The sequence below is a fragment of the Camelimonas lactis genome, assembly GCF_004342915.1.
Classification (GTDB): Bacteria; Pseudomonadota; Alphaproteobacteria; order Rhizobiales; family Beijerinckiaceae; genus Camelimonas; species Camelimonas lactis.
Genome location: NZ_SLWL01000007.1, coordinates 1 through 115343, shown reverse-complemented (window position 1 = coordinate 115343; position 115343 = coordinate 1). Strand labels below are relative to the sequence as shown.

77 protein-coding genes and 1 pseudogene (1 of these 78 running past the window's edge) are annotated in these 115343 nt (G+C 67.1%); 50 read left to right on the top strand and 28 right to left on the bottom strand.

What is annotated here, in order from left to right; genetic code table 11:
• Positions 1 to 769, top strand: the 3' portion of a protein-coding gene (locus EV666_RS09630; protein WP_132006727.1) for a class I adenylate-forming enzyme family protein. 761 nt of this gene lie to the left of the window's left edge; only the last 769 of its 1530 coding nucleotides appear in the window; its start codon lies off the left edge, out of view; its stop codon occupies positions 767 to 769.
• Between the two features lie 253 nt (positions 770 to 1022).
• The gene (locus EV666_RS18790) at positions 1023 to 7130 is read left to right on the top strand and encodes an autotransporter outer membrane beta-barrel domain-containing protein (RefSeq protein WP_132006724.1); all 6108 of its coding nucleotides are present in this window, start codon (positions 1023 to 1025) and stop codon (positions 7128 to 7130) included.
• Positions 7131 to 7192: 62 nt separating this feature from the next.
• Here EV666_RS18790 and EV666_RS18200 read toward each other — a convergent pair whose 3' ends face one another.
• The gene (locus tag EV666_RS18200; protein ID WP_165909959.1) at positions 7193 to 7366 is read right to left on the bottom strand and encodes a hypothetical protein; all 174 of its coding nucleotides are present in this window, start codon (positions 7364 to 7366) and stop codon (positions 7193 to 7195) included.
• Positions 7367 to 7416: 50 nt separating this feature from the next.
• Here EV666_RS18200 and EV666_RS09620 point away from each other — a divergent pair, with 50 nt between their 5' ends.
• The 6 genes from EV666_RS09620 (at position 7417) to EV666_RS09595 (ending at position 16888) form a co-directional block, all read left to right on the top strand.
• Positions 7417 to 8928 carry a protein adenylyltransferase SelO gene (locus EV666_RS09620; protein WP_132006721.1) on the top strand — a complete coding sequence of 504 codons (1512 nt, stop codon included), beginning with the start codon at positions 7417 to 7419 and terminating at the stop codon, positions 8926 to 8928.
• A 218-nt stretch (positions 8929 to 9146) separates the two neighbouring features.
• A complete protein-coding gene (gene nhaA / locus EV666_RS09615; RefSeq protein ID WP_132006718.1) occupies positions 9147 to 10352 on the top strand; it encodes a Na+/H+ antiporter NhaA in 1206 nt (401 codons plus the stop codon).
• A 167-nt stretch (positions 10353 to 10519) separates the two neighbouring features.
• Positions 10520 to 11281 carry a crotonase/enoyl-CoA hydratase family protein gene (locus EV666_RS09610; RefSeq protein ID WP_132006715.1) on the top strand — a complete coding sequence of 254 codons (762 nt, stop codon included), beginning with the start codon at positions 10520 to 10522 and terminating at the stop codon, positions 11279 to 11281.
• Positions 11282 to 11491: 210 nt separating this feature from the next.
• Positions 11492 to 13825 (top strand): sulfatase-like hydrolase/transferase, encoded by a 2334-nt coding sequence (locus EV666_RS09605; protein WP_132006712.1) that lies wholly within the window; start codon positions 11492 to 11494, stop codon positions 13823 to 13825.
• A 343-nt stretch (positions 13826 to 14168) separates the two neighbouring features.
• A complete protein-coding gene (locus EV666_RS09600; protein ID WP_132006709.1) occupies positions 14169 to 15227 on the top strand; it encodes a ligase-associated DNA damage response exonuclease in 1059 nt (352 codons plus the stop codon).
• A complete protein-coding gene (locus EV666_RS09595) occupies positions 15224 to 16888 on the top strand; it encodes a cisplatin damage response ATP-dependent DNA ligase (protein WP_132006706.1) in 1665 nt (554 codons plus the stop codon). The genes EV666_RS09600 and EV666_RS09595 overlap by 4 nt, the downstream gene beginning before the upstream one ends.
• Positions 16889 to 17201: 313 nt before the next feature.
• Here EV666_RS09595 and EV666_RS09590 read toward each other — a convergent pair whose 3' ends face one another.
• Positions 17202 to 18362 carry an acyl-CoA dehydrogenase family protein gene (locus tag EV666_RS09590; protein WP_132006703.1) on the bottom strand — a complete coding sequence of 387 codons (1161 nt, stop codon included), beginning with the start codon at positions 18360 to 18362 and terminating at the stop codon, positions 17202 to 17204.
• A gap of 167 nt (positions 18363 to 18529) precedes the next feature.
• Positions 18530 to 19786, bottom strand: coding sequence for a PQQ-dependent sugar dehydrogenase (locus EV666_RS09585; RefSeq protein WP_132006700.1), 1257 nt, complete (start codon positions 19784 to 19786; stop codon positions 18530 to 18532).
• Positions 19787 to 20144: 358 nt separating this feature from the next.
• Here EV666_RS09585 and ilvA point away from each other — a divergent pair, with 358 nt between their 5' ends.
• Complete coding sequence (ilvA, locus tag EV666_RS09580; RefSeq protein WP_132006697.1) at positions 20145 to 21407, top strand: threonine ammonia-lyase IlvA; 1263 nt, start codon at positions 20145 to 20147, stop codon at positions 21405 to 21407.
• A gap of 97 nt (positions 21408 to 21504) precedes the next feature.
• Here ilvA and EV666_RS09575 read toward each other — a convergent pair whose 3' ends face one another.
• Positions 21505 to 22281: an enoyl-CoA hydratase gene (locus EV666_RS09575; RefSeq protein WP_132006694.1), complete on the bottom strand. Its 777-nt coding sequence runs from the start codon at positions 22279 to 22281 to the stop codon at positions 21505 to 21507.
• A 137-nt stretch (positions 22282 to 22418) separates the two neighbouring features.
• On the opposite strand from EV666_RS09575, the gene EV666_RS09570 reads away from it, so the two are divergent.
• The 5 genes from EV666_RS09570 to repC all read left to right on the top strand — a co-directional run bounded on the left by EV666_RS09570 (position 22419) and on the right by repC (position 27751).
• Complete coding sequence (locus EV666_RS09570) at positions 22419 to 23495, top strand: hypothetical protein (protein ID WP_132006691.1); 1077 nt, start codon at positions 22419 to 22421, stop codon at positions 23493 to 23495.
• Between the two features lie 86 nt (positions 23496 to 23581).
• The gene (gene repA, locus EV666_RS09565; protein WP_132006688.1) at positions 23582 to 24796 is read left to right on the top strand and encodes a plasmid partitioning protein RepA; all 1215 of its coding nucleotides are present in this window, start codon (positions 23582 to 23584) and stop codon (positions 24794 to 24796) included.
• The gene (repB, locus tag EV666_RS09560; RefSeq protein ID WP_132006685.1) at positions 24796 to 25824 is read left to right on the top strand and encodes a plasmid partitioning protein RepB; all 1029 of its coding nucleotides are present in this window, start codon (positions 24796 to 24798) and stop codon (positions 25822 to 25824) included. The genes repA and repB overlap by 1 nt, the downstream gene beginning before the upstream one ends.
• 32 nt (positions 25825 to 25856) lie before the next feature.
• A complete protein-coding gene (locus EV666_RS18195) occupies positions 25857 to 25997 on the top strand; it encodes a hypothetical protein (protein WP_165909958.1) in 141 nt (46 codons plus the stop codon).
• A 347-nt stretch (positions 25998 to 26344) separates the two neighbouring features.
• On the top strand, positions 26345 to 27751 hold the full coding sequence (repC, locus tag EV666_RS09555) for a plasmid replication protein RepC (protein ID WP_132006682.1): 1407 nt from the start codon (positions 26345 to 26347) through the stop codon (positions 27749 to 27751).
• 104 nt (positions 27752 to 27855) lie between these two features.
• On the opposite strand, the gene EV666_RS09550 is transcribed toward repC, so the two are convergent.
• Positions 27856 to 28992, bottom strand: a complete 1137-nt coding sequence (locus EV666_RS09550; RefSeq protein ID WP_132006679.1) for an HPP family protein — start codon at positions 28990 to 28992, stop codon at positions 27856 to 27858.
• A 333-nt stretch (positions 28993 to 29325) separates the two neighbouring features.
• Between EV666_RS09550 and EV666_RS09545 the strand changes: the two genes are divergently transcribed.
• The 5 genes from EV666_RS09545 (at position 29326) to EV666_RS09525 (ending at position 37385) form a co-directional block, all read left to right on the top strand.
• Positions 29326 to 29736: a DUF2946 family protein gene (locus EV666_RS09545; protein ID WP_165909957.1), complete on the top strand. Its 411-nt coding sequence runs from the start codon at positions 29326 to 29328 to the stop codon at positions 29734 to 29736.
• A gap of 216 nt (positions 29737 to 29952) precedes the next feature.
• Entirely contained in the window at positions 29953 to 32100 is a 2148-nt protein-coding gene (locus EV666_RS09540; RefSeq protein ID WP_132006673.1) for a TonB-dependent receptor family protein, read from the top strand.
• A 246-nt stretch (positions 32101 to 32346) separates the two neighbouring features.
• Positions 32347 to 32931, top strand: coding sequence for a TetR/AcrR family transcriptional regulator (locus EV666_RS09535; RefSeq protein ID WP_132006670.1), 585 nt, complete (start codon positions 32347 to 32349; stop codon positions 32929 to 32931).
• A gap of 53 nt (positions 32932 to 32984) precedes the next feature.
• The gene (locus EV666_RS09530) at positions 32985 to 34205 is read left to right on the top strand and encodes an efflux RND transporter periplasmic adaptor subunit (protein ID WP_132006667.1); all 1221 of its coding nucleotides are present in this window, start codon (positions 32985 to 32987) and stop codon (positions 34203 to 34205) included.
• A gap of 9 nt (positions 34206 to 34214) precedes the next feature.
• Entirely contained in the window at positions 34215 to 37385 is a 3171-nt protein-coding gene (locus tag EV666_RS09525) for an efflux RND transporter permease subunit (protein ID WP_132006664.1), read from the top strand.
• Between the two features lie 217 nt (positions 37386 to 37602).
• Here EV666_RS09525 and EV666_RS09520 read toward each other — a convergent pair whose 3' ends face one another.
• Entirely contained in the window at positions 37603 to 38826 is a 1224-nt protein-coding gene (locus tag EV666_RS09520) for an aminotransferase-like domain-containing protein (RefSeq protein ID WP_132006661.1), read from the bottom strand.
• A gap of 230 nt (positions 38827 to 39056) precedes the next feature.
• On the opposite strand from EV666_RS09520, the gene EV666_RS09515 reads away from it, so the two are divergent.
• Positions 39057 to 41417 (top strand): TonB-dependent receptor, encoded by a 2361-nt coding sequence (locus EV666_RS09515; RefSeq protein ID WP_132006658.1) that lies wholly within the window; start codon positions 39057 to 39059, stop codon positions 41415 to 41417.
• A 74-nt stretch (positions 41418 to 41491) separates the two neighbouring features.
• On the opposite strand, the gene EV666_RS09510 is transcribed toward EV666_RS09515, so the two are convergent.
• Positions 41492 to 42436: a hypothetical protein gene (locus EV666_RS09510; RefSeq protein WP_132006655.1), complete on the bottom strand. Its 945-nt coding sequence runs from the start codon at positions 42434 to 42436 to the stop codon at positions 41492 to 41494.
• Positions 42437 to 42694: 258 nt separating this feature from the next.
• Here EV666_RS09510 and EV666_RS09505 point away from each other — a divergent pair, with 258 nt between their 5' ends.
• The 9 genes from EV666_RS09505 to glpK all read left to right on the top strand — a co-directional run bounded on the left by EV666_RS09505 (position 42695) and on the right by glpK (position 53467).
• Positions 42695 to 43192, top strand: coding sequence for a MarR family winged helix-turn-helix transcriptional regulator (locus EV666_RS09505; RefSeq protein WP_132006652.1), 498 nt, complete (start codon positions 42695 to 42697; stop codon positions 43190 to 43192).
• Positions 43185 to 44816 (top strand): MFS transporter, encoded by a 1632-nt coding sequence (locus tag EV666_RS09500; protein ID WP_207906386.1) that lies wholly within the window; start codon positions 43185 to 43187, stop codon positions 44814 to 44816. The genes EV666_RS09505 and EV666_RS09500 overlap by 8 nt, the downstream gene beginning before the upstream one ends.
• A complete protein-coding gene (locus EV666_RS09495) occupies positions 44816 to 45889 on the top strand; it encodes an HlyD family secretion protein (RefSeq protein WP_376884456.1) in 1074 nt (357 codons plus the stop codon). The genes EV666_RS09500 and EV666_RS09495 overlap by 1 nt, the downstream gene beginning before the upstream one ends.
• Positions 45890 to 46027: 138 nt before the next feature.
• Entirely contained in the window at positions 46028 to 47248 is a 1221-nt protein-coding gene (locus EV666_RS09490) for an acyl-CoA dehydrogenase family protein (RefSeq protein ID WP_132006646.1), read from the top strand.
• Positions 47249 to 47532: 284 nt separating this feature from the next.
• Positions 47533 to 47757, top strand: coding sequence for an acyl-CoA carboxylase biotin carboxyl carrier protein subunit (locus EV666_RS09485; protein ID WP_132006643.1), 225 nt, complete (start codon positions 47533 to 47535; stop codon positions 47755 to 47757).
• A 29-nt stretch (positions 47758 to 47786) separates the two neighbouring features.
• Complete coding sequence (locus tag EV666_RS09480; RefSeq protein ID WP_132006640.1) at positions 47787 to 48758, top strand: NAD(P)-dependent oxidoreductase; 972 nt, start codon at positions 47787 to 47789, stop codon at positions 48756 to 48758.
• A 96-nt stretch (positions 48759 to 48854) separates the two neighbouring features.
• Positions 48855 to 49841 carry a glutathione S-transferase family protein gene (locus EV666_RS09475; RefSeq protein WP_132006637.1) on the top strand — a complete coding sequence of 329 codons (987 nt, stop codon included), beginning with the start codon at positions 48855 to 48857 and terminating at the stop codon, positions 49839 to 49841.
• A 456-nt stretch (positions 49842 to 50297) separates the two neighbouring features.
• A complete protein-coding gene (gene glpD / locus EV666_RS09470; protein ID WP_132006634.1) occupies positions 50298 to 51848 on the top strand; it encodes a glycerol-3-phosphate dehydrogenase in 1551 nt (516 codons plus the stop codon).
• 116 nt (positions 51849 to 51964) lie between these two features.
• Positions 51965 to 53467: a glycerol kinase GlpK gene (gene glpK, locus EV666_RS09465; RefSeq protein WP_132006631.1), complete on the top strand. Its 1503-nt coding sequence runs from the start codon at positions 51965 to 51967 to the stop codon at positions 53465 to 53467.
• Between the two features lie 72 nt (positions 53468 to 53539).
• On the opposite strand, the gene EV666_RS09460 is transcribed toward glpK, so the two are convergent.
• Together EV666_RS09460 and EV666_RS09455 are read right to left on the bottom strand one after the other, a co-directional pair.
• Positions 53540 to 54790, bottom strand: coding sequence for an NAD(P)/FAD-dependent oxidoreductase (locus EV666_RS09460; RefSeq protein ID WP_132006628.1), 1251 nt, complete (start codon positions 54788 to 54790; stop codon positions 53540 to 53542).
• A gap of 242 nt (positions 54791 to 55032) precedes the next feature.
• Positions 55033 to 56331 carry a glycerate kinase type-2 family protein gene (locus EV666_RS09455; protein WP_132006625.1) on the bottom strand — a complete coding sequence of 433 codons (1299 nt, stop codon included), beginning with the start codon at positions 56329 to 56331 and terminating at the stop codon, positions 55033 to 55035.
• Between the two features lie 165 nt (positions 56332 to 56496).
• Between EV666_RS09455 and EV666_RS09450 the strand changes: the two genes are divergently transcribed.
• Entirely contained in the window at positions 56497 to 57693 is a 1197-nt protein-coding gene (locus EV666_RS09450) for an ABC transporter substrate-binding protein (RefSeq protein ID WP_245514337.1), read from the top strand.
• Between the two features lie 112 nt (positions 57694 to 57805).
• Here the strand turns inward: EV666_RS09450 and EV666_RS09445 are convergent, their stop codons facing one another.
• On the bottom strand, positions 57806 to 58717 hold the full coding sequence (locus EV666_RS09445) for a glycosyltransferase family 2 protein (RefSeq protein WP_342635658.1): 912 nt from the start codon (positions 58715 to 58717) through the stop codon (positions 57806 to 57808).
• 639 nt (positions 58718 to 59356) lie between these two features.
• On the opposite strand from EV666_RS09445, the gene EV666_RS09440 reads away from it, so the two are divergent.
• Positions 59357 to 60880 (top strand): oligosaccharide flippase family protein, encoded by a 1524-nt coding sequence (locus tag EV666_RS09440; protein WP_132006619.1) that lies wholly within the window; start codon positions 59357 to 59359, stop codon positions 60878 to 60880.
• Between the two features lie 62 nt (positions 60881 to 60942).
• Here EV666_RS09440 and purU read toward each other — a convergent pair whose 3' ends face one another.
• Positions 60943 to 61806 carry a formyltetrahydrofolate deformylase gene (gene purU / locus EV666_RS09435; protein ID WP_132006616.1) on the bottom strand — a complete coding sequence of 288 codons (864 nt, stop codon included), beginning with the start codon at positions 61804 to 61806 and terminating at the stop codon, positions 60943 to 60945.
• A 322-nt stretch (positions 61807 to 62128) separates the two neighbouring features.
• Here purU and EV666_RS09430 point away from each other — a divergent pair, with 322 nt between their 5' ends.
• Positions 62129 to 62389 carry a hypothetical protein gene (locus EV666_RS09430; protein WP_132006613.1) on the top strand — a complete coding sequence of 87 codons (261 nt, stop codon included), beginning with the start codon at positions 62129 to 62131 and terminating at the stop codon, positions 62387 to 62389.
• Between the two features lie 121 nt (positions 62390 to 62510).
• On the opposite strand, the gene EV666_RS09425 is transcribed toward EV666_RS09430, so the two are convergent.
• Positions 62511 to 63296: an SDR family NAD(P)-dependent oxidoreductase gene (locus tag EV666_RS09425; protein ID WP_132006610.1), complete on the bottom strand. Its 786-nt coding sequence runs from the start codon at positions 63294 to 63296 to the stop codon at positions 62511 to 62513.
• Between the two features lie 314 nt (positions 63297 to 63610).
• Between EV666_RS09425 and EV666_RS09420 the strand changes: the two genes are divergently transcribed.
• On the top strand, positions 63611 to 65221 hold the full coding sequence (locus EV666_RS09420) for a long-chain fatty acid--CoA ligase (protein WP_132006607.1): 1611 nt from the start codon (positions 63611 to 63613) through the stop codon (positions 65219 to 65221).
• 209 nt (positions 65222 to 65430) lie between these two features.
• On the opposite strand, the gene EV666_RS09415 is transcribed toward EV666_RS09420, so the two are convergent.
• Entirely contained in the window at positions 65431 to 67008 is a 1578-nt protein-coding gene (locus tag EV666_RS09415) for an ATP-binding cassette domain-containing protein (RefSeq protein ID WP_132006604.1), read from the bottom strand.
• A 425-nt stretch (positions 67009 to 67433) separates the two neighbouring features.
• Between EV666_RS09415 and EV666_RS09410 the strand changes: the two genes are divergently transcribed.
• The 6 genes from EV666_RS09410 (at position 67434) to EV666_RS09385 (ending at position 73671) form a co-directional block, all read left to right on the top strand.
• Positions 67434 to 68339: a metal ABC transporter substrate-binding protein gene (locus EV666_RS09410; RefSeq protein WP_132006886.1), complete on the top strand. Its 906-nt coding sequence runs from the start codon at positions 67434 to 67436 to the stop codon at positions 68337 to 68339.
• Complete coding sequence (locus tag EV666_RS09405; RefSeq protein WP_132006601.1) at positions 68336 to 69196, top strand: manganese/iron ABC transporter ATP-binding protein; 861 nt, start codon at positions 68336 to 68338, stop codon at positions 69194 to 69196. Before EV666_RS09410 ends, EV666_RS09405 begins: the two co-directional genes overlap by 4 nt.
• A gap of 32 nt (positions 69197 to 69228) precedes the next feature.
• Complete coding sequence (locus EV666_RS09400) at positions 69229 to 70083, top strand: metal ABC transporter permease (RefSeq protein WP_280990834.1); 855 nt, start codon at positions 69229 to 69231, stop codon at positions 70081 to 70083.
• Positions 70080 to 70943 carry a metal ABC transporter permease gene (locus EV666_RS09395; protein ID WP_132006595.1) on the top strand — a complete coding sequence of 288 codons (864 nt, stop codon included), beginning with the start codon at positions 70080 to 70082 and terminating at the stop codon, positions 70941 to 70943. The genes EV666_RS09400 and EV666_RS09395 overlap by 4 nt, the downstream gene beginning before the upstream one ends.
• Before the next feature lie 462 nt (positions 70944 to 71405).
• Positions 71406 to 72638 (top strand): multidrug effflux MFS transporter, encoded by a 1233-nt coding sequence (locus EV666_RS09390; protein ID WP_245514329.1) that lies wholly within the window; start codon positions 71406 to 71408, stop codon positions 72636 to 72638.
• Positions 72639 to 73020: 382 nt separating this feature from the next.
• Positions 73021 to 73671, top strand: coding sequence for a porin family protein (locus EV666_RS09385; RefSeq protein WP_132006592.1), 651 nt, complete (start codon positions 73021 to 73023; stop codon positions 73669 to 73671).
• Between the two features lie 21 nt (positions 73672 to 73692).
• Here EV666_RS09385 and EV666_RS09380 read toward each other — a convergent pair whose 3' ends face one another.
• The gene (locus EV666_RS09380) at positions 73693 to 75159 is read right to left on the bottom strand and encodes a hypothetical protein (RefSeq protein WP_132006589.1); all 1467 of its coding nucleotides are present in this window, start codon (positions 75157 to 75159) and stop codon (positions 73693 to 73695) included.
• 212 nt (positions 75160 to 75371) lie between these two features.
• Between EV666_RS09380 and EV666_RS09375 the strand changes: the two genes are divergently transcribed.
• A complete protein-coding gene (locus tag EV666_RS09375; RefSeq protein WP_132006586.1) occupies positions 75372 to 75611 on the top strand; it encodes a hypothetical protein in 240 nt (79 codons plus the stop codon).
• A gap of 229 nt (positions 75612 to 75840) precedes the next feature.
• Here the strand turns inward: EV666_RS09375 and EV666_RS09370 are convergent, their stop codons facing one another.
• On the bottom strand, positions 75841 to 76527 hold the full coding sequence (locus EV666_RS09370; protein ID WP_245514328.1) for a sugar transferase: 687 nt from the start codon (positions 76525 to 76527) through the stop codon (positions 75841 to 75843).
• Between the two features lie 367 nt (positions 76528 to 76894).
• On the bottom strand, positions 76895 to 78064 hold the full coding sequence (locus EV666_RS09365; protein ID WP_132006583.1) for a glycosyl hydrolase: 1170 nt from the start codon (positions 78062 to 78064) through the stop codon (positions 76895 to 76897).
• Positions 78065 to 78483: 419 nt separating this feature from the next.
• Between EV666_RS09365 and EV666_RS09360 the strand changes: the two genes are divergently transcribed.
• From EV666_RS09360 to EV666_RS09345, 4 genes are read left to right on the top strand one after another with little or no spacing between them, the layout of a single operon-like run.
• A complete protein-coding gene (locus tag EV666_RS09360) occupies positions 78484 to 80457 on the top strand; it encodes a non-ribosomal peptide synthetase (protein ID WP_165909956.1) in 1974 nt (657 codons plus the stop codon).
• Positions 80454 to 88550 carry a non-ribosomal peptide synthetase/type I polyketide synthase gene (locus tag EV666_RS09355; RefSeq protein ID WP_132006577.1) on the top strand — a complete coding sequence of 2699 codons (8097 nt, stop codon included), beginning with the start codon at positions 80454 to 80456 and terminating at the stop codon, positions 88548 to 88550. The genes EV666_RS09360 and EV666_RS09355 overlap by 4 nt, the downstream gene beginning before the upstream one ends.
• A 34-nt stretch (positions 88551 to 88584) precedes the next feature.
• Positions 88585 to 91128, top strand: coding sequence for a condensation domain-containing protein (locus EV666_RS09350; protein ID WP_165909955.1), 2544 nt, complete (start codon positions 88585 to 88587; stop codon positions 91126 to 91128).
• A 3-nt stretch (positions 91129 to 91131) separates the two neighbouring features.
• Positions 91132 to 92346: an alpha/beta hydrolase family protein gene (locus EV666_RS09345; protein WP_132006571.1), complete on the top strand. Its 1215-nt coding sequence runs from the start codon at positions 91132 to 91134 to the stop codon at positions 92344 to 92346.
• A gap of 41 nt (positions 92347 to 92387) precedes the next feature.
• On the opposite strand, the pseudogene EV666_RS18615 reads toward EV666_RS09345, so the two are convergent.
• The 3 genes and pseudogenes from EV666_RS18615 to EV666_RS09330 form a co-directional block, all read right to left on the bottom strand.
• A pseudogene (locus tag EV666_RS18615) lies at positions 92388 to 92786 on the bottom strand (4'-phosphopantetheinyl transferase family protein); the annotation flags it as partial.
• Positions 92787 to 93046: 260 nt separating this feature from the next.
• Positions 93047 to 93931 (bottom strand): glycosyltransferase family 2 protein, encoded by an 885-nt coding sequence (locus EV666_RS09335; RefSeq protein WP_132006565.1) that lies wholly within the window; start codon positions 93929 to 93931, stop codon positions 93047 to 93049.
• Positions 93932 to 94042: 111 nt separating this feature from the next.
• Entirely contained in the window at positions 94043 to 95128 is a 1086-nt protein-coding gene (locus tag EV666_RS09330; protein ID WP_165909954.1) for a glycosyltransferase, read from the bottom strand.
• A gap of 1212 nt (positions 95129 to 96340) precedes the next feature.
• Between EV666_RS09330 and EV666_RS09325 the strand changes: the two genes are divergently transcribed.
• Both EV666_RS09325 and EV666_RS09320 read left to right on the top strand, forming a co-directional pair.
• Positions 96341 to 97150: a helix-turn-helix transcriptional regulator gene (locus EV666_RS09325; protein WP_132006559.1), complete on the top strand. Its 810-nt coding sequence runs from the start codon at positions 96341 to 96343 to the stop codon at positions 97148 to 97150.
• A 158-nt stretch (positions 97151 to 97308) separates the two neighbouring features.
• A complete protein-coding gene (locus EV666_RS09320; protein ID WP_132006556.1) occupies positions 97309 to 98139 on the top strand; it encodes a methyltransferase, TIGR04325 family in 831 nt (276 codons plus the stop codon).
• Positions 98140 to 98261: 122 nt separating this feature from the next.
• Here the strand turns inward: EV666_RS09320 and EV666_RS09315 are convergent, their stop codons facing one another.
• Both EV666_RS09315 and EV666_RS09310 read right to left on the bottom strand, forming a co-directional pair.
• The gene (locus EV666_RS09315) at positions 98262 to 98708 is read right to left on the bottom strand and encodes a VanZ family protein (protein ID WP_245514327.1); all 447 of its coding nucleotides are present in this window, start codon (positions 98706 to 98708) and stop codon (positions 98262 to 98264) included.
• A 71-nt stretch (positions 98709 to 98779) separates the two neighbouring features.
• The gene (locus tag EV666_RS09310) at positions 98780 to 99505 is read right to left on the bottom strand and encodes a LuxR C-terminal-related transcriptional regulator (RefSeq protein WP_132006553.1); all 726 of its coding nucleotides are present in this window, start codon (positions 99503 to 99505) and stop codon (positions 98780 to 98782) included.
• A 519-nt stretch (positions 99506 to 100024) separates the two neighbouring features.
• On the opposite strand from EV666_RS09310, the gene EV666_RS09305 reads away from it, so the two are divergent.
• Positions 100025 to 101872 (top strand): polysaccharide biosynthesis tyrosine autokinase, encoded by a 1848-nt coding sequence (locus EV666_RS09305; RefSeq protein ID WP_165909952.1) that lies wholly within the window; start codon positions 100025 to 100027, stop codon positions 101870 to 101872.
• A 482-nt stretch (positions 101873 to 102354) separates the two neighbouring features.
• Here the strand turns inward: EV666_RS09305 and EV666_RS09300 are convergent, their stop codons facing one another.
• Positions 102355 to 103686 carry a polysaccharide biosynthesis/export family protein gene (locus EV666_RS09300; protein ID WP_165909951.1) on the bottom strand — a complete coding sequence of 444 codons (1332 nt, stop codon included), beginning with the start codon at positions 103684 to 103686 and terminating at the stop codon, positions 102355 to 102357.
• A gap of 620 nt (positions 103687 to 104306) precedes the next feature.
• On the opposite strand from EV666_RS09300, the gene EV666_RS09295 reads away from it, so the two are divergent.
• Entirely contained in the window at positions 104307 to 105575 is a 1269-nt protein-coding gene (locus tag EV666_RS09295; RefSeq protein ID WP_245514326.1) for a glycosyltransferase, read from the top strand.
• A gap of 68 nt (positions 105576 to 105643) precedes the next feature.
• On the opposite strand, the gene EV666_RS09290 is transcribed toward EV666_RS09295, so the two are convergent.
• Entirely contained in the window at positions 105644 to 106768 is a 1125-nt protein-coding gene (locus EV666_RS09290; protein ID WP_132006544.1) for a glycosyltransferase family 4 protein, read from the bottom strand.
• A gap of 218 nt (positions 106769 to 106986) precedes the next feature.
• Between EV666_RS09290 and EV666_RS09285 the strand changes: the two genes are divergently transcribed.
• The gene (locus EV666_RS09285; RefSeq protein WP_132006541.1) at positions 106987 to 108135 is read left to right on the top strand and encodes a glycosyltransferase family 4 protein; all 1149 of its coding nucleotides are present in this window, start codon (positions 106987 to 106989) and stop codon (positions 108133 to 108135) included.
• 111 nt (positions 108136 to 108246) lie between these two features.
• Here EV666_RS09285 and EV666_RS09280 read toward each other — a convergent pair whose 3' ends face one another.
• Together EV666_RS09280 and EV666_RS09275 are read right to left on the bottom strand one after the other, a co-directional pair.
• Complete coding sequence (locus EV666_RS09280) at positions 108247 to 109461, bottom strand: ABC transporter substrate-binding protein (protein WP_132006538.1); 1215 nt, start codon at positions 109459 to 109461, stop codon at positions 108247 to 108249.
• A gap of 154 nt (positions 109462 to 109615) precedes the next feature.
• Entirely contained in the window at positions 109616 to 110230 is a 615-nt protein-coding gene (locus EV666_RS09275; protein WP_132006535.1) for a glutathione S-transferase family protein, read from the bottom strand.
• Between the two features lie 318 nt (positions 110231 to 110548).
• Between EV666_RS09275 and EV666_RS09270 the strand changes: the two genes are divergently transcribed.
• Complete coding sequence (locus EV666_RS09270; protein ID WP_132006532.1) at positions 110549 to 111229, top strand: SDR family oxidoreductase; 681 nt, start codon at positions 110549 to 110551, stop codon at positions 111227 to 111229.
• A 125-nt stretch (positions 111230 to 111354) separates the two neighbouring features.
• On the opposite strand, the gene EV666_RS09265 is transcribed toward EV666_RS09270, so the two are convergent.
• The 3 genes from EV666_RS09265 to galE all read right to left on the bottom strand — a co-directional run bounded on the left by EV666_RS09265 (position 111355) and on the right by galE (position 114948).
• Positions 111355 to 112107: a histidine kinase dimerization/phospho-acceptor domain-containing protein gene (locus EV666_RS09265; protein WP_132006529.1), complete on the bottom strand. Its 753-nt coding sequence runs from the start codon at positions 112105 to 112107 to the stop codon at positions 111355 to 111357.
• A gap of 52 nt (positions 112108 to 112159) precedes the next feature.
• A complete protein-coding gene (locus EV666_RS09260) occupies positions 112160 to 113818 on the bottom strand; it encodes a CYTH and CHAD domain-containing protein (protein WP_132006526.1) in 1659 nt (552 codons plus the stop codon).
• Between the two features lie 152 nt (positions 113819 to 113970).
• The gene (galE, locus tag EV666_RS09255) at positions 113971 to 114948 is read right to left on the bottom strand and encodes a UDP-glucose 4-epimerase GalE (RefSeq protein ID WP_132006523.1); all 978 of its coding nucleotides are present in this window, start codon (positions 114946 to 114948) and stop codon (positions 113971 to 113973) included.
• Between the last annotated feature and the right edge of the window lie 395 nt (positions 114949 to 115343).

Sequence of the window (115343 nt, the reverse complement as noted above, 5' to 3'; positions counted from 1 at the left end):
CCTTGTGCCCACCATGCTGCAAATGCTGCTGGAGCACCGGGACCTCGACGCCCACGACCTGTCGTCGCTCCGGCACATCATCTACGGCGCCTCGCCGATGCCGCGCGCGGTGATTGATCGCGCCATGGCCCATTTCGGCCAGCACCGCTTCTGGCAGTACTATGGCCAAACGGAAGCGCCGCTCTGCCTCGCCGTGCTGCGGCCGGAAGACCATGTGGGCGACCTGCTCGGCGCCTGCGGCCGGCCATCGCCGGATGTGGAAATCCGGCTGGTTGACGCTGACGGCGCCCCGGTTCCGCAAGGAGAGCCCGGCGAAATCCTCGTGCGCGGCCCAATGTCCGTCGCCGGCTATTTCAACGCCCCGGAACTGACGGCGGAAACCTTTGATGCGGACGGCTGGGCGCACACGCGCGATGTCGGCGTGTTCGACGACCGGGGCTTCCTGCACCTGCGCGACCGCACCTCCGACATGATCATTTCCGGCGGCTACAACGTCTATCCGCGTGAGGTGGAGGACGCGTTGCTGACCCACCCCATGGTGCTGGAATGCGCCGTGGTTGGCGCGCCGGACCCCAAATGGGTCGAGGCGGTGACGGCGTTCGTCGTACTGCGCGCTGGCGAAACCGCGACGGAAGCGGAGCTGATCGCCCACGTGGCCGGCCAGGTCGCGTCCTACAAAAAGCCGCACCGGGTGCTGTTTGCCGACGCCATTCCCAAGACGGCCGTCGGCAAGCTCGATCGCAAATCATTGCGGGCGCGGCTGGCCTGATCTGGCCGCCGGGACTGACTTTGGAGACGGGGTCACGAAGCTGGTCCGGGCCGTTTCCAGACCGGTCGCCGCGCCTTTCGGCCGGCGACCGTTTCAATTTGTTCCAAACGGTTCCAACTCGTTCGTATCCCCCCCATTCCCCGCGTCATAAACTCAGGATGACGATTAAACGCTGATGCGTCCCTGGCAGCCCTGTCCGCTGCGGGAGGCCCAGGAAATTCAGCCGGCTGTGTTTGGGGTTGGGGGACTGATCGTGAAAAGGTATCCGGCGCGGCGCCGCTCCAGGGGAAGCGCGACGGTTCTGCTGCTCGGCGGAACCAGCATGGCGGCCTGCATGACCGCGGCGCCGGGCGCGGTCGCCAGCGACACACTGCCGTATATCATCAGGAACGGCGCCAACGGCCAGGATGGCGTTGCGCCGCCGTGGTACTGGCCCTGGGGGGCGTCGAAAGCGCCGACGTCGGGCAGCGCGGCAGAAAATCTGGTCTACGGCAACACCGTGCCCGTAGGCGCGTTCCGCGTGGACCGCCAGAGCGCGATCCTGCTTGGCTCGGTTGGCGGCAACGGCGGCGACGGCAAGTCTGTCGAACAGGAGCGGGGACCGCCATATCATCAGCCCGGCGGCCGAGGCGGAGACGGCGGCCGGGTCGCCTACACCCTGGACACCCCTTCAGGCGCCGGCGTCACGCGCATCCAGGGCTATCGCCCTGCCGATGCCGGCGGCTCACAGCCAGCGCCCATCGCCATTTTCCAGCTGTACTCGGTCGGCGGCGCCGGCGGTTATGGCATGACCAGCCCTGGCCAGGGGGGAGAAGGCGGCAGGGTGGAGCTGCGGCTGGGCGACGGCGCGCCAGCGGGCGCCGGGGCCCAGCTGGTTTTCACCACCGAAGGCGCGAATTTCGCCGGCGCGTGGGTCGTGTCGAAGGGCGGCAAGGGCGGCGATGGCGGAACCTCGTCAAAATGGAATAGCGGCGGCCAGGGCGGCGTCGTCGATGTGAAGATCGGGGCGTCCGTCAGCATGACGACAGCCGGCGCATCGTCCCCTGTCCTCGTGCTGCAATCACTCGGCGGCGCCGGCGGCTCGCATGACAGCCAGGGCGTGTGGCTGCCGCCGTCTGTCGGCGGCAAGGGCGGCCAGGCCATCCTGACCATGGCCGGCAGCCTGACCAGCGCGGGAGCGAACTCCGCCGGCGCCATCGTCCAGTCGATTGGCGGCGCCGGCGGGACAAACTCGGCGATTGTTGGCGGCGCCGGCGGCTCGCGCGGCGGCGATGGCGGGACCGCCGAGGCGCTGCTGTATGGAACCATCACGACAACCGGAGCTTACGCGCCCGGCGTCATCGTGCAGTCGGTCGGCGGCGTCGGCGGTTACGGGGGCGGCGGCATTTTCTCGGGCGGCTCGGGCGGCAACGCCGGCGACGGCGGAACCGCGAAGGTTGAAACAACGGGAGCCATCAGCACCACCGGGAAAAGCTCCTTCGGCGTCGTTGCGCAAAGCATTGGCGGCGGCAAGGCCGGCAACGCTTTCCAGAGCGGCCTTGTGAGCCCGGGCGGCGGCGGCGCCGGCGGCAGTCCGCTCTCGCCATTTTTCAGTTCGGGCGGTCAGGGCGGCACCGGCGGCGCCGGCGGATCGGTCTCCGTCACCAATCGTGGAACGATCACGACGACCGGGGACGATGCTTCCGGCATTCTGGCGCAGAGCATTGGCGGCGGCGGCGGGGCCGGCGGCGAAGCCAAGGCGTTCGGGATCGGCGGGGCGGTGGCCCTGGGCGGCGATGGCGGCAATGGCGCGCGCGGCGGCGCGGTCGAGGTCAACAATATCGCGCGCGACCTCACCAGCCCCAAAGGCTGGATCAGCACGTCAGGCGCTCATGCCGCGGGCATCATCGCTCAATCCGTTGGCGGCGGCGGCGGCAATGGCGGCGACGCGACCGCCGTCAGCATTGGTCCGCACATCTCCTATGCGCGGGCAGTGGGCGGCGTGGGGGGCAAGGGCGCCACCGGCGGCAGCGTCACCATTCTCAACGGGCTGAATGTCGTGACCGGCGGACTGCAGGCGCCTGGTCTGCTGGCGATGAGCATCGGCGGCGGCGGCGGCAATGGCGGCTCGGCGACAGCAAAGGCGACAGCGGTCGCCATCGATCCGCGAATCCCCGGTCTGACCATCACCAGCGGTGTCGGCGGGCAGGGAGGAGACGGCAACGCCGGCGGCGCCGTGAAGGTTACAAACACCGCCGCCGTCGTCACGTCCGGTTATGGGTCGGCCGGCGTCATGGCCATGAGCGTGGGCGGCGGCGGCGGCGCGGGCGGCGGCGTCATTCCGCTTCCCACGTTCAGCGTCGCCGGCCTGACCTCCTGGCTGGCCGGCCTCCGTTCCGGCTCAGTCGATTTCTCGTTCAATAACGCGACCGGCGGCAGGGGCGGCTCCGGCGGCAAGGGCGGATTGGTCGAGATCAACAACAGCGGCTCCATCACCACCTACGGTCAGGGAGCCTCCGGCGTCGTTGGCATGAGCGTCGGCGGCGGCGGCGGGGCCGGCGGCGCCGCCGTGCTGAACGCGGCGGCGAACCTCACGGTCAATGACTCGGTTGGCGGCAATGGCGGCTCGGGCAATCACGGCGGCCAGGTCAAGGTGACGAACGCCGCCGGCGCCGCCATCGCGACCACGGGCGCCGGCTCATACGCCATTCACGCCCTGTCGGTGGGCGGCGGCGGCGGCATTGGCGGCGCCGCCATGGCGACCTCCGGCGGCAATGAGGTTTATGACGCCTATGGCGCATCCCAGACCAAGGCGCAGCTTGTCAACGTGGCCAAGGCAGCGCTTCCGCAACTGAAGGAATGGGCGGCGCAGTACAAGAATTCCAACATCGTCGGCAAGGCTGGCGACGCGCTGGTCGGGTTCCTGGCAAAGAACTTTGGAACAACGGCGGAAAAACTTGCCAGCAACAAGGGGATTTACAGCAGGCTGAAGCCATCGGTTCCGCTGTCGCTGGCGTGGGAATCCGCCGTCGGCGGCAAGGGCGGGGCCAGCGGCGACGGCGGCGGAACGGCCGACGCGCCCACGGGCGTGTGGGCGAACGGAACACTGACCACTTCGGGCGCGGCGGCGACAGCCATCGTCGCGCAGTCCGTGGGCGGCGGCGGCGGCAAGGGGGGCGCCGCCGCCGCAGGCGCCGGCAAGATGTGGAGCAGCAAAACCGCCGTGGGCGGCGATGGCGGCGGCGGCGGAACAGGCGGCGTTGTCCGGGTTGAGCTCGGGGAGACCGCCAAAGTCAGCACTTATGGCAACGCCGCGTTCGGCGTGCTGGCGCAATCGATCGGCGGCGGCGGCGGCGTCACGACAACCGGACGGGATTTGCAGGCCGGCGAACTCGCGCTCGCCAGCGTTGAAACGCTCGGCGGCTCCAATGGCGCGGCGGGCAATGGCGGCAATGTCTCCGTCTCCCACGCCGGATCGATCGTCACCACCGGCGGTCAGGCGCACGGGATTGTCGCCCAGTCGGTGGGCGGCGGCGGCGGCGTCATCGCCGACGCCAGCTTCGACCAGCAGGGCCTGCTGGAAATCAGCAGGGCGCTGGGGGAACAGACAACAATCGACATGTTCGACGCGGCAGGCATCGATATTCGCGGCGATCTGGCAAAAGCCAAAACCATGAGCGCCCGCAACCTGAGAGGCGTGGAGCAGGTGCGTCTTGGCGCGGACGGCGCCTCGGGGACCGGCGGCGAGGTGAGCCTCGCCATCGGCGGATCGATCAGCACCTCCGGCGTCGGCGCCTTTGGCGTCATCGCCCAGTCGATCGGCGGCGGCGGCGGCCTGGTCGCCGATGGAGCCACGTCCCTTCCGGTCAATGGCGCGGTGCTCCTGGGCGGCGCTCATGGCGCGAAGGGCGATGGCGGCGACGTAAAGCTGCGTTTCGACAATGCGGCGCGCATCACTACTACCGGCGACCACGCCGTCGGCGTGCTGGCGCAGTCGATTGGCGGCGGCGGCGGCTTTGGCGGCGCCGGGCTGCTCACCGGCGCGGCGCAGGGACTGGCGTCGGGGCGCGGCGGCTCCATCGGCAATGGCGGCGCGGTCCTGATCAGCAATGCCGGCTCCGGCCTGACCATCGAGACCTCCGGCAGGGGCGCGCATGGCGTCATTGCCCAGTCTCTTGGAGGCGGGGGTGGCTATCTGGGTCGCGGCATCCAGGACGATCCGTCGGTGAAGGGCTTTTACGACGCCATGGTCTACACCGGCCGGCCCACGAACTGGGCTGAACAGTACGACGATCCGCCAGAAGCACAGCGGATGGCCTCTTTCCTGTGGCGCGAGATGGATGCGGAGCTGAAAAAGGCTAACGTCAAGAAGACAGAAGACGAACTGTTGAGGCAAAACGAGAACGAGCTGAAAGCCATGGCGGCGGCGCGGCTCAACGCCAGGGGGACCGGCGACCGGATCGCGATTGATTTGAGTGGCGCGACAATCCGCACCACCGGAGCCAATGCTATCGGGATTTTTGCCCAGAGTGGCTTCCAGGACGTCATGGGAATGCTCGACCCTTCGCGGCTGGGCGGCAACATCTCCATCAATTTCGCTGGAAAAATCGAAGGCGGCTCCGGCGAAGGCGCGGCGATCGCCATTGACGGCGGCCGCGTCAACGCCATCACCATCAATGCCGGCTCGACGGTCAGCGCCGCCTCTGGCAAGGCGATCCTTGCGTCGTTTGGCTCGGACCACGTCGCCAACCACGGCAAACTCATCGGCGATGTGAACCTCAGCGTTCGCGGCGCCCGCAAGGACGAGGTCAACTCCTTCGACAACCACGGAACCTACCAGACCGCCGGCAGCGGCCTGATCAATCTCTCCAATCCGGCGGCGACGGGCCGCAGCGTTTTCACCAACTATGGTGTTCTCGATGTGGGCGGCGTCGGCAGGATCGCGACGGCCGAGGTTCGCAATGGCGACGCGGAACTGCGGGGAACGCTGCTGGCGGACGTCAACGGCGTGGCCGCCGCCGGAACCCAAGCGAACGACATTCTGAAGACAACAGACCTGAGGGTCCGGAGCGTGGCGGTAAAGCCTCACGCCATTGAAGGTCTGCTGCCGTCGAACAGTTTCCGGGTCGTGGAGGCGACTTCTGTCACGGTCGATTCAGATTGGCCGGTCGGGCCGCGCAACGCGGTTTCGGGCGCGAGCGAGGCCAGCCCGATCTCCTGGAATGTTTCGACAACCGGCAGCGGCATTACCATTGCCCCGGGCGCCGCGGACTTCGCCGGCAAGGCGCCAGGCAATGTGACCGCGACAGAACAGGCGTTCCTCGGCAGTTTGCAATCTGCCTGGGAGACGGGCGCGCGCGGCATGGCGGGCACGTTCGCCGACATGGCCAACGTCGCGACGGCCAGCGAATACGACCGGATGATCAACAGCATGACGCTGTCGGAAGGCCTTGGCCAGCCGGCGGCGGGCCAGACGATGGCGAGTTCGAAGGCGCATGGCTACGCCATGAGCTGCCCCGCCTATGTGGGCGGCGGCGTCATGATCCGCGAGGGAAGCTGCGTCTGGGGTCAGGTGATCGGCTCGCGCACCGTGGCCACCGCCGGCCGTGATACGGACGGCTTCAGCCAGACGGGGACGAGCTACCGCCTCGGCGGCCAGTGGGAGGTGTCTCCTGGATGGTTCGTCGGCGCGACCGCCGGCTACAACGCCAGTCAGCTGACGACCAAAGACCGCAACAGCCGCATCGAGGGCGACAGCGGCGACATCGCCATCGCGGTGAAGCGCCAGCTCGGCCCGTGGCTGTTCGCCGGCGCGGTCAGCTTTGGCTATGGCAGCTATGATTCCGTCAGCCTCTTCCAGATGGGCGACAGCACCTGGCAGGCGCTCAACACGTCCAATGTCTGGACGGCGGGCCTGCGGCTGCGCGGCGCCTATGAGTTCGCCTTTTCCAACTGGTATGTGCGCCCGTTCGCCGACCTTGATCTGGTGCAGACCCTGATGCCGGGCTACCGGCTTTCCGGCGACGGGGCGGTGCTGGACGCCCAGGGCATGCGGTCGTGGACCGCCGCCTTCAAGCCAGGCGTCGAGCTTGGCGCCAGGATTGATCTGGACGAGACCAGCTGGCTGCGCCCCTACGCCAGCGTGGGAATGACGCTGAACGGCGGCAGCGGCCTGCGCCAGCGGGTGTCCTTCAGCGAGGACGGCGCGCCCGGCGTCACGTTCACGTCGCGCTCGGAAATCCCCGATCGCCTGCTCGACCTGGCGGCCGGCGTCCAAGTCCTTGCCCACGGCGTCTATGAACTGCGCGGCGAATACAAGGCCCAGCTGGGCAAGGATTTCGTCAATCAGGAGTTCAGCCTCAAGGCCGCGATGCGCTTCTGAAACCATCCAGCCGTCCCCGGGGCGCCAGCGGCGCCCCGGGGATGGCGAACCGCGCTGCGAGATCAGAATAACAACGGAGCAAACAACAAACCCGCGCCCACCCGCCTGCGCCCACCTCCCCCGCCGCTGCCGCTGCCGCCGCGTATTTCCCGCATAAAACGCCATTGCCCGACCGGTTTTTCTGGCCGCGTCGCTTCCTCGCCCATAATGTCGCGTAAATGGAGTGTTGCGCGCATGGCGGGATCCCGGGGCTGGTTTCCCGGGACGCCGGGCGCTGGAGTTTCTGATGACTGACGCCGCCGCCGGCTCCGCCGGCCCGATTTCCGGTCGCACGCCCGGCGATCACCTCGCCTGGAAGCTTGACAATACGTACCAGCGGTTGCCGGAAGCCTTCTGGACCGCCGTCGCGCCCACCCCCGTGCAGGCGCCCAGAATGGTCATGTTCAACCGGCCGCTGGCGACCCGCCTCGGCCTGCTGGCGGACGGCGCCGATGCCAATGCGGACGCGCTGGCGCAGGTTTTTTCCGGCAATGCCCTCCCCGATGGCGCGGCCGCCATCGCCCAGGCCTACGCCGGGCACCAGTTCGGCAATTTCACCATGCTGGGCGATGGCCGCGCCGTGCTGATCGGCGAGCAGATCACCCCCGACGGGCGCCGGTTCGACCTGCAATTCAAGGGCTCCGGGCCGACGCCGTTTTCACGCCAGGGCGACGGCCGCGCCGCGCTTGGCCCGATGCTGCGCGAGTACGTCATCAGCGAAGCCATGCACGCGCTGGGCGTTCCCACAACGCGCAGCCTTGCGGTCGTCGCGACCGGGGAAGGGGTTTTTCGCGAGGAGCCGCTGCCCGGCGCGGTGCTCACCCGCGTCGCCGCCAGCCATCTGCGCTTTGGCACGTTTCAGTACGCCGCCGCGCTTGGCCAGCCGGAGTTGCTCCAGTCGCTGGTGGACTACGCCATCGACCGGCATGACCCGGACCTGAAGGCCTCCCCTGCCCCTGCGCTCGGCCTGCTGCGCCGGGTGGTGGAGCGGCATGTGGACCTGGTGCTGAACTGGATCCGCATTGGTTTCGTCCATGGCGTCATGAACACCGACAACATGGCGATTTCTGGCGAAACCATCGATTACGGCCCCTGCGCCTTTATCGACGCCTTCAATCCCGCAGCAGTGTTCAGCTCCATTGACCAGGGCGGTCGCTATGCCTTTGGCGCCCAGCCAGGCGTCGCCCAGTGGAACCTGGCGCGGCTGGCGGAGGCGCTGCTGCCGCTGCTGGCCCCGGACAGGGACGCCGCCATCAGGCTGGCGGAAGAGCAGCTCAATCGCTTCCGCGACCTCTACCAGGTCCGCTGGCAGGCAATGATGCGGCGCAAGCTCGGCCTGGCCGCCATTGACGGGGAGGAGGAAAGCGACGCCGCGCTGATGGGCGACCTGCTGCAATGGATGCGCGCCGCCGGCGCCGATTACACCAACACGTTCCGGGCGCTTTCGGATCACGACGCCCCCCGGCCCGGGCAGTTCGCCGACACGGCTTTCACGGAATGGCGGGCGCGCTGGCAAGCGCGGCGCGACCGGAACCCGATCGCCCTGGCGGAAGCGGAGGCGATGATGCAGGCGGCGAATCCGGCCGTCATTCCCCGCAATCATGTGGTCGAGAACGCTCTGACCGCCGCGACCGGCGGCGATCTGGCGCCGTTGCAGGTGCTGCTCGGCGCCCTGGCGCATCCCTATGAACCTTTCCGGGGCGACCCGGCCTGCTTGCAGTCGGGACCAGCCGGTTTCAAAACATTTTGCGGGACCTGAGACGGACCCGGCGGCGCGCCTCCTGGGCCCGGTGAAAAGGCGGGCTGGAACATCCCTGTTCAGGCGGCGCAAAATTGCTGCCTCTGAAAAACGCCCGAAATCGGCTTTTTCGGGTCAGTTGACATCACATAACGGCGCGCATGTCGTGTTGCGGCCGGCTCCATCGCATCCCGTTCCGTGAAAAATCGCTGACGGGGTGCGCCACCAAGAGGAAGGTAATGGCAGGCAGGCTCCGTATCCGCCCGTTCTCAATGTTCCGGGCGTTTCTCGACAATCAGGCGTCCGGCGGCATCGTGCTCATGTTCGCCGCCGCCGCCGCGCTGGTTGTCGCCAACTCGCCCCTGTCTGCCAGCTACTTCGGCGCGCTTGCAACGCACCTCGGCCCCCTGAGCGTGGCGCACTGGATCAACGACGCGTTGATGGCCGTGTTCTTCCTGTTCGTCGGGCTGGAGATCAAGCGCGAGATGCTCGACGGGCAGCTCGCCACCTGGCCGCGGCGGATCCTGCCCGGGGTGGCGGCGCTGGGCGGCATGATCGTTCCCGCGCTGATCTATGCGGCGCTGAACCATAACAATCCGGCGACCATGCGCGGCTGGGCCATTCCGACGGCCACGGACATCGCCTTCGCGCTTGGCGTGCTGTCCCTGCTTGGCAACCGGGTCCCCGCGGCGCTGAAGGTATTTCTCACGGCCCTGGCGATCATTGATGACCTTGGCGCGGTGATCATTATCGCCCTGTTCTATACGGCGCAGATGTCCCTGCCGGCGCTTGGCGGCGCGGCGCTCACCCTGGCGGCGCTCGTGCTGCTGAACCGCCGCGGCGTGCTCATCCTGTGGCCTTACCTGCTGCTGGGCGTCGTGCTGTGGATTTTCGTTCTGAAATCCGGCGTGCACGCCACGATCGCCGGCGTGCTGCTGGCCCTGACCATTCCATTGCGCCGTTCGCCCGGCCTGCGCGGCGACCTGCCCGCCTCGCCCCTGCACCGGCTGGAACACGCCCTGCATTACGTCACGCCCTTCGTCATCATCCCGGTGTTTGGCTTTGCCAACGCCGGCGTGTCGCTGGCCGGCATGACCCTCAGGAACCTGTGGGATCCGTTGACCCTGGGCGTCGCCAGCGGCCTGCTGGTTGGCAAGCTGGCCGGGGTTTTCGGCTTCGCGTGGGCGACCATCCGGCTGGGGTTTGTGGAGATGCCGGCCAATTCACGCTGGAGTCACCTGTTTGGCGTGGCCCTGCTCTGCGGCGTTGGCTTCACCATGAGCCTGTTTATCGGCCTGCTGGCTTTTGAAGGTCATCCTGATCTTCAGAATGAAGTGAAGCTTGGCATCATCGTCGGCTCGGTGCTCGCGGCGCTGGCCGGGGCGCTGGCGCTGCGGCTGTCGCCCATGCCGGCGCCGCAACTGGCGGAGGCACAATCAGCCTGACGCCTGGCGGCGGTTCAACGGCCCGTGGGCGCTTCCCGCGCCAACGGGATGCGCGGCGCAGCACATCAGGGTTGATATGCGCCGCCGCCTCTGGCGAGGCCCCCAGGCAATCTGATAGGGAACCTGTATCGTCACGCCGCCCCGGGGCGGCCATGGGAGGATAATGAATGAGCGCTGTTGAATTCACGGTTGATGGCAACGTCGCCATCATCACCATCAATCGCCCGGAGGCGAAGAACGCCGTCAACGCCGAAGTGGCGAAGGGCGTCGCCGCCGCTGTCGACGAGATCAACAGCCGCGACGACATCCGTCTCGCCATTCTCACCGGCGCCGGCGGCACGTTCTGCGCCGGCATGGACCTGAAAGCCTTCGTGCAGGGCGAGGTCGTCTCGATCGAAGGGCGGGGTTTCGCGGGCCTGACCGAGGCGCCGCCGCGCAAGCCGCTGATCGCCGCCGTTGAAGGCTATGCCCTCGCCGGCGGTTGCGAACTCGCCCTCTCCTGCGATCTGATCGTCGCCACCGAAGGGTCGAAGTTCGGCGTGCCGGAAGTGAAGCGCGGTCTCGTCGCCGCCGCCGGCGGCCTGATGCGCCTGCCGCGCCAGATTCCCTATCGCATCGCCATGGAGCTGGCCCTCACCGGCGACATGGTGCCGGCCGCGACCCTGCAGGGCTATGGCCTGATCAACCGCGTCGTGCCGAACGGCCAGGCGCTGGAGGAAGCGCTAAAGCTGGCCCGCGTCATCGCCGAAAACGGCCCGCTCGCCGTCGCCGTGTCGCGCCAGATCATCAACGACCAGCAGGAATGGTCCGCCTCAGAGATGTGGGAAAAGCAGAAAGCCTACATCGCCCCGGTGTTCACCTCAAAGGACGCGCGCGAAGGCGCCATAGCCTTCGCCGAAAAGCGCAAGCCGGTGTGGACGGGCAAGTAACTCCCATACCGGAGAGCGATTGGCCTGACGGCCAGTTCCAACGATCTCCCCACCAGACCGCGCCCCGCCGGATGCCGATCCGGCGGGGCTTTTTGTGTCAAAAATGCGACATTCCGCCAGCATTACACAAAACCGTCACATTTCGTTTTTGGGGCGTTCGGCGCACAGGGTAGAACTATTCCAGACTGAATAACGTCTTCAGGTAGGGATATGCGGCCTCTTTTGTTCCTGCTGCTGGTTCTGAACATCACGCTGGTCATTTTCTTCGCCGCTGCGAACCATTTTACCGGCGTGGGGATCGACTCGTCGGTATTTTACCAGTTGTCGGTTGGCGTCACCGGATTGAGCTGGCGCATTCTCGCCCCGGCCGTCATTTTTGCCGTTGGCTACGTCTGCCTTCTTGTCGTTCTGCTGGCAGCGACATCAAAGCTGGCGTTCTTCCGCAAGTTCCGCGGCGCCAGGGGCTGGTTGGCTATTCTCGCGCTTGGCGCTTGCCTGCTCGCCAATCCGGCGCTCTGGCAAACCTACGCGGCTGTCTCTCCGTTGCTGAGCCATGACAGCAGCGGCATCGCCATCCTGCCTGACGGGCGTACGCTGGATTTCAACCAACTCCACGCGAATACCACCAGTCTCGAAGCGCCCGGGAAACGCAAGAATTTTATCTATATCTATGCAGAAGGGCTGGACCGCACCTTTTTTGACCATCCAGCCTACGCCCAAACCCTGCCGCGCCTGAGGAAGCTCCAGACCTCCGCGATCAACTTCACCAATATCATGTCGCCGTGGGGCGCTGGCTGGACCATCGCCGGAATTGTTGGGTCCCAGTGCGGCATTCCCCTTGTCGCCTCTCCCATGGCTGGAAACGATTTTGGAAATTTTGGCGCGTTCCTGCCAGAGGCGACCTGCATCACCGATCAGCTCAAAAAGAACGGTTATGATCTGACTTTCATCCAGGGCGCGCCCCTGTCATTCGCCGGCAAGGGCGCGTACCTCAAATCACACGGGTTCAGCCATACTTTTGGCCTGGATGAGTTGGCCGGCCCCGACGAGCCGCTCTCCTCCTGGGGGCGCCATGACGCCGCGACCTTCAAGTCCGCGCTCGCACGCTATCGGGAATTGCGGCAATCGGAGACGCCATTCGGGCTTGTCGTCCTGACCGTCGATACGCATCCGCCCTCCGGCCATCCTGGCCCCGGGTGCAAGGATGCGTCTGGGGGCGGCGGCATGCTGGCGGCTTTGTCCTGCTCCGATGCGTTGATTGCGGACTTTATCGAAACCGTCCTGCGCGAAGATGAGGCTGACGAAACCGTGATTATTCTCGGTTCCGACCATCCGATGATGCGCAATACGCTCACCGAATACGCCTATACCACGGATCGGCGCAACGCGTTCATGATCTGGAACGCGCACGAACGCGCGGGCCCGGCCCGCGACATCAACCGGGCGGGAACCGTGCTGGATATCGGCGCCACGGTCGCAACGGCACTGGGATTTTCTTCATCACGCCAGGGCCTCGGCGTCGATCTTTTCGGTCAATCCCCGACGCTGCTTGAAACGGCTGGCGATATCGACAGCCTGAACGCGGCGCTGCCGCAATGGGCGCCGTCCCTGATGGCGTTCTGGCACGATTCCACCCCGTGGCGGGGCTTCCAGTTTGACCGGGAGAACCAGCGGATCCGGTTTGGCGCCCAAAGCGCAAATCTGCCCCTGACCATCGTGCGCGACAAAAAAAACGACGCCATCGAAACGGTGTTCGGCACAGCCGCCATCGCCGCCGCATCTGCGCTCAACCCCACCAAATCCTTTTTGATTGCGGGAAGTTGCTCCGTCATCAACGCCGACATATTTGGCGCTGATCTGGCCCCCCGCGATGATTGCTATGTCTATTATGACAGCGGTAAACTCTACAGCGCGCCTTTGCCGACCGGCGCCGTGCTGGCGCCCGCTGATCTGATGGCGCGCGGACGGCTCCCCCAATCGTTCCAGAAGGCGGGCCTAAAGCGGCTTGGATTTTACGCCGCGCATGGAACGTTTCCGGAAATGTTCCATAGTGTAACCGCTTCAGGAAAAACGCCTGCCCGCATCAAAATTGTCTCCGCCGGTTTTGAAGGGGGAGCGATATCTTACGTCAGGGTTGATGGGCAGGAGCCTGTTGAACTTGCGGAACGGGGCCTCAATTTCCTGCACGTCGACCGTGATGGAACACTCCATGTTCTCGGTTCCGTTGACACCTGCGAGGGGCAAAGCGCCCAGCCATTGTTGCAGAACCTGGAGGCCCGACCGCAACTGGGCGACGACGCCGTCCTCATCGTTGGCTTTGACAGCGTGAGATGTGAGGCTCCCCTCGGCGACCTGAAATTTCGTGGCCATAGCCTGACCCAACTCAGGGATATTGCCCTGCGCGAACCTTACATCGCCAGTATTGATCAGAACGGCGCCCGGGAGTTCCGCGGCGTCCGGCGATATCCGCTTGTGGTTGACTGGCGCGCCGGCTTGCCCGCCAAGGCGGACGCCCCAACGAAACAGCCCCAGGACCGGGGGTGATTTGCGGCGGTTGTTTTACGCTCGCCCCACAGGTTCCCGTCGACGCCGCTTCTTATCAAAGGCAAGCCCGTCGGCGTCGCCACGCCGCGATCTGGCTCTAAGCGGTCCCCGGGATAACTTGGACCTGGGAACCTGACCGCCATGACGCCGGTTGACACTCCAAACCGGCGGTGGAGAGGACCAGGGCATGGCGCGACGCCCGGATTTGCCTGAACAAGGGTTACAAGGCGAGGGCCCGACGGGGAACGAAATCCGCAAGTCCTGGGCGCCGGGCGAGCCCCCACAGCATGACGTTCCGGACCCGGCGCCTGCCGGGCCCCTGGGGCGGACGGCGGACCTGCTGATGCTTACGCCACAGGGGCTGTATTGTCCGGCGGGCGGCTTCCATATTGATCCGTTGCGGCCCGTGGAGCGGGCGTTGGTTACCCATGGGCATGCGGATCATGCCCGGGCCGGCCATGGGCATGTGCTGGCGACAGCGGAAACGCTGGCCATCATGGCGGCGCGTTACGGTGAAAACTTTGCCGGGTCCTCGCAGGCAGCGGCGCCGGGCGTTTCGCTAGCCATTGGCCATACGACAGTCAGCTTTTTTCCCGCTGGCCATGTGCTCGGCTCGGCCCAGATCCTGATCGAGGCGCGCGACGCCGCCGGCCGGCTGACGCGGCTTGTCGCGTCAGGCGATTACAAACGGGAAGCAGATCCCACCTGCGCCGCATTCGAGCTGGTTCCCTGCGATATCTTCATTACTGAGGCCACCTTCGCCCTGCCCATTTTCCGGCATCCGCCAGCGGGCGCTGAAATCGCGCGTCTGCTCCAGTCACTGCATCTGTTTCCCGAACGCACCCATCTGGTTGGCGCCTACGCGCTGGGAAAAGCCCAACGCCTGATCGCCCTGCTGCGCGCGGCGGGCTATGACGCCCCGATTTACATGCACGGCGCCATTGAGAAAATAACCGCTTTATATCAAAGATTTGGCATCAATCTTGGCGATGTGCGCCCTGTGCCTGCGCGCGACGGGCGTGGCGGCGGGGACCTCCCAGGCGCCATTGTCCTGTGCCCGCCCGGCGCCTTGCAGGACCGCTGGAGCCGGCGTTTCGCCGATCCAGCGCACGCCCTGGCCTCCGGCTGGATGCGCACCCGGGCGCGGGCCAGACAGCGCGGCGTCGAGCTGCCGCTGGTGATTTCCGATCATGCCGACTGGCCGGACCTGTGCCGCACCGTGGTCGAAACCGGCGCGGAGGAAATTCGCATCACTCACGGCCAGGAGGACGCCCTCGCCCACTGGTGCGCCACACGCGGCCTCACCGCCCTGCCCCTGCATCTGTTGGGATATGGTGATGACGATGCGGCTGCCGTGGAGGAAACCGCGCCCGGCGCCGCCACGGGCGGAGCGGCGTCATGAAGCGCTTCGCCGGTCTCATCGACCGCCTGTCGTTCGAGCGCGGGCGCAACGCCCGCCTGCGGATCTTGCGCGACTATTTCGCCACGACGCCGGACCCGGACCGCGGCTATGCGCTGGCGGCGCTGACCGGCGGCCTGTCGTTCGCCAGCGCCAAACCTTCCCTGATCCGGCAACTCATCAGCGAGCGCACCGATCCTGTGCTGTTCTCCATGTCTTACGACTACGTGGGCGATCTGTCCGAAACGGCGGCGCTGCTCTGGCCGGACGCCGGGGAGCAGGTCGGCGATGATCTTTCCCTTGGCGCCGTCGTCGAAACCATGGCCGCGGCGCTGCGCCCGCAGATGGCTGATTTGCTGGCCAGCTGGCTGGACGCACTGGACGAAACCGGTCGCTGGGCCCTGCTGAAGCTGGTCACCGGCAACTTCCGTATCGGCATTTCAGCCCGGCTGGCCCACATGGCCCTGGCGCAATACGCCAATCGCGACGTGAACGAGATCGAGGCGGTCTGGCATGGGCTGACGCCGCCCTATCTGACCCTGTTTGCCTGGCTGGAGGGGCGCGGTCCGCGTCCAGGGCCACAGGAAATCGCCCCGTTTCGCGCGCCCATGCTGGCCCAGCCCATCAATGAAACGGAATTGCGCCAGCTGCATCCGCCAGATTTCGTCGCTGAATGGAAATGGGACGGCATCCGGGTGCAGGCGGCGGCGGGAACGGACGGTGACGGCGCGCCCATCGCCCGGCTGTGGTCGCGCAACGGCGAGGACATTTCCGCCGCCTTTCCCGATCTCATCGCCGAACTGGCCGGCAAAGCCCATTTTGACGGCTCCATCGACGGCGAGCTGCTGGTGGTGCACGCGGGCGTCGTGCAGAGCTTCAACGTTTTGCAACAACGGCTGAACCGCAAGAGCGCCACGTCAAAACTCCAGCTGCAATATCCGGCGCATATCCGCGCCTGGGACGTGCTGGCGCTGAACGGCGACGATCTCACCGCCCTGCCCTGGACCGAACGGCGCGCCCGGCTCGAAACGCTGGTTTCGCGCCTCGATTCATCCCGCATCAGCCTCTCGCCGCTGGTGGCGTTCGCCAGTTGGGATGAACTGGCCGCTGCCCGGGCGGCGCCAGCCGCCACCGATCTCGGCCCTGACGCTGCGGCAGTGGAGGGCTGCATGCTGAAACGTCGCGACAGCCCTTACGTCAGCGGCCGTCCCAGGGGCCCATGGTTCAAATGGAAACGCGACCCGCACCTGATCGATGCGGTGTTGATGTACGCCCAGCGCGGGCATGGAAAACGCTCATCCTTCCATTCAGACTTCACTTTCGGTGTCTGGCGGACCGGCGACGACGGCGCGCGTCTGCTCACGCCGGTGGGCAAGGCATATTTTGGCTTTACCGATGAGGAGCTTGGCCAGCTCGATCGCTTCGTACGCGCCAATACCATCAACCGGTTCGGGCCGGTGCGGGAGGTGACCCATACGGCGGATCAGGGTCTGGTGCTGGAAATTGCCTTTGAGGGCCTGCGCCGCTCGCCGCGCCACAAATCCGGCGTCGCCATGCGTTTTCCCCGCATCCATCGCATCCGCTGGGACAAACCGCCCGGAGAGGCGGACGAACTGACGACGCTGGAGAGGTTGCTGGAGCCGGACGGTCCATCCACCACGTGACCACGTGACCACGCTGGCGCCGGCGCAACGCGCATCCGGCGGCAACCGAAACGCCGTCATCACATGGGACGCGGCGAAGCATTGCCGGCAACAGAAGTCGCCGGCGCCACATGGCGTGATCCCGACCCATGACGGCGCAGGGCCGCTCCGGGGACCGGATAATCAGCAGTAGAAACAGGGTGACGACAGAACGGCTGCGTCAGCGTCTCTGGTAAAATCCGGCTTACCGGAGACGTCTCATCCCGTTGAAATAACCTGCTTTTCTGACGACAGGGGGCGCTGTTTTTTCTGAAAACCCGCCCAGGCTCCGCCGTCAGTCCAGCATGCTGCTGTAGCGATCCGAAAATACGTCGCGGCCGATAATCAGCCGCATCACTTCCGAGCTGCCGGCGAGAATGCGGTTGATGCGGGCGTCCGTGAACATGCGGCTGATCGGGAACTCGTCCATGAAACCGGCGCCGCCATGCAACTGCACGCCGAGGTCCAGCATCTTCCACTCGATCTCGCTGGCCATCATCTTGGCCTTGGCCGCCATATTGGCGTTGAGGCGGCCTTCGTTCAGCGCCTTGACGCAGTGGTCAACATAAACCTGAATCAGATCGATCTCGGCGTCCATTTCCGCCATGCGAAACTGGGTGTTCTGCTGGTCAGCCAGGGTCTTGCCGAACAGCTTGCGATCCATGCAATAGGCGCGGGTGAGATCAAAGGCGCGACGGGCATTGGCCGAGGCGCCGACGGCGGAGATCAGACGCTCCTCGGCCAGACCTTCCATCAGCTGGTAGAAACCGCGACCGGCGACGCCGAGCACATTGGCCTTGGGAACCTTCACATCGTGGAAGAACAGCTCCGCGGTGTCCTGCGCCGGCATGCCCATTTTCTTCAGGTTGCGGCCGCGCTCAAAGCCTTCCATGCCGCGCTCGACAATCAGCAGCACCATGGAATGGCGCTCGGTAGCGCTGCCAAGCTTGGCGGCGACGATCACCACATCGGCGTTCAACCCATTGGAAATATAGGTCTTCGAACCGTTGAGCACGTAGTGATCGCCGGCGTCGACGGCGGTGCTGCGCATGCCGGCGAGATCGGAGCCGGCGCCCGGTTCAGTCATGGCGATCGCCAGGATGGTGTCGCCGCTGACGCACTTCGGCAGGAAGCGCTCCTTCTGCTCCTCGGTGCCAAAACGTTCAAAATAGGTGCCGACAAGGCGGCTGTGCAGGGTGTTGAACCACTCGTGGCAACCGACGCGCGCGGTTTCCTCGATGATGATCTGCTCATAGCGGAAGTCGGAATCGCCCATACCGCCGTATTTTTCTTCCGGCCAGATCATCAGGAAGCCGAGGTCGCCAGCCCTCTTGAAAGCCGAGCGATCAACAATGCCGGCTTCACGCCATGCGTCCATGTTCGGCGCAATCTCGGTCTCTAGGAACTTGCGATAGGACTGGCGGAACAGGTTCTGTTCTTCGGTGAAACGCGACATGGGTGCTTCCTCAACCACCGGCCCCGGCCCCGGCCATGGGCATGCCAAATGGTTGCGTGGCCGGACCGGTCTGACGACGATGACCGGTGGAAACGATTCCACCGGCGACTGTCGTCAGATAGAGCGATAAGAGGCTTCGCCGCAATGGCCGAAGCAACGGGATTGTATCAGGGCGCTGGCGTAACGCGGATGATCTCCCCATCATTGGCGTCCGTCAGCAGCATGATGGCGCCGTCGCGGGCGACGCGTACATCGCGCACGCGGCCAATGCCTTTCAGGTAGCGCGCCTCGCCGGTGACCTTGCCGTCCCTCAGGGTGAGCCGCACCAGGGTTTCATCGCGCAGGGCGCCGATGAGAGCGCTGCCGCGCCATGTGGGAAACAGCTTGCCGTCATAAAACGCCAGGCCGCTGGGAGCGATAACCGGGTCCCAGTAATAGACCGGCTGTTCCATGCCCTCCTGCGAGGTGCGCCCCTCCCCCACCTTCTGCCCGCTATACTCGACGCCATAGGTGATGATCGGCCAGCCATGGTTGCGGCCAGCCTGCGGCCGGTTGAGCTCATCGCCGCCACGCGGCCCGTGCTCCACCGTCCAGAGCGCGCCATCAGGTCCGATGGCGGCGGATTGCAGGTTGCGGTGGCCCCAGGACCAGATTTCCGGGCGTCCGCCAGGGATGTGCGGATTGCCCCTGGCCGGCCCGCCTTCCGGATCGAGGCGCACCACCTTGCCAAGCAGCGCCGTCACATCCTGCGCCAGCTTGCGCGGCTCGTTATGGGAGCGCTCGCCGGTGGTCACGAACAGGGCGCCATCGGGCGCGAACGCCAGCCGGGAGCCAAAATGCAGCGTCGATTTCCACGGCGGCTCCTGCCGGAAGATCACGCGCACATCCGACATGGCGGCGCCATCGGGCGACAGCACGCCGGTCGCGACCGCCGTGGCGTTGGTCCCGCCGCCACGCGGCTCGGCGAAGCTCCACCAGACGCGGCGGGTTCCGGCAAAATCGTCGCGCACCGCCACATCGAGCAAACCGCCCTGCCCTCGCGCATCAACCGCCGGCAAACCTTTCACCGGCGGCGAAACAGCGCCATCGGCGCTGACAATGCGGAGCCTGCCTGGCCGCTCCGTCACCAGCCACCGTCCATCAGGCAATTCCGCCATGCCCCACGGATGCTCAAGACTTGACGCGATCACCCGGGTTTGCAGGCGGACATCGTCCTTGATGACAGGCGCGCGGGTCTGGTTGGGGAACGCCGGCGTTTGTCCGCGGGCATTGGGCCGTGCGGCGTTGAAATCCCGCGCGATGCCGCGTTGGGAGGCCAGATCCCACACCTGTTCGCCTGCATCTCCGGCCTGGGCGGCGGCAAATGCGCCATGGCATGGCAGGCCCACCATGACCACCGCCGCGATAACCACGGCCCGGACCATGACGGAAATCCGCTTGTTCTTTACCCTGGGGGACGATGCGGGGTCTGGACGCCGCCACGTGGGCAGATTGGCGTTTTGCCTCATGTTTCTGTCCTCCCTCTCAGGTCCTGCCGGCGGCTGGAACCCGCATTTTCTGGCCGCGTATGCGATACGATATGGGGCCAGTCACAGTGCGGGCAACCGTCAGCCCGCCATTGCTTTTTGTCAGTGTTCGTTAACCTTTCGTTAACCTTGTAGCGACGCGACTGACGCCGGGATCGCGCCCATGGACCTCAGCGCCTCCGCCTTGATATGCCACACATTCGGGCGCAAAACGCTGCGTCCAGATTTCTCCGACCATCCTGACAGGAGTGCGCGCATGACGCTATCAGAGGCCAGCTTCCGGCAGGGCGTCGCCGAGGCGGCAGCCGAATTGCGGGCGCTGTTTCCCCCGACGCCGCTTCAATTCAACGCCCACCTGTCCCGCCGGTACGGCGCGCGCATTTTCCTGAAACGCGAAGACCTGACGCCAGTGCGCTCCTACAAGCTGCGCGGCGCGTTCAACTTCATGCGCAAGCGGCGCGCCGCGGGCGGCGCCCATCTTTCGTTTTGCGCTGCTTCCGCTGGCAATCACGCCCAGGGCTTTGCGTTCGCCTGCCGTCACTTTGGGGCTCATGGCCGCATTTTCATGCCGGTGACGACGCCGCAACAGAAAATCGACAAGACACGCATGTTCGGCGGCGACGCCATCGAGATTGAACTGGTCGGCGATTTTTTTGATGATTGCTACCGGGCAGCCCAGCAGTTTGCCGGACGAACAGGCGCCATCATGGCCCCGCCTTTTGATGACCCCGACATCATTGAAGGGCAGGCAACCCTGGCCCTGGAAGCGGACCGCCAGGTCGCCGGGATGCCGGTTGACCTGATGCTCCTGCCGGTGGGCGGCGCCGGCTTGGCCGCCGGCGTAGCCGGCTACTGGCGCGGCGCGACGGAAGCGCCAAAACTCATCTTTGTGGAGCCCGCCGGCGCCGCAAGCCTGAAGGCAAGCCTCTCGGCCGGAGAACGCGTTCGCCTCTCGCATATCGACGGCTTCGTCGACGGCGCGGCCGTCGCGGAGATTGGCGCGCTTCCCTTCGATATGCTGCGAAATTTTTCGGCTGACGACGTTCTGACCCCGCCCGAGGGCCGCATCTGCCAGACCATGCTGGAAATGCTGAATGTGGAAGGCATCGTGCTTGAGCCTGCCGGCGCCCTGACAACCGCCGCGCTTCACGACATCCGGGACGAGATCTACGGCAAGACCGTCGTACTGGTTGTTTCCGGCGGCAACTTCGATTTCGAGCGCCTGCAGGACGTCAAGGAGCGGGCCCTGCGCTTTGAAGGCCGCAAGAAATATTTCATTCTTCGTCTGCCGCAGCGGCCCGGCGCCCTGCGGGACTTCCTAAACCTGCTCGGGCCTGAGGATGACATCACGCGCTTCGAGTATCTGAAGAAATCGGCGCGGGAATTTGGCTCGATCCTCATCGGCATCGAAACCACTCAGGCCGGCAATTTTGAGAGCCTGTACCGGCAGCTCGAACTGGCCGGAATGCCATACCAGGACATCACCGACGCCCCGATGATCGCAGACTTGCTTATCTGAGCGGCGTGTGTTGGGAGCTCCCAACGCAGCCGATTCGTCACAAAAAAGGCGCCGGCGGGACATGCCCGCCGGCGCCTTTTTCAATTCGCACGCCTGTTTACTGGGTGCGGCCCCGGGCCAGCACTGCGCCGCGCCGCGCTTCCACATCCTCGGGCTTCACCGCCTGGTTGTTCTTCGTCGAAATCTCCGCCTCCAGAGCCATGGCGTCGGTGAACGACAGCCGGAAGCCGTCATCAATCAGCTTTTTCATACGGCCCATCATGCCGGGCTCGATCTGGGCCATGTCAGCCGCAAGCCTGCGCGCCGCCGGAAGCAGTTCCTCAGCCGGAACCACCCGGTTCACCAGCCCCCAGCGTTCCGCGGTCTGGGCGTCAAGAAAATTGCCGGACAACGACAGTTCTTTCGCCCGGTACAGGCCAATCAACCGCGACAATTTCTGCGACAGACCCCAGCCAGGCATGATGCCGACGCGGGCGTGCGTATCGGCGAAGCGGGCATTCTCCGAAGCGATCAGCACGTCGCAGGCCAGGGCCAGTTCAAACCCGCCCGTGATGGCGACGCCATTGATGGCGCCGATAACCGGCTTCACGCAAGTTTCAATGGCCTTCACCGGGTTCATGTCAGCCGTGGTGGCGTTGGCGGCGCCCAGGGCGGAGGCGTCGCTGCCCAGTTCCTTCAGGTCGAGGCCAGCGGTAAAGGCGCGGTTGCCGGCCCCCGTCAAAATCACCACCCTGACCTCGCTGTCAGCGTTGATCGCCTTCACGGCCTCGGCCAGCTCGGCGCGAAGGGCGCGGGAGAGGGCGTTCATGGCGTCAGGGCGGTTCAGGGTAATCGTCGCGACGCCGTCGGACTTTTCGACAAGAAGGTTGGACATTTCGGCTCCCTATGCGTGCTTGTGAACGATTGACGAATAACCTGAAACCGCCGGCAAAAGAAAGCTGGACGCACCACACGCAATGGCATGTATAATCCACGCGCTACAACCAAAGCTGTGAGGGGAGGGGGGCGCACATGGATCTCGCCATCATGCTGGCCGCCATATCATTATGGGGCCTGATCCAGGGCGGCATGCTGATCTACCGGTGGAACCGCACGCCAGAGAGCCGGGATTTATGGTGGTCTGGCATCGGCATCCTCATTGTCGGATTCGGCGCGGGCCTTTCCGGCGCGCGATATTTCGACGCCTCGTTCTTCACCACCATCGTCGCGGCAAATGTGGCCATGATCACCGGCATCGCCTGCATGGCGCAGGCCGTGCGGGCCGCGGACGGAAAATCACCGGCGTGGCTGGAAATCATCCTGCCCGGCGCCGTCTGGAGCCTCGCCTGCATGTCGGAACATTTCCAGCAGTCGGCCCAGCAGCGACTCGTGCTTTTTTCCTTGCTATGCGCCGCGCCCGCCGTCCTCGCCAGCTATTCGCTGATCCGTGGCGGGCTGGCGCTCAGCGGGCGAAAAGTGTGGCTAACCCTATGGATTTTCATCGTAATTTCGACACTTGTCCGCGGCATCGACACCCCCCGCGTGCTTGAGGGGCTGGAGAACCGGTACGCGGCGTCGGCGTGGCATGTCATCTATTTCATCATGGTGGCGGCCTCGGTCGTCGGCGTCGGTTATGTCAATCTGGCGCTTTCCGACGCCCTGCCGCGTCTCAGCACGTTCATGGACCGCCTCCAGGCGCGAATGTCGCGGGGCCGTCCCGCCCCCGGCGGACATCCGCCCGCGGCCGGCGCCCTCTGGTCGCTGCGGCTGGACAGGCTGTTCATGGGGCGCGCGCTTGTTCAGGAATTCATCGCGCAGGATATCGATGACCTTGCCCGGGCGCTGACGGCGGCAGGTCCAGGTCTGGTCGAAGTGCGCCGCGCAGGGGTTGATCGTCTGATCTGGGTAACGGGACAGGACGGAGGGTCAGCGACGCAACATTACCAGACAATCCTGGACACCCTGACCGGGATCGCGGCGCGGCCGACCTTTCCGCGCCTCGCCATGAGCTTCGGCTTTACGGCCCTTTCCGGCGCGGATCTGTTGCAGGCGGCGGCGGCGGCCGACCGTAATGCTGTTCGCATCCGCTCCAGAAGCCGCAGCGCTTAACGTCTCGTTAACCCATTCGTCATTGACGGGTCTTACGAATCCAATCAGGCTACGCAAAATTATCCAGCAGCGGTATTTTGGCGTAGATGAGCACTGTAACGGAAAATTCCGCTCAACAGCGAAACGTGACCGGTTCGATCGACGAACTGATCGACGAACACGCGCGGGTGCTTTCTTCGCAGCTTCACACGCTGCGCTCCCGGCTGTTTTCGCCGGCAACGGAAAAGGAGCTGCGCCTGTTCAGCTCCCCCGAGGCGGCGCGGCTGATCGGCGTCACCGACGCTTACCTGCGCCAGCTGGCGCGGGCCGGGGAGGGCCCGGAGGCCGAGCGCGGCCCGGGGGGCCGCCGGCTTTACAGCCTGCCGCAGATCAATCAAATTCGCCGGCTTCTCAGTCAGCATAAGCCGGCTTACCTTCCTGGCCGCGTCGGTCAGGAGCATTTGCAGGTCATCGCCGTCACCAATTTCAAGGGCGGCTCGGGCAAGACCACCGTCAGCGTGCATCTGGCGCAATATCTGGCGATGCGCGGCTATCGCGTGCTGGCGGTCGATCTCGATCCCCAGGCCAGCCTGTCGGCCCTGTTCGGCTACCAGCCCGAGTTCGATATCCGGCCCAACGAGACCCTGTACGGCGCGATCCGTTACGACGACCAGCGCCGTCCGCTGCGGGACATCATCCGCAGCACCTATTTCGACGGGCTTGATCTGGTTCCGGCCAACCTGGAGCTGCATGAGTATGAGCACGAAACGCCGCTGATGCTCACCTCGGGCGAGCGCAGCGACGGCCTGTTCTTCGCCCGGGTCGCCCAGGCGCTGGGAACGGTGGACCAGGATTATGACGTGGTGGTCATCGACTGCCCGCCGCAGCTTGGTTTTCTCACCCTTGGAGCCCTGTGCGCGGCCACGGGCGTGCTGATCACCATTCACCCCCAGATGCTCGACGTCGCCTCCATGTCGCAGTTCCTGCAGATGACCGCGGGTCTGCTCGGCGTCGTGCGGCGGGCGGGCGGCAATCTGGAGTATGATTTCCTGCGGTATTGCATCACCCGCTTCGAGCCGAACGACGGCCCCCAGGCCCAGGTCGTCGGCTTCCTGCGCAACCTGTTTGGCGATCAGGTGCTGACCCAGACGGCGCTGAAGACGACGGCGGTGACCGAGGCGGGTCTGCGCAAGCAGACGATTTATGAGATCAGCCGCGACCAGATCAACCGGCAAACCTATGAACGGGCGCTGGAATCCTTCGATCTGGTCAATGGCGAAATTGAAAGTCTGATCCGCGCGAGCTGGCGGAGGGCAGGTTGATGAGCCGGAAGAACACCCTTGCAGATCTGATGAAGGCCGCGCCGGATCCGGCGCCGCAACCGCTGTCCCGGGGGGCGGCTGGCGGCTCCGCCTCACTCGGCGCGCCGGTGGGATCGGGCGCCCTGCGCGCCATGGGCCTGTCGCTCGAAAAGCTTTCCGCCGACGCCGGCAAGGCGCGGGATCTGGAAGCGATGATCGCCGCGGGCGACCGGGTGGTCGAGCTTGATCCGACGCTGATCGACGGTTCGTTCGTGCGCGACCGCATTGGCGAGGAAGCAACGGCTGACGCGTCGTTCGACAGCCTGATGCAGAGCATTTCCGAGCAGGGCCAGCAGGTGCCAATTCTGGTGCGCCCGCTGGGCGACAGCGGCCGCTATCAGGTTGCCTACGGCCATCGCCGCCTGCGCGCCGTGGCCCGTCTTGGCGGCAAGGTCCGGGCCATTGTCCGGCCGCTGAGCGATGTGGAGCTGGTCATTGCCCAGGCGCGGGAAAACCTCGAGCGCCGTGACCTCAGCTATATTGAAAAGGCCATGTTCGCGCGGCGGCTGGAAGAGCAGTTCGACCGCCCGACGCTGATGGCGGCGCTGGGAGTCGACAAGGCGGACCTGTCGCGGCTGCTGACGCTGGCGGCCTCGCTGCCGCCCGACATCGTCAACGCCATCGGGCCGGCGCCACGCGCCGGCCGGCCGCGCTGGAGCCGTCTGGCCGCCATTCTCACGGAGCCGTACGCCCAGGAGCGTTTCGCCGCGCTGGCCGCGAGCGCTGAATTCCGCGCGGCGGCGAGCGACAGGCGCTTCACCATGGCCCTGGACGTCCTGTCGCGCGAGACGCCGGCGCAGGCATCGCCCATGGCGGCGGATGGCGCGCTTGAGGTGTCCGCCCCATCTGGCGCGCCCCTGGCGAGACTGGAGCCTGGCCGGGAAGGCGGGCGTCTGGTTTTCGCCAATGAAGCGTTCAGCGCCTTCGTGCGCGAGAAACTGCCGGAACTGGCGCGCGTGTTCGCGGAGATGCAGCGCGCGGGCCTCTAGGGTGCTTTCACGAACAGTGGCGCTCACTGTTCATGCAAAAGGTGCGCAAGATGAAAGGGATGGGGCTTGTTGTGAACCGGCTTCACGTCAAGGCCCCTGGCATTTTCCGGCAAGGCAAACCCGCATTGCCGGAAAACGGCGCGCACCCCGGCAAGGGGGCGAACGTCCGGTGATCCAGACGGACATATTGTCCGGCAGGTGAAATCCGGCCGCCGCCCACACAGCATGGCGGCCAGCGCTTGCGGAGAACCGCCCTGCGCATGATCCGCCCCCCGGCGCGAGCGCCAGGCGGGCAGTGATTTCAGGGAACCGGTGGCCACAAACCGCTGGCCCACAGCAACCGGCGCCGGCAACGGACGCCACAACAGGAGAGAGCGGCAAAGAAAAAGGCCCCCGAAACGATGTTCCGGAAGCCCTTCTCATTGGTCTGACAACCTGAGAATCGCACTTCCGAAAATTGCAGTCAAGAGCATGACGTCGCTTTGGCGGTCGATTTCCCACGCCCCGAAGGCAGGGAACAATGACGCACCATGCTTTGACGACGCCTTTTGGGCGGCGAACGATGTCGCTCGCCATGGCGGCGAGCCAGATTGCGACGCAACATGCGGCGGCGGACAGCGCCGTGCACAAATGGCAGGTGTTTCGCGCCATCTGCGAGGCCCGCGAGATGCTTGGTCCATCGGACCGGTCGCTTGTGGTTCTGAACGCGCTGCTGACCTTCCTGCCAGAAACGGTGATGACGCCCGGGGTTAACCTTGTCGTCTTTCCGTCAAACGCACAACTTGCCGCCCGGGCTCACGGCATGGCGCCGGCGACGTTGCGCCGCCACCTGGCCGTGCTGGTGCAGACGGGGCTGATTATCCGCCGCGACAGTCCCAACGGCAAACGGTACGCCCGCAAGGGTCGCGAGGGCCTGATCGAAACAGCCTACGGGTTCGACCTCTCGCCCCTCGTGGCGCGGGCGGACGAATTCAGCGCCCTGGCCGCTGACGTGGCCGCACGTCGCCGGCAACGCCAGCTGCTGCGCGAACGCATCACCATTGCCCGGCGTGATTGCGCGAAATTGCTGGAAACCGGCGCACCCCACTGTGACGTCCAGACGTGGGAAGCGTTCCATGTCCGCTACCGACAGCTTGCCGCCAGCCCGGCGCGCTCCGCCTGTGTGGAGCTGCTGGACCTTCTCGCCTCCAGTCTTGCCGCCCTGAGGGACGATATTGCCGCGGAGCTCGGGAAGTTTCTGAAAGAGCAGCAAATTTCAGAAAAAATGAGCGGCAGTGAATCCCAAACTGGGCGGCACATACAGAATTCAGATAAAGAAATCCTGTATATTGAAGAACCATCCCAGCGCTCTCAACTGAACAACACTTCTTGGGGCAACACTGCTCCAATCGAGCTGGCCACCGTTCTGGAAGCCTGCCCGGACATCCATGATTTCGCCACCAGCCCGATCAACAGCTGGCGCGAGCTGCATGGCGCCGCCGCCATCGCCCGCGCTGCCATGGGCATCAGCCCGGACATCTGGAACGCCTTCCGTCAACAGGCAGGCGGTGACCAGGCGGCAACCGTCATCGCCGCCATATTGCAGCGGCGGGACCGTATCAGCCGACCAGGCGGTTATCTGCGCAACCTGAACGACAGGCTGCGGGCGGGGCAGTTTTCAGCAAGGCCCATGCTGCTGGCGCTGGCCCGCGAACGGATGGGACGCTTGCCAGGCGACCCCAGCCAGAACCAGCGCCGGAGTCAGACTCCTGACAAGACGCCCGGCCAGATCCCAGGCCAGATCCCAGGTCAAATCCTTGATCAAATCCTTGATCAAACCCCTGGCCGTAGCCAGGACCGGGATGAGACCCGCGATCAAACGCGGCCCCGGCCATTTGCCCCGATCCCGCCGGGTTTGACGCGCCTGCAAGCGGCGGCCTGTCCATGAGGGAAACGCGCCGTTCGAGGCGAAAACGCCGCTGTGTGGCCGCCATGACGTCATCGCGACGCCTGGGGCCGGTGAAAACGTCCGCCCGCGAGGCGCGACGCCGGTCAGTTGTTGTGGCTCACCGCCCGGGCCATGGCCCACAGGAGATCAGTCTGGGTCACCAGGCCAATGGCGTGCTCGTCATCGTCAACGATAACGGCGGCGTGCCCACGGCCATCCGTCAGGATGGGCAGAAGCTCGGCGACCGGCGTTTCGGGACGGGCGATGGCGGCGGTTGTCATCACGTCGCCCACGGGGGTGTCCGCAGCGGCGCCTGCGACGGGCGCGGCGCTTTCCCGCGCCGCATAGAGGGTGGCGATTTCGCGCAGGCCAATGGAGCCGACGATATGTTTCCTGCGATCGAGTACGGGAAGCATGCGGATATTGTGCGCCAGCAGCAGTTCGCGCGCGGCGCTGACGGGCATGTCCGGCGTGATGCTGAAGATGTCCCGGGACATGATGCTGGCGCAGCGGATGTCGGGGCTGGATCGCGCGACGGCGGCCAGTTCTGCCTGGCGGACGAGGCGAAGCAGGTCATCCCGGTCGATGTCATAGCTGGCGTCGAGGCTGGCCAGGGCAGCGTCGATATCAGCGGCGTCAACAACATTGCGCATGGCCGCTGGCGGGTCTTTCGAGCCATGGACGCCAGGCGGCGCCGCCTCGGGCTGGTGCGGATAGCGCCGCCCCATCATGCGGTGAAACACCATGCCGCAGGCGAGCAGGACGCCAATGTTCAACAGGGCGGGCGCCAGCGACCGCCAGATATCCATCGCCGCCGCGTCCTTCATTGTCAGGGCCATCAGCAGCGCCATGGCGCCCCCTGGCGGATGCAGGCAGCGGCACAGGCTCATGGCGACGATGCCGACCGGCACGGCCATGGCGGCGATGACCGGACCGCTCCAGCCCAGCGCGCCGAACAGTTGCGCCAGCGCGACGCCAGCCAGTCCCCCCACCAGATTGCCGCCGAGCACCGGCCAGGGCTGGGCCAGCGGGCTGGTTGGCACGACGAAAACCAGCACCGCCGAAGCCGCAATAGGCCCGACAATGAACGGCAGGGACAGATCGCCGCCGACAATGAGGCGGGTCACGAGGCTGGCGAGGCCCATGCCGATCAGCGCGCCGGCGCAGGCAAGCAGCCGTTCACGCAAGGTGGCGCCGGCGATGATGGGTCTGAACAGCTGAAAGGGAGACCGGGCGGGCATCAAAAGGGTCCTGCCTGAAGCGCCAGGGACGGTTTGACGACCCTGGCCAGAAGACTGACGTTCTGGCGTTTCATGGAATGTCGGACTGGCCGGTGGACTAACGGGCCAGGTCAGGCGCCGGTCCGGGCGGGAAGCCCGCGCAGAGCCACATGGCGGCGCGCCGCCATGGCGCAAGGGCGGTTGCGTCACGCAAGGCAAGGCTGCCCAGGCCGTTCCGGCATTCTGGGGCGGGCGGCTGGCGCGCGTCCACAGCCTGTGGCGCGCGCATGCAGACGCTTGTCGTGGTCAACATGACATCCTATGCATCTTTTCATGGAACTCCGGGCCCGAAGCGTGGGGGCAGCCGGCCGCTTCGCGGCGTTGGTGATCCTCTATGCGTTTCTCGTCAAGACCGTGCTTGTGCTCGCGGCGCCGCTGGCGCCGGCGGGAACGCTTGCCGGCAGGGGAGCCGCCGGGTTCGTGGGCGCGGTGTTATGCCTGCCGTCCGTCGCGGCGGAGCGGGGGCCGGATGGCCAGGAGGCGTCCCGCGCTCCCGATGCGCCAGCCCACGCCCATGACGCCAGTTGCTGTGTGCTGCACTGCCAGCTGCAACTCGCCGTTCTTGCAACGTTGGTGTTTGCCGTGCTGGCGCTCCGGTTGCGGCCGGCGGAACAGGCATGGCGACCGTTTGTCTGGCGCGGCGCCGCCCGCAATCCCGCCGCGTGGCGATTTCAGGCGCGGGGACCGCCCCTGGGCGCAATCTGAGAGCCTGTTTCCTGCTGGCGGGGCGCGCCGACGTCGGCCGGCCGGGACCTGCAAGGGCTTTCGTTGTGCTGGCGCTGCCTGAACGGCAGGGCCTTTCCAGTCCATCACTGGCAAACGTTCGCGCGTCCGCAATGGCGCGCGTCGTCGCCGTCCCGATACCGGCCGGCGCGCCAACGCCAGCCGGTCATGCGCCGCCCGGGCGCAGGTAGCAGATCCATGCACTTTCTTTTTATCGCCGCGCGCCGCCGCGCGGCATGGCTGTTGGCGTCATCCGCCATCGCCGCGATCATCCAGGCGCCGTGCGGCCAGGCCGCCCTGGCGCAGACGGCGCCAGACGCCGCCGCCGACGTCGAATTGCCGCCGATTGACGTGAAGGGAGCGGAGCAGGGCTCCCTGACGGCGCCCGCCAATGAGGCGCTCGCGGCCGCCCTGGCGCGCCGCCCGTCAGCCGTCAGCCTTGTCGACGCCCGGACATTCGCCCACGGGTCGGCCCTGACCATGCGCGACATGCTGAAGGATACGCCCGGCGTCCAGACCGGTGAGCGCTACGGCCAGGAGCAGCGCCTGTCCATTCGCGGCGCCGGACTGGCGCGGGGTTACCACCTGCGCGGCGTTGAAGTGTTGCAGGACGGCATTCCCGTGAACAACGCCGATGGCAGCGGCTCCCTGTACCAGACCGATCCCCTGTCGGCCCGGGCCGTGGAGGTCTGGCGCGGCGGGGCCGCGCTAGCTTTTGGCTCCACCGTGCTTGGCGGCGCCGTCAATGTGGTGAGCGAGACGGCGCGCACCGCGCGCACGCCCAATCTGGCGCAGGTCGAGGCGGGTGGGGACGGCTTCCTGCGGGAGCATCTGAGGGTTTCGAAAGTCTCCGGCCCGGTTGACATGCTGGTCAGCGGTTCGTGGACCAGCTCGGACGGCTACCGCGATCATTCCGCCAGCATCTACCGGCAGTTTAACGCCAACCTCGGCTGGGAAATCAGCGACCGGGTCGAGACGCGGTTCTACCTTGGCTATTTCGATACACGCCAGAAGCTGCCAGGCTCCCTGTCGCTGTATGATGCGCTGCACGCGCCCCGCAAGGCGTCGCTGGCGGCGGTGACGGGCAACCAGTCGCGCGAGGAGCGGGCGTTCCGCATCGCCAACACCACCACGGTGCAGCTCGACGCCGGGCAGTTCGACCTGTCGACATGGGCGATCCGCAAGACCCTCGATCATCCGATCTTCCAGGTTCTCGCCCAGGACGGCTGGACCTGGGGTGTCTCGCCCCGCTACGCGCAGCGCTTTAGCCTGGGCGGCTTTGACAATGAGCTGGTGGTTGGCGCGCGACTGTCGGGCGGTTCGACAGATGCGAAACAGTATGTGAACCTGGCCGGGCGACGCGGCGCCCTGACGGTCAGCGGCGTCCAGGACGCCTTAAACCTCGAGGCATGGGCGGAAAACAATCTGTGGCTGACGCGGGAGTTGGCCCTCGTGGCGGGCGTCAAGGCCTTCAACAGCCTGCGGGAATACAGCCAGCCCTATAACGCGGCGCTGCGCCCCTCCTGGGCCGCGCGCGACGACAGCGCCCGCTATGCCGGCGTCAATCCGAAGATCGGCCTGCTCTGGCGCGTGACGCCGGACGTGCAGCTGTTCGCCAATCTGACGCGGAGCGTCGATGCGCCGGATTTCACCGACCTGACCCAGACATTCGCGGGAACCACGGTATTCACGCCGCTGCGCGCCCAGAAAGCCTGGACAGCCGAGGCCGGGATGCGCGGGGCCATGGGGCCGGTGGCATGGGAGGCGACCTTCTACCGCTCGGCCATTCGCGACGAGATGCTGGCCTACACCGTGAACCCGTCGATTCCGGCCAATGTCTTCAACGCGCCGCGCACGACGCATCAGGGCGTCGAGCTGGCCGCCAGCGTTGATCTCTTCCGGGCCATGGGGTTTGACGCGTCCGGCTCCCGGCTGGTTCTGCGTCAGGCGTGGACATGGAATGATTTCCGCTTCGATCGCGATCCGGTCTATGGCGACAACCGCTTGGCCGGCGCGCCGGAGCATGTCCTGCGCACGTCGCTGTCGTGGCGGCGCTTCGACGGGTTCTACGTGACGCCGTCGATCGACTGGGTTCCGGCCGGCGCCTGGGCTGACTACGCCAACACCCTGAAAACGCCAGGCTACGTGCTGCTCAACCTTGAAGCCGGGCTGGAGGCGGATGAAGGTCTGAGCTTTTTCATCGACGCCCGCAATCTCGCCAACCGTCGCCATGTTTCGGACCTGTCAACCATCGCCAATGCGGCCACGGCGCCGGCGAGCGGGGTCGCGGTGTTCTATCCAGGCTCCGGGCGCACGGTGCGCGTCGGCGCGCGCTACGCGTTCTAGCCACGGGCGCCGGCCAGGACCTGTCAAGTCCTGGCCTGAGCTGTCAATTCCCGGCGGATGTCACGAAAATACATGTTTGCGGTTCAAAATGCCGTTCCGGACGCCCTGGGGCGTCCGGACGTGCGCTTGCGCACATTGGCGACCGTGATCCTGTGCAATTCGGCCCCAAAAGCCGGCGGATCCGTTTGACGGATGTTCCCCGCGGCAATATTAAACCGTCCGGTTGGAAATGAATGGACGCTGCCCATGGGTCGGAAACGCATTATTGGCTGTGACGCTGTGCTGGATGCGGCCGAGCGCGTGATCCAGCGCGAGGGCGCCGTCAATCTGACGATCAGCGCGGTCGCGGAGGAAGCGGGCGTCAGCAAGGCGACGGTTCTTTACGATTTCAAGACCAAGCACGCGCTGATCGGCGCCCTCGTCACCCGACAGATGCAGGCCGATGACCAGCGGTTGCAGGATTGCATCGCCGTTGCGGCTGACGCGCCGGAGGTCGCCAACCCGGAGCTGGCCGGTCGCATCCGTTTCGCCGCCACCATGCCGGACACGCAGGACCGCGCCTCGGTGATGACGGTCTGTCTCGCCATGGCTGCGGATGATTCCGTGCGGATGCGCATTCGTGACTTCGTCGGGAAGGACCAGAAGGCCTTTCTTGGCGAAGGCGACGCCGTTTCCGGGCTGGGGCCGCTCATGGCTTTTCTGGCGTTGCAGGGCTATCTCAGCCTGACCTGCTTTGACTTCTGTACATTTTCTCCTGACATCCGCGAGCAGATTTTTTCCGGAATCGGAAAACTCACCCGGATGCCGAATACCCTTTTCGACGATCTGTGACGGATATGGCCTCAATGCGAAACTCTTCCAGAAAAGCTCCCGCCTGGTTCGCCATGGCCTTGTCCGCCCCCGCCGCCGTGGCGGGGCTGTCCGCCGTGGCGGTGTCCGGGTTCACCACGGTCGCCAGCGCCCAGCACGCCATGCCTCCGGCGGTCGTGCAGGTCATGACCATTTCCCGGGAAGCCGTGCCGCTGACCCGCGACCTGCCCGGTCGCATCGCGGCCGTCCGCACCGCCGAAGTGCGGCCCCGCGTCAGCGGCATCCTGCAGGAGCGCGTGTTCCGGCAGGGGTCGATCGTGAAGGAAGGGGACGTGCTGTATCGCATTGACCCGACCCTGTTCCGCGTCGCCGTCGCCAGCGCCAAAGCCAATCTGGAGCGCGCGAAGGCCGCCCGGGTGCTGGCGCAGCAGAAAGCCGATCGCCAGAAGGAACTGCAGCGGCGTAACGTCAGTTCGGCCCAGGAATACGACGTGGCCGTCGCCACCCTGGCCCAGGCGGAGGCTGACGTGGCGGCCGCCCAGGCCGGGCTGGAGCAGGCTACGGTCAATCTGGACTACACCGAGGTGCGGGCCCCGATCACCGGCCGCATTGGCCGCGCCCTGGTGACGGAAGGCGCGCTGGTCACGACCGGGGAGGTGCGGCCGCTGGCGGTGATCCAGCAGCTTGATCCGGTTTATGCCGACTTCACCCAGTCGTCGACCGAGGTGCGGCGGCTGCGTCAGGATCTGGCGGCCGGTAATATCGCCAAGGTCGCGCCGGACGCCGCCGCCGTTCAGCTGCTGTTCGATGACGGCGAGAGCTACGCCTACAAGGGCAAGCTGCTGTTCTCGGAAGCGTCCGTGGACGCGACCACTGGCCAGATCACCCTGCGCGCGGAATTTCCGAATCCCAAAAACGAATTGCTGCCAGGCCTGTACGTGCGCGTGCGTATTGAACAGGGCCGGGTCGACGAGGCCATCGCCATTCCCCAGCAGGCGGTGATGCGCGACGCCAGCGGCGCCGCCCAGGTCTACGTGATTGGCGAGGGCGACGTCGCCCAGACCCGCCAGATCGAGCTGGGTCAGGTGACGGGCGATCGCTGGCTGGTGCGCGGCGGCCTGCAGCCGGGCGACCGGATCATCGTCGAGGGATTCCAGAAGATCATCCCCGGCGGCAAGGTGGTTCCGAAGCCATGGGGCGGCCCGGTCGGCGCCAAATCAGCCGCTGCGGAGCAGCCGTCATCCCCGCCCAGGCCCGATCAGGCTCCCAGGCCTGACGCCAGCAAGAAGAACTGAGGACCGGAGATGGCGCAATTTTTCATCATACGGCCCATCTTCGCGTGGGTGGTGGCGTTTTTCATCGCCATCGCCGGCCTGATCGCGTTGCCGTTCCTGCCGATCGCCCAGTATCCGCGGGTGGCTCCGCCCCAGCTGACGATCTCCACGATGTATCCGGGCGCCTCGCCGTCCGAGATCTATCAGGGCGTGACGAAGCAGATTGAGGATGAGCTGAATGGCGTGAAGAATCTGGCCTATTTCGAGTCCACCTCGGACGCGACCGGCCAGGTTGAAATCACCGCCACCTTCCGGACTGGCGCGAACATCGACATCGCGTCGGTTAACGCCCAGAACGCCATCCGCCGCGTGCAGCCGCGGTTGCCCGCGACGGTCGTGCAGCAGGGCATCACCACGGAAGAGAGCGGCGCCGGCTTCCTGATGATCATCTCACTGACCTCGACGGACGGGTCAATGGATGACGTCGGCCTTGGCGACTATCTCAACCGCAACGTGCTCGGCGAAATCCGTCGTATCCAGGGCGTGGGCCGGGCCCAGCTGTTCGCCGCGCCGCGCTCCATGCGCATCTGGATCGACCCGGACAAGATGCTGGGTCTGAACATATCGACCGATGACATCGCCAACGCCATCCGGGCCCAGAACGCCCAGGTGGCCGCCGGCAAGATCGGCGCCGATCCCAACCCCATCAACCAGCAGATCACCGCGACCGTGCTGGTGAAGGGCCAGCTCAGCTCGCCTGATGAATTCGGCAATATCGTGCTGCGCGCCAACCCGGACGGTTCAACCGTGCGGATGCGCGACGTCGCGCGCGTCGAGGTGGGCAGCGAGAGCTATAATTTCGCCACCCGTCTCAACGGCAAGCCGAGCGCCGCCATCGCCGTCCAGCTCTCCGAGAGCGGCAACGCCGTGGCGACCTCCAACGCCATCGAGGCGAAGATGAAGGAGCTGTCGCGCTTCTTCCCCAAGGGCATTGAGTATTCGATCCCCTACAACACCAGCCCGTTCGTCGAAGCGTCCATCGAAAAGGTGGTGCACACCCTGCTGGAAGCGGTGGCCCTCGTCTTTCTCGTGATGTTCCTGTTCCTCCAGAATTTCCGCTACACGGTGATTCCGGCGCTCGTGGTGCCGGTGGCGCTGCTGGGCACGCTGGCGGTGATGCTGGGGTCGGGATTCTCCATCAACGTGCTGACCATGTTCGCCATGGTGCTCGCCATCGGCATCCTCGTCGATGACGCCATCGTGGTGGTCGAGAACGTCGAGCGCATCATGGCGGAGGAGGGGCTGTCGCCGCTGAAGGCGACGCAGAAGGCCATGAGCCAGATCTCCGGCGCCATCGTCGGCATTACCCTGGTGCTGGCCGCCGTGTTCATTCCCATGGCGTTCTTCCCGGGCGCGACGGGCGTGATCTACCGCCAGTTCAGCCTGACGATGGTGGTGTCGATCCTGTTCTCGGCCTTCCTCGCCCTGTCGCTGACGCCGGCCCTGTGCGCCACCTTCCTCAAGCCGGTGCACGGCCATGGCGAGGAGAAGCGCGGCTTTTTCGGCGCCTTCAACCGCTTCTTTGATCGCACCACCCGCCGTTACGCCGGCATGGTCACCGGCGCCACCTCGCGGGCGGGACGGTTGATGATCATCTTCCTTGCGCTGCTCGTCGGCACGGGCTGGCTGTTCATGCGCCTGCCAACCTCGTTCATTCCGAACGAGGACCAGGGCTATATCATCGTCGACATCCAGACCCCGCCGGAAGCCAGCTCCAACCGCACGTTGCAGGCGATCGAGCAGATCGAGCAGATCGCCCGGACAGAAACCGCAGTGGCCAACATGGTGGCGGTGCGTGGTTTCAGCTTCTCGGGCGCCGGCCAGAACGCCGCCATCATGTTCATCACCCTGAAGGACTGGGGCGAGCGTGGCCCGGGCAACGCCGCCCAGGACATCGCCAACCGCATGAACATGAAGATGTTCGGGATCAGCGACGTCATGTCGTTCGCCCTGTCGCCGCCGCCCATCCAGGGCTTCGGCAATTCGGCCGGCTTCACCTTCCGCCTGCAGGATCGCGGCGGACTGGGCCAGACGGCGCTCGCCGCCGCGACGCAGAAGCTGATGGCGGAGGCGCGTCAGAGCCCGATCCTCACCGGCCTGCGCACCGAGGGCCTGCCGGACGCGGCCCAGCTCATGGTCATTATCGACCGTGAGAAGGCCAATACCTTCGGCGTGAGCTTCGCCGACATCAACGCCACCATCACGGCCAACCTGGGCTCGTCGTACATCAACGACTTCCCCAACAACGGCCGCATGCAACGCGTGATCATCCAGTCGGACGCGGCCAATCGCCTGCAGGGCGAGGACCTGCTGAACCTGAACGTGCGCAACGCCAGCGGCGGCATGGTGCCGATTTCGTCCTTCGCCAAGCTGCAATGGATCAAGGGGCCGCAGCAGATCATCGGCTACAATGGCTACCCCTCGGTGCGCATTTCCGGCGCGCCGGCGCCTGGGTATTCGTCGGGCGCTGCAATCGCCGAGATGGAGCGCATCGCCGCGACGATGCCGCAGGGCATCGGTTACGAGTGGACCGGCCAGACGCTTGAGGAAATCGCTTCGGGCTCGCAGGCGCCGATCCTGTTCGCCATGAGCATCCTGTTCGTGTTCCTGCTGCTGGCGGCCCTGTACGAGAGCTGGTCGATCCCGCTGTCGGTGATGCTGGTGGTGCCGCTGGGCGTGATCGGCTGTATTCTCGCGGTGATGCTGCGCGGTCTGCCGAACGACCTCTACTTCAAGGTTGGTCTGCTGGCGATCATCGGCCTGTCGGCCAAGAACGCCATCCTGATCATTGAGTTCGCCAAGGACCTTTATGCCGACGGCATGAGCCTGCGCGACGCGGCGATCGAGGCGTGCCGGCTGCGCTTCCGGCCCATTCTCATGACCTCGCTGGCGTTCACGCTGGGCGTGGTGCCGCTGGCCATCGCCACCGGCCCCAGCGCCGCGAGCCAGAACGCCATCGGCACCGGCGTGGTGGGCGGCATGATCTCGGCCACCATCCTGGCGGTGATCTTCGTGCCGGCGTTCTTCGTCTTCGTGCTGACGCTGTTCCGCACGAAACCGCCGGTGTTGCACGGGGAATCACCGGTGCATGCGCCGCACCCGGCCACGGGCGCGCCAGAGGCGCCAAAGCCGTCGGCGTAACGCATTCAGGGCGCGGAGGCCGCGCCCTGCTTCCAGAAGCGTCTGGATCCCGAAAACAAAAACCCCCGGCCGTGAGGCCGGGGGTTTGTTGCTGTGGAGCCGACGGCGTGTCCCTGGAGGAAAGAAACCGGCCTGTCCCGGATCAGAAAACTCCGGCCCACCAGGGCAAGAACCGGGCCTTGGCGGGCTGGGGTTCCGGGGTTCCGGGGCTCCCGCTTCAGGCGGCGAGCCGTTCGAGACTGATCACACGGCCGAGCCGCGAAATGCCTTCGGCGATGGTAGCGGGATCAGCGCAGGAGAAGCTGACGCGCAGGGTGTTGGCGCCGCCGCCATCGGCGTGAAACGCCTGGCCCGGAACGAAGGCCACCTTCTCGGTTTCGATGGCGCGGGCCAGCAAAGCCGCTCCGTTCATGCCGGCGGGCAGGGTGATCCAGATGAACATGCCGCCTTCCGGGTGGGTCCAGCGCACGCCTTCCGGCATGTGCCTGGCGAGGGCGTCGAGCATGGCGTCGCGGCGCTCGCGGTAGACGGCGCGGATTTTCGCCACCTGGGCGTCGAAAATTCCGCCCGCCACATGGGCGATCGCCATCTGGTTGATGGTGGAGGAATGCAGGTCCGCCGCCTGCTTCATCAGCACCAGTTTGCGGATGATTGGCGCCGCCGCGACGATGAAGCCGACGCGCAGGCCAGGCGCCAGCGTCTTGGAGAAGCTGCCGCAATAGATCGTCCGCGACGCGTCGATGTCGCCGCAACGGGCGATGTCCAGGGCCATGATGGGCGGGATCGCCTCACCCTCGTAGCGCAGGGACTGGTAGGCGGCGTCCTCGATCACCGGAATGTCCAGTTCCGCCGCCAGATAGAGCAGCTTTTCGCGGCCGGCGCGGTCAAGGGTTTCGCCGGTCGGGTTGGCGAAATCCGCCGACAGGTAGGCGAATTTGACGCGGCCGCCGGCCTGCGCCGCGGTCGCGCGGTAAGCGTCCGGCGTGCGGTTGCCGCCCAGGTTCAGCTCATCATAGGTCGGCTCATAGGCGTTGAAGGCCTGCAAGGCGCCCAGATAGGTCGGCCGGGTGACCAGCGCCGTGTCTTTCGGCGACAGAAACAGCTTGCCCAGATAGTCCAGCCCCTGCTGCGAACCGGAGACGATGAAAACATTGTCGATGGTGCAGGGAATGGCGAGTTTGGCCAGTTGCCCCACCAGCCATTCGCGCAGGGGCGGGTAGCCTTCGCTCACCGAATATTGCAGGCCGGCGGCGGCGTCGGGGCCGGAGAGCACCTCGGCGTAAGCCTGGGCGAAGGCGTCTTTCGGGAACAGCGCCGGATCCGGTATGCCGCCGGCGAACGAAATAATGTCCGGCCGCTCAAGGAGCTTCAGCAGCTCGCGAATTTCGGACGCCTTCATGCGCGACGCGCGCGTGGCGAAAACCTGCTCCCAGCTCAACATCGGGACAAACCTCGGCTCGTTGGTTGCCGTACCAATCACAGCCTTCCCAGATGTGTCAATAATACTGACGTAATGGCAGCGCCGTCTCCGGCGCAGGGCAGGACGGGATGGCGGATGCGCGCCGTCATCGCGACGCCGCCGCATCTGTGGACAATTATGCAACATTGTTGCTTAACCGGTTGACGGCGCCCCGATCAATTTATGTAATAACATTGCATAAAGAGGTCGCCATGTCGTTGCACATTCCGTTTCCCGCCGCCGCCGTTGCGGCGTCATCTCACGCCGCGCCTGTCACTGGCCGCAGGATCGCGGCGCCAACCGCAACGGGTTGTGGCGGCGGCCTCAGCCGTCTGCGCGCCGGGAAACTGGCCGGCGCCGCCGTGGTTGCCCTGGCCGTCGCCGGTCACGCCAGCGGGGCGGCAGGCGAAGAGGGCGCGGGAAGCGGTAACGCCCAGGTCATCGATCTGCCAACCATCGACGTCACCGCCGATACGCCCGTGACGGTTCGCCAGACGGCGGGCGCCGGTCAGGAGGCCGTCCCTGGCATGCTGATCGTGCCGCTGCGCTCCTTCGCGCCGGTGTCAGTGGTTTCGCGCAGCGACATCGAGCGCAACCAGCCGCAGAGTCTTGGCGAGGCGGTGGCCGATATCCCGGGTGTCAGCGCCACCACCTTCGCGCCAGGCGCCAGCCGGCCTGTCATTCGCGGCCTCGACAATTTTCGCGTCAGCATCCAGGAAAATGGCGTGGGCGCCTCGGGCGTTTCTGCCCTGGGCGAGGACCACGCCGCGCCGGTCAATCCGCTGAACGCAGAGCGCATTGAAGTGATCCGTGGGCCCGCCACCCTGCGATTTGGCTCCCAGGCTATCGGCGGCGTCGTCAGCCTCGATAACAACCGTATTCCGGACAAGGCGGTCAACGGCGTCAACGCCCGCGTCATGAACGGCGTCAGTTCGTCCAATCGCGGTTATTCGTCGGCGGGCGAGGTCAACGCCGGCGCCGGCAATGTGGCGGTGCATGCGGACTTCTTCCGGCAAAAATCGGGCGATTATTCCACGCCGGACGGACGCCAGGCCAACTCGGGCGTCAATTCCGGCGGCGCCGCCATCGGCGCTTCGATGGTCACCGATAGCGGTTTCATCGGCCTCGCCTATTCGCATCTCAGCAGCAACTACCAGATTCCAGGCGGCGAATCCGCCGAATTGCGCAGTCGCATCGACATGGTCGAGGACAGGATTGTGCTCAAGGGCGAACACCGGCCGGGCAGCGCCTGGATCGACGCCATCCGCTTCTGGGCCGGCGCCTCGAATTATCGCCATCGCGAATACGGCCTGGCGCACGGGGAACATGATCACGACCACGAGGATCACGACCAGGATCACGACGTGCACGGCCATGAGGACCACGACCACGACCATGGCGGCGCCACGGCGGCGGCCGGCGAGACGCTGCACTCCACCTTCTACAACCGCCAGCAGGAGGCGCGCGTCGAGGTGCAGCACACGCCGTGGTCCTCGGCGTTGGGAACGTGGAGCGGCGCTTTCGGCGTGCATGGCGCGCGCCAGAAGCTGAACGCCACGGGGGAGGGCGGCGGCATGATCTCGCCGGCGGAAACCCGCTCCATCGCCGCTTACCTGTTCGAGGAGCTGAAAATCAACGACAGCTGGCGTCTGCAGGTCGCCGGACGCATCGGCTACGTGAATGTCGACGGATCGGCGGCGCTGTTCCCGGCCGATTACCTGCCGGACGGCGTCGAGCTTGCCCTGTCGCCGCGATCACGCGATTTCGCGCCGAAAAGCGTCAGCGCCGGCGTGCAATACACCCTGCCGTGGCACAACATTGTCGCCACGCTGAACGCGCAATACGTTGAGCGCGCGCCAACGGCCGCCGAGCTGTTCTCCCGCGGCGCGCACCATGCCTCGGGCACGTTCGAGATCGGCGATCCCAACCTGAAGATCGAGCGGGCGCGCACCATTGAGTTCAGCCTCAAGAAGGCGGACGGGCCGGTGCGTTTCGAGGGCAGTGTCTATCACACCAAATATTCCGGCTTCATTTACAAGCGCCTGACCGGGGTGAACTGCGGTCATACCTTTGCGTCCTGCGGTCATGACGATGAACTGCGCCAGATCGTCTATTCGCAACAGGGCGCCACGTTTACTGGCGCGGAGTTCATTGGCCAGTTCGATCTGGCGAAGCTCGGCGACGGGGCGGTTGGTGTCGAGGGACGCTATGATTATGTGCGCGCCAAGTTCGACGATGGAACCTGGGTCCCGCGCCTGCCGCAGCAGCGGCTTGGCGGCGGCGTCTATTTTCGCAGCGACGCCCTGTTCGCCCGGGTGTTGCTGACCCACGCCTTCGCCCGGAATGACGTGGCGGAATATGAAACCCGCACGCCAGGCTACAACAACCTGAAAGCCGAGCTGAACTACCGCGTGAAGCTGCCCGCCAACGCCGTCGGCGCGAAAGAGGTGGTGTTCGGCGTCGTCGGCGACAATCTGCTCAACGACCGCATGCGCAACAGCGTCTCGTTCAAGAAAGACGAGGTGCTGCTGCCGGGGCGGACCGTGCGGGCCCACGTGACCGTGTCGTTCTGACGGCGCCCTTCTGACGGGCGGTTGCCCGCCCGCCCTGCATGACGGAAAGGGTATCCGGCCGCGCCGGATATCGCCTATCGCGGCGTGGCCGACGCCGCCAGCTTGAGGAAGCGGTCGCGATATTTCGCCAGGTCAGCCTCGCGGGTGACGAGGATCGAACGGATAAACCCGTCCTTGTTGAAGCTCACGACCTGGATGATCGACACCGCCTCCCCGGAGCTGGCGTCCTTGCCGGTTCCCGAGATGACGATGCGGCCATCGGCTTCTGCCTTCTCGTCCTTCACCGTGATGTTGTTGACGCCGGCCACCGAGCTGAAGGCTGCCCTGGCGAGCGGTTTGCGCTGCGCCTCCGGCGGCGAACCGGCCATGCTGCCGGCGACGATCACCAGCGGCTGCGCTGCATTCTTCACCGTGTTTTCCGGGCCATCAGTCAGCAGCAGGGCCGAGCCGGCCAGCGTATTGACCAGACGGAAGCCGGCCTTGTCCTTCACCGCGAAGGGCAGCGCTTCCACCTGTTGCTCCGCCGACAGCCTGGCGCGTGTCTTCAGTCCCAGCAACGCCTTCTCCATGTCGGCGTCGCTGAGCTTGCTGGCGGCGGTTTCCGGCGATTGCGCCGTGATGAGCAGGGTCGCGTCCTTGCCCTGCGCCACAAGGATCCATTTGCGGAACACGCCGGCGGGAATGCGCTGCTTGCCAGCCAGCAGGATGGCGGCCTCGCCGCCAGGCAGCTTCACCTCGCGCGGCGGGCCGGAGAGTTCGACGCCCTGATGTTTCAGGGCCTCCGCTGTCATGCCGGTTTTGAGCTGGGGCCAGGCTTCCGCCGGCATGTCGACGAAGAGAATGGACGAGCCGGTGGCGGCGTCCTCGAAGCCCGCGAATTTTTTGGAAGCGGTCATGCCGGCCGGTGGAACGAGGCCGCCGCCCGCGGCGCCAGGATAGACCACGTCGGCGGCCATCACGGCGGTCGACAACACCAGGCCAGCCAGCGCCGGCAGAATGACTTTCTTGAGCAGCTTCACATGTATCCCCTGTGTTCGCGCCAGACCGGACGCTGCCGGGAAAGGCGGCGGACCATCGCGGCGGCCCCGGCCATCCCTTTTCCGGCATAGGCCGAAGCGGCCGCAAGGCCCACTCACGATCACGCTGGCGGCGCCGGGTCGGGCGCCCGCCCGCCATGCCAGGCGGTCATGGCCACCATGTGGCGCTCGCCGTTGCCGGAAGCCCGTCCACAGGTTAAGTACGGGGCTAACAGTTAGCACGCTAATAATTAGGCTAACATGGATAAGTCCTCTCCCGCCCCCAATGATCCCCGTCAGCGCGCCGCGTTCATGGAAGCGCTGTCTCTCGCCCAGCGCCGCATCCGCACGCTGTTCGACGCGCGCGTGCGCCTTGAGGGGATGACCCTGGCGCGGGCCCGCGTGCTGATGACTCTGGATGACAGGGCCGGCCTGAACCAGCGCGAGCTGGCGGATATCCTCGGCATCGAGGGGCCGACGCTGGCCCGGATACTCGATGGGCTGGAGCAGGGCGGCTGGCTGACCCGGCAGGTGTCGCCATCCGATCGTCGCGTGCGGGAGCTGGCGCTGACCGACGCCGGGCGGCGGGCGGCGACGCGCATGCGGGACATCGCCGGCGCCACCCGGGCCGAGGTGCTGGGCGGAGTGTCCGCCGCTGATCTGGAGGCCGCCACCCGGGTCCTGCGCGCTGTCGCCGTGATTTCGTCCAGCGTGCATACGGCGGAAAAAGCCGGCGAGGACGGCGACCGCAATGCGTGACGCCGCTGCTTCCGGAACCGGCTCGGGACCACGCCTCGCCGCGCCAGCCTCCTGGATGGCGGCGCCGCGCGTCCGCCCCTGGGCTTGCGCCGTCACCGCCCTGCTGCTGGCGCTGGCCCAGGGCATGGGCCAGAACTTCTTCACCGCCAACCTGCAACAGGTGCAGGGGCAACTGGGCGCCACGCCGACGGAAGGCGCCTGGCTGACGGCGCTCTACATCGCGCCCTACGCCAGCCTGTCGCTGATGCTGCGCAAGCTGCGGGCGCAGTTTGGGCTGCGCAGTTTCGCCGAATGCGCCATTCTCGTTTTTGTGCTGGTTACGCTGCTGCACCTGGTCGTCGACGACCTGGGCTCCGCCATGCTGGTGCAATTCGCCAGCGGCGTCGCGGCGGCGCCCCTGTCGGCGCTCAACTTTCTTTACATGGTGGAAGCGGCCCCGGCGGACAAACGCCTCTCCATGGGGCTGTCGGTCGCCCTGACGTTCCAGTCCATCGGCGCGCCGCTGGCGCGGGTGCTGTCGCCGCCGCTGTTTGATATCGGCGGTTGGCATGGCCTGTACCTGATGACAGCCGCCACCGCCCTGGCCGCCTGCGCCATGGTGCTGCTGACGCCGCTGACCCCGGTTCCGCGCGAAAAGGCCATCCACTGGCTGGACGTCGCCAGCTACCTGCTGATCGCCGTCGGCTTTGGCCTGATCGCCCTGACGCTGGGCGTCGGTCGCTACTACTGGTGGACCGACGCGCCGTTTCTTGGCGTGATGATCGCCGCCGCCTTTCTGTGTTGCGCCGGCGCTGCCGTCATAGAGCTGAACCGCAGCGCGCCGTTTCTCGACTTCCGCTGGATCGCCAGCCCGGGCGTGCTGCATTTCGCCGGGGTCATGCTGGTGTTCCGCATGATCACGTCGGAGCAGTCGTCGGGTGTCCTCGCCCTGTTCCAGAACCTTGGCCTGCTCAACGAGCAGATGCGGACCATGTGGCTGATCGTGCTGGTCGCCACCGCTGCTGGCGGTCTGAGCTGCGTGTTCCTGCTGCGCAGGCCGCATCTGGCGCCGTTGCTGCACCTCGCGGCGCTGCTGCTGTTCGGCGCCGGTTCGTGGATGGACGCCGGCGTGACCGTGCTGACCCGCCCGGAGCAGATGTATCTGAGCCAGGCGATGATCGGCTTTGGCATGGGGTTGTTCATGCCGCCGGCCATGGCCATCGGCCTGCAGGCGGCCCTGGCGAAGGGTCCACAGAACCTGTTCACCTTCATCATGGTGTTCCTCTCGACCCAGAGCCTCGGCGGGGCGCTGGGATCGGCGGTGACGGGCACGTGGGTCGCCATTCGCACCCGCGTCCACCTCGACGCCATGTATGCGCACCTTACCATGGCCAATCCGCTGGTGAGCGCGCGGGTGGAGCAGCTTGCCGCGTCGGCGCATGGCGCGTCCGGCGCCGGATACAGCCTGCTGGCGCAAAAAGCCCAGCAACAGGCCATGACGCTGGCCTACGCCGACGTTTTTCGCGGGTTTGGCGCCCTGGCCATCGGCGCCGCCCTCATTCTCCTGATCCACCTCACAATTCTTCTGGCGCTGCAGGCGCGCGCGAACCGGCGCGCCGGCGCCGCGGACGGAACCGCATCATGATGAGCGCCCTCAAAACCCATCTGGCTTCCTGGATTGCCGTCGTCATCGGCGTGAGCGGCGCCGTGCTGGCGCTGTACGCCTGGGGGCTGCCGCCGTTCCACAGCCCCGTTGAAACCACCGACAACGCCTATGTGCGCGGCAAGGTGGCGATGCTGTCGCCGCGCATTTCCGGCTATGTCACCGCCGTGCTGGTGCAGGATTTCCAGCGGGTGAAGGCGGGGCAGGAGCTGGCGCGCATCGACCCGGACATCTATCGCCGCCGGCTGGAGCAGGCGCAGGCCAACGCCGCCGTGCAGCAGTCGGCGCTTGACGCCTGGAAGCAGAAAATGGCCACGGCCGAGGCCCGCGTGCGCGCCGCCGCCGCCCAGATCGCCAGCGGTGAGGCCGGTCTCAAGGCGGCGGAGGCTCGGTGGGAGCGGATCAACGCCCTTGCCCAACGCGGCGTCGCCTCGCAGAAGGAGCGGGACGACGCCCGCGCCGCCTTCGACCAGTCCGCCGCCGCCGTCCGCCAGGGCGAGGCGGCCCTGGACGTGGCCCGGCAGGACGCGGAAACCACCCGCATCAGCCGGCAGTCGCTGGAAGCCGCCGTCGCGGGCGCCGAAGCCGCCGTGCAACTGGCGCGCCTTGATCTGGACAGCACGCGCATCATCGCCCCCGTCGATGGCCGGGTGGGCGAGGTGGGCGCCCGCGTCGGCCAGTATGTGACCGCCGGCACACAACTGATGGGGTTGGCCCCCGACCAGGTCTGGGTGGTGGCGAATTTCAAGGAAACCCAGGTGCGCCACATGCGCGTCGGCCAGCCGGCCAGCTTCACGGTTGACGCTCTGGGCGGACAGCGCTTCCAGGGGCGCATCGACAATTTCTCGCCCGCCACCGCCTCCGAGTTCAGCGTGTTGAAAACCGATAACGCCACCGGCAATTTCACCAAGATCGTCCAGCGCGTGCCGGTGCGGATTCTCATCGATCCGGATCAGCCGCAGCTTGAGCGCCTCGCTCCCGGCCTTTCAGTGGTGGCGAGCGTCGACACCTCGGCGGCGGAGACGCAGGTGCGGGTGGCGGGCGCGGCGCCGTAGGGTCGCGTGGGGGATGTTGCTGGCGTTCAGCCGGTGGGGAAACCCTAAAAAAACCGGTCAGGTCTTGCCTGGCCGGTTTTTTCATGTCTGCTTGCGTCAACGCCTTTACATGCCGTTACGTCCCAGGAGGAGCCGTCCATGTCCGCACCCGCCGGAGCCGCGCCGTTCGCCGGCCAGTTTGGTTTCGCCATTCCGCAGGAATTCACCGATCTCGCTGACCGGATCGGCGCCTTCGTGCGCGAAAAGGTCATTCCGTACGAAAATGATCCGCGCTGGGGCTCGCATGGGCCGTCAGATGAGATGCGGCGCGAGCTGGTGGCGCTGGCCAGGGAGGCGGGCGTGTTCGGTCCGCATTCCCCGGTCGAGTTTGGCGGCCTTGGCCTCGGCCATGTCGGCCGCGCCATCACCTTCATCTCCGCTGGATATTCGATGCTCGGCCCGGTCGCCCTGCATTGCGCCGCCCCCGATGAAGGCAACATCCATCTGCTGGAGCTGGTCGCCAATGCGGAGCAGCGCGAGCGTTACCTGAAGCCGCTGGCCAGCGGCGTCGCCCGCTCCTGCTTCTGCATGACCGAGCCCGCCCCGGGCGCCGGCTCCGATCCGCGCCAGCTCGCTGCTGTCGCGAAGCGCGACGGCGACGATTTCCTCATCAGCGGCCTGAAGTGGCTGATCACCGGCGCCGAAGGCGCCGAGTTCGCCATCATCATGGCCAAGATCGAGGGCGGTGAGGGCGATGGTCGTCCCACCATGTTCCTCAGCCCGATGAATGCGCCTGGCATTATCATCGAGCGCGCCCTCGACTCGCTGGATTGCAGCTTCGCCGGCGGCCACGCCGTGGTGCGCTTCGACAATCTGCGCGTGCCGTCCAGCGCCATCCTCGGCGAGGCGGGCCAGGGCCTGCGCTACGCCCAGGTGCGCCTCGCCCCGGCGCGTCTCACCCACTGCATGCGCTGGCTGGGCTCGGCCATGCGCGCCCACGACATCGCCGCCGACTACGCCCGCAAGCGCACTGCTTTCGGCAAGCCGCTGGCGGAGCACGAGGGCGTGTCGTTCATGCTGGCCGACAACCTTATGGACATCCATGTGGCGCGCCTCACCATCCTGCACACCGCGTGGATGCTCGACCAGGGCGCCCAGGGCGGCAATGAAAGCTCGATGGCCAAGGTGATCTGCTCGGAGGCGATTTATCGCGTGGCGGATCGCTCCATGCAGATCCTCGGCGGCCTCGGCGTCACCCGCGACACCATGGTGGAGCGCATTTTCCGCGACGTGCGTTCGTTCCGCATCTACGACGGCCCGTCCGAGGTGCATCGCTGGGCCCTCGGCAAGCGCATCGCCGCCGGCGAGCTGGCGCCCTGAGGTGAGGAAAGGGGCGCCGCGACGGCGGCGCCTGCGCAACAGGCGACAAGCGGGCTGCCCTGCGCCGGCGGCAGAGCCCGGCGCCTGACGCCTGCGCCCCGCGGCCTTGCGATTTGGCTGCGGGACGTTTCAAATGCCGGCGCAACATAACAGGCCCCGAACGGGGCAGGCCCGTTCACGCTGAACCGGGCTTCGCCCTGTCCCCACGATGGGCGCGTCTTGCCGGCGTGGCGCCGTTCGCCTCACGGGAAACGCGTCAGGGGCATGCAGGAGGAAACACCCAGATGAGCAATGTTGAAGCAAAGAGCGAGATTTCCGGCCGCGTGTTCCAGATCGCCGCCGAACCCGGCCAGCGGGTTGAAGAAGGCGATGCGGTTGTCATTCTCGAAGCCATGAAGATGGAAATCGCCGTGGAGGCGCCCAAGGCCGGCGTGGTGAAGGAAATCCGCGTCGCCGTGGAACAGCCCGTCGAAGAAGGCGACGTCATCGCCATCATCGAAACCGCCTGATCCAGCCCCGCTTGCCAGGACACGCCAGCATGAACGGATCCGACTCCAGCGCCCCCGCCGGGGCTGGCCCCATCGTCGTCGCCTCCCAGTTGGGCAGCGCCTTCGCCCACATCCTGGGCGCGGCGGGCCTCGACGTGCGCGTGCATGACCAGCACACGCCGCCCTGGATGGTCGATCCGGACGTGAATGTCGTGGTCACCCAGCCGAAATGCTGGGTGGGCGCGCCGGCGGAGCAACCGGCCGGCTGGCCTGGCGCCGTGCGTTTCATCCAGCTCGGATCGGCCGGCATCGACGGCTATCCGGCCTGGATGTTCAATGGTCCGGTGGTGGCCACCAGCCGGGGCGTCGCCGCGCCGCCGATCAGTGAATATGTGCTGACGGCGATGCTGACGGTCGCCAAGGAGTTTGACCGCCTCGCCGTCACTGGCCCGGAGCAGTGGAAGGCCCGCCGCCTCGGCGGTCTCTATGGCGCGCGCCTTGGCCTTGTCGGCTACGGCGCCATTGGCGAGGCGGTGGCGACCCGCGCCCGCGCCTTCGGCATGAAGGTGAGCGCCCTGCGGCGGCGCGGCGGCGTCGCCATGGACGGGGTGGAGCCGGCGGGCTCCGTCGCGGAACTGGCGGCGACCTGCGACCATCTGGTGCTGGCGCTGCCGCTGACGCCGGAAAGTCGCCGTATCGTCAACCGCGCGGCGCTGATGGGCGCGAAGCCGGGCCTGCACCTGATCAATATCTCGCGCGGCGGCCTTGTGGACCAGGAAGCGCTGCTGGAGGCGCTCGATCACGGCCCTGTCGGCTTCGCCACGCTCGACGTGACCGAGCCGGAGCCGCTTCCCGCCGGGCACATCTTCTACAGCCACCCGAAAATTCGCCTGACGCCGCATATTTCCTGGGCCGATTCCGACACGCAGGTCCGGCTTGGCGAAAAGGCGGCGGCCAATATCCGCGCCTTCGCCGCGGGCCGCCAGCCGCAGGACGTGGTGGTGGCCGGCGCCGCCTATTAGGGCAAATCGGCTGGCGCGGACATCGTCCGGCCGCAGGCGGTGGGCGTTGCGGTAATGTGAAAATGAGGGCGCGCGCCCGGATCGTGGGGGAAACACATGAGCTATCGTCTCATCGGGGCTGAACTGTCGCCCTATTCGGTGAAAGTGCGCTCGTATCTGCGCTACAAGCAGTTGCCGCACCAGTGGATCAATCGCGGGCCGGCCAGCCAGGACGAATTTCAGAAATACGCCAAACTGCCGCTCATTCCGCTGCTGATCACGCCGGAAGGGCAGGGCCTGCAGGATTCCACGCCCATCATCGAGGCGCTGGAGGCGGAGCATCCGCAGCCGTCGATCCACCCGGACGATCCGGTCGCCGCCTTCGTGTCGGCGCTGGTGGAGGAATATGGCGACGAATGGGGCAACAAGCCCATGTTCCAATACCGCTGGCGCCGTGACGTTGACGCGCAGTCAGGCGCGGAGCGCATCGTTTCCGGCTCCATGCCGGACCTTGCCGGCGCGGCGAAGGACAAGGCGGTCGCCGGGGTCAAGGAGCGCATGGTGTCGCGCCTGTCGTTCGTCGGCTCGTCCGACGCCACCGCGCCGTTGATCGAGGCCAGCCTGGCCCGCGTGCTGGCCATTCTTGAGCGCCACCTCGCCAGCCGGCCCTATCTGTTTGGCGGCCGGCCGGCGTTTGGCGATTTCGGCCTGTTCGCCCAGCTTTATGAATGCTCCACTGATCCGACGCCAGGCGCCATCATGCGGGACACCGCGCCGAACACCCTGGCCTGGATCGCGCGCATGCTTGATCCCAGGGCCGAAGGGGCCTTTGAAAGCTGGGACAGCCTGAAGGCGACGCTGACGCCGCTGTTACGCGATGAAATCGCCGCCGTGTTCCTGCCGTGGACGCGGGCCAACGCCGCCGCGATCGCCGCCGGCGAAGCCACCTTCTCCGTGCAGTTGCCCGATGGGCCGTTTTCGCAGGAAACCCAGAAATATCACGCCCGGTCGCTGGCGGCGCTTCGCAAGAAATATGCGGAAGCCGCGCGCAATCCGGCCGTGCCGGCGGCGTTGGCGGAAGCCGGCGTGCGCCTCGACGGCTGACGGCTCGCGGGCTGGGGGAAGGCGCCGCGGGCGCGCTGGCGACCGGGTCCAGGCAAGGTCGCCGCATCCGCCGGACAGGATCTGGCCGTGGCGCCCATCGGCTCCAGCGCGGCTCCGTTGGCACGGACCGCCTGGCGTTCATGCCGTTCAGCCAGCCGGCGCGTCCGGTCGCGTGGGCGACAGATCTTCCAGCTATTGATCAAGGCCCGCGCGGAAGCCCGAAGGTTATTCGGTTGCGTCCGATAGCCCTTTTCCAGGATATTGCCAGTCAAAAAGCCCGCGTATAACCTGTGAGATACGTGGGGGCTGGTGTTCCTTTCCAACCCCGCGCAACCGGCGGCAAATCCATTCTGGCTGAGCAGGAATTTTGCCATATATCTCTGATTTCACGCGGTTTCCTGATGCAAGGCGGCGACCACTTCGCCGGGAAGCGCGATAGGGTGTCCGGCAGGGCGTATGGCGCAGGTGGTTGAACAGCTCACGGCGCCAGGCGCCGGCGATGACGCCAGTTTTGATGTTCTGGTCGTTGGCGGCGGCGTCAACGGTTGCGGCGTCGCCCGGGATGCGGCCGGGCGCGGCCTGCGCGTCGCGCTTGTCGAGCAGGATGATCTGGCCTCCTGGACCTCGTCGGCCAGCACCAAGCTGATCCACGGCGGTCTGCGCTATCTTGAATATTATGAATTCCGTCTCGTGCGGGAGGCGTTGCAGGAGCGTGAGCGGCTGCTGGCGATCGCGCCGCACATCATCCAGCCGCTGCGCTTCGTGCTGCCGCATGAACCGGGATTGCGGCCCGCATGGCTGATCCGCGCCGGCCTGTTCATCTACGATCATCTGGGCGGGCGCAGCAGCCTGCCGCGCGCGCGCGGCGTGCGCCTGCGGGAGAGCCCGGACGGCGCGCCGTTGCAGGCGCGGTTCGACAGGGGCTTCACCTATTACGATGGCGCGGTTGACGACAGCCGGCTGGTGATCCTCAACGCCATCGACGCGGCGGAGCGCGGCGCCCGCATCTGGACTGGCGTTCGCCTGACGGCTGCGGCCCGGCGCGGCGACGTGTGGGAGGCGCAACTGGCGCGGGCCGACGGAACGGGCTTCAGCGTGCGGGCGCGGTCGCTCGTCAATGCCGCCGGGCCATGGGTCGCCTCCGTGCTGCGCGAGGCCATTGGCGTCGCCGGGCCGGAGCAATTGCGCCTGGTCAAGGGCAGCCATATCGCGGTTCCCGCCCTGTATGAGGGCGATCACGCCTATATTTTCCAGAACGGCGATGGCCGCATCGTCTTCGCCATACCGTGGCGGAGCGGGCTGACCATGATTGGCACGACCGACGAGCCGTTTTCCGGCGACCCGTCGCATGTGGCGATCTCTCCGGGCGAAATCGCCTATCTCTGCGCCTGCGTCAGCGAATACTTCAAGCAGCCGGTGCGCCCCCAGGACGTGGTCGCCAGCTTCTCCGGCGTGCGGCCGCTCTATGACGACGCGGCGACGAACGCCAGCGCGGTGACGCGCGATTACGTGCTGGCGGTCGACGGCGCCCCGGACGCGCCGCCCGTGCTGTCGGTTTTCGGCGGCAAGATCACCACCTACCGGCGTCTCGCCGAGCACGCGCTCGAAAAGCTCGCGCCATGGCTGCCGCAAGTGGGCGCGCCATGGACCGGCGCGGCGCCCCTGCCGGGCGGCGACCTCGGCGCGGCGGCTCCCGGCGAGGACAGGCTGGCCGCCTTCATCCACCGCCAGCAGGCGCGTTACGCCTTCGCGCGGCCGGCTATGGTGGCGCGCATGGCGCGGGCCTACGGGACGCGCATGGATCTCATCCTCGCCGGATGCGCCGCCATGACCGATCTGGGCGAGAGTTTCGGCGCGGATCTACATGCGGCGGAGGTCGATTATCTCGTCGCCAGGGAATGGGCGCGGACGACGGACGACATCCTGTGGCGGCGCACCCGTCTGGGACTTGCCATGCCGGAGGAAGGCAGGGCGCGTCTGAAGGCGTATCTGGAGGGTGTCCGGTGAAACGGGCAGGGCATGACAACGCGTTTTGATTGCAGGCATTTTCTGCGTGAAACCTGGAATCCGCTTTTCTGGAAAACGTGACTGGCGCGCAGCCAGCGGGCAAGGAGACAGCCGCCATGCGTGACTATGTGGGCGCCATCGACCAGGGCACCACCAGCAGCCGCTTCATCGTGTTCGACGGCGAGGGCGGCGTTGTCGGCGTGGCGCAGCGCGAGCATGAGCAGATTTATCCTGGCCCCGGGATGGTTGAGCACGATCCGCTGGAGATCTGGCGCAACACCCGCGCCGTCATCATCGATGGCCTGGCGGCGGCGGGCATCAGCCTGCACAGGCTCGCCGCGGTCGGCATCACCAACCAGCGCGAAACCACGGTGCTCTGGGATCGCCACACCGGCGAGCCGGTGCATAACGCCCTGGTCTGGCAGGACACGCGCGTCAATGATCTGGTCGCCGCCTATGGCCGCGATGGCGGCAAGGACCAGTTGCGGGCCCGCACGGGCCTGCCGCTCGCCAGCTATTTTTCCGGCCTCAAACTGCGCTGGCTGCTGGACCACGTTCCTGACGCCCGGGCGCGGGCGGAAGCCGGCGACCTGCTGTTCGGCAACATTGACGCCTGGCTGATGTGGCGGCTGACCGGCGGCCCCGAAGGGGGGCTGCATGTCACCGACGTGACCAACGCCAGCCGCACCCAGCTGATGAATCTGGCGACGCTGGACTGGGACCTGGACATCCTGCGCCTGTTCGATATTCCGGCGGCGGTGCTGCCGCGCATCGTCTCCTCCAGCGCCGTCTATGCGGAGGCGCGGATTCCGGAGCTGCGCGACATTCCGCTGGCCGGCATCCTCGGCGACCAGCAGGCGGCGCTGTTCGGGCAGGCGTGTCTCGCGCCGGGCGACATCAAAAACACCTATGGCACCGGCTGCTTCATGCTGATGAACACCGGCGGGCAGCCGGTGCAATCCCGCTCGGGCCTGTTGACCACGGTGGCGCACCGGCTTGGCGAGGAGCCGCCCGTCTATGCGCTGGAGGGTTCGATCGCCGTCACCGGCGCCCTCGTGCAATGGCTGCGCGACAATCTCGGGCTGATCAATCGCAGCGAGGAGATCGAGGCGCTGGCGCGCAGCGTGCCTGACAACGGCGACGTCTATTTCGTGCCGGCCTTCTCCGGCCTCTACGCGCCACACTGGCGCGAGGACGCGCGCGGGGTGATCGCCGGCCTGACCCGTTTCGCCAGCAAGGGGCATCTGGCGCGGGCGGCGCTGGAGGCCACGGCGTTCCAGACCTGGGACGTGTTGCAGGCGATGCGCGCGGATTCCGGCCTTGCCGTCACCTCCCTGCGCGCCGACGGCGGCATGGTGGCGAATGAATTGCTGATGCAGTTCCAGGCTGACCTTTTGGGGGCGGAGGTGGTGCTGCCCACGGTCACCGAGACGACGGCGTTGGGAGCTGCCTACGCCGCTGGCCTGGCGGTTGGCTTCTGGCGGACGCCGGCGGACATTGTCGCCAACTGGCGCGCCGACCGGGTGTTCCAGCCGCGCATGCCAGTGGCGGAGCGGACGCGCCTGCTGGGCCGGTGGTCCAAAGCGGTGGAGCGCTCTTTCGGCTGGGTGGAGGGGTAAGAACGCATCAGGTCCAGACGGCGGCGCGCCGGTCTGCGAGGCAAAGCAGAAGACGCCAGCCTGGTGGCGCGCCTATCGCGCCGCCGCCATCACGTCCTTCATGGTGAAGGCGGTGTCGGCCAGAAGCGCCGGATCAACGGACTTGCGCTGGTGGATCATCATTTTTGCCGCCATGAACTCCTGCGGCGCATTGGCGGCCTCCACCGCCAGCAGCCGGCCGGCGCCCAGATGGAACACGGCGAAATGGCCGCTGTCCGGCTCGCCGCGCGTCACCCGCTGGTCGGCGTCGAACGGCAATCCGGCGATCTGCAGTTTCACCTCGTACTGGTCTGACCAGAACCAGGGCGTTTCGCTCGCGGGCGCCGGCCTGCCGGTGATGGCGTTCGCCGCCTGTTTCGCCTGCTCCAGGGCGCTGGGCACGCTTTCCAGCCGCGTCATGCGTTCGTACAGCGCCAGCGGACGGCGCGTCACGTCGCCGATGGCGAAGATATGCGGATCCGACGTGCGGGCGTCGCCGTCGACAATGACGCCGTCATCGCAGGCAAGACCCGCCGCGACCGCCAGCTCCACATTGGGAATGGCGCCAATGCCGACCAGTACGGCGTTGCAGGCGAGTGTTTCGCCGCTGGCGAGGCGCACGCCGGTCACGGCGCCGTCCCGGGACTCCAGCCCCGCGACGGTGACGCCGGTGCGCAGGTCGACGCCCCGCGCGGCGTGCAGCCGGCTGAAGAAATCAGACATTTCCGGGCTGGCGACCCGGGCGAGCACGCGCGGCTCGCGCTCCAGCACCGTAACCGCGCCGCCGGCGGCGAGCGCCGATGCGGCCACCTCAAGCCCCACATAGCCGGCGCCGATGATGACGAGACGCTTGCCGGGCCCAAGGCGCTGCCGCAGCGCGTCGGCGTCGGCGCGGCTCCGCAGGGTCAGCACGCCCGCCAGCGGCTCCGTCACGCCAGGCAGCGGCCGCGCCCGGGCGCCGGTCGCCAGAATGAGCGCGCCATAGGGCAGCACGACGCCGTCCGACAGGGTGACGGTGCGCGCCGCCGGATCAACCGCGCTGGCGCTGACGCCGAGATGCAGGTCAATGTGGTGGGCGGCGTACCAGTCGTCGCCCTTGAGGGCGAGGGCATTGTCCGCCGCCTCGCCCTTGAGCCACGCCTTTGACAGGGGCGGGCGCTGGTAGGGCAGGTGCGGCTCATCGCCAATCAGCGCGATGGGCCCGGCGAAACCGGCCTGGCGCAGGGCCACGGCGGCGGATCCGCCGGCATGTCCGGCGCCAACAATGACTACCGGCCCTTGCCCGGTCGCTGTGTCCTGCGTCATCGCGCGCGTCGTCCCCCTGAAGTAATTGTTGATGCGGAACCAGCGCCGCATCGCACGCATGACAGACGCAAGACCAGCGGGTCACCGACAAAATTCCGCCGTGAAGTCGCATGGGTCCGGCCGCCGTCACGTTATGGTTGTGTGATGATATGGACCGAACGTCCCGTATGTCCAGCGCCAGATATAAGCGGCGCAGGCTGTTGCGCGGCGGGCAGGGGCGGCCGGTCGAAAACGGGCGCGCCCTATACAATGAGCATCGCCCGGAAGTCATTGACGTTGGTCAGGGTCGGCCCGGTTACGAGGCTGTCGCCCAGCGCTTCAAAAAAGCCGTGCCCATCGTGGCGGGCGAGAAAGATGCGCGCGTCGAGGCCGGCGGCGGCCGCCCGCGCCAGGGTTTCTGGCCGGATGATCGCCCCGGCGATGTCCGCCGCGCCGTCCACGCCGTCGGTGTCGGCCGCCAGCGCGTGGATATGGTCCGCGCCGGCCAGTTGCAGGCACATGGCCAGCAGAAACTCCACGTTGCGACCGCCACGCGCCGTGCCGTCCAGCGGCTTCCGCAGGGTGACGGTGGTTTCGCCGCCGCTGAGCAGCACGCAGGGGCGGCCAAACGGCGCCGCGGCGGACGCCGCATGGCGCGCGATGCCCGCGAAGGCCCGGCCGACTTCGGCCGCCTCGCCTTCGATGGCGTCGCCGAGAATGACCGGGGCCACGCCTTCACGGCGGGCGACATCCGCCGCCGCCGCCAGTGAAAGGCCCGGCGCGGCGATGATCCGCGTGTCGACATGCGCCAGCCGCGCGTCGCCGGGTTTGATGCTTTCGCTCTCCGGGTTGTCCAGCCACGCCCGGACGCTGGCCGGGGCGTCGATGGCGTAGCGCGCCAGCACGGCCTGCGCATCCTGACGGCTGCCTGGGTCGGCCACCGTCGGCCCGGAGGCGATGATGGCGGGATCGTCGCCCGGCACGTCGGAAATCAGCAGCGCGACCACGCGCGCCGGCGCGGCGCGCGCCGCCAGTCGCCCGCCCTTCACGGCGGAGAGGTGCTTGCGCACCGTATTGATCTCACTGATCGTCGCGCCGCTGGCCAGCAACGCGTCGTTGACCGCCTGCTTGTCGGCGAGCGCGACGCCGCTGGCCGGCGCGGTCATCAACGCCGAACCGCCGCCGGAAATCAGGGCGATGACCAGATCGTCGGGGCTGAGGTCATCCAGCAGCGCCAGCATCTGGCGGGTGGCGGCCAGGCCGGCCGCGTCGGGCGTTGGGTGGGCCGCTTCAACGACGCGGATGCGCCGGCAGGGAACCGCCTGACCGTAGCGCGTGATGACGAGGCCTTGCAGCGGGCCGTCCCAGGCCTGCTCCAGGGCGTGGGCCATGGCCGCCGCCGCCTTGCCGGCGCCGACGACGAGGGTGCGTCCTTTTGGCCGGGGCGGCAGGGCGGCCGGCACGACGCGGGCCGGGTCGGCCGCGCTGACCGCCGCGTCGAACAGCCGGCGCAGCAAGGCGCACGGCGCGGAATGGCGTGTGGATGAAGCCGATGGGCGCATGCGGTGAAACTGCGGCCGGCGGCGGAAGAATGCAATGGGGTCCTGTCGCCCGGTGTTGACCAGGCGAGGCGCCGCGGTGTCAAAGGAACCCCTTCCAGTTACGACCTCGGTCGCCCGTCAGCAGGGGCGCCCATATAACAAAGGGGAACGGATTCAATGAAGCTGATGAAGCTGTGCGGCGGCGTTGCGCTCGCGCTCGTGCTGGGCGCCGCTCCGGCGCTGGCGGAGAAGAAGTATGATCCTGGCGCAACGGACACCACGATCAAGCTTGGCAATACGGTGCCGCATAGCGGGCCCGGGTCGCCGTACGGCGCCCTTGGACGCGCCGCGACCGCCTATTTCGAGATGCTCAACGACACGAAGGGCGGCATTAACGGCCGCAAGGTGACGGTGCTGTCGCTCGACGACGCCTACAGCCCGCCGAAGACCGTGGAAGCGACGCGGCGGCTGGTTGAAAGCGAACAGGTGCTGGCGCTGTTCGCCTCGCTTGGCACCGCGACCCAGGGCGCCGTCCAGAAGTACCTCAACGCCAAAAACGTGCCGCAGCTGCTGCTGAACACCGGCGCGGGCCGCTGGAATGATCCGAAGCGCTTCCCGTGGACGACCCCCGGTCTGCCCATGTACGCGACCGAGGCCAAGATCCTGGCCAAGTACATCGTGGCGAAGCAGCCGGATCCGAAGATCGGCATTCTCGCCCAGCACGATGAACTGGGGAAGGAGTTTGTCCGCGAGCTGCGCGCCGCGCTGGGGCCAAAGGCCGACCAGATGATCGTGCAGGAGCTGAGCTACGAACTGTCCGATCCCACCGTCGACAGCCAGATCATCAAGCTGAAGAACGCTGGCGCCAATGTGTTCTTCAACGTCACCACGGGCAAGGCTACGTCGCAGTCGATCCGCAAGGCGGCGGAAATCGGCTGGAAGCCCCTGCACGTCATCATGAGCGGCTCCACGTCGTCCAACCTCATCCAGGCTGCGGGGCCGGAGAATGCGGTCGGCATGGTCACGGTGAAATATCGCAAGAACGCCGGCGATCCCCAGTACGCCGATGATCCGGCGATGAAGGCGTTCGAGGCGTTCCGGGCGAAGTACCTGCCGAACGTCGACCCCGGCAACGACCTTGCCTTCGCCGGCTACGCCCAGGCGGTGGTGATGGGCAAGATCCTTGAGCTGTGCGGCGATGATCTGACGCGGGCCAATGTTCTGAAGCAGGCGACGACGCTGAAGGACGTCACCTCGCCGGCGCTGATCGAGGGCGTGACCTACAACACGCAGCCAGATGACTACTCGCCGTTCAGGACGCTCTATGTGGCCGAGTTCGACGGCAAACTCTGGAAGACCCTGGAGAAGATCACCGCCGACTGAGGCGCGCGATCAGCGGTTTGCCAACCGGAAACCCGTCAGGCCCTGTCTGGCGGGTTTTCTGTCTGTGGCGGCCTGTTCTTGGCCGCGTGCATGTGGAGCCCGCGAGGCCCGTTCACCGGCGCCCGGCCTGAAGCTTGAGGACATACTCCGGCTCGATGCGGCCGCGAAGCACGTGGGCCGCGGCGATGAGGTTGCCGCGCAGGCGTCCGCGACGGTCGATCCATGGCTCCGGCCGCAGGCTGCGCGCGATGTTCGCCGCCAGATTGCGCAGGATCAGCCGGAGACCGAAGCTGGCGCTCATGGTTCCCTTGCGGATGAGATAGACAGGGTTCACCACCTGTGAGTAACCGAAGCACAGGCCGCTGACGCGGCCGCCCTTAACGCCCAGATGCACCCCGGTGAGGTTCCCCAGCGCCACGATGCGGCCCCGTGGTCTGAACTGGCTGGTGAAATCGATGTCTTCCTGCCAGCCATAGAGCGGCAGGCGCTCGTCGAACCGTAATCCGCACACGGCGCTGGCGCGAACGCTCATGTTGCAGCCGTACCCCCCCGCCAGGTCCTGAACCGCCGGATAGCTGGCGGCGCGCGCGCCAACGCCAGGCAGAAGGGCGATCCCCTGCCCGAAGGTGAAGCCGGCCCCATGGGCGCCGTCCATGACGGCGTGCCCCCGGATAACCGCGTAATCGGGGTTGCTGGCGAAAGCGGCTTCCAGATTGGCGAGGTAGTCCGGCGAGGGCAGGAAATCGTCATCGAAGAAGACGATGATGTCGGCGGTGTGTTCCGCCGCGTCGAGAGCGATGTTGCGTTGCGCGCACGAGCCGCGCGCGCCGAACAGGCAGCGGATGGCGAAGCCCCGTGGACCACGGGCCAGGGCCAGGTCGCCAAGATGCTCCGGCCCTGGGGCGGACAGAAGGATCTCGTCGGGCAGCCGCTGCTGCTCCGCCAGATGGCCCAGGGTTTTCGCGACCAGTTCCGGCCGGTTGATGGTGGCGATGACAACGGTGATGCGCATGCGCTGCCTCATGACCAGCTCCGGGCTGGAGCCTTCCCAGGCCTCCCCCGGGGGCTGGTAGATTTCAGCCCGGCGCGCCGCTACGGCCGCCAGAAGACCTGCCGCGTGGCGCAGCCCCGTGACGGCGAAGGCGCCCGGCCGGTAGTCCAGACGCCAGCAGATTGGGCCGGGGCGATGCGCGCCTGCGACTACCGAAATGGAACGCCTCCATAGGCCAACAGCGCGCTCCCCGGCGCAAAGGTCGTAAATGGCGCCCGCCGCGTCTTCTTATGGATGAGGGGAAGCGCCGTGTTCTCATCCTGATAGCCGCCACACGCGCCAGGACCCAGGCGTTGTATGCTTCGATCGCGCCCGGATGCAGGCCTCCGCCGGCTGCGTGAAGCTTGGGGGTGAGTACATCATGAAAAGACTTTCCACGCCCGCGATGGAGCCTGACCCGTTCATACGGGACGGCGACAGTTGAACTGGCCCCGTTCCTCCCACACGCCTGTCTGGAGTTCGAGCTCACGCCCGCGGGCGATGCACGCACGCTCGTGGACCCGCGTGCGGCATGGATCAGGCCGCGTGTGTTCGCGCCGGTCCAGGGTCTGACAGCCAGACGGCGACCCGTCCACCTGATCCGGCTCCCGGGTATTGAAGCTGAGGCGCGGCATGACTGAAACGCCACATATCCGCCCGGGGCAGACCATCAAGGCCGGCTTTTGGGTTATCGGCTCCAAGCTGGCGTCGAAGCTGGTGGATTTTGCCAGCCTCCTCGTCCTGGCGCGTTGTCTTGGGCCGGCGGATTTTGGCCTGGTGGCCATGGCGATGACGACAATCTTCATTGTCGAAGCCATCTTTGAACTACCCTTGTCGGCGGCCCTCATCCGCTCCGTCGGCATTAGCGACGAAATCCTGCAAACAGCGTTCACCCTGGGGTTATTGCGTGGCCTCACCATTGGAACGCTGCTGGCCGCCATTTCCTGGCCCATCGCGCTCCTCTACGGAGAGCCGCAGCTGGTGGGGCTGATCTGCGTCCTGGCGCTCGCGCCGGTGATGCGGGGCCTCATCAGTCCGCGCATGGTCATGTTCGCCCGGGCGATGAATTTCCGCCCCGAGGTGATGATGGAGGTGTCGGGCAAGGTGGTTGCGGCGATCGCGGCGATCGCCATTGCGGTCTCGACCGCCAGCTACTGGGCGCTGGTCGCCGCCACGGTCCTCGGCCCGATGGTCATGATGGTCGCCTCCTACGGCATGGCGCCCATGCGCATCCGTTTGACCCTGAAGAACTGGAGGGTTTTTTCGGACCTGGTCGGATGGAACATGCTGTCGCAACTGATCTCATCCATGAACTGGCAGCTCGACCGCATGATCCTGCCGCGTTTTGTCGCCGCGCACAGCTTTGGACAGTACACGATTTCGTCTGATCTGGTGTCCATTCCGTTCCAGGCGCTCCTGTACCCCCTGACCCGGCCGCTTCTCGCGATGCTCGCGGCCGGGCGGCAGGATTCCCTTGGCGACGCATATCTGAAGGTGTCGGGCGGCGTTTTTCTGCTGATGTCGCCCATATTCGCCTTCATGGCCTGCATGGCGGGGCCGCTGGTGGGGCTCATTCTCGGAGAAAAATGGGCCGATATCACGCCGGTGTTCCAGGCGCTTTGCCTGATCGCCATCCTGCGCCTGCCGGGCAGCGCCATGTGGATTTTCGCTTTGCTGCTGAACCGGCTGAAATCCGTGACGATCAGGCTCATGGTGGAGTTGCTGGCCTATGTTCCCCTGGCGCTCGTGGGCATCGCCCTGTGGGGCATTGCCGGCGCCATCGCGGCCAAGGTGGGGGCGACGATGATCGCCACGGTGACCAGCATGGTCCTGATCCGGGATTTCGCCGGCGCGCGCATCGTTGATCAGCTGGGCGTTCTCTACCGGCCGGTCATATCCAACGGACTGGCGGTCATGAGCGCATATTATGTGGCCCAGGCCCAGCTTTTCGAGGCGGGCGTTATTGTCAAACTGCTGGCGTCCGGGGGAGTGTTCCTGACGGTTTACCTTGGCGCCGTCTATTGCTTGTGGGCGCTGGTTGGGCGCCCCGGGAGTTTCGAGACGCTGGCTTTCAGGATGGCCGCCCGCTCTGTCAGCACGGTCGGCATGGGAGCGTGGGGGCGCAAATGGATCGGGGCCCGGAGCCTGTCAAAATAACACGGGGGGCGCCAGCGGACCGCGCCCGCGCCCCCGTTCAGCTGACGCAGCGCCAGCGGGCGTCAGTCCCTGAACACCACGGTCTTGCGGCCATTGAGGAACACGCGGTCGTCGAGGTGCCAGGAGATGGCGCGGGCCAGCACCCGGCGTTCGATGTCGCGCCCCTTGCGCACCAGGTCTTCCGGCCGGTCCTGATGGGTGATGTGCTCCACGTCCTGGGCGATGATCGGCCCCTCGTCCAGATCGCTGGTGACGTAGTGCGCCGTGGCGCCGATCACCTTGACGCCGCGCGCATGGGCCTGATGGTAGGGCTTCGCGCCCTTGAAGCCGGGCAGGAACGAGTGATGGATGTTGATGCAGCGTCCGGCCAGCTCGTCTGAAAGTTCCGCAGACAGAATCTGCATGTAGCGCGCCAGCACCACCAGCTCCGCGCCGGCGCCGGCGATGATGCGGCGGATTTCGTCCTCATGGACGGATTTGTCGCCCGGCGTCACCGGCAGGTAGTGAAACGGCAGGTCGCCGAGATCGGCGGTGGCGTAGGTTTCCCGGGGGTGGTTGGAGACGACGCCGACCACGTCCATGGGGATCTCGCCGATGCGCCAGCGATACAGCAGGTCGGTCAGGCAGTGGTCGAACTTCGAGGCCAGCAGCAGAACCTTGCGGCGCACGCCGCGATCGCGCACCGACCATTTCATGCCGAACCGCGCCGCCGGGCCGGCGAAGGCGCTGCGCGCCTCCTCAAGACCCGCTTCGCCCACCACCACGTTGAACGTCACGCGCATGAAGAACACGCCGGTCTCGGTGTCGTCGTACTGGTTGGCGTCCAGAATGTTGCCGCCCAGCGTAAACAGCGTATTGGCGACGGCGGCGACGATGCCCGGCTGGTTGGGACAGGCGAGGGACAGGACGTATTGACGCGACGACATGGCAGGCGGCTCACGGTTGTTACGCGGAGCGTCGCACAGCAGTCCGGCGCTCCTGACACCCGGGCGTTAGAGCAGGTTCGGCGGGTATGCGTAAGGGGCCGGGGGCGGGATGCGACAAAAATGAATGCCTGACCGCGCCGCCTTGCGCCGTCTGGCGATGCGCCGGTCAAAACACCGCGCCGGATTGGGGGTTGCGCAGCCGACTGTTGTAAGTAACAGGCGAAACGCCACATAAAGGGCAACTGATGCGGGCGGCAGGCGCCGCGCAAGCAAAACGCCTGCCTGGAAACACCCGCCTGAAACACTCATCTGGAGGCCGCCCATGTTGTTGAAGAAATTTGTCCCGGCAATGAGCCTTGCGGCGGGCGTTGTCATGCTGGGCGTGTCCGGCGCGGCAGCCGCCAGTTCATCGCCCCAGTCGTGGGGCGGCCCCGAGACCCGGCAAAGCGCCGATCCGCGCTACGGCGTGCAGGGCGGGCGCGTCTGCGAGAAAATCTGTCCCACCGACAATCTTCCCTGCGACCCCATGAACTTCAAGATTGCCGATGGCCGCTGCCGCGGCGTGATATCGTCGCCGCGATAAGCCCCGGCGCCCGACGAACGCCCCGGGCCAGTAACGCAAGGGCAGGCGGTTCCGGCGCGGCATGACTGGCAAAAATGAAAGGCGCCGTGAGGCGCCTTTGTTGTTGTTGTTGTGTCTGGCCTCAGCGGCTGTGCTGGCCGTCGTCGACGCGCACACAGGTGCCGGTGACGCATTCGGAGGCAGGCGACACCAGATACAGCAGCGTGCTGTCGAGCTGGGCCGGCTGGCCGAGGCGCTTGCGCGGGTAATGCTGGGCGATGTCGCCCATGCGCGACAGCATGCCGTCCAGCATCTCGGAATGGAAAGCGCCAGGAGCGATGGCGTTGACGTTGATGTTGAACTTCGCCCACTCGACGGCGAGCGTCTCGGTGATGCGCACGACGGCGGCCTTCGACACGGAATACAGCGCCGCGCCATTGCCGGCGTATTCGTAGGCGGCGGCCGAGGCGATGTTGACGATGCGGCCGGGCTTGCCAGCTTCCATCAGGCGGCGGGCGAATTCGCAGGAGAGGATGTAGGGCGCGCGCACATTGGTGTCGAGCACGGAATCGATCAGCGCGACCGACATTTTCACCGCGCGCTGGGCGTCGGGAATGCCGGCGTTGTTGATCAGGATCGTCACCGTACCCAGCTCCGCCTCCGCTTTCTTCACCACGGCCAGCAGCTGGTCAGCGTCCTGCACGTCAAGCTGCAGCGGCAGGGCGACGCCGCCGGCGGCGCGGATCTCTTCGGCAACCTGCTCAAGCCGGTCAATGCGCCGGCCGGTGATCGCGACCTTGGCGCCGCAGGCGGCCAGCACCTTGGCGAAGCGCAGGCCAAGCCCGGACGATGCGCCGGTGACCAGGGCGACCTGGCCGGTCAGATCGTTCGAGACATGGGGAAGCGGGAAGTCGGTTGCGGCGCTCATGGCGTTTCCTTCTGAATTCAGCCAGGCGTCGACCTGGCTGGTTGGACGTTCGTTGATGCTTGCAGCGAACATTGGTTGCCGTGTTGCTACGCAATTCCGGCGCGGCTGGAAACCTGTTTGTCGAAAGATCGGGTGTCCGCCCTCCCTGGCGCGGGCGCGGACCGGGAGAGCGACGCCGGGTCGCGCGCTCTGCGGCGAAAGTCGGGGGGTGGGGCGGTTGCGGGGAAAACCCCACTTCCGCTATGCGAATATTGCAGGGAATCGGCGCGGCGGACGCATGGCGAGCCGCGCCAGCCACGGGGAGCACCAGCGCGATGAAATCCACGATGATGCCGACGCAGCTGTCGCTGAACACGATGTTCGCGCGGCTCGACAAGCTTTATGGCAAGCACACCATCACATCGCGCCTGCCGGACAAGTCGCTGCGCGTGCAGAACTACGCCGAGATCGCCGACCGCACCCGCGCCCTGGCGCACGCGCTTCAGGGGCTCGGCGTGAAGCCGGGCGACCGCGTCGCCACCTTGTGCTGGAACCACAACGCCCACCTTGAATGCTATTTCGGCATTCCGCTGGTTGGCGGCGTGATGCACACGCTCAACCTGCGCCTGTCCGGCGAGGAAATCGCCTGGATCGCCGATCACGCCGGTTCACGCGTGCTGATCGTCGACGACATCTTGCTGCCGCTCTACGAGCAGGTGGCGCGCGCCTACAAATTCGACCATGTGATCGTGTTCCCGTTCGGCGGCGACGTCGCCATTCCGGAGGGGCTGCACAATTACGAAAACCTGCTGGCGCCGCATCGCGGCAAGGCGTTCACGCCAGCGCCGCACGACGAGAACGATGCGGTGGGCCTGTGCTACACCTCCGGCACCACCGGCCGGCCGAAAGGCGTCGCCTATTCGCACCGCTCCACGGTGCTGCACTCCCTCACCACCAGCCTGCCGGACCATTGCTGCCTGCGCAGCCGCGACCGGGTGCTGGCGGTGACGCCGATGTTCCACGCCAATTGCTGGGGCCTGCCCTATGCGGCGGTGATGACCGGCGCCAGCCTGATCATGCCCGGCCCGCACCTGCATGGCGACGACCTGCTCGACCTGATCCAGGAGACGCAGCCGACCATGGCGCTCGGCGTGCCGACCATCTGGCTGTCGCTGATCCAGTTCATGGAGGCCAATCCCGGCCGGTGGAAGCTGCCGGAGAACATGCGCAGCCTTGTGGGCGGCTCGGCCGCGCCGGAAAGCCTGATCCGCTCCTTCGCCGAGCGCGGCGTCACCCTGTTCCAGGGCTGGGGCATGACCGAAACCTCGCCGCTGGGCACGATCAGCTACATCAAGCCCGAGCTTGAGGATGTCAGCGAAGAGGAAAAATTCCGCTTCGCCGCCACCGCCGGCATTCCGGCGACGCTGGTGGAGATCCGCCTCGTCGACGATGAGGGCAAGGAGACGCCGTGGGATGGCAAAACCCCCGGCGAACTGCAGATCCGCGGCCCCTACATTACCGGCGAATATTTCCGCGTTCCCGCCGATCCGGACAAGCACACGCCGGATGGCTGGCTGCGCACCGGCGACGTGGCCGTATTTGATGAACATGGTTACATGCGCATCACCGACCGCACCAAGGATCTGATCAAGAGCGGCGGCGAGTGGATCAGCTCGGTGGACATGGAAAATGCGCTGATGTCGCATCCGGCGGTGGCCGAGGCGGCGGTCATCGCGGTTCCGCATGAGAAGTGGAACGAGCGGCCGCTGGCCTGCATCGTGCTCAAGCCAGGCCAGACGGCGACGACGGAGGAGCTGAACCAGATTCTCGAGCGCCAGTTCGCCAAATGGCAGCTGCCGGACCGCTACGAGGTGCTGGACGCCATTCCGCGCACCTCAACCGGCAAGTTCTTCAAGCTGAAATTGCGTGAGATGTTCCCGGCCTGAACCCCTGGCGTTTCCAGGCGTAGCCGGCGCCGCCTCGCCTGGGAAAGTCCGCCTTGGTGATCGATGCGGCGGCCGGCGGGCCGCCGTCTTTATGGGGGGAGCGTTTTCGGTGGAACTCCGTTCGCCGGAATGCTCCCTCTCTTTGATAAGACGTATTTTCTTCAGGGAAACGCCGCCGCCGCGTTTCCCGAAAATGCCCTTGCGTCAGTTTACGCCATGTCCCGCACGTCAAGGCTGCGCATGATCGCCAGACCTTCCAGAAACGCGGCGTCGTGGCTGACCACGAGCAGCGCGCCGTCGAAGCCCCTGAGGGCCTGTTCCAGCAATTCGACCGAAGCGATGTCCAGGTGATTGGTCGGCTCATCCAGCGCCAGCAACCACGGCGGCGTCGCGCCTGCGAGCGTGCAGGCAAGGCCAGCGCGCATGCGCTCGCCGCCAGACAGGGTCCCGACCAGCCGCAAGGCGTCGCGGTTGCGAAAGGCGAAGCGGGCGCAGGCGGCGAAAGCGTCATTGACCTCCAGTTGCGGGTTGAGCTGGCGGAAGTTGTCGAGAATGCTGGCCTCCGCGTCGAGCAGGCTGACATGCTGGTCGAGCAGCACAACGCGCCCGTCCGCCCGTCGCGCATGGCCGCCAGAAACCGGAAGCGATCCGGCGGCGATCGCCAGCAGGGTGGATTTTCCGGCGCCGTTTGGCCCGCTGACCGCCACGCGCTCCGGCCCACGCATGTGCAGGGACCACGGCCCGAACGCGCGATCGCCCCGCCGCGCGGTCACCCGTTCGAGCGTCAGCACCTCCGCGTCTGACGGCAGCTGTGTCGCGGGCAGGCTGATCGTCAGCGGCGTCAGGATTTCCACCCGCGCCGCCGCGGTTTCAGCCTGCGTTGCGGCGTCGCTGACAAGGCGCTCGCTGATCCGCCGCGCCCGCCCGCCGCTGTTTTCGGCGCGATTGGCCCTGGCGCCGAGCAGGATTTTCGGCTCGGATCCCTTTGCCGCAAAGGCGCGTCCAGCCTTGTCGCGCCGCTCTTTCGCTTCGCGCTGGCGCTGGGCCTCGCGCCCGGCCGCGCGCAGCGCGGCGCTGGCCTGTTCCGCTTCGGCCGCCACCCGGGCGCGTTCGGCGTCGCGCACGGCGGTGAAGGTTGACCAGCCGCCGCCCACCACATGCACGCCCACCGGCGTCAGTTCGACAATGCGATCCATATGTTCGAGCAGGCCGCGATCATGGCTGGCGACGAGAACACCGCCGCGCCAGTCGCGCACCAGCCGGTGAATTAGCGCCCGTCCGTCCGCATCGAGATTGTTGGTCGGCTCATCCAGCAGCAGCACGTCCGGCGCTTCAAGCAGCAGACGCGCGACGCCGATGCGGACGCGTTCGCCGCCCGACAGCGAGCCGATGGGGCGATCGACGGCCATGCCGGCTATTCCGGCGCGCGCCAGGGCGTCGTCAAGCCGCTCCGTCAGGCTCCAGTCGGCGGCGTCAAAGTCTGCCCCCGCGCCGTCGCCCGCCAGCACCCGCTCCAGCACAGCGCGGGCTTCCGCGACGCCAAGCGCCCCGGCGATGCTCTGGTCCGCCGGCCAGTTCTGCGCCAGCAGGCCGGTGGAGCCGCGCCGGGTGACGGCGCCGGTCAACGGCGCAACCGCGCCGGAGGCCATGGCGAGCAGGGTGGATTTTCCCGCGCCATTGCGGCCGACAAGCCCGATGCGCTCGGCGCCGACGCTGAGCGTCAGGTCACGGAACAGCACATGATGATCCGGCGTCGCCGCCGACACGGAATCGAAGGTAAGAAACATGGGGAAGCAATCCGGAATGCGTCAGATCGTGCAGTCCCGCGCGCATCAGGGTCCCTTTTCAGGAACCGGGCGCCGCCTGGGGCTGTTGTCCTTGGGATCGGGCCATGTGGCCCGGCAGGATCAGAACTGGTCCAACGCAAATAACTCCGGAAGCGGCCATTCGCCGCCGCAGCCGTTCATATAGGGCGCCCTGTGCGGAATGCAAAGCGATGGGGACGACGCGACGGGCGGGGATTGGCGTGGGCAAGATGGGCCGTGTTTTCGGGCCGTGTTTTTCAGGTCGCGGTTGCCGGCCGTGCTTGACGGGGGCATGAGACATTGTTATTTGCAATTAATTCGCAACTGCATTTAATGAGCGTGAGGCGACGGCATTGACGACACAAAAGTCCTTCTGGCGCCGGCTGGCGCCCGTCCTGGCCATCGCCATGGGGGTGATGGCCAGCGTTCCGTCCGCCTCCGCGTCGGATCACCGGCTCAAGGTCGCGACGACATTCACCATTCTCGCCGACATGGCCCGCAATGTCGCCGGCGAGCACGCCGACGTCGTCTCGATCACCCGCCCTGGCGCCGAGATCCACCAGTACCAGCCGACGCCGAAGGACATCATGCGGGCGCGGGACGCTGATCTGGTGCTGAACAACGGCCTCGACCTTGAAGTCTGGTTCGAGAAGTTTCTCCAGCACCTGAAGGGGGCCGAGCAGGTGGTGGTCAGCGCCGGCGTCACGCCCATCGGCATCGGCGAGGGGCCCTACAACGGCAAACCCAATCCGCACGCCTGGATGTCGCCGGCGGCGGCGGCGATCTATGTCGACAACATCCGCGACGCCTTGGCGCGCAAGGACCCGGCCAACGCCGCCGCCTACCGGGCGAACGCCGAAGCCTACAAGCAGAAAATCGCCGCGGTGGCGGCGCCGGTGCGCGCGCGGCTGGCGGCGATCCCGGAAAACCGCCGCTGGCTCGCGACCAGCGAGGGCGCCTTCAGCTATCTGGCGCGCGACTTCGGCCTGAAAGAAATCTATTTGTGGCCGATCAACGCCGACCAGCAGGGCGCGCCGCAGCAGGTGCGCAAGGTGATCGACGCCGTGCGCCAGCATCAAATTCCGGCGGTGTTCAGCGAAAGCACGGTTTCGGACAAGCCGGCGCGTCAGGTGGCCGCGGAAACCGGCGCCCGCTATGGCGGCGTGCTCTATGTCGACAGTCTCAGCGAACCCGACGGCCCGACGCCGACCTATCTTGACCTGCTGAGGGTGACGGCGTCGACGATTGCCGATGGGCTCTCCGCGCCCCAGAATGATGGCCAGAAGACCGGTTCTGGCGGGGCGCAAAAATGAGCGACATGGCGGCCGACGTGGCGGCGATCTCCGTGGATCGGGCCTCCGTGGTCTATCGCAACGGCCGGCGGGCGCTGGACAACGCCTCGTTCGTCGTGCCCTCCGGCTCGATCACCGCGCTGGTTGGCGTCAATGGCAGCGGCAAGTCCACCCTGTTCAAGGCCATCATGGGCATCGCGCCGCTGGCCACCGGCGCCATCCGCATCTTTGGCGCGCCGGTGGACGAGGCCCTGCGTCGCCACGCCGTCGCCTATGTGCCGCAAAGCGAAGATGTGGACTGGAATTTTCCGGTGCTGGTCGATGATGTGGTCATGATGGGCCGCTACGGCCACATGGGCTTTCTGCGCCGCCCCAAACCGCAGGACCGGGAGGCGGTCGCCACGGCGCTCGGCCGGGTCGGCATGCTGGATTTCCGCCGCCGGCAGATTGGCGAACTCTCCGGCGGCCAGCGCAAGCGGGTGTTTCTGGCCCGCGCCCTGGCCCAGGACGCCCGGCTGATCCTGCTGGACGAGCCGTTCACCGGCGTCGATGTCGGCGCCGAGGAGGCGATCATCGCCCTGCTGCGCGATCTGCGCGCCGGCGGCCGCAGCATGCTGGTGTCCACCCACGACCTTGGCGGCGCGCCGACCTTCTGCGATCGCGCCGTGCTGCTGAACCAGACGGTGCTGGCCAGCGGCCCCATCGATCGGGTGTTCACCGAGGACAATCTGCGCAACGCTTTTGGCGGACGCCTGCGCCGCATTGACCTGCCGGGCGTCGACGGGCGCGCTGTCAATGTGGTTTCCGATGACGAGCGGGCGCTGGTGCTGCCGGCCACACCTGCCCAAAGGGATGACCAACCGGGAGGGGGCCGGTGAGCGCGCTGCTGGAGCCGTTCACTTACGCCTATATGGTCAACGCCATGTGGGTGTCGGCGCTGGTGGGCGGCGTCTGCGCCTTTCTCGCCGCCTTCCTGATGCTGAAGGGCTGGTCGCTGATTGGCGACGCCCTGTCGCACGCCATTGTGCCTGGCGTCGCCGGCGCCTGGATGCTGGGGCTGCCATTTTCCATCGGCGCCTTCTTTTCCGGCGGGCTCGCCGCCGCCGCCATCCTGTTTCTCAACCAGCGCACCCGGTTGAAGGAGGACGTCATTATCGGCCTGACGTTCTCGACCTTCTTCGCCCTTGGCCTGTTCATGACCTCGGTGTCGCCGACGCCGGTCGACATCCAGACCATCATCATGGGCAACATTCTGGCCATTACCCGCGGCGACACGGTGCAGCTGGTCGTCATCGCAGGCGTGTCGCTGGCGGCGCTGCTGCTGACCTGGCGTGATCTGGCCGCCATGTTCTTCGACGAAACCCATGCGCGCGCCGTCGGGCTGCGGGTCACGGCCCTGCGGTTGATGTTCTTCACCCTGCTGGCCGCCTGCACCGTGGCGGCGATGCAGACGGTCGGCGCCTTCCTGGTCATCTGTCTGGTGGTGACGCCCGGCGCCACGGCGTTTCTGCTCAGCGACCGCTTTGGCCGGGTGCTGGCCATCAGCGTCGCCATCGGCGCCGTCACCAGCTTTCTCGGCGCCTGGATCAGCTATTACCTCAACGGCGCCACCGGCGGCGTGATCGTGGTGTTGCAGACCCTGGTGTTCCTGCTCGTGTTCGTGTTCGCGCCGAGGCATGGCCTGCTGGCGGCGCGGCGGCTCAGGGCCGCGTCGGGCGCGGAAACCTCGCCGGGCGGGGAAACGCGGGAGCGGCCGGCGCCATGATGGATTTCGCAGCGCTCTCCGCCTTTCTGGCGGAGCCGTTCAGCGCCGGTTTCATGCGCCAGGCCTTTCTCGTCGCCCAGCTGGTGGCGATCCCGACGGCCCTGCTTTCCTGCTTCATGGTGCTGCGCGGCTGGGCGCTGCTGGGCGACGCCATTTCCCATGCGGTTTTTCCTGGCGTGGTCATCGCCTACATCCTCGGCGTTCCATTTGGCGTCGGCGCCTTCGCCGCCGGCATGGGCTGCGCCCTGGCGGCCGGTTATTTGCAGGAGAACAGCCGCATCCGTCAGGACACCCTGCTGGGGGTGGTGTTCGCCGGCATGTTCGGCCTTGGCCTGGTGCTCTATCGCGCCGTCGACGCCAACGTGCACCTGGAGCACATCCTGTTCGGTGATCTGCTTGGCGTCGGCCCGAAGGATCTGGCCCTCTCCGGCGCGATCGCCGCACTGGTCGTGCTGGTGATGGCGCTGCGCTGGCGTGATCTGGCCCTGCACGCGTTCGATCCGGTGCAGGCGCGCGTCGTTGGCCTGCCAGTCCGGCTGCTGCACTATGGCCTGCTGGCGCTGATTTCGCTGGCCATCGTCGGGGCCCTGAGCACGGCGGGCCTGGTGCTCGCCATCGCTTTGCTGATCGCCCCTGGCGCCATTGGCTTTCTGCTCACCCGTCGCCTGTCGCGCATGCTGCCGATCGCTGTCGCGGCCAACATGCTGGCGGCGCTGGCCGGCGTCTTCGCCAGCTACCATATCGACAGCGCCCCCGGGCCAACGATCGTGCTGTGCCTCGCCGTCATGTTCATCGCCGCCATGCTGGTCAGCCGCTGGCGCCAGAACCAGGCGCGCGCCGCCCGGAGTGCGGACGCCTGAGACGGTTCCAGACCCCCGGATGTGGCCGCTGCGCCGCATCCGCGGTCATGCGATGGGCGCATGCAGGTTATTCCCTTGCAAGTTGTTATGTTCAGTGGGATGAAGGCGCCCTTTTCGCGGGCGCTGATCCCTTGGAGTGAACGTCGTGACCAGGCCGCATGCCAAAACCCGATAAGCCCGTCCTGGAGGTTCTGGCGGCGCCTGCCGTTGCGCGTTCAGGCGCGTTCTGACCTTGCGTTTCAGGGACGAGCGGCGTGTTTGCCCCGGCAGGGCAAACCGTCGAACGGCAGCGAAGCGCGGTCCCGGGGACCTGTCGCGCCGGGTGCGCTGGCTGTTCTGCGGAATGCCCCGTCATGGCCGCCGGCAGGGACGGTGAAGTTGTTTTTTCGTATTGAGGCGCAGCGCTCCGGGGAGCGCTCCGCATCGGGACGCCATCCTGCGTCCGCTACCCCAGGCGTCGCCATGCAAAGCACCACACGCGAGTCGCATCCGCCCGGACGCATGAGTTACCGGGAATTCGTCGCCTTTATCGCCGCCCTGATGGCGACCAACGCCCTGGCCATCGATTCGATGCTGCCGGCGCTGGCCGAGATCGGGCATGACCTTGGCCTGGCCAGCGATAACCAGCGCCAGTGGATCATCACCGCCTACCTGCTCGGTTTTGGCGGCGCCCAGATTTTTTACGGGCCTGTCGCCGACCGTTTTGGCCGCAAGCCGGTGCTGATCTTCGGATTGGGAATGTACTTCCTCTTCGGGGCGCTGGCGGGCCTGGCCAATACCTTCGAAACCATGATCATCGCCCGCGTCGCCCAGGGCGTCGGCGCGGCGGCGACGCGGGTGCTGGCGGTTTCCATCGTCCGCGACTGTTACGCCGGGCGCCAGATGGCGCGCGTCATGTCGATGGCGATGATCATTTTCATGCTGGTGCCAATCCTCGCGCCCTCCTTCGGGCAGGCGATCATGCTGTTTGCTCCCTGGCATTGGGTGTTCGGCCTGCTGGCGATTTTCGGCGCCGTGGTGCTGGTGTGGATGCTGCTGCGCATGCCGGAAACCCTGCACCCGCAAGACCGGCGCTCCATCGACCCGGCGGGCGTGCTCGCCGCCGTGCGCCAGTGCTTCGCCTCCCGCGAGGCGGTGGGCTACATGCTGGGCAACACCCTGGCGCTGGGCGCGCTGTTTGGATACATCAACTCCACCCAGCAGATCTTCTCCGACGTTTTTCACGCGGAGCATCTGTTCACCACCATGTTCGCCCTGACCGCCGGTTTCATGGCCGTGGCCTCGTTGCTGAACGCCAGGCTCGTCGAGCGCTTCGGCATGCGCCTGCTCTCCCACACGGCGTTGCTGGGTTACATCCTCGTCGCGCTGGTTCATTTCGCTGTCGCGCTGGCAGGCTTCGAGAACCTGGCGACTTTCGTGGCGCTTCAGGCCTGCGTCATGTTCTGCTTCGGCATGATGAGCGGTAATTTCGGCGCCATGTCGATGCAGCCGCTGGGACATATCGCCGGCACCGCCTCATCGGTCCAGGGGTTCGTCACCACGGTCGGCGGGGCGTTGGCGGGCTTCTGGATCGGCCAGAACTTCGATGGCACGACCGTGCCGATGACGGCGGGGTTCGCCATTTGCGGCGTATTGATCCTGATTGTTGTAATCATCACCGAAAAAGGTCGCCTGTTCCGGCCGCACAACGCCTGACCATCGCGGGCGTCGCGAGATCAGCCGGGCGTGGCCAAAGCGTAACGCCGACAGGAAACCTGCGCCTCTCAGGCCAGAGCGCATGGCTGTTTGTTGCTCCGCCATCTAGAGTGTCCAGCAATTGCCGGTTACTTGAACCGGCGTTGATATGTCGTAAAAACGGATGACGCGCTGCAGATCATCCGGCGCGGGCGATATCTGGGGAACCGGCGTCACGGGCATGCGCGTTGGGGGCATCATGTTGCGGAAATTCACGCAGTTTATCGCGATAGGGCTGATGTGGGGGACGTCGGCCATGGCGGCCATGGCGGCGGATCTGCCGGCGCGCGCGGACCCGCCCGCGCCTGTGGCGCCCGCCGCGTCGGCCGGATGGCAGTTCAGCGTGACCCCCTATATGTGGGCCGCCGGCGTGAGCGGCGACGTTGGCCATGGTGATCGCACCCTGGCCCATCTGGATTACGACTTCTCAAAAATCATCAATACGCTGAACTTCACCGCCATGGGGATGGCGGAAGCGCGGTACGGCCGGTTCTCGCTGTCGTCTGATCTTGTCTATCTGCGGATCACCGATCACGTGGCCATGTCCCGCATCGGACTGGCGCGGTCGCGGGTTGGCGTCGGCATGCTGCAATGGACCCCGCTGGCGGGCTACGCCATTTTTGACGACGGACGCAGCCGCCTGGAGCTGGTGGCCGGCGCCCGCGTCTGGTCGGTCAAGACCCTCATTGGGGCGGAATTGGTTCGCTTCGGCGATCGGGAGGCGCAGCGCACGAAGACCTGGGTGGACGCAGTTGGCGGCGTGCGGGGCCAGGCTTTCCTGACCGACAGCCTGTTCCTCAGCGGCTGGGCCCTCGCCGGCGGCGGCGGCTCCGACTACATGTGGGATGTGATGGGCGGCGTGGGCTACCGTTTCAACCCGATGTTCTCGGCCTCGCTGGGTTATCGCGCCCAGCAGGTGAAGTTCCGGCAATCCGGTTTCCTGTTCGATGTCGCCGTGCATGGCCCCATCGCCAGCGTGCAGGTCGCTTTCTGAGGAACAGCGCCGGCGCAGGGGCTATCCGTGATCGTGTGCAAGCTGGGTTGGCGGCAGCTGGCCTGGCGGAACAGGCGGGCGCCAGGATAACGCGCGCGGCGTGGGCCAGGCTCCTGGCTGCGCCAGCAACACCCGCCGGCTGCTCAGGGTGACGGCCACGCAGATGAAGAACAGCATACCCGGGTCGGCGCTGCTTCCGTTCAGCATCATCGCGGTGATGCTGGCGAGGCCGGTGGCGCGCGCCGCTTCATGCAGCGCCCGCAGTTGCGGATCATGGGGGCGATTCTGCGGGAGCGGCCGCAACAGCGCCAGCGCCAGCAGCAGCTGCAAGGCGACGCCAACGGCTCCGGTCTGGCTCAGGGCTGCGATCAGCCAGTTGGACGCGCGGGAGCTGCCCATGCCGACGCCAAGTCCGCCCGTTTCCAGGAAGGTCTCGAAGCTGCGCATGTTCCAGTAACCGCGTTCCGCGGCCGATGAGGAGCTGGCCTTGTTGAAGATGGCCGCGTCCAGCAGCTTGCGCACGGCGTCGAACGCGTTGTTGTTGTAAAGATGGATCGCCAGCACGATGGCGGCGCCAGCCAGCACCGCGTAGAGCAGCGCCAGATCCGCCTTGCGGACCCGGCCGCGCAGCAGATTGAGCAGCGCCAGCCCGGCCAGTCCCGCGCCGTAGATCGCCAGGCAGGCGTAGGCGGTGGTGCTGGTGGACAGCAGCAGCAGCCCAAGCGACGCGGCGGCAAGCAGGCCGACGCGCCGGTCGCCGGTCATGCGGGCCCATGTCATGCAGAACACCATGCTGGCGAAAATGGCCGAGCCGAACGCCGACGCCTCGGAGTGACCGCCAGCGATGCGGAAGAAACCGGCGTGCTCCACGTCGGTGGCCATGGCGTAGCTGGCGGTGCGGATGAATTCGAGGACGTCGCCGGCGCCGCCGAGCTTGGCCAGAAGGTCGATGGCTCCGAGCCCGGCGTTCAGGATCGCCCACAGCATCAGCCCCCGGCGGATCAGCGCCAGCCGCCCGCCCGTGGGCAGGGTGGCGCACAGCACCAGGCAGGTCAGGGCGCCGAGCACGAAATAGGCGGTCTGCGAGATATTTCCGGAAACCGGCGCCAGCACGGTTTCCATGATTTCGCCGGTCTGCCGCGATGGAACGAACACGCTGGTTTCACCAGCGAACAGGCGCGGAAGGATCATCGCCGTGGCTGACGCATGGACGATCATCACCACCAGCACCAGCGAAACAGGCGTCCGCCGGACGCCTGATGCGAGCGTTGCAATGCCGCCGGGTCGCAAGAACGGCGCGACAACCAGGCTCATGGCGAAGATGGTGTAAATCTGCGGCGATGACCCGCCGAGCGCCGGCAACGTGGCGAAGGCCGTGGCGCCGAAGGCCAGCGCCGCCGGCAGGCCAACCAGGGTCGCCGATCCCCACAGGCGCCCGGCAAGGGCGACGGCGATGCACGCCAGTATTCCGGCAAGCGACGGGATCATTTGCGAAAATCACCTTCCGCGGTGTTTTCCCGCAGGACGGGATGGGGGAAACACGCTATCTTGCCCGGCCGGGAATTATCCCACGCCGGATATGGCGGCTTGCGCCCGCCGCGCCCGGAGATCCGTGCCGGGATGCGGCGAGGCGCCACGGCTGCGCCTGTCGCGGTCCGGCGCGGATCCGGTCCTGGCCGGGACGTTCCAGGGGGTATTGCATGGGAGCTGTCTGGATGGTGGTGAGCGCGGCGGCGGGGTTCCTGCTCGGCATGGGATTTGGCTATCCGGCGGCGTTCCTTGGCGGCGTCGTCGCCGCCGCCGTGGGCGCCGGTCTTGCGCGCCATGATGGCTGGAACGCCGCGGCCTGGATGGCGATTGGCGCCTGGTTCACGCTGCAGATGGCCTGGTTCCTGGGCGCGCTGGCCAGAACCGCCGTATCCCGACGCGGGTCCCGTTAGCAACAAACACCGTGAAACGCCGCCAAACCAGGGCGTCGCCACGCCAGGCTGGCGGCTGGTCCCGCCGCCAAGCGGCGCCCGCCGGACCCGACGCCCGAGGGCTCCATCCGCACCGCGCCGCCTCGCATGGCCTGGCCGTTGGGCGGACGGAACATCCGCTCCCTGTGCCCTTTGCGCTCCGCGCGCTGTCGCAGCGGATATGGCTGCCATGCGGTTCATCGCGTCAGCCTCACGAGGTCTGGTTTGGACGCGCCACCGCGGGAATGGTGCGCGCCAGGATGCTGACGTCGGTCCACAGGCTCCAGTTGCGGACATAGTGTGAGTCGAGCGCCACCCGGTCGGCGTAGGTGAGGGTGTTGCGACCGCTGACCTGCCAGGGGCCGGTCATGCCAGGGCGGGCGGCGAGGTAGTCGTCGATGTGGCGCCCGTAAAGCGCGAGCTCGTCGGGAACCACGGGGCGCGGGCCAACGCAGCTCATGTCGCCGCCCAGCACGTTAAACAGTTGCGGCAGCTCATCAAGGCTGGTGACGCGCAGGGTCTGGCCGACGAAGGTGACGCGCGGGTCGTGGCGAAGCTTGCGGTTCTCCCGCCATTCCGCCGCCGCCGCCGGGTTGTCGCGCAGATATTCGCTGAGCCGTCGCTCCGCGTCGCGGGACATGGTGCGAAACTTGTAACAGAGGAAGGGCGCGCCGCCGTGACCCACGCGTCGCTGGGCGAAAAGGATTGGCCGCCCCATGGTCATGGCGATCGCCATCGCCGTCAGCAGCATCAGCGGCGCCAGCACGATCAGGGCGATGACGGCCACGGTGATGTCGAGCAGGCGTTTCCATGCGCCGCCGATCGCCGGCTTGCTGTCGATGACACGGGAGCCGGTGTAAGATGCGCCAGCGCGCGTGGTGGTGGGGTCGTTCAGCACCGTCAGTCGCCTCCGCAGCAGCCTTGACCAGAGGTGCGTCCAATCCGTCGCCGCTCCAAGGTGTTAGAAGGCGTATGGCGGCCGGATTTGCGGGCGCCGGCTTAATACCTTTGCGTGTTCCCGGCGCGCCTGGTCAGGCCGGCGGTTACCACCGCCGGCGCAAGGCTGGTCGATCGGTGGAGTTTCCGGGCCTTCACCTGACCAACGTCCGGCGCGTCGCCGCCACCGATGGGGCGCGATGAAGCCGCGTGAAGCAGCGCATCCTGCGCCGCTTTCGCCGATTCACAGATCATGAAGGGCGCCCCGGGCGGATGGGGCAAGGGTTGTGGGAAAACGTTAGGGGGAAGGCCGGTCGTTGCCCGCCGCGTCACCGCCCGCCCTGTTCGGCCTTTGAGGGCGCCGGCGCGGGGCCGCGCGCCTGGGGCGCGGCGGCGTCGCGGAAGGCGTCGAAAGCGGGCTTGCGGGCGCCCAGGCGCCAGCCGTGCTCCCCGCCGCGTTCAAGCTCCACCAGACCCATCTCGGCTTCATAGCCAGGCGCCCAGTAGGTTTCATCGAGAAGCTCATAAACGTGCGCCGCCTCGATACGGTACTGGCCGGCCAGCCGCTTCAGCGTTTCCATCATCGTGGCGAGGCCCTTGGCCTGGCCGTCCTTGCCGTCCCGATGGCTGCCGGCGTCATGGTTGAACTCGGTGATCCAGATCGGTTTGCCGTAGCCCGCCAGAATTTTGAACGCCCATTCTGAATCATTGGCGTACCAGTGCCAGACGGAAATTTCCCAGGGGACGCCATCTTTCGCCAGGCGGGCGAAAATGCCCGTGTGGCCCCAACCGGCCGAACCGAGCGCCCGGCGCGCCTTCGGGTTGGCCGCGGCGACGCCCTCAGCCAGGCCAGAGAGCGCGGCGGCCACCTTGCGGTAGCGCGGGCCATAATAATCCAGTTCGCCGACGCCGCCCGCCGGCCCCCACGCGCAGGGATACTGCGTGCCGTCGTCCCGCATTTCGCAGGGCTGGATGATGGCGTAATTCTCCAGCTCATTGCCCAGCTCCCAGACCGGAATGTCGGGAAACCGCCGGACGTAGGCCTCGGCGAAGGCGCGTGACCTGGCCTTCAGGGTCGCTTCGTCCTCATCCTTGAGGCTGACCGGAGGCAGCAGGATCGGCAGCACCCCGATCCCGCGCTGCGCCAGGGCGTCGCGCAGGCGCGCCAGCTTTTCCATCTGATCCAGATTGGTGACGTCCACCCGGTAGGAGCGGGCCTTCAGCTCGTCGAGCAACGACGCCTGCTGCTCCAGCGAGACGCCGGGGTAGGAGACGAGGGGGTGGCCATTGACCCCCCAGACAATGCCCGCTCCAGTCGCTGGGGCTGGGGCTGGGGCTGGGGCTGGGGCTGGGGCAGGAGCTGAGGTTTGCGCCTGGGTCTGGACGGCAACAGCCTCCTGCCCAGCCCGGGCCGGTCCAGCCAGCAGACCCAGCGCGAGCAGCGCGGCGGCGGCCAGCCGGCGCGAGACTGCTGGGCGAAATGATGTTGAGGCCGACACGCTCCGCTCTCCCGCCTGTTGCTGATGGCCGCGATCTGGACGTCCCGTAAACCGCAGGTCTGCCCGCCCGCCGGTCGCAAGTCTGCCGCTGCCCGCCGCTGGAGCCTACGCCCCCAAACAGCCGGGCCTTACTGCCAAAGGCGTTAATCCGCCCTGCGGCGGATACCGGAACTCATCCAAAGGGCGCAGACGCGTCCGCCCATTGCGCCGCATCGCGCGCCAGCTGACCTGGCGCAGACTGGTGCAGGGCCAGCGCGCCCCACGACAGGGCCGTGGCCCACCGGGGCAACGTCGCCGTGAGCGCCGCCGGGCCAGCGCGTCACGGCCATCGGCAAGCCTGGCGACCGCCGCGTGTGACCGGCCTGCTCACGCAAGGCAGGCCCGGCGACTGAAACAACGTTCGGGTGATGGAGCAGGCAATGCAACAGGCTGGTTCTGTCAGGATGGAAGAGGCGCCCGCAAGGATCGCCGACGCCACGGGGCCCATGGGCGCGGGGCCGCTACGCGCCATGGCCTGGGAGATGGTGACCCTGGCCTTCGCGCGCCAGGCGCGCGAAACGCCTGACCGGACAGCGGTGCGGCGCGGCGACGTCCTGTTGACCTACGCGGGCCTGGACGCCGCCGCCAACAGGCTGGCGCGTCAGCTGATGGCGCAAGGCGTGCGTCGCGGCGACCGGGTGGCGCTGCTGCTGCCGCGCGATGTGGACGCGGTCGTCGCCATTCTGGGCGTGCTCAGGGCGGGCGCGGCCTATGTGCCGGTCGATATGGCGTACCCGGAAGCGCGCATCCATTTCATTGTCAGGGACTGCGGCTGCCGGGTTGCGATCACCACCTCCGCCGGCCTGTCCAGGTTGCCCGCCGGGGTCGCCAGCCTGGCGCTGGACGCGCAGGCGCAGGCCATCGCCGAAACGCCAGGCGATGCGCTCCCCGCCGCGTCGGGACCGGACGACGCCATCTACGTCATCTACACCTCGGGATCGACGGGCCAGCCCAAAGGCGCCGCCGTCACGCACCGCTCCTTCGCCAATCTGCTCCAGTGGTACATCCGCACGCTGGGCCTCAATGGCGGCGATTCAACGCTGCTGGTGAGCGCGCTGGGTTTCGACCTGACCCAGAAAAATATCTATGCGCCGCTGCTGACCGGCGGGACGCTGTATCTGCCGGATTTCGATGTGTTCGACCCGGAAGCCATTGTGGCGACGGTCGAGAAACGCTCCATCACCTTCCTGAACTGCACGCCGAGCACGTTTCTGCCCCTCGTGGAGGGCGCGGCGGCCGGCCGCATGGAGCGGCTGGCGTCGCTGCGCTGGGTGGTGCTCGGCGGTGAGCCGATCCCGATCCGGCGTCTGCTGCCGTGGCTGGATCACCCGGCGTGCCAGGGGCAAATCCTCAACAGCTATGGTCCGACGGAGTGCACGGACATCTGCGCCGCCTGGGCGATGGGCGCCGCGAACTGGGAAGACCCGGCGCCCCTCGGCCGGCCGGTCGACAATGTGTTCCTCGCGGTCCTTGATGAGGCGCGCCAGCCGGTAGGCCCTGGCGTGGAGGGCGAGTTGTGGATCGGCGGCATGGGCGTTGGACTCGGTTACCTCGGCCGGCCGGAACTGAATGCTGAACGCTTCATGACGTTACGGCTTCCAGGCCATGAGGGCCGGATGTACCGCACCGGCGACCGGGTCAGCTGGCGCGCCGACGGCGCACTGGATTTCTTCGGCCGCCTTGACCATCAGACCAAGATCCGCGGCCACCGCGTCGAACTGGGGGAGATCGAGGCCGCGCTTTGCGCCCACGCCGACATTCGTGAAGCCTGCGTGGCGGTGCGCGATGGCGCGGCCGAACCACGACTGCTGGCCTGGCTGGTGATGCGCGAAGGCGCCGCCATGCCGCCGGAGGCCGGATTGCGGCGTTACCTGGGGGAAAAACTTCCCGAACACATGATCCCGGTCGCGTTCGACGCTTTGCCGGCGTTGCCGCTGTCGCCCAACGGCAAAATCGATCGCCAGGCTCTGCCAGATATCGCCGCGCCGGCCCCTGAACCGTCGCCGCCGGCGCGGGGCGGGGAGACAGCTGACAGCGAGGACATGGAGAACCTCGTTCTCGGCGTCTGGCGCGACGTGCTCGGGCAGGCCCCGGCAAGTCCGGAGCAGAACTTCTTCGACGCCGGCGGCACGTCGGTTGGCCTGGCGCGGGTTCAGGCGGCGATCCGGGCGCGGCTGGGCCGGGACCTGGCTGTTGTGGAGCTGTTCGCCCATCCAACCGTCGCCAGCCTCGCCAGGCTGCTTCGCCAGACGCAGGACGCGCCGGCGCGCCGGCGCAATGGCGCGCCGGCGGTCGGCCTCAGACAGGCCGAGGCGTTGCGCAGGATGGCGCTGGTCAGGGGAGGGGGACGATGAACCACGATCATGACGGCGTCGCAGGGGCGGCAGGCCTGACGGATAACCGCGACGCGGCTGACCTGAACACGGATAATCTGCACGCGGATAATCTGGACGGCGTGGCGATCATTGGCATGGCCGGGCGGTTTCCCGGCGCCGGAGACGTCGGAACGTTCTGGCGCAATATCTGCGCCGGCGTCGATTCCGCCAGCCGCTTCGCTGCGGGTGAACTGGAGGACAGCTTCACCGCCGATGAGCGGGCGCAGCCCGATTATGTCCCCGTCCGTCCGCTGCTCGCCGACGTTGACCAGTTCGACGCCCAGCTGTTCCGCATGCGCCCGCGCGAGGCCTCGCTGACCGACCCGCAGCACCGGATTTTCCTTGAGATTTCGTGGTCGGCGATCGAGGACGCCGGTTATGATCCCCAGGCGCTCGCCGGGCGCGCCGTCGGCGTGTTCGCCGGGTGCAGCCACAACACCTATCTGCTGCGGCACGTCTGCGGCGACCGGGCGGCGGCGGAGCGGTTCACCAATGATTTCCAGGTGGGCGGCTATGAGACGCTCACCGGCGCCATCGCCGACGCCCTGGCGACCCGCGTCTCCTACAAGCTGGACCTGCGCGGCCCCAGCATGACCATCGCCACCGCCTGCTCGACCTCGCTGACGGCGGTGGCCCAGGCGGTTCAATCGCTGCTGCTCTGCCAGTGCGACATGGCGCTGGCGGGGGGCGTATCGGTCACCTTCCCGCAAAAGCGCGGTTACTTCGCCCAGGACGGCGGCATGGTGTCGACCGACGGCGTCTGCCGGCCGTTCGACGCCGGCGCCAATGGCACGCTGTTCGGCTCCGGGGCCGGGGTGGTGCTGCTGAAACGCCTGGAAGACGCCGTCGCCGATGGCGATCATATCTATGCGGTCATTCGCGGCGTCGCCGTCAATAATGACGGCGCCTCGAAGGTTGGCTTCACGGCGCCGAGCGTCGACGCCCAGGCCGAGGTGGTGGCGACGGCGCAGCTGATCGCGGGCTTCGACCCGGCGACGGTGGGCTACGTGGAGTGTCACGGCACGGCGACGCCGCTGGGCGATCCGATCGAGGTCACGGCGCTTTCCCGCGCCTTTGGCGAGGGCGGCGGCCCCGGCCGCACCTGGCTCGGCTCGGTGAAAGGCAATGTTGGCCATCTGGACGCGGCGGCGGGCGTCACCGGCCTGATCAAGGCGACGCTTGCCGTCAACCACGGCGTCATTCCGCCGACCTGTCACTTCACCACCCCCAACCCGCGCCTCGAACTGGAGAAAACCCCGTTCGCCATCGCCGGCGCCCTGGTGGACTGGCGCGAGCCGGACGGTCCGCGCCGCGCCGGCGTGTCGGCGCTCGGCGTCGGCGGCGTCAACGTGCACGTCTGTCTGGAGCAGGCGCCGCCGCGCCTTCCCGCACTGGGGGAAGCCGCCCATTCCGTGCTGATGCTGTCGGCGCGGAGCGCGGATGGCCTGAAGCGGGCGCGCGCCGCGCTGGCGGAAACATTGCGGGCGGCGCCACGGACCAGCCTGGCGGACGTCGCCCATACCCTGGCGACGGGGCGCGGCGCCTTTACGCATCGCGCCGCGATCGTCGCCGACAGCGTCGCAACGGCCATTGACCGTCTGGAAGCTGGCGAAGGCGCGGGAATTGTCGTGGGCGAGGCGGCCGTTACCGACCGGCCGGTGATTTTCATGTTCCCGGGGCAGGGCGCGCAATATCCCGCCATGGGCCTTGGCCTGTACGGAAGCGAACCGGCGTTCCGGGAAGCCGTCGACCGCTGCGCCGACATCCTGAAGCCGGATCTGGGGCTTGATCTGCGCGAGCCGCTGTATGGCGCTGGAGCCCGTGACGGGGAGGGGGCGGAAACCATTCGCCAGACCATCCTTGCCCAGCCGGCGATCTTCACGGTGGAATATGCCCTGGCGCAACTCTGGCTGAGCCGGGGGGTGCGGCCGGCGGCGATGATCGGCCACAGCATTGGCGAGTTTGTCGCGGCAAGCCTCGCCGGCGTGCTGACGCTGGAGGAGGCGCTCGGGCTCGTGGCCGTGCGCGGCCGGCTGATGCAGGCGGCGGCGCCAGGCGCCATGCTGGCGGTGCGGCTGCCGGAGGCGGAACTCCAGGCGGTGCTGCCGGCGGATGTCGATATCGCGGCTGTCAATGCCCCTGGCCTGACGGTGGCGGCGGGGCCGTTCGACGCCATCGAACAGCTCGAAGGCGCCCTCAACGGCCTCGGCGTCATGCACCGGCGGCTCCACACCAGCCATGCCTTCCATTCGGCCATGATGGAGCCGGTGCTGGCCGATCTCGCCGTCGCGGCGGCGCGGATCACGCCAAAATCCGCGACGATCCCCTATGTGTCGTGCGTCACCGGCGACTGGATCACCGAAGCTGAAACCGGCGCCAGCGCCTACTGGGCGCGCCACTGTCGCGCCGCCGTGCGCTTCAGCGATGGCGTCGCGGCGTTGCTGCGGCGCTTCGAGGCGCCGGTGTTGCTCGAAGCCGGACCGGGCGCGACCCTGCTGAGCCTGTGCCGGCAGGGCGCCGCGAAGGGGCGGAACATCGCCGCCGTCGCCTCGCTGCCCGATCCCGGCGCCGGGGCCGACGATATCGCGACGTTCCATGGCGCCCTCGGCCAGCTCTGGCGTCACGGCGCCAGCTTCGACCGCGCCCGCGCCTGCCCGGGCCAGCGCATTCCGCTCCCCGGCATTCCGTTCGAGCGCCAGCGTTACTGGGTCGCCGCGCCAGAGCCCGCCACGACCGCGGAGCCGGCAAACGCGGTTGCCGCCGCGCCATCCTCCCCAGCCTTCCTGCAAGCGGATCCTGTCCAGATGAATACGCACACGCCAGTTGTCAGCGCCGGCGACGCCGGGGCCGGGCTCGCCAGCAAGGTCGCCGGGCTGTTCGAAGAGCTTTCCGGCGAGCGCATTGCCGAGGCCGATTACGGCAGCCCGTTCCTGGAGTTGGGGTTCGATTCCCTGTTCCTCGCCCAGGTCGCGACCCAGGTGCAGAAGACCTTCAAGGTCAAGGTGACGTTCCGGCAGTTGCTGAATGACATGCCGTCCATCGCCAGGCTGTCCGAATTTCTCGCCGACAAGGTTCCCGCCCCGGCGCCGGCTGTCGCCGCCGTAGCGCCGCCAGTTCCGGTTCAGACCCAGGCCATATTCCAGACGACCTCCGCGCCGCTTGCTGCGCAGGCAGCGCCTCCGCTTCTGGCGCCACAGGCGCCTGGCGCCGCCGTGGGCGTGGAAGGTCTGTTCCGCGACCAGCTTGCGGCCTTGCAAGGTCTCATCGCCCAGCAGAACCAGATCCTGCTCGGCCAGGCCGGCGGCGCGCCGCCGCCGCCCGTCGCGTTCACGGCTCAAGCCGCCGCCGCGCCATCCGCCGCCGCCACGATTCAGGCCGCGCCGCAGGTGGCCGCCGCCCCATCCGCGCCGGCTGCCCCGCCGGCGCGGCCAGCGGAGGCGGTGGAGGACGCTGGCGCATCGCGTCATCAGCTTTACCGCCCCGGCGGCGGCGCGGCCGGAGGCGAGATGACCGCCGCGCAGGCGGCGTTCCTGGCCGATCTCATCGCCCGCTACACGGCGCGCACGCCTGGCTCGAAGCGCATGACCGACGCGCGTCGCGACGTTCTGGCCGATCCCCGCACCGCCGCCGGCTTCCGTCCTGAATGGAAGGAAATCGTTTATCCCATCGTGTGCAGCCGCTCCAAAGGCAGCCGGATCTGGGACGTGGACGGCAATGAATACATCGACGTCGTCAATGGCTATGGGCAGACGGCGTTCGGCCATGCGCCTGATTTCGTGCTGGAGGCCATGCAACGGCAAATGCGCGACGGCTTCGCCATCGGCCCGCAGTCGCCGCTGGCCGGCGAGGTGGCAGAACTGTTCGCGGAAATGACCGGCAACGAGCGCGTCACCTTCTGTAACACCGGCTCCGAGGCGGTGATGGCGGCGATGCGCGTGGCGCGCGCCGTGACCGGGCGTGACCGTATCGTCGTGTTCAGCGGCGGCTACCATGGCCAGTTCGACGAGGTGCTGGTGAAGGGCAAGGCCCGCCAGGATGACGATCCGCGCGGCCTGCCGATCGCGCCGGGCATCCCCTTCGGCTCGGTGGGCAACATGGTGGTGTTGCCGTGGGCGAAGCCGGAAAGCCTCGACTGGATCCGCCAGCATGGCGAGGACATCGCCGCCGTGATCGCCGAGCCGGTGCAGAGCCGCCACCCGGACATGCAGCCCGCCGAATTCCTGCGGGAGTTGCGCGCGATCACGGAGGCGGCGGGCTCCGCGCTGGTGTTCGATGAGGTGGTGACCGGTTTCCGGGTGCACCCCGGCGGCATGCAGGCGGTATTCGGCGTTCGCGCCGATATGGCGACCTACGGCAAGGTGGTCGGCGGCGGCATGCCGGTTGGCGTGCTTGCCGGCAAGCGCAGCTTCATGGACGCCCTCGACGGCGGCGCCTGGCGCTATGGCGACGACTCGGTTCCCGAGGTGGCGCCGACCTTCTTCGCAGGCACCTTCGTGCGCCATCCCTTGGTGATGGCGGCGGCGAAGGCGGTGCTGTTGCACCTGAAGGAGCAGGGCCCCGCCCTACAGGAACAGCTCGCCGCGCGCGCCCTGGGGCTGGCGGATCGCATCAACGCCGAGCTTGCCCGGCGCGGCATTGGCGCCCGGGCCGAAAGCTACAGCAGCTGGTTTTATCTGGCGCTGGGCGGCGAGGACCGGCTGGCCAGCCTGTTCTACCATCACATGCGTCTCATGGGCGTGCACTGGCAGGAGGGCTTCCCCTGCTACTTCACGACGGCGCATTCCGACGCCGACATGGCGTTCATCTACGATGCCTTCGTCAAGACCCTCGACGCGCTCCAGGGCGCCGGCATCCTCACCGGATCAGGCATTGCGGCTTCCGTGGCGGCGCCGGCGACGGCGTCCGTTTCCTCGCCCGGTTCTGCTCCAGTTTCCTGGCCCATGTCGTCGCCGCTGACCGAGCCGCAGATCGAGGTCTGGCTGGCGGCGCAACTGGGGGATGAGGCGTCCTGCGCCTTCAATGAATCCATTTCGCTGACCCTGTCGGGACCGCTTGACCGGCAAGCCCTGGGCCTGGCGCTGGACGCGGTCGTGGCGCGCCATGACGCCCTGCGGGCGCGCTTCGCGCCGGACGGATCGCAGATGTTCATTGATGCGCCGGCGCCCACGCCACTGGCGGAGCGGGACTTTTCCGCCGACGCCGCCGGGTTGGGCAAACTGACGGACGATGAGGCCCGCACGCCGTTTGATCTTGTCAATGGGCCACTGATGCGGGCGACGCTCGCCAGATTGTCGCCGACGGAGCATGTGCTGGTGTTCACGGCCCATCACATCGTCTGCGACGGCTGGTCGACCAACGTCATTCTTGACGAGCTGGCGCAGCTTTACCAGGCGCGGCGCCAGGGTCGCGAGGCGGATTTGCCCGCGCCGCTGCCATTCCGCAGCTATGCGCTGGAGCAGACGTCGACCGTCAACCCGGCGACCCGCGACTGGTGGATGGAACAGTTCCGCGTGCTGCCGCCGGACGCCGACCTGCCGGCCGACCGGCCCCGCGGCGACGTGAAGGACTGGTCGGGCGACACATTCTGCGCCCACATCCCGGGCGATCTGCTGAAGCAGGTGAAGCAGGCCGGCGCGAAACAGGGCGCCACCCTGTTCTCCACCCTCGCGGCGGCGTTCAATGTGGTGCTGTGGCGGCTCACCGGCGAAACCGATCAGGTGATGGCCATTCCCACGGCCGGGCAGAGTCTGGCGGAGGGCGGGCCGCTGGTCGGCCATTGCGTCAACTTCCTGCCGCTACGCGCGCATGTTGATCCTGACGCCTCAGTCTCGGCCCTGCTGAAAACCGTGCAGAAAGCGATGCTCGATATGAACGAGCATCAGCACTACACCTTTGGCGCGCTGGTGCGGGAGCTTGGCGTCACCCGCAACCCCTCCCGCCTGCCATTGACCCAGGTTCAGTTCAACCTGGAGCGCGTGGGCGAAGGGCTGGACTTTGGCGAGGTCGCCGCCCGGGTCGCCACCAACGCCAAGGCGTTTGTCAATTTCGATATCTTCCTCAACATCATCGAGGACGCTGACGGCTTGCGGCTGGCCTGCGATTACAGCACCGGGCTGTATGACGCGGCGACCATCGCCCGCTGGATCGGTCACTTCGAGCAGGCGCTGCGCGCCATCGTCGCTGACGCCGCCCAGCCGGTGAAAACCCTGCGCCTCATGGACGCCGCCACGGTCGATCATCTGGTCCATGGCCTGAACGCCACCGCGCGCGACGGCCTCGACCTGCGGCCGGTTCCCCTGCAGGTGGAAGACGTCGCGGCCCGTCACCCGGACGCCATCGCCCTGGTCTGGCGCGACCAGATCATGACCTATGGTCAGCTTGACGCCGCGACCGGCGCGCTGGCGGCGCGCATCGCCGCCGTGGCCCCTGGCGGCGGCGGTCGGGTTGGCGTGCTGGTGGAGCGTTCCCCCGCCATGGTGGTCGCCATGCTCGCCGTCATGCGGGCCGGGCACGCCTTCACGCCGCTTGATCCGGCGCATCCGGAAAGCCGGTTGCAGCAGGTGGTTGACGCCGCCCGCATCTGCGCCCTGGTCTGCGATGATCCAGCGCGGGCCAGCATCGCCGGCGGCGCGCCGCTGGTGGATGTGCGGGCTGGCGCGGCCCCCGATTCCAGCGCGGCGCAGCTGCCGGATTGCGCCGATGCCTCCGCCGCTTACGTCATCTTCACCTCCGGCTCGACCGGGACGCCGAAAGGCGTGGAGATTGGCCACGCGGCGCTCGCCAACCTGCTGTGGTCATTCGCGGAGCGCCCAGGCTTCACGGCGACGGATTCGATGCTGGCGGTGACCACCACCACCTTCGACATCGCCATGCTCGAGCTGTTCATGCCGCTGGTCACGGGCGGGCGGGTGATCATCGCCGACCGCCAGGCGGTGCAGGACGGCTTCGCCCTGGCGCGGCTGATCGCCGAGAAGCGGCCAAGCCATATCCAGGCGACGCCGTCGCTGTGGCGCATGCTGGCCGAGGCGGGTTTCCAGCCCTGGCCTGGCCTGATCATGCTGTGCGGCGGCGAGCCGTTGCCCCGTGATCTCGCCCGGGAGCTGTCGGGCGGCGCCGGCGCGCTCTGGAATGTCTATGGGCCGACGGAGACCACCATCTGGTCGAGCGCCGGCCAGGTCCGGCCAGACGATGACCTCATCACCATCGGCGCGCCGGTGCTGAACACCGGGCTGTACGTCATCGACGCCAGCGGCCAGCTGGCGCTGCCCGGCGCCTCTGGCGAACTGGCGATCGGTGGCCTTGGCCTCGCCAATGGCTATTTCGGCCAGCCGGGCCTGACGGCCGCCGCCTTCCGCCGGCATACGCTCGACGATGGCGCGCCGCGTCGCCTGTACTTCACCGGCGACATGGCGAAACGGCTGGCCGACGGGCGCATCCAGCACCTCGGCCGCCGCGACCTGCAGATCAAGCTGCGTGGCTTCCGCATCGAGCTGGAGGATATCGAAAGCGCCCTGCGGGCCATCCCGGGCGTGGCCGACGCGGCCGCCGGCGTGGTCGGCGCTGAACCGGATCGCCGCCTCGCCGCCTGGGTGGTGATGGCGGGCGGGCAGCCCCTCGATGAAACGATGCTGCGCGAGAAAGTCCGCCAGGCGCTGCCCGACTATATGGTTCCCGCGATCTGGAGCCGTCTCGACGCGCTGCCGCTGACGGCGAACGGCAAGCTCAACCGCAAGGCGTTGCCGCAGCCGGAGCGCGCGGCGGCAAAACCGGCCCTGGTTGTCGCGCCGCCCCAGAACGACACCCAGCGGCTGCTTTGCGCGATCTGGTCGGAAGTGCTCGGCGGCGAGGCCGTCGGCATCGACGCCGACATCCTCGATCTGGGGGCGGATTCAATCCAGATCTTCCAGATCGTCGCCCGGGCCCGCCGCGCCGGCCTCAACCTGGCCGCCAGGGACGTGCTGCGCCGCCGCACCATCGCGGCGCTCGCCGGGGCCATTGATACGACGCCAGGCGATATGGCGGCGGCGCCCGCGGGCCCGTTGCCCCGCCTCGCCGACTTCCGCCGGAGGTAACCCAATGAACATGAGCCATCAGGGGAACGCCGCCTTGAGCCTGCCAGAGCCGCTGGAATTCGGAGCGACCTGCGCGCAAGCTTGCTATTGGCGCCGCTGCCAGCGGAGCCCGGGAGATCCGTGCCTCAACATCGCCGCGCGCTGGCGGCTGGAAGGGCCGATACAGATCGCGCTGATGGAGCGCGCCTGGCAGCAGGTGGTGGACCGTCACGAGGTATTGCGCACGGAGTTTGTCGAACAGGACGGACAACTCGTGCAGCGCGTGCTGCCCCACGCGCAATTCCGCATCCGGCATGTGGATCTGCGTGGCGCGCCGCCGCCGGAGCAGGAGGCGCTGAGCGAGCGGCTGGGCCGCGAGGAGGCGGCCGCGCCCTTCGACCCGTTCCGGCCGCCCCTGCTCCGGATCACGGTGTTGCAGCAGGCGGACGACAGGGCGCACATGCTGCTCACCACGCATCATCTCGCGGGTGATTGTTGGGCCAACCTGACGCTGGTGCGGGAATTCGCCGCCATTTGCGACGCGCTCTCGCTGGGAGCGACGCCCCATTTGCCAGACCCTCCCATGCAGTTCGGCGATTTTGCCTCGTGGCAGAACGCCTGGCTGGCGGCGGGCGGCGCGGCGGCGGTGGAGCAGTACTGGATAAAGCGGCTGGACGGACTGGCGAACTTCATGGTTCCGACAGACCGCGCGCCGCCGGCCCATCCGACCCGGCGCGGCGACATCTTCGGCATGATGGTTCCGGCTGGCGTCGCGGAGGCGACGCTGGCGGCGGCGCGGGCGCGGGGCGCGACATTCTTCGCCTTCGGCCTCGCGACTTTCGCCGCCCTGTTGCATCGCTGGAGCGGGCATCAGGATATCCTCGTCACGACCCAGATCGCCGGGCGCGATGAACTCGAGCTCGAAACCGTTGTTGGCCCGTTCATCAATACCCTGGCGCTGCGCATGGCCTGCGCGCCGGAAACCCGTTTCGCAGACCTGCTGGACGAGACCCTGGCGACGGTTGGCGAGGCGCTGGAAAATGGCGCGCTGCCGTTCGAGAAGCTGACGGACCGCATCACCCTGCCGGCCAGCGATCGCCGGGGCGCGCTGCATGGCGTCAATTTCCAGGTCCTGAACAGCGCATTTCTCAAGGATACCCGCGCCGGCGCCGTGGCGCTCCGGGGTTTTCCCAGCCTTTCGCCAGGCGCCAAGCGCGATCTCGACGTCTATCTGGTGGAGCGGGAAGTCGGCTGGCGGGCCCAGTGCGAATATGATCCGGACCTGTTTGATGAGGCGACCGTCGCCTGGGTCGTGCGGTCATTCGTCGAATTGCTGGCGGCTGTCAGCGCTGACCCGGCGCGGACGCTCGCCGATCTGCCCTTCACCCCGCCGATGGGGGCGCCATCCGGCGCCGGGCGTCGGCTCCAGTCTGCTGCTGCCCGGCCCGTTGCGGTCGATGTCGCTGCTGTCGAAGTCATGGACAGCGCGTCGCCCGACGCGCCGGCGGAGGACAACAGCGTCCGGGCGGAGCGCCTGGTGCAGTTGTGGCGCGCGGCGGTGCGTTGTGATGATCCGCCGCCCGGCGCGAGCTTTTTCGAACTGGGCGGCGATTCCATGCGCGCGGCCCGGCTGGTGGCCCGTATCCACGATGCGTTCGGACAACGGGTGGGCCTGGCGCGGTTCTTCCAGAATCCGACCCTGGCGGGGCTGGCGGAGAGGCTCGGCGTGGAACTCGACAGCGGGCCATCGGCGCCGGTGACGGGGTATGGTGACGACGGGGACGAAGACTGGCGGATCATGGAGGTCAGCCCGCGCGGCTCCCGGACGCCGGTGATCGGCGTCAACAGCGTGGAAACCCTGTTCGCCCTGGCCCGCGATTTCGGCGAGGACCGGCACATTTTTGGGGTGCGGCTGTTCGAGCCCGGCAAGCCCCATGGCATCGCCGGCAAGACGTTTCCCGAAATCGCCGCCGATTACATTGAGGTCATCCGCGCGGTCGAGCCAAAGGGGCCCTACATCCTGTTCGGCCTGTGTGTTCATGGCGTCCTTGCCCTGGAGATCGCGCGCCAGCTGCGCGACGCCGGCGACGTGGTCGAGATGGTGTGCGTCGTCAACGCATGGCATCCCACCTACGCCCGGAGGCTGAACTTCCTGAACCGGCAACTGGTGCGGCTGAACGACGTGTCCTGGAACCTGCGGCGGGTGTTCAGACGGGAAAAAACCTTTGTTGAGTTTCTCGGCAACTACCGTCTCGCGCAAGCTAGCGGACTGCTCCAGCTCGCCGTCCGGCTGGGCCTCATCGACAGGGCGCCGACGCGAACGGGCTCGGAATTCAATGATGATTTCCTGCTGACCCTGATGCAGGCGCGCGACGCCTGTGAACCGCGCGGCGTCAGCGGCCCGGTGATGCAGTTCCTTGGCCCGGATACGCCGAAATGGCCTGGCATCGACCGCACGCTGGGATGGAAGGGCGTCGTCAACGGCGCCATCCATGTTCACGACATGCCGCCGGCCAGGCCAGGCCCGGACGACCCCGGCGTCGCCTGCATCGTCACGCATTTCGGGCGCATGATCGAAACAGGGGCCGCTCGGGGATAGATCATGGCCGGCGACAGCGCATCCAGCGGCGGGATAACCCGGCGGATCGCCGTCACGGCGATCGTCGCGGCCATTGGCGGCGCTGGCGTCGCGGCGGCGATGGCGGGCCCGGCGCCGGTCAAGGAATATGCGCGGGCGCTCTGGTTCATGGGCGCCCCGCGCCCGGCGGCTGGCGGGCCGTTCGCTGTCGGGCGGCGTGAGGTGGCGCTGACGCTGCCGTCCTGGGGCGGCGTCACGGTCGTTCTCTGGTATCCGGCGGCGGCCTCCCGGGCGGGCCTGGCGGAACGGTGGCGCCGCCGGCTGCTGCGCCCCACATCCGCCGGCTTTTCGGAAAATGCGCCCTGGGCCGAAACACCGCGACCGTTCCCGCTGATCGTTCACTTTCCATCATGGTTCGGGCGCGAAACCGAAACATCCTTCACGCCAGCCGAGCTGGCCAGCCATGGCTATGTGGTGGCGACCCTGAATGACATCGTTCACCTGGAGCGGCGGGAGGGCGTTGCGGGCAGGCTCCAGGCGGCGTCATTTGACTTTACGTCACCCGAAGCGTTTCAGGCGTCGCGGGCTCCGGCGGCGCAGCGGGCGGAACTGGAGGCGCGCTTCGGCCAGGAGGCGCTGGAAGCGCTGCTGGCGCGCCCGGAGACGGGGCCACATATTGATGCGACCCGTATTGGCGCGTCCGGCTTTTCATTCGGCGGCGCCGCCGCGCTGGAGCTCAGCCTGCTGGATCCACGCATTCGCGCAGTGGCCAATCTCGACGGGCTGGTTCTGGGGCAGGCCGCGCGCGGCGGCGTTCTGGCGCCCTATCTCTTTTTGTCGGCGGATATCGGGCCGCCAACCCCGGAAGAACTGGCGCAGCCCGATCTCGCGGTGCGGTTCGACCGTATGCTGGACGGAGAGGTTCTGGCGTTTCAGCAACGGCAGGCGGCGCAGCCGGACAATTTTACTTTCTTCATCAAGCGAACCACCCATCTGGATTTCACGGACCGCCTGCTGATGCCGGCCTTTGCCGAGGCGTTTCGTCCCTCCGGACGTGACCGCGCCGAAATCTGGCGGCAGATCAACGGGCGGCTTCTGGCATTCTTCCAGCGCTATCTGGCGGCGCAGCCTGATGCGCCCGGCAACGCATCTGTCGGCGTCCAGCGTCTGAAAGAAATCTCGTGGCCAGACAATGGCGCGGCGAAGGCGCCAACAATGTCGTCCGCCGGCGCGAAGTGAGCAAGCTGCCAGCGTGAGGGCGCTTCGGGCTGTCCGGCGAGGCGCAGCAAGCGCGGCGGCGCGTCTGGCGCAAGGGTGACGTCGAAGGCGTCGAGCGGTTGCGCCAGGCCCAGACCCAGCGCCTTGATCACCGCTTCCTTGCGCGTCCAGCAGCGATAGAAGCCCTGGAGCCAGTCGCGCCGCGGCAGGCGGGACAGCCCGGCCAGCTCCGCGGGCGAAAAGGAGTGGCGCGCCACGTCCGCCTCCACGGGCCGCACCTGCTCCACGTCGACGCCGAGGGGGCAGCGCCAGCCAATGGCGAGGGCGCCGAGATTTTCCGTATGGCTGAGGTTGAAGAACGGCGCGCCTGCTTCCGCCAGCCCGGGTTTGCCCCAGGCGTTGCTGACGAAAACCAGGTCCCCTGGCGGGCGACCGAGCGTCTCCCCCAGAATGCAGCGCATGGCCCCGTGCGCTACAATATAGCGGTCGCGATGCAGATCATGAATGAACCGCGCGGCGCGCGCCCGCTCGTCGGCCGACAGCAGGCCCGCCAGCATTGCGCGCGCACGGGCCGGAGCTTGCAGGCTGAACAGCCAGATGACGACGTCACGACGGGAGGCCGGCTGGTCTGACGTCACGATGGGCTCCAATGATGATCATGCGCGGCGCGGATCTGCGGAAAAATGCCTTCGTCAGGTATCGGCCGCCGGATTCCCTGGCGCTAGAGCCGGGTTGAGAGCGCTCCCCACGCCATGGCGCACCGGATCGTATACTCCGGGCTGACGACGGAGAGTCCGAGCAGCACCGGCAGGCTCGCGGCAAGTTTTACCGGATTTAACGACTTTGGCAGTGGTTTTCCAAGTTCATGATAAATGCAGATGCGGGAAACGCCTTCCCAATACGCCCGCCGCCGGGCCCACTGAACGGTCAGGCGCTCTGGAGGAATACAATGCTCAACGCCAAATCGTCCATCATAGCGCGCATGTAGGCCTTCCTGACGCAGGCGCTCGATCAAGAACGCCTCCTCGCCGCTGATCAGCCGCCCGCCGACCCGGCCCAGCCGCGTCGGAAAGCCGCCGACCGTCTGGAGCGCCCGTCGACGGACGGCGAGGTTCGCGCAAACGATATTGAAGTCGGCCGCCGGGCCTGATCCGGGCTCATCCGTGCACGACAGCAGCAGCTTCCAGCGTTGACCAATGTGGTCATGCCTGGCGCCGCTGGGCCAGCGCGCCCGCACCTGCCCGCCAATCACCGCCACATTGTCGGGCGCCGCCGCGAGACACGCCGCGAGCTCTTCCGCCCAGTTGGGAAAGGCAAGGATGTCGTCATCGACATAGACGATCCATTCGCTCTCCGCCCGCGACGCGGCGAGATTGCGGGCGAATGACACGCCTGCTTCGTCACAGCGGATCAGGCCGGTCCCCGACGCGGATGCAATCGCCTCAAGCGTCCTGGCTTCGCCGGGCGATGAGGCGCTGTCGACGAGCAGAACCGGAAAGCCGGCCCCGGCCGCCTGCGTGGCAAGCGACGCCAGGCAGGCCCTCACACTGTTGGCGCGGTTATGCGTGCAGATGGCGATGGTTGCGACGGGCGCGGGCGTCGTCATGCCGCCTGCGCCTTCGTCACCGGCGCAAGGGACTGGCGGAAACGGAGAAAACGCGCGTGTTTCATGGTGCCTCCAGCGTGCACGAAAGGTATGGAAGAGCAGCAACGGCGGTCATGCGGCGCCGGCAATCCCGCCAATGAGGCTGCGCCAGCGCCCCAAAACGGCGGCGGGCTCAAAATTCCCCAACCGCTCTGCCGCCGCCGCCACGCGCCGCGCCCGCTCCCCGGCCGACATGCCGGCGATGGCCCGCATGCCGGCGGCGATCGACGTCACATTCAGGGGATCTGCCTCCAGCATGGTCGCGCCGCCGATTTCGGTCAGTATGCCTCCGGCGGAGACGAGGCACGGCAGCCCGTATTCCGTCGCCTCGATCACGGGCATGCCGAACCCTTCCATCAGGCTCATCAGCACGAAGCCGGAGGCGTGGCGATAGAGCCAGCGAAGCTCGGCGTCCGTCGCGTATCCGGGCGCCGTCACGCCCGGCGTGCGCTGCGCCAGCTGGCGGGCAGCCCCGGCTCCCGGTTCATCCCCGCCGACCAGCACATAGCGCCAGCCCTCGCCGGCAAGACCGGAGGCCGCGAACGCCGCGATGCAGCGGGCCTGGTTCTTGCGGTCGCCGATGCTGCCCACGGTCAGGAGAAAGGGGGCTTCAATGCCGGCCGGCTGCTGCTCCGGGCCTTCGGTGACGCCGGGGCGCGTTGGAATGTAAATCACCTCCGACGACGCATAGTCCTCGCCATACAGCCGGTGAAACTCCCGCTGCGAGGTCTTGCTGACGAACACCATGTGGGGCCGCGCCTGCCGGATCAGGCCATAGGCGTGGGCGTACAGCCGGTCGACCTTCGGCGCATAGTATTGCGGATGGGTGACCGGGCCGACGTCATGGCACAGAACAATATCCCTGCTTTCAAGCCGGTGGCGCACGACGCTGAGAGGGTCGAGATGCAGCGTCGGATGCGGCTCGCGCACGGCCGGCAACGGGGCCAGCAGGGCAGGCCGGAAAACGCGGGCCAGCGTTTCTTCGTGGGTCAGCCGCCCGGCAATGCGCCGCGCCAGATGGCCGGCGGGACAGGCGCGCAGGCGCCCATAGCGCACCGCGCCGACCCTGTCGCCCAGCGCGGCGATGATGTCCCGTCCGAGAAACAGCTTTCCGGTGCGGTCATTCAGCGCCAGTGAGAAATCAACGTCTACCTGCATTTTGCCGCCCATGCGATGCGATAATGCGCATCCTGGCGCCGGCGCGACGTCCTGTGACGATGGCTATCGGGCGGCGGCGTAACAAGAATGAAGTACGGCGCGGCGGCAAAAAAGGCGGTGGGGCGCGCTGCGGCTCGCTTGCTGCGCCGCGGCTCCCATCGTGCGCCGCGGGTCGCGCTGGGGCGGCGGGCGACGTGGCGTTGTCGCGCGGTCCGCAAATTGACCCGGCGCCCTGACGATGCCCGCGTTGCGATGGGGGTGACCATCAGGGCGTTCACATTGGCGTGCACAAAAGAAGTAGACGCGCTCCCGTCCGTTGACACGCAGTCTATCGGAAGTCGTATATAGATCGTGAGAATGTGCATTTTGCGCCGTTTAATACGACTCGCGATTGGGTTTGACGCAGATTTCGGCGAACTTCCCGAAAATACGTTGTTTTTTAAGGCGAATTGATGCGTGCAATTGTAATTGCCAACAATTTAATAACTTCAGCTCAACAGTAATCACGAAAACGTGAACGGCCAAAAATGAGGCGCCGGGCCGCCACCCGGCCATGCGTCCCTTACCGAACTGTCGATCCGGATTCAGTAAAACGGGCGATCACCGTTTCGTTATGCGGCGGATTTCGCAGGGTCGGGTCAGGGACTGCTATGGAAAATTAGCTGATAAAATATCCGTGAACTCAAATTGACCATGCAATATAATCTACGTAATTTCGTTAAAATTTGGTTAAATTCTTTATTGATCAAGGCAATTATCGTCAAAATGTGCACATGATCCATGATTTGATTAAATATTTCATGTCATAAGACGGCGACAAAGCGTGGCCGTTACGGCATTCCCCCCAAACTTGACAGTTATTCTGCCCGGAACAAGCCGTTCCGTCGGTGATTTCTGTTTTGTGCGATGATAAAGTGCCGACACAGGCCAGATGCGCGAAGAGAGGGGGATGGGGTATCCAGCGTCGACCTTCAGGGGCTCCGGGGCAGGTTTTCTCATCGAAACAGATATTCTGGCGTGCGGGCAGTCCGGGGGCGAAGTCACACATGGTGTGACGCGAATATCCGGACATTGACGGTCGCTGCGTGCAGTCATGCGTCCATCCCGGGCGGTTGTCGCCCGGGCAGGGACGCCGCTGCGGACAGCGGTGGCTGACACGCCTCACGGGGGAAGAACGCGCATCCGGCGGTATTGCGGCGACAGGAGGCAAACGTGACAGAAACTGCTGCAATGATCGACAACCGGAAGCGGTCTCACCTGGAAAACGGCTGGTCGACGGCTTTGCGCGCCGATGCAGGCCGGTATCGGGGGCATGACGGTTCGTCGGGGCCGCGTGTGGATGAGGATGCCGACAGTTCCGCAGGGGCGCCATGCACGGTGGTGATCGAGCCACGGATTTTCTTTCGCGACTGCGTGCTTGCCTCACTGGAAAACGTGGCTCCGGCAACCCGGTTTCTGGCGTTCGGGTCCGTGGAGGAATGGGCGCAAAGCGACGCCGTGCTGGAGACGGACCTGGTGGTGCTGTGGCGGGCGGCGGACGATGTCTCCCCCGGAAGCGTGGAGGACATCGGCAAACAGGTCACGACGGTGCGCGGGGCCTCGGCCGAAGCGCCCCTGGCGTTGATGTCAAATCATGAGGATCTGGATTTTGTGCAGAAGGTCATGGACGCCGGGGCCAACGCTTTCATCCCGACAAGCCTTGGCCTGAAGGCCACCATCCGGGTGTTCGATCTGGTCCGGGCGGGCGGCGCGTTCATTCCGGCGTCCTGTCTTGCCTCGGCGGCGCGACCGCACGCGGCGCAGGCCCCCGGGTCAGCCGAACTGGCCGGCCTTTTTTCACCGAAACAGCTGGCCGTCGCCCGCGCCTTGCGCAAGGGAATGCCCAACAAGCTGATCGCCTATGAACTCAACATGTGTGAGAGCACGGTCAAGGTGCATGTCCGCACGATCATGAAAAAGCTCAAGGCGCGCAACCGCACCGAGGTCGCCTTCCTGACCCAGAGTCTGGGGACCCCCGGCTGACGGCTGTGGGTATGACGCGGGGCCATGGCCCATCTTCCCAGCCCGTTCGGCGGGCTGGCGGTCCATGACCGGGAAGGGACGCAGGCGCCGACGCGTTCCGGAGGTGTTCCGGGCGCGGCTGCGCGCATGGCGCCAGGCGTGAAAAGCCGGGGGGCTCAATGTTGACGTCAGCACTCACCTCAGTTGCGCGTATATCGTTATGCCGGAGCGGCATTGGCGGACTTATCGGACAGGCGCCGGGGGTCAGGGCGGCCTACAGCCGCTGGGCGCTGTACCGCCTCAATGTGGGCGGCGTATTCAACGGCTGCTTCGGGTCCTGGGATGAGGCGATGGCCGCGATCCCGTCCGACCGGCTGGCCGGTTGGGATCATGACGCGGCCGCCGCCATATTCGACGCGCCGCTATCGCGACAGCCGAGCGTCTATGCGTCCATGTTCTGGTTGTCACAGCTGTTGCGGCCGGGCGACCGGATTGTTGACCTTGGCGGCGGCGCGGCGATTACCCAGCGTTTGCATACGGCGCGCGCGCCGCTGCCCCGGGGCGTGCACTGGACTGTCGTGGAAACGCCGGCGGTGGCGCGGTTCGGCGCCAGCCTGGCGGAGAAGGGCGATCTGGGCGGCGTGACGTTCGTTGACAGCCTCGACGCCGCAGGGGCGTGCGACGTCTTCTTCTCCGCCGGGGCCATGCAATACATGCCCGATGGTCTGGGGACGCTGGGCGCCGTGCTGGCGAAACGGCCAAGGGCCGTGGTTCTGAACAAGCTGCCGCTGGCGGCTGCGGCGGATTACTGGACCCTGCAGAACTTCGGGCCCGCGGTCTGCCCCTATCGCGTGTGGCGCAGAAGCGATTTCATCGCCGCGGTCACCGCGCAGGGTTACGCCCTGAAAGACGCGTGGGATGTCGTTGAACTGGCCTGTGACATTCCCTTCCATCCCGAGTTGTATGTGCCCATGTTCGCGGGCCTGGCTTTCGTACGGACGGATCCGTAAGGTCATGGACCCGCGGTGAGGGACCGGCCGCCGGCTTCACCCGAACCAGAAATCAGGGAAGCCGGGACCAGCGCTCCGCCGGCCGTCGCGAGGAAACTGGCGATATGGCGCGAAGCGCGGGGTCATTGCCTGTCCGTTGTCCCGGAGAAGCGTTGCAACAGCGCAATGGTCAGGCTCGCCAGACCAACGCCGGCCCAGGAGCCGAGGCAACTCGCCAGAAAATCCCCCAGGCCCGGCGTGCGTCCTGGAACAAGCGCCTGACCAATCTCCAGCGCGCCCGCCAGCGCCATGAGGGCGCCCGCCGCGTACAGGCGTGATCGCCGGCGGCCCAGAGCCAGCGCGATACACGCCGCGGTCAGCAGGTACGCAAGGAAATGCTCCCCCTGTTTCGGCAGCGGCGTGCGGGTTTGCATCGCGCCGGGGATCAGCGACAGCCAGACAATGAGGCAAACCGCCAGCGCGCCGCCGGCGCGGGCGACGTGGCGGATGGACGCCTGCGCGCGCCCGTCGCCGCCTGTGGCCTCGCGCAGGGGAAGGGGCGCGGCGCGAGGTCTGTCGATTTCAGTCAAGGAACGATCCGCTTCATTGCGTGCGGGATGATGCCCATGGCCAAACGCTCCCATGACGGTGAATGACGTGGTCACGCGCCGTCAAGAAACAGTCCCTGCGTGCGAAACGCCACTTCTGTCCGGTTTTTGACCTTGAGCTTCTTGATGATGTTCCGGACATGAACCTTGACGGTGCTTTCGCTCATGTTCAGCTCAACCGCAATGACCTTGTTCGGCTGGCCCTTGCGCATGGCGCGCGCCACCTCCAGTTCCCGTGGCGAGAACAGGTTGAGCAGTTGCTGGTCCGAGGGGCCGGCGCCATCGTGGGGCCGCCCGGCGCCCAAAAGGTTCGCGGGCACATAGATGCCGCCGGCGCGAATGAGCTTGAGCGCATGCACCGTCACTTCAAGGGAAACGCCTGGCGAAAGGTAACCACGCGCCCCGAGCCGGATGGCCTCGCTGGCTTGCAGGGGATCGTCCTGGGCGGCGAACACCGCGAACGCCAGGTCGGGTACGATTTCGCGGGCCGCGGATATGTGGGGCGACAACTGGTCCGACAGCGACCCGTGGGCGGAGCCGCAAAACAGCATCAGGGTGGTCGCCAGTGGATCGCCGTCCCGCGCCCAGGCGGCGATGTCCGGGAAGGTCTCCATGGGGGAGGCGGGATCGAGCGCTGTCAGGGACAGGGCGATGCACTCGCGCACCAGCGTCCGGGGTTCGATCAGCACCGTGACGCCATCGCCTGGGGTCCTGTCGTCCATCGCCGCGCCATTGGCGCCAGGCCGGTCTGCGGTTCCCCGGACGCCATGGGACATCATCGGATTGCTCCAGTGGACGCGCCGGAAGGACGGCGCGCGCGCCTGGCCGCCGTCAGTTGCAGGTCACGCCGGGCGGCGCGCTTGGGCAGGACACAGGACATGCACGCCTCCTGACAGGCCTCTGATTCATCGGTGTGGTGGCGGGGCCTGCGGCGGCGCGGACGCCCTTCCGCCATGTTCGATGGCCCGGTGGGCGAAGTCACCGCGCCAAAATGGTCAGGCGGTCCTATCCGTTCGACCAGTCCCGCAGGGGCGCGGCCTCATCAAAAATCGTCCGCGCCGCCCCACGGCGCCGCGCCTGGCCCGCGTCACGCCGCCGCCGGCCGGCTTTTCCGGCGTGTTGAAAGGCGTTGGCGGCTGGCCGGGCGCCCGGTTGCGGCGCCGCTTACCTCATTTGGGCGTGTTTGGCCTGGCATGGGGTGAACCTAGAATTTGTCGGCGCCGATTGACCTGGTCGGAGGGGCTGGCTCACCCACGCCAGCCGTGACGGGATCACGCATATGGGTGATGGACAATGTCATGGCCGCAGACCGCAGAAACATTCCCGCAGTTGTCCCGGAAGCTGGTGATCGGGAACAGGCGCGCGCGCCTGGCCGGCGTGAATTTCTGGACTTGCGCGATATCGGCGCCCTGTTGCGTCGCTATGGGCCGCTTGTTGGCGGGGCGACGCTGGCGGGGCTGGTCATCGGCGCCGTCTGGGCGCTGATGACGCCCGCTGCCTATACCGCGACCGCCCAGCTGGTGATCGATCCAAAGGCCGTGCAGCTTTCCCGTGAGGAAGCGCGGGAGCAGTCGGGCGGCGTCGAGGCGGCGCAGGTGGAGAGCCAGATGGCGGTGATGCGCTCGGACCGTATCGCCGAGCTTGTCATCAACCGGCTCAATCTGACGAAGGAGCCGATGTTCGCCCGCGCTGTCCGGGACATTGAATCGCCCACGGTTGCAACCCAGGTGGTGATCGGCATGTTCGCGCCGAAGCTGGATGTCCGGCGTCAGGGCCTGTCTTATGTTATAGATGTCGCCTTCACAGCCCCTGATCCGGCGCTCGCGGCGAAAATCGCCAATGCGGTGGCCGAGGCCTATGTGGACGACGCCCGGGATGCGCGCACGGCGGCGGCGCGCGTCGGCTCCGAATGGCTGGAGCGGCGCGTCGCCCAGCTGCGCCAGAACATGAACGAGGCGGCGCTGGCGCTGCAGGAGTTCAAGGCCGGTCGTGACTATCGCATTTACCGGCGCCAGCCGCAGGCGCAGAACCCCGCGCAAGGCGCTCCCGGCCCCAGCGACGCGCGCGGCGATCAAAACGTGCGGTTTGACCGCAATACCCTGGAAGAACTGGAGACGACGGCCCAGTCCTACCGGAAGATCTATGAAACCGCCCTCCAGGGCTATGCGGAGGCGGTGCAGCGTCAGTCAAATCCGCTGATCGAGACGCGCATGCTGTCGCCCGCCACCAAACCGCTGGGCAAGAGCCATCCGCGCACCAGGCTGATCATGGCGCTGGGCATGCTCGTCGGCCTGCTGGGCGGAACGGGCGCGGCGGTGTTGCACTGGAACCTCGATGCAAGCCTGCGGACGGCGACGGCGGCGCGCGATGCGTTGCTGGCCCCCTGCCTTGGCCTGCTGCCGATGCTGTGGCGACCGGCGCTGCGCCGGGGCTGGCTGGCGGGGCGGAGCTGGCGCGCGCGCCTGCGCTTCCTGCTGCTGCGGCTGATCAGCCGCCGGCGTTCGCAGGCGATCACCCTGTTTCGCAAATGGGACTTTGTCAGACCTGATCCGTTCCAGCAATCGATGGCCAACGTCATGACCATGATGGCGACGCTGGAGCGGCATGAGAACGTCCGCATCATTGGCGTGACCTCGGCCCGGCGCGGCGAGGGCAAGAGCACGATCGCGAGCAATCTGGCCTGCCTGCTGGCCGGCTCCGGTTTCCGCATCCTGCTGATCGACGCGGATTTCCGGCGGGGTTCGATCAGCCGCGCCGCGGGCTTCAACGACAATAGCCCGGGCCTCGCCCATGTGCTGCTGGGGCGGGCCCATGTACGGGACAGCGTGGTCACGGCCCCCCATTCGGGCGTGTCGCTGTTGCCGGCCGAGACGAGCGCCAGCGCCACGTTCGACGCCCTGCTTGGCTCGGGGGCCATGGGGCGCTGCCTGGAAGAAGCCCTCGCGGGGCATGATCTGGTGATCATCGACCTGCCGTCGACGGAGGAAAGCCCCGGCGCCATGGCTGTCGCCCCGCTGCTCAGCGGCCTGCTGATGGTGGTGCAATGGGGCCGTACGCCGGCTGACGTGGCGGCGAACGCGGCGGCGGAGCTGCGAGAGGCCGGGGGGCGGATCATCGGTTCGATACTCAACAAGGCGGCCGCCTGAGGCAGCAGGTCCAGACCTCAAGGCCCAGAGGCCGGCCCGGCTCCAGGCGCCAGATCCGGCGCCTGGAGCCGCGTCGCTTCCGGCGCTGTCCCACCGGCGTCCAGCATGCGACCGGAACCATCCGTGACGCCCGCCAGCAGATGAGGCGACCTCATCGGCTGTCTTTCAGGGCGGTGTGATTACTGTCCGGGGATGACGCGATGGCGCGGGGGCTTTCAGGATCAACGCATCCTTGCTGCGCCACGCTGATCCGGCCCGCGCGTTCGCGCGACGGCGCGGGCCCTGCCCAGGAGGTTCGCGCGTGAAGAAAGGCGCTGGCCGGCGGATCCGCCTGGTCCGTGGCCCGCAAGACGGGGGCGCGCAAGATGGGAGGCGCGCAAGACGGGAATTGGGAAACGTGCCCGCCGCCCGGCCGGAACAGGCAGGGCGGCGTCCGTTTCAGGTGGAGGGCGGGCCCCGCTCGTGGGAGCGCGCGGCGGCCCTCAGTTGAGCGCCACGGCTCCCCGTTCGGCGCGGTTCGCCGCCTTCGCCGGCGCGGCGGAGGGGCTTCCCGACGCGATCGTTTCGGCGGCCGCCTCGCGCGGCGGGGGCGGCGGCAGGGTGACCTTGACCATGTCGCCCGGGCCGACAGGCGTGCTCTCGGTGGCGGTGATTGCCTCCCCCGGCGCTGCGGCGCGGACGACGGTGAAGGTCAAACCCTGCCGCATGGCGTCGCGGCGGGCGCCGCTGGCGCCGGCGTTCATCGCCTCCTGCAGCAGATCCTCGTTGATGGCGCGGCGGTTCGCCAGCTCCCGCAGGCGCTGGTCCGTCTCCCGCAGTTCAACGGCGATTTCGCCTTCGCGTTTGCTCTGCAACTCGACCAGGCTGATCTCCGCCCGCGACGCCTCCTGTTTGGCGCGCAGGATGCTGGTTTCAAGGCGCAGCCTGTCGCCCTGCAACTGCGCCATGGTGCGCTCCAGGGCGAACTGGCGCGGCGCCGCGGCGAGCCCCTTGCCGACAAGGCTGGCGACGCCGTCCAGTTCCTTCTGCACGAGCGCGCTCTGCCTGGCCTCCGTGTCGAGCTGTCCGCCGAGGGATTCCCCTTCCTTGTCCAGGAAGGCCTTCAGGCTCTTCAGGGCGTTCATCTGCGTGCGGAACGCGTCGCGCCGGGTGGTGAAGATCAGGGTTTCCTGCTCAAAGGCGTCGCGTGCTCGCGGCCCCTCGCGGGTCAACTCCGGCGGCATGGCGAAGGAGTCGGCGTTGGCGGCTTCGGCTTTCAGCCTGGCCTGGCGCATCAGCAACGCCGTGCGCGACAGGGCGAGGCTTTCGAGTTCGCCACGCGCGGCGATGGCTTCACGCTGGCGGGCGTTGAAGTCGATGGAGCGCACCTCGCCGCCGGCGATGGCGAGCGCCTGAATGACCGTGAGGCCTGGCCGGAACGGAAACTCGCCCGGCTTCATGACGTCGCCGGTAATGTAAAACGGCCGGTATTGCACCACCTCGACGGTGGTGTCCGGTTTTTGCACCAGCTGCATGCGGCTGCGGAGCGCCTCGCCGACCGCGTTGGCCACGGCCGACGGCGTCAGACCGCCGGCATCAATCTCGCCGACCAGCGGCAGGGACACCTTGCCGTTGGCGCCGACGATGAACTCGTCGTTCAGCCCTTCCCATTCGACAATCTTGTCCTGGGCCGGACGCCATTCGTAGACCTTCACCCGCAGGCGATCCTGCGGCCCCAGCAGATAGTCGGAGGCGCGGGCGGGCGAGGCGGCTAGCGCCGTGGCCTGAAGCAGGCCGGCGATCGCCAGGGTGGAGCAGATGGCGCGCCGTTTCATGAGCATATGTCCCGAAGCTGGAGAATATTTCCGGTTTTCGCCCCGCCGCCCCGGGCAGGCGCCGCAAGGACGCTCTGGCCAGGCAGACGCCGCCGATGCGCTGGATAATCAAGCCGGCCCCGCGCCATCCGGCGCAAGACGCGCCGCAACCGCGTGGCGGCGGCTCCCGGTCGGTTGATGGTGGCGGCGGCGATTATAACCAGCATGTGCGAATCCGGTCTGGAGCCTCCGGACGGCCGCGCCGCGCCCCCCGCCGCCTGGAGCGCGTTCAGGAGCCGTGATCTCCCGAAGGTCGCTCCGGCGTAACGCCGGCGGCGCGGACGCCCGGATTGCTCCCAAATTGCGCACGGGCGCCCGCCAGACCCAGTACCGAAATGGGTCCCGCCGATGCGCCAACCGGCGCGGGCCGGGCGCAAAAGTCGTAACCGGGGAAAGCACGCCCTGCTTTTGGATGAGTTTGGGCGAAGCGCGGTCATCCCGATAGTTCGGGAGCCAGGGCTGCGCGCCCGGGCCGGACCGCCGGGGGTCCGCAGGGCGTCCGGGATCGGTTGCACCGGAACCGGACGTCATGGTCCCTTCGGCTGGCCCTCCAATCTGGCGATCAGACCGGGCAGGCGTTCATGACCTTGATTCCCATGCCGGCGACGGCGACGGCCGCGCAACCTGGAAACGACAATCTGGGCGTCATTCAGGCGTGGCGCGCGGCGGGCTGGCGGCCGCACCGGGGGCTCCCTGCCGACCAGTCGATCGCGCTCGTTCATGACTGGTGCCCGTCGTTCCGGGGCGGAGAGCGCGTTTTGGCGGAGCTTGGCCGGACCTTCGGCGCCCGCGACCTGTACACCCTGTTCGATTTTCTGGACAGCGACACCCGGACGGCGCATTTCGGCGGCGTCCGCTTTCACACCTCGCACGCCAACCGCTGGCCGGGCGTGCGCAAATATTACCGCCACCTGTTTCCGCTCTGCCCCCTGCTGATGGAGCAGTTCGACGTGACGGGCCATGACGCGGTGATTTCCTCATCCGCCGCCTTCGCGCGCGGCGTCATCACCAGGCCGGACCAGCCGCATCTGTGCTACGTGCACAGCCCCGTGCGCTACGCCTGGGATGAGCAGTTTTCCTATCTGGAGCAATTGCGGCTGGGCAATGGTCCGAAGGGGCTGCTTTACCGGGTTCTGATGCACCGCCTGCGCAACTGGGATACGCGCACCGCGTGGGGACCGGACGTGATGGCCGCCAACTCCAGCTACGTCGGCGCCCGCATCCGCCGGATATACGGCCGCGACGCGGAGGTGGTGTTTCCGCCGGTGAGCGCCCCGGAGGATGCCTGGAGCGCGGAAAAAGACGACTATTACGTCACCGCCTCGTTCATGGCGCCCTACAAACGCACCGACCTCGTCATTCGCGCCTTCAACGCCATGCCGCGTCGTCGCCTGCTGGTGGTGGGCGAGGGGCAGCAGGCCAAAGCCCTGCGCGATCTCGCCGGTCCCAATGTGGTTTTCACCGGCTTTCTGCCGCGCGACGACTATTTCCGTACGGTGGCGCGGGCGCGGGCGCTGGTGTTTGGCGGCTGCGAGGATTTCGGCATTGCCCTGGCCGAGGCGCAACTGCTCGGCACGCCGCTGATCGCCTTCGGGCGCGGCGGCGCCGTCGACATTGTGCGTTCGCCGGAAGACACCGGCGATCCGACGGGTCTGTTGTTCAGCCGCCAGGAGGAAACGGCGGTGATTGGCGCGGTTGAAGCCTTTGAAACGGATCGCGGCCGCTTCACGCCCGGCGCCTGCCGGGAGAACGCCGACCGCTTTTCGGTGGCGCGTTTCCAGGCGGGAATCCGCAGGGCGTTCGCCATGGCGGAGGATGCGGCCAGAAGCACGACGCATGGCGCGCGCTAGCGCCCGGGCCGCGCCGCCGCCGCAGCGGCGGTAATCTGATCCAGATCCACGCCGCCCGCGCGCCCCTCTCAAACCATGGGTGGCTCCTGCGGCGCCGCTCCATCCAGCTTCGCCATCAGTTCAAGCCACGCGAGCGCCGAGTCCGTCCAGCTGAACAGGGCCGCCCGCGCCTTGCCCATGGCCGTCAGCTTGAAGCGCAGGCCAGGATCGGCGCGCAGGGCGCGGAACGCTTCCAGCCACGCCTCCGGTTGCCCGGGATCGGCATACAGCACGGCGTCGCCGCAGATCTCCGGCATGCTGGCGCGATCCGAGGCGACCACCGGGCAGCCGAGCGCCATGGCTTCGAGCGGCGGCAGGCCGAACCCTTCCGTAAAGGACGGAAACGCGAGGCAGAGCGAACTGCCGGTCAACGCCGCCATCTGGTTGTCGGTCAGTCGCCCGAGCGCCAGGACATTGCCGGCGCTCGCCGCCGCGCCGTCGCTCTGGAACACCCGCGTGTCGAGGGAGCCCACAAGGGCGATCCTGAAGCCAAAGGCGTCGAGGCGCGGCGCCAGCGCCAGCAGCATGCCCACGTTCTTGTGCGGCGCCGGACTGCCGATGACGACAATGGTGTCGGCGCCGGCCGCCTTGCGCGTCGCGTCGGAGTGGCGCGCCGTCCAGCGCAGCGCGTGCTCGTGGCCGTTGGGAATCACCGTGATGCGTCCGGCCGGCGCGAGGCCAAAGGCAACGATCTGGCTGGCTGAATAGTGCGAGACGGTGACAAGACCCGCCGCCCGCCGCGCCGCGAGGGGCGTGACATGGCGGTGATAGAGCCGGTAGGGCAGGGAGTAACTCTGCGGAAACAGCCGGGTGTTCAGGTCATGAATACAGAGCAGGGTGCGGGGGTGCAGCAGCGGCGCCGTATTGCACAGGCAAAGCAGGCCGGCGTCGCGCGCCTGGCCGGGCAGCACGGTCTGCTCCCAAAGATGCCCTGAACCGGGACCGGCGCGCCGGAGCGGGATATGCGGAAAGCGGTCCTGCGCCGCGTCGCCGCCGCCCTCTGGCGCGATGATCTCGATGGCCAGGTCTTCCGTCAGTGGGTGGCGTTGCTGGATCAGGCGGTCCATGGCCGCCAGTATCTCTGTGGCGTAACGCTGGACCCCGGTCAGGGGCTGTCCCAGAAAACGCCCGTTGATCTTCCAGGTGCGCGCCATGTGTCTGCCCCGCCTGACGACGCAATGCGCGCCGCACGTGCGCACTGTTGGCCCAGGCCCGGCATTTCGCCATGCTGGCATTGGGCGTAAGGAGGGGGAGGGGCGTCATACGTCTTCCGGCGACGGGCGCGTTCCGGCCGGCGTAGCAGGGATCGCAAGGCCAGCTTGATTGACGCGCGCTTCGGCCTGATCACAGGGCAGCAACTGCGGATGACGCCATGCCCCCAATGCGCAAGTGGACGATCAACGGCGATTTTCTGACCCTGTCGCCCAACGGGGTGGCGCGCTATGGGCGCGAGGTGACGCTGGCCATCGACGATCTGCTGGCGGCGGGCGGCCCGCTCGCCGACGGGCTCGAGGTGACGCTGGCGACGCCTGTCGGCGGCCACGACCTGCCGCTGCGCCACATCCGGACGGTTCATGTCCCGGAGTTTCGCCGGCCGCGCCTGCCCCAGGTCTGGGTGCAACTGCAACTGCCGCGCCATGTGCAGGGCGGCCTGCTGAGCTTTTGCAACCTGGCGCCGGTCGCCGTGTCCCGCCAGATCGTCTGCATGCACGACGCCCACACCTGGCTGATGCCGGAGAGCTATGACCGCATGTTCCGTCTGGCGCATCGCGTCATCATGCCGGTGCTCGGCCGCCGGGCGCGCGCCGTCGCCACGGTGTCTCATCACGCCCGCCGGCAACTCGCGGCGCTTGGCGTCGCGCGGGAGGACCGGATCGCGGTGGCGTGGAACGGTTGCGACCACGCCCTGCGCTGGCGGGCGTCGCGCTCGCCGCGCGATTACCGCAACCGCAGGCCGTTCGTGCTCTGCATCGGCCGCAACCAGCCGTACAAGAACATGGAGCTGATCTGGGCGATGGCGCCGGCGCTGGCGGCGCGCGGCGTTGAGGTGCTGGTGGCGGGGGAGGCCGGCGGGGCCGGGGCGTTGCGTCACGGGCCGAACGTGGTGGCGCTTGGCCGCATCAGCGACGATGAACTGGCCGCCGCCATGGAGGCGGCCCTGTGCTTCGTGTTTCCAACGCGCATCGAGGGGTTTGGCCTGCCTGCGGCCGAGGCCATGGCGCGCGGCTGCCCGGTGATCGCCTCCACGGCCGATGCTTTGATGGAGGTCTGCGGCGACGCCGCCATTCATGTGGACCCGGATGACGTGAATGGCTGGACGGCGGCTGTCATTCGCCTGCTGGAAAACCCGTTTGAGCGGCTGGCCATGGTGGCGGCCGGCCGGGCGCGGGCGCGCCTGTTCACCTGGCGGGGCGTGGCCGAAACATGGCTGGGGCTGATGGCCGCCGCTGACGGCGTGCCCGTGCAGGCGCCAGGAGGTAGGGGGGCGGCCAGCGCGGCGCCGATCGTGGCCGGCGCCTGAGGGATGACCGGGCATGGCCCCGGCGGGGAATGACGGCGCCCGTGTCGGCAAACCGGAGGTTGCTGGGTTCAGCGGAAGCCAAACCCCGGATTCAACATCGACGCGCCCGCCTTACCCCGCGCCCTCAATGATTTCGCCAAAGCGTTGCCAGCCCTTGCCGTCGAAACGCATGAGCTGCACTTCGCGGATGGGGAAGTAATTGGTGGGGCTGGTGTTGACCCGGATGCCTGGTAACAGCATGGGCAGGGCGACGTCTTTCAGATTTGTCGCCTGCTTCATGATGTTTTCCCGCGAAAGATCGCCGCCGCATTGCCGCAGCACGGTCATCAGCGCTTCGGACACCAGAAAGGCGTACTGGTTATAGCCCTCGAGCGGATCGCCCTCCGGGAAATATTTCTTCATGAAGGCGATATAATCAACGATGGCCCCGTCCTGGCTCCAGACCGGATCAGCCACATCTTTCATGTATCCGCAAGAGATCACCCCGAGCGCCCGTTCAGGGCCCGCCGGATTGATGACGCCCTTGATGGAGGCCGCGCCATTCGCCATGAAGTGCATGGGCTTCCACTGCAGTTCATGCACCTTGCGGATGGACTGGGCGACGAATTTCGCCGTCGTGCCGGAAAGCAGCACGTTTGCTCCCGTCGCCCGCAACGCCACCAGCTGTGAATCGATGGTGGGATCCGTAACCTCGTGGGAAATGGCCCTGGCGCGGGTTTCGAACCTGTCCTTGAGGACGTCGCGCACGCCCGCCACATAGTCCTTGCCCAGATCATCGTTCTGGTACAGCACCGCGAAGGTGGCTTCCGGGTTCTGTTGCAGGGCGTATTTTGTATAAACCTGCGCCTCGATGCGGGCGTTGGGCGCGAAACCCATGGTCCAGGGGTGATTTTTGTAATCGCCCCATTTGTTGCCGTTCACCGCCAGGAACAGGTGGGGAACCTTCTTCTGGTTGATGTATTTGACGACAGCGGAATTCGGCGCTGTGCCCAACATGCCGAAAAGAAACGACACGCGATCGTTCTCGATCAGCCGCCGCGTCTGCTCCACGGTTTTCGGCGGGCTGAAACCATCATCGTAAATAATGAAGCGGATCTTGCGACCGGCGACGCCGCCCTGGTCGTTGATCATCCGGAAATAGGCGGCCTGGCAACGCGCCTGCGTGCCGAGGGCTGACACCGGACCGCTCAGCGACGTGGTCGTGCCGATAACGATTTCGCTGTCGGTGACACCGGTGAGATCGTTGGCGAAAGCCTTGCCCGGGAACGGTGCGACGCACAAGGCGGCCATGCCGCCAAGCACATGGCGCCTGCTGGGTTGGGTCATCTGTTTCCTCCCGGATGCATTTTGTTATCTGTTACACAAGATTGGCACAGATCGGCGTCGTGGGACAGTCGTTCCACGACGCCGTCAACAAAACGCATCCGGGGCCGTACGGGCTGATGGCCCGGACGGGGCTTCCGCGAAAACTGGCGCCGGATCAGGCGGCTTCGCGCGCCAGCGCCTTCTGCACGCCGGCGTCCGCCGCCAGCCAGTCATGCAGCGCCGTGACGTGGCGCAGGTCGGCGACGCCGCCGGGCAGCACGCCGGAGGCCCAGCGGATCATCGGGAAAACATAAGCGTCGATGATCGAACGGCGATCCAGAATCCATTCACGGGTCGCCAGATGGCTGTCCAGCAGCTCCAGGCGCTTGCGCACCAGGGCCTGCGCCGCGGTTTTCACCGCCTGCTGGGCTTCAGCGCTGGCGTCGGAGGTATAGCGCGCCGGCGCGAAAATCGGCACGAACGCCGGATGCAGGTCGCCCGTGATGAAGGATGACCAGCGGTGGCGCTCTGCATCGGCGCGCAATCCCTGGCCGCCCAGCAGATCTGCCTCCGGATGCTTGTGGGCCAGGTAATCAAGGATTGCCCCGGCCTGGGTCAGCGTCCAGCCGTCATCCTCGACCAGCACCGGCACGGCGCCGGCCGGATTGACGGCGAGCAGCTCCGGCGCTTCGCGGCGCACGCGCTTTATCTCAAACGGCGCGCCGGTCCATTCGAGCACGATGTGCGGGGCCAGCGAGCAGGCGCCGGGCATGTAGTAAAGCGTTGTCATCCAGACCTCCGGGTGTTCGGGGCCGGCCTCGCCTGACGCCAGGCCAGCCAGGACGGCTTTGATCAACGGCGCTGATCAGCGGGGTTCGGCCGTCCGGTCGCGCCGCCGGATACTGCGGCGGATACGCGTCTGCAACAACCGGCATGACGCGGGGTTTCGGGGCCTTTCCCGTCAAATTTACCGGTCGCCAGCGCAACCGCGCCCGTGCCTGCCGGGCGGCGCCCGCGCCGTTCAATCCTTGCCGCGGGCCTCTTGCCAGCAATCCCGGCCTGGGGAACGATGCGGGCGGGCGCGGCAGCGCGCGCCGTGGAGAGCCAGATGCGCAAGGCGATTGTCACGGGCGGTTCGGGTCTGATTGGCGCGGGCATATGCGCGGCCCTGGCCGGCGCCGGCTGGGAGGTGGCGAACTTCGATCTGGAGGACGGCGGCTGCGAGGAGGCGCGTTTCATCGCCTGCGACGTCAGCGATGAGGACGCCGTCGCCGACGCCTTCGCCGAGCTGGAATGGACCGGTCTTGATCTGCTGGTGAACAACGCGGGCGTCGCCGCGCCTGTGACCGGCCCGGTGTCCGACCTTTCGCTCGACAGATGGCGCCGCGTCATCGACAGCCACCTGACCGGCGCGTTCCTGATGACGCGGGCCGCCGCGCCGCTGCTGCGGGAAAACGCCGTCATTATCAACATGGCGTCAACGCGCGCATTCATGTCCGAGCCGTTCACCGAGGCGTACGCGGCGGCCAAGGGGGGCGTCGTCGCCCTGACCCACGCGCTGGCTGTCAGCCTTGGCCCGCGCGTGCGCGTCAACGCCATCGCGCCGGGCTGGATTTCTGACTCGCCCGATCTCGCCGCCGCCGATCACGCGCAGCACCCCGCCGGCCGGGTTGGGCGGCCGGAAGACGTGGCCGGCGCCGTGCTGTTTCTCGCCGACGCCGGTTTCATCACCGGTGAAACCCTCATCCTGGACGGCGGCATGAGCCGCCGCATGATTTACGCCGATTGAGCCATAAGTCCCATCGAACCCACGCCCACGCCCGTGTGCAGGTCACGGCGGTGGTCCCCGTCGCGCGCTGCCGGCGGGCCACAGGCGGCGGGCGCAGGCGTGCGGCTGGACATGGCTGCCTGGCGTCAGCCCGTCGTCTCCGGCTTTTCGGCCGCCGGCAGCGTAAGCACAAAAACCGGGGCGCCGTCGCCAGACGACCGGACGTGCAGCGCGCCGGCGCTACGGGCAAGAAAAGCGAACAATTCCAGCCATTCGGGTGACAGTTCCGCCGTTTCCAGCGTGGCGAGCAAACGGCTGCGGAAGGCGTTGTCGCTGGCGGCGCCCGACAGCGTGATCGCAACGTGCGACCCATCGCTGGCCGGCAACCCACGCCAGGCGGGGCGCCCGTCAACCGGCGCGACGCGTATCTCCGGCCTGGTCGCCGCGCCAGGCGCCCCCAGCGCGGCGACCAGCGTTGCCATGGCGGCGTCAAAGCCGGCCGCGTCGGTGGACACGGCCAGACCTGTGGGGCCCTTCGCCATGCCGGCGAGGCGGCCCGTTACATCGAACCTCAGGCGCCTGGGGGCCGCGCTGCGCGCCAGCGCCTGCAAGGCGCCGACAAGTTTCGCGGCGCGATCCGTGGCGTCCTGGATGGCGTGGAGATAACGGCCGCGGCGCTCTTCCGGGAGATTGGGCATCCCCAACAGCTCGGTCGAGCTTTGCAGCACGGTGAGCAGATTGTTGAACTGGTGGGCGGTTTCGCGCATCGCCACGCCCAGGGCTTCCGGCCCGCGCGTCTGGTCCAGCGCAGCGGCGGCCCGCCGCGCCGCTTTGGCCAGGGCCGCGTCAATATCGGCGTCAGGCGGCGAGGCGTGAAGAGCGGAAGGATTGCCTGTCATATGCGAGCGCCTGTTTTGGAACGGGAGCCGGCAAGCTCCCGACGGGGATACGTCAGTTCGCTGGCGCTTCCACGGCGCGGAACTTCTTCCACTGGCGGCGCAGGTCGGTCATCGCCGCTTGTCGAGCGCCGGTCTGCCAGCCCAGCGCCGCGCCAACGGCCAGCGCCATATCGTCGCCAAGGGAAACGCCTTCCTGCCGCAGCCCGTGAAGCAGACTGGCTGCGCCATGCAGGTCGTTATAACGCCCAAAAGCATCCTGAAGCCGCGCCAGCCGTTTTGCAAAGCGTTTGTTACCATGCGCTGTCGCCAGGAACGGCTGGAAAACTTCCGCAATGTAACGCAACTTCTTCAATGCGAGACGCGACCGGTGAAGTTCAGTTGCATTGAGATGGGCAAAGCCGCGCCCACTCTTGCGCACGCTGCGATAACGTTTGCGAAACATGCGCCGGGCGGCGCCGCGGGCCGGGGCGTCGAATTGGGCCGCCACGTCATCGGCAACGCCCGCGCGCCAGCCCCGCCGGACAATCCATCCGCCAAGCGCGATGAGAAAACGGGCGCAACGCGGGGAGGTGATGGCGGCGCGCGCCTCATCCTGGGCCTGGCGTCGCATGGCGTTGATGTGTCCGGCAAGCGCCGTGAAGTCCACGTCGGCTCCGCAGGCTTCCTGCGCTTCCTGCAGGACGCCGGTGGCGAAAACGTCGAGATTGCGTGCGTGACCCAGCTGGCTCATCAACCATTTGGCTTCAGCACGCAGGCCCGCCAGATCTGCTGGCGGGGCGATTTTATGGATCAGACCCAGCAGCGAACGGATGCGCCGTAGCGCCACCCGCAACTGGTGCACGCCTTCCGGGCCCGCGCCGGCCGACGCGGCCTCCAGATTGTTCATGGCGTGGGCGTACATGCCGTGCAGCGCCGCGCCGAGCGCCGCATCAAGGCTGGCGTCCGCCGCGATATCGACCGGCTCTGCCTTTGCCGCCGCCGGCGCGCGGCCAAACGCCAGATCATAGCCGCGCATTGCTTTTGAGCGGATCGCCGGGCGCAGCGGATAATTCTGCATCAGGGCGTCGGCAAGGCTGAAAATCGCTTCCGGCGCCCCGGAAACCAGCTCCATCTCGAGTTCGCAAATCGGCGCGCTGCGGCCGCCAGAGACGATCTCGCCGCTGTCGGCCGCCATTTCGACGACGCCAGCCGGCGTATGAAGCCGTCGCGTCTGGCGCGTCACGAGCGTCGAAAACAACGGCCGCAGGGCCTCGGGATCGACATCCCGGCCGCCGGTCCTGGCCAGCCAGTCCGCCAACTGCGTCCTGTCCAGATCAGGGCCGGCGACGGGCGCATTCCATTCGTTGCGACTGAAAGCGCCTGACGGATCGTTGGATCGCGGCGTTTTCAGGGTCATGACGTAGGCGCCCGCCTTGTCGCGGCGCACGCGCAACGCCCATTTGCGCTGGAGCAGCAGATTGTCAGGCGTGTCGAAATAGGTCGCCTCCAGCCGCGTCTCCATGGCGGGCCCGCGGGCATGTTGCAGGAGCAGGGGCGCATGACTGGCGGCCTTCAGTGTTGGCGCGTCACAGAGCAGCTTGAGTTCAATTTCCGCAGCCGGCGTCGACGCGTCCGGCGCAGGGCCGGCAGGACTTGCAGAAGCGTCCACTCCAGCAGAAGCGGTCTGGGCTTGATCGCCGGCGGGTTGCCCGCCCACGGTCACCGGGGTCATGGCCAAGATCTCCAGAACGCCAGCTACCCAGGATGTACGCTGGCCAGGATGGCATTGTCCGCATGGGCGTGGAAACAGCAAGCGTCACGGAGAGCAAAATCCGTTCACAGCGGCCGGACGCCCCCTGGGAGAGGCCATGCGCCATGCGGGGCTCAACCGCCCAGCCGCTGCTCCCAGTTCAGGGCCGACCCCACGATCTCATCGATTGAATCATGTCGCGGCCGCCAGTCCAGCAGGCTCTGGATCCGGGCGGGGCTGGCGACGATCCGCGCGGGGTCGCCGGCGCGACGCGGCGCGATTTCAACGGGAAGGGCGCGCCCAGTTACCTGTTCGACCGCCCGAATGACCTCCAGGACGGACAAACCCCGGCCGTATCCGCAATTGGCGGTGAAGCTGTCGCCGCCGCTCCGCAGATAGCGCAGCGCCTGAACATGGGCGTCCGCCAGGTCGGTCACGTGGATATAGTCGCGAACGCACGAGCCATCGGGCGTCGGATAATCCGTGCCGAAAACCTGTAGCCGGTCGCGTTTCCCCAACGCCGCCTGGCAGGCGACCTTGATCAGATGCGTGGCGTTCGGCGTGGATTGCCCGGTGCGCCCTCGCGGATCGGCGCCGGCGACATTGAAATAGCGCAGCGCGGCGTATTTCAGGCCATAGGCGCGTCCGGCGTCCTGCAACATCCATTCGGACATGAGCTTGGAGCGCCCATAGGGGCTGACCGGGGCCAGCGGCGCGTCTTCGTCGACCGCGCCCTCGCCTGCGTCGCCGTAAACCGCGGCGGTGGACGAAAAGATGAAATGCCCGACGCCGCCGGCGACCGCCGCGTCAATCAGCGCGCGCGTTTTGACGGTATTGGCGAGATAGTAGCCCAGCGGATCAGTCACGCTGTCGGGCACCACGATGCGGGCGGCGAAATGGGCGATGGCCGTGACCTGATGCCGGCGCAGGGTCTCCGCCATGGCGTCCTGATCGGCGATGTCCGCCTGTACGAATGTCGCCGCCCCGGGAACAGAGGCGCGCTGGCCGGTTGACAGGTCATCGACCACGACGACGCGCTCACCTGCATCACAAAGGGCGTGCGCCATGTGGCTGCCAATGTAACCCGCGCCACCTGAAACCAGCACCGCCATGACCGATCCTTCCGTAAAACAAAACGCTGCGCCCAAAGCGCCCCGCCCAAAGAAATTCCTGGCAGGCGCGGGGGAGGGGGTAAAGCGTCTTTCCGGGCGAGGCTGCGCCGATCATGGCTGGAACCCGCGAAAAAATGCGGCGCACATAACCGGCGTGAGCGTTGAGAAGCGCCCGGATCGGGATAGGCCATACGGGTCGCCAGCGCAGCACGCGTTGAGAATCTGTCGCCCGCACAGGGTGTTACAGATCGTTACATCTGTTACGTCCACAGGGGTTGTGACGATGGGCGATGTTTTGACGACGGGTCGTTGACATTGGGGCTGGGAGGGTCCTATAAGGCGGACATCGGCGGCGGGGTTCACCTGCTGTTTCAGCCAGACCCTTCTGAGAGAAG

What these genes read in the sequence shown, in the direction of transcription:
- EV666_RS18200 (WP_165909959.1), bottom strand. Translation starts at nt 7,366, where the DNA reads ATGCGCGCAACACTCCATTTACGCGACATTATGGGCGAGGAAGCGACG.
- EV666_RS09620 (WP_132006721.1), top strand. Translation starts at nt 7,417, where the DNA reads ATGACTGACGCCGCCGCCGGCTCCGCCGGCCCGATTTCCGGTCGCACG.
- nhaA (WP_132006718.1), top strand. Translation starts at nt 9,147, where the DNA reads ATGGCAGGCAGGCTCCGTATCCGCCCGTTCTCAATGTTCCGGGCGTTT.
- EV666_RS09610 (WP_132006715.1), top strand. Translation starts at nt 10,520, where the DNA reads ATGAGCGCTGTTGAATTCACGGTTGATGGCAACGTCGCCATCATCACC.
- EV666_RS09605 (WP_132006712.1), top strand. Translation starts at nt 11,492, where the DNA reads ATGCGGCCTCTTTTGTTCCTGCTGCTGGTTCTGAACATCACGCTGGTC.
- EV666_RS09600 (WP_132006709.1), top strand. Translation starts at nt 14,169, where the DNA reads ATGCTTACGCCACAGGGGCTGTATTGTCCGGCGGGCGGCTTCCATATT.
- EV666_RS09595 (WP_132006706.1), top strand. Translation starts at nt 15,224, where the DNA reads ATGAAGCGCTTCGCCGGTCTCATCGACCGCCTGTCGTTCGAGCGCGGG.
- EV666_RS09590 (WP_132006703.1), bottom strand. Translation starts at nt 18,362, where the DNA reads ATGTCGCGTTTCACCGAAGAACAGAACCTGTTCCGCCAGTCCTATCGC.
- EV666_RS09585 (WP_132006700.1), bottom strand. Translation starts at nt 19,786, where the DNA reads ATGGTCCGGGCCGTGGTTATCGCGGCGGTGGTCATGGTGGGCCTGCCA.
- ilvA (WP_132006697.1), top strand. Translation starts at nt 20,145, where the DNA reads ATGACGCTATCAGAGGCCAGCTTCCGGCAGGGCGTCGCCGAGGCGGCA.
- EV666_RS09575 (WP_132006694.1), bottom strand. Translation starts at nt 22,281, where the DNA reads ATGTCCAACCTTCTTGTCGAAAAGTCCGACGGCGTCGCGACGATTACC.
- EV666_RS09570 (WP_132006691.1), top strand. Translation starts at nt 22,419, where the DNA reads ATGGATCTCGCCATCATGCTGGCCGCCATATCATTATGGGGCCTGATC.
- repA (WP_132006688.1), top strand. Translation starts at nt 23,582, where the DNA reads ATGAGCACTGTAACGGAAAATTCCGCTCAACAGCGAAACGTGACCGGT.
- repB (WP_132006685.1), top strand. Translation starts at nt 24,796, where the DNA reads ATGAGCCGGAAGAACACCCTTGCAGATCTGATGAAGGCCGCGCCGGAT.
- EV666_RS18195 (WP_165909958.1), top strand. Translation starts at nt 25,857, where the DNA reads ATGCAAAAGGTGCGCAAGATGAAAGGGATGGGGCTTGTTGTGAACCGG.
- repC (WP_132006682.1), top strand. Translation starts at nt 26,345, where the DNA reads ATGACGCACCATGCTTTGACGACGCCTTTTGGGCGGCGAACGATGTCG.
- EV666_RS09550 (WP_132006679.1), bottom strand. Translation starts at nt 28,992, where the DNA reads ATGCCCGCCCGGTCTCCCTTTCAGCTGTTCAGACCCATCATCGCCGGC.
- EV666_RS09540 (WP_132006673.1), top strand. Translation starts at nt 29,953, where the DNA reads ATGCACTTTCTTTTTATCGCCGCGCGCCGCCGCGCGGCATGGCTGTTG.
- EV666_RS09535 (WP_132006670.1), top strand. Translation starts at nt 32,347, where the DNA reads ATGGGTCGGAAACGCATTATTGGCTGTGACGCTGTGCTGGATGCGGCC.
- EV666_RS09530 (WP_132006667.1), top strand. Translation starts at nt 32,985, where the DNA reads ATGGCCTTGTCCGCCCCCGCCGCCGTGGCGGGGCTGTCCGCCGTGGCG.
- EV666_RS09525 (WP_132006664.1), top strand. Translation starts at nt 34,215, where the DNA reads ATGGCGCAATTTTTCATCATACGGCCCATCTTCGCGTGGGTGGTGGCG.
- EV666_RS09520 (WP_132006661.1), bottom strand. Translation starts at nt 38,826, where the DNA reads ATGTTGAGCTGGGAGCAGGTTTTCGCCACGCGCGCGTCGCGCATGAAG.
- EV666_RS09515 (WP_132006658.1), top strand. Translation starts at nt 39,057, where the DNA reads ATGTCGTTGCACATTCCGTTTCCCGCCGCCGCCGTTGCGGCGTCATCT.
- EV666_RS09505 (WP_132006652.1), top strand. Translation starts at nt 42,695, where the DNA reads ATGGATAAGTCCTCTCCCGCCCCCAATGATCCCCGTCAGCGCGCCGCG.
- EV666_RS09500 (WP_207906386.1), top strand. Translation starts at nt 43,185, where the DNA reads ATGCGTGACGCCGCTGCTTCCGGAACCGGCTCGGGACCACGCCTCGCC.
- EV666_RS09495 (WP_376884456.1), top strand. Translation starts at nt 44,816, where the DNA reads ATGAGCGCCCTCAAAACCCATCTGGCTTCCTGGATTGCCGTCGTCATC.
- EV666_RS09490 (WP_132006646.1), top strand. Translation starts at nt 46,028, where the DNA reads ATGTCCGCACCCGCCGGAGCCGCGCCGTTCGCCGGCCAGTTTGGTTTC.
- EV666_RS09485 (WP_132006643.1), top strand. Translation starts at nt 47,533, where the DNA reads ATGAGCAATGTTGAAGCAAAGAGCGAGATTTCCGGCCGCGTGTTCCAG.
- EV666_RS09480 (WP_132006640.1), top strand. Translation starts at nt 47,787, where the DNA reads ATGAACGGATCCGACTCCAGCGCCCCCGCCGGGGCTGGCCCCATCGTC.
- EV666_RS09475 (WP_132006637.1), top strand. Translation starts at nt 48,855, where the DNA reads ATGAGCTATCGTCTCATCGGGGCTGAACTGTCGCCCTATTCGGTGAAA.
- glpD (WP_132006634.1), top strand. Translation starts at nt 50,298, where the DNA reads ATGGCGCAGGTGGTTGAACAGCTCACGGCGCCAGGCGCCGGCGATGAC.
- glpK (WP_132006631.1), top strand. Translation starts at nt 51,965, where the DNA reads ATGCGTGACTATGTGGGCGCCATCGACCAGGGCACCACCAGCAGCCGC.
- EV666_RS09460 (WP_132006628.1), bottom strand. Translation starts at nt 54,790, where the DNA reads ATGACGCAGGACACAGCGACCGGGCAAGGGCCGGTAGTCATTGTTGGC.
- EV666_RS09455 (WP_132006625.1), bottom strand. Translation starts at nt 56,331, where the DNA reads ATGCGCCCATCGGCTTCATCCACACGCCATTCCGCGCCGTGCGCCTTG.
- EV666_RS09450 (WP_245514337.1), top strand. Translation starts at nt 56,497, where the DNA reads ATGAAGCTGTGCGGCGGCGTTGCGCTCGCGCTCGTGCTGGGCGCCGCT.
- EV666_RS09445 (WP_342635658.1), bottom strand. Translation starts at nt 58,717, where the DNA reads ATGAGGCAGCGCATGCGCATCACCGTTGTCATCGCCACCATCAACCGG.
- EV666_RS09440 (WP_132006619.1), top strand. Translation starts at nt 59,357, where the DNA reads ATGACTGAAACGCCACATATCCGCCCGGGGCAGACCATCAAGGCCGGC.
- purU (WP_132006616.1), bottom strand. Translation starts at nt 61,806, where the DNA reads ATGTCGTCGCGTCAATACGTCCTGTCCCTCGCCTGTCCCAACCAGCCG.
- EV666_RS09430 (WP_132006613.1), top strand. Translation starts at nt 62,129, where the DNA reads ATGTTGTTGAAGAAATTTGTCCCGGCAATGAGCCTTGCGGCGGGCGTT.
- EV666_RS09425 (WP_132006610.1), bottom strand. Translation starts at nt 63,296, where the DNA reads ATGAGCGCCGCAACCGACTTCCCGCTTCCCCATGTCTCGAACGATCTG.
- EV666_RS09420 (WP_132006607.1), top strand. Translation starts at nt 63,611, where the DNA reads ATGAAATCCACGATGATGCCGACGCAGCTGTCGCTGAACACGATGTTC.
- EV666_RS09415 (WP_132006604.1), bottom strand. Translation starts at nt 67,008, where the DNA reads ATGTTTCTTACCTTCGATTCCGTGTCGGCGGCGACGCCGGATCATCAT.
- EV666_RS09410 (WP_132006886.1), top strand. Translation starts at nt 67,434, where the DNA reads ATGGGGGTGATGGCCAGCGTTCCGTCCGCCTCCGCGTCGGATCACCGG.
- EV666_RS09405 (WP_132006601.1), top strand. Translation starts at nt 68,336, where the DNA reads ATGAGCGACATGGCGGCCGACGTGGCGGCGATCTCCGTGGATCGGGCC.
- EV666_RS09400 (WP_280990834.1), top strand. Translation starts at nt 69,229, where the DNA reads ATGGTCAACGCCATGTGGGTGTCGGCGCTGGTGGGCGGCGTCTGCGCC.
- EV666_RS09395 (WP_132006595.1), top strand. Translation starts at nt 70,080, where the DNA reads ATGATGGATTTCGCAGCGCTCTCCGCCTTTCTGGCGGAGCCGTTCAGC.
- EV666_RS09390 (WP_245514329.1), top strand. Translation starts at nt 71,406, where the DNA reads ATGCAAAGCACCACACGCGAGTCGCATCCGCCCGGACGCATGAGTTAC.
- EV666_RS09380 (WP_132006589.1), bottom strand. Translation starts at nt 75,159, where the DNA reads ATGATCCCGTCGCTTGCCGGAATACTGGCGTGCATCGCCGTCGCCCTT.
- EV666_RS09375 (WP_132006586.1), top strand. Translation starts at nt 75,372, where the DNA reads ATGGGAGCTGTCTGGATGGTGGTGAGCGCGGCGGCGGGGTTCCTGCTC.
- EV666_RS09360 (WP_165909956.1), top strand. Translation starts at nt 78,484, where the DNA reads ATGCAACAGGCTGGTTCTGTCAGGATGGAAGAGGCGCCCGCAAGGATC.
- EV666_RS09355 (WP_132006577.1), top strand. Translation starts at nt 80,454, where the DNA reads ATGAACCACGATCATGACGGCGTCGCAGGGGCGGCAGGCCTGACGGAT.
- EV666_RS09345 (WP_132006571.1), top strand. Translation starts at nt 91,132, where the DNA reads ATGGCCGGCGACAGCGCATCCAGCGGCGGGATAACCCGGCGGATCGCC.
- EV666_RS09335 (WP_132006565.1), bottom strand. Translation starts at nt 93,931, where the DNA reads ATGACGACGCCCGCGCCCGTCGCAACCATCGCCATCTGCACGCATAAC.
- EV666_RS09330 (WP_165909954.1), bottom strand. Translation starts at nt 95,128, where the DNA reads ATGCAGGTAGACGTTGATTTCTCACTGGCGCTGAATGACCGCACCGGA.
- EV666_RS09320 (WP_132006556.1), top strand. Translation starts at nt 97,309, where the DNA reads ATGTTGACGTCAGCACTCACCTCAGTTGCGCGTATATCGTTATGCCGG.
- EV666_RS09310 (WP_132006553.1), bottom strand. Translation starts at nt 99,505, where the DNA reads ATGATGTCCCATGGCGTCCGGGGAACCGCAGACCGGCCTGGCGCCAAT.
- EV666_RS09305 (WP_165909952.1), top strand. Translation starts at nt 100,025, where the DNA reads ATGGCCGCAGACCGCAGAAACATTCCCGCAGTTGTCCCGGAAGCTGGT.
- EV666_RS09300 (WP_165909951.1), bottom strand. Translation starts at nt 103,686, where the DNA reads ATGAAACGGCGCGCCATCTGCTCCACCCTGGCGATCGCCGGCCTGCTT.
- EV666_RS09295 (WP_245514326.1), top strand. Translation starts at nt 104,307, where the DNA reads ATGACCTTGATTCCCATGCCGGCGACGGCGACGGCCGCGCAACCTGGA.
- EV666_RS09290 (WP_132006544.1), bottom strand. Translation starts at nt 106,768, where the DNA reads ATGGCGCGCACCTGGAAGATCAACGGGCGTTTTCTGGGACAGCCCCTG.
- EV666_RS09285 (WP_132006541.1), top strand. Translation starts at nt 106,987, where the DNA reads ATGCCCCCAATGCGCAAGTGGACGATCAACGGCGATTTTCTGACCCTG.
- EV666_RS09280 (WP_132006538.1), bottom strand. Translation starts at nt 109,461, where the DNA reads ATGACCCAACCCAGCAGGCGCCATGTGCTTGGCGGCATGGCCGCCTTG.
- EV666_RS09275 (WP_132006535.1), bottom strand. Translation starts at nt 110,230, where the DNA reads ATGACAACGCTTTACTACATGCCCGGCGCCTGCTCGCTGGCCCCGCAC.
- EV666_RS09270 (WP_132006532.1), top strand. Translation starts at nt 110,549, where the DNA reads ATGCGCAAGGCGATTGTCACGGGCGGTTCGGGTCTGATTGGCGCGGGC.
- EV666_RS09265 (WP_132006529.1), bottom strand. Translation starts at nt 112,107, where the DNA reads ATGACAGGCAATCCTTCCGCTCTTCACGCCTCGCCGCCTGACGCCGAT.
- EV666_RS09260 (WP_132006526.1), bottom strand. Translation starts at nt 113,818, where the DNA reads ATGACCCCGGTGACCGTGGGCGGGCAACCCGCCGGCGATCAAGCCCAG.
- galE (WP_132006523.1), bottom strand. Translation starts at nt 114,948, where the DNA reads ATGGCGGTGCTGGTTTCAGGTGGCGCGGGTTACATTGGCAGCCACATG.